We start from the raw sequence: 115,343 nt of genomic DNA, 5'->3' as shown, positions 1-115,343 counted from the left end.
AACGGCAAAGCCTACGATATGAATCACCCGGCGTTTGCAGTCAGGCAGGGGCAATATGAGAAATGGACGATATCTGGCGAAGGAGACATGATGCTGCATCCTTTCCATATCCACGGCACTCAGTTTCGTATCCTTACCGAAAACGGTCAGCCAGTGGCAAAACATCGTCAGGGATGGAAAGATACTGTACGCGTAGAGGGCGGCCGTAGCGAAGTTCTGGTGCAGTTCAACCATCGCGCCGACCAGCAGCATGCCTACATGGCGCACTGTCATCTGCTCGAACATGAGGATACAGGCATGATGACCAGCTTCACCGTTGCCTGATTGGCTAGGCGTCGACCATTCTGCGTTGCGGATTCGACCCTCGTCTGGACTCGGCTCGCTGGCTTATCGTTTCGTACAAGGAAAGGGAAATTTCTTGTTGCGCAACGTTCTTTGATATACTCCCTGCGCACAAAGACTGCCATCAGCCATAATGGTGGCAGGACTCATTTTATTTTTAGGTAGCCAGGCTTGATATGAAACACACTGTAGACGTAATGATTTCCGAACAGGAAGTAAAAACCCGTATTGCCGAGTTGGGTCGTGAGATCACTGAACACTATCGCGACAGCGGTAGTGAAATGGTTTTGGTCGGGCTGTTACGTGGATCGTTTATGTTTATGGCCGATTTATGCCGCGCTATCGACGTTCCGCATGAGGTCGATTTCATGACGGCTTCAAGCTACGGCAACGGTATGTCGACCACTCGCGATGTGAAAATCCTCAAAGACTTGGACGAAGACATTCGCGGCAAAGATGTGCTGATAGTCGAAGATATTATCGACTCAGGTAATACGCTGAGCAAAGTCCGTGAAATCTTCAAATTGCGCGGCCCGAAATCTCTGGCAATCTGCACGTTGCTCGACAAGCCGGAGCGCCGCGAGGTTGACGTCACCGTGGAGTACGTCGGATTCACCATTCCAGACGAGTTTGTGGTCGGTTATGGTATCGACTACGCACAGCGCTATCGCCATCTGCCGTATGTCGGCAAAGTCACTATGCTCGAAGAGTAAGCGAGTCGCTACCAGATTTAGCCACTTCTGACCCGGGCAGTGCTCAAAATCCTCATGGACTTTATGTCCACTCCGGTTTCTGCGCGCTGTCCGAATCACAATTGGCGTCATCTGCTACGCTCCAGTCGAGAATGAGTCAGCGCACATACTGGAACGTTAAACGCCCCGAACTATTGTATAGTCCGGGGCGTTATTATTAGTGCCGGTTATGATTGAAAATGTCGTTATTTTGACTGTTCAATCAGGGAAGCAACGCCCCGATGATAGCGCTGCTCGAGCTCTTCACGGCTGTTGGATGCCATATTCAAGTCACGCAACAGGCCATCCTGAAGTCCGTACACCCAGCCGTGAATAGTGATTTTTTGACCGCGTTGCCAGGCACTGCGCATCACGGTGGAGTGACCCAGGTTATACACCTGTTCCGCAACATTCAGCTCACAGAGTTTATTCAGACGGTCATCAGGCTCAAGTTCGCTAAGCGCGTGTCCGTGTTTGAAATAGATGTCGCGGATATGCAGCAGCCAGTTATCGATTAATCCTAATTCCGGGTTTTCGATCGCCGCCTTCACGCCGCCGCAGCCGTGGTGACCACAAATAATCACGTGTTCAACTTCCAGCACGTCGATAGCGTATTGCACAACGGACAGGCAGTTGAGATCAGTGTGGATAACCAGGTTGGCAACGTTACGGTGAACAAAAAGTTCGCCAGGTTCCAGTCCGGTTAAACGTTCAGCAGGAACGCGGCTGTCGGAACAACCGATCCATAGAAAACGTGGTTTCTGAGCAAGAGAGAGGCGTTCGAAAAAGCCAGGATCTTCCTCTTCCATTATTTTTGACCAGGCAGCGTTGTTACTGATCAGTGTTTCGATATCTTTCATGAAAGTTAATAGCCTGTAAGAAAGCGTCTACGTTGGAGTAATATAGGTCAACTCGAATGAAATTCACAAGGGTTCTGCTTAACCTATACGAATCTTGAGAAAACAATACATTGAAAACAAGGTAAGACTTCACTTATGACATACGCTTTAGAACTGGAGAAGTTAACCAAAACCTACGCAGGCGGTGTACAGGCTCTACGCGGGATTGACTTGCGTGTTGAAGCCGGCGATTTCTATGCGCTGCTAGGTCCCAACGGGGCCGGAAAGTCCACTACCATAGGCATTATCAGCTCGCTGGTAAACAAGTCCTCCGGCAAGGTTCAGGTATTTGGTTACGACATCGACAAGGATATTGTTAACGCCAAGCGCCAGCTCGGACTGGTCCCCCAGGAGTTCAACTTTAACCCTTTTGAAACCGTGATGCAGGTTGTGGTTAATCAGGCAGGCTACTACGGCGTGAAGCGATCTGACGCCCTATCACGTGCTGAAAAGTATCTCACTCAGCTCGACTTGTGGGGTAAACGCAACGATCGCTCGCGCATGCTGTCGGGCGGGATGAAACGTCGTCTGATGATTGCCCGTGCGCTGATGCATGAGCCTAAACTGCTGATCCTCGATGAGCCAACCGCGGGTGTGGATATCGAGCTGCGCCGTTCTATGTGGGGCTTCCTGAAAGAACTGAATGTGCAGGGTACAACCATCATTCTAACCACCCACTATCTTGAAGAGGCCGAGATGCTGTGTCGCAATATCGGCATTATTCAGGGCGGTCTGCTGGTGGAAAACACCTCGATGAAATCGCTGCTGGCCAAGCAGAAATCAGAAACTTTCGTGCTTGATTTGGCACCGAAAAGCGCGATTCCCAAACTCGAGGGCTATCCCAGTAACCTGCTTGATACCTCGACGCTGGAAGTTGAAGTGATGCGCGAGCAGGGTCTTAATTCGCTGTTTAGCCAGCTGAGCAAGCAGGGCGTACAGGTGTTGAGCATGCGTAACAAGGCTAACCGTTTGGAAGAGCTGTTTGTCACCCTGGTAAATGGCAGTGAGGGTAAAAAATAATGTCGCAACTCTATTGGGTGGCACTAAAAAGTATCTGGATGAAAGAGATTAACCGTTTTGGACGCATCTGGGTGCAAACCCTGGTCCCACCGGTGATCACTATGTCCCTGTATTTTGTGATTTTTGGGAATTTGATTGGTTCACGCATCGGCGATATGCACGGTTTTAGCTACATGCAATTTATCGTGCCGGGCCTGATTATGATGTCGGTTATCACCAACTCCTACGCCAATGTCGCTTCGTCGTTTTTCAGCGCCAAATTCCAGCGCAACATTGAAGAACTGCTGGTAGCGCCTGTGCCAACTCACGTGGTGATCGCCGGTTACGTCGGTGGCGGCGTGGCACGCGGTATTTGTGTGGGGATTTTGGTCACCGTCATCTCGCTTTTCTTCGTGCATCTTACTATCCACTCATGGTGGGTAATTGCGTTGACGCTGCTGCTGACCGCCATCCTGTTCTCGCTGGGTGGTTTGCTAAACGCCGTATTTGCTACGACTTTTGACGATATCAGCCTGATACCGACCTTCGTGCTGACACCGCTGACTTATCTGGGCGGGGTATTTTACTCTCTGACCCTGCTGCCGCCGATTTGGCAGGCGATCTCCAAGCTTAACCCGATCGTTTATATGATCAGCGGATTCCGCTACGGATTTCTGGGAATTTCAGATGTGCCACTGGTGTTTACCATGGCGGTGCTGGTGGCGTTCATCGTGGTATTTTACCTGCTGGCCTGGTACCTGATCGAGCGCGGACGCGGGCTAAGAAGTTAATAGCGGGTCATTCCAAGACTCTGGATCCGATGTCAGCCAGAGTGTCTAAGTGCCTGAACTGCCTGGAACTGAACCCCCGAATGAGGGTGAAAAAATTCAAATTCGGGGGTTCAGTTTATCTGAACAGAGGAAAGGGGATCACGCCCCGGTCAGTAATCCTTTTTCAACACCACTGCTAATGGCCTGCAATAACTGTCGCGTGTAAGGATGCTGCGGATGCTGCCAAATCTGCTGATGACTTCCTTGCTCCACCGATTGTCCCTGATACATCACCATCACCCGATCGGCGATATAGCGCACCACGGCCAAATCATGTGAGATAAACAACAAGGACAGCTGCCGCTCCTGTTTTAAATCCACCAACAGATTCAAAATTTGTGCCTGCACTGACACATCCAGCGCCGACACGGGTTCGTCACAAATAATCAGCTGTGGATCAACGATAAGCGCTCGGGCAATTCCAATGCGCTGGCGCTGGCCGCCGGAAAACTCGTGCGGATAGCGTTCTATGGCATTGGCAGGCAAACCGACCTGGTCCAAAATCTTCAACACCGCTTTATGGTGAGAAGCTCGCTCGCCGAGATGATGCACTCGCAGCGGCGTTTTGAGAATTTCGCCGACGGTGTGCCTTGGATTAAGCGACGCATAAGGATCCTGAAACACCATTTGCACCCGACGTCTCAGTGGGGCAAGCTGCGACGAAGAGTGACGGGTAATGTCCTCGCTGTCGAAGAGAATTTGCCCTTTCTGCGCAGAGAGCAGGCGCAGGATAAGCTTGGACAGCGTTGATTTTCCGCAGCCTGATTCTCCCACCAGCCCCAGCGTTTCTCCCGGCATAATCTCCAGCGAAACGTCATTAACCGAGGGCACCTGCGCACTCGATGAAGGATAGTGAAAACTGACATTTTTCAGTTCCAGCAATGGCTTATCTGCGCAATGGAACGGGCGAATCTCACTAACAGGCGGGATGTAAAGCGTCGGCGGTGCATCCGCATGGTGAACAATTTCGGTCAGTCGGCTGGAGCGATAATGAGGCGTGTTGCTACCGTGCAACGAGGCCGCTAAAAGCCCCTGACTGTAAGCGTGTTGCGGATTCTGAAACAGCGCTGTTTTGCTGGCTTCCTCGACTTTTTCGCCCTGATACATGACCGCTACGCGATCGGCACGCTGTTCCACCAGGCCGAGATCGTGGGTGATAAACAGCACACCCATACCCAATTCCTGACGCAGTTTGTCCAGCAGCGAGAGGATCTGCATTTGTACCGTGACGTCCAGCGCGGTGGTCGGCTCATCAGCAATCAGCAGTTTTGGTTCGCATGCCACCGCCATGGCAATCATCACTCGCTGACGCTGGCCACCAGAAAGATGGTGCGCATAATCATCCACTCGCTGGTTTGCCTGAGGGATATTAACCAGTTGCAGCAGTTCGATAGCGCGTGTTCGTGCCGCCGCCGCCGACAAACCCAGATGCAGGCGCAGCGTTTCGATAATCTGCTGGCCGATGGTTAGCACCGGATTCAGCGAGGTCATCGGCTCCTGAAAGATCATCGCGATATCTTTGCCGCGCCGTTGACGAATCGCGCTATCAGACAGCGACAAAAGGTTGCTGCCCTGATAGAGGATCTCACCAGAAAGCCGCGCGTTATCGGGTGCCAAGCGCATGGTCGAAAGGGCGGTTATCGATTTTCCACAGCCGGATTCCCCAACCAAAGCCATAAACTCGCCAGCGCGTACAGAGAGATTAAGATGGCGAACCACGGAACGATCGCCAAACTGCACGCTGAAATCTTTATATTCGAGAAGTGAAGCCATCAGTCAATTCTCCTTGCGGCGCGGATTAAGCAGGTCATTGAGTGCATCGCCCAGCAGATTCAGAGCCAGAATAGTGACTGCCAGCGCCGCGCCGGGGATCACCGCCAGATACCAGGCGTTCTGTAACGACTGACGCCCGTCGCCAATCATGCTGCCCCAGCTAATTCGGTTAGGGTCGCTGAAACCTAAGAAAGCCAGTGAAGATTCGGTGAGGATTGAAGAGGCCATTAGCACGGAAACGGTCACGACAAGTGAGGGCAAAACATTAGGCAGCAGTTCGCGGAAGATGATCCGCAGATGGCTATAGCCCAGACTCTGCGCCGCCAGCACAAAATCCAGTGACCTCAACTGGCGATACTCGGCACGCACCAGACGGGCAATCATCGGCCATGAGGCCAGTCCGATGGCAAAAGAAATATAGGTGACAGTCGGCTGCCCAATCACTACCAGCACAACGACCAGCAGAAACGATGGGAAAGTCTGGAACAACTCGGCCAAACGAGTGACGGCCTTATCAAGCCAGCCGCCGAAATAACCCGCGCTGGCTCCGGCAATAACGCCAATCAACAAGCTGACTAACACGGCACTAAAGCCAATCTGCAATGACACCTGCGCGCCGTGGAAAATGCCGGAAGCAACATCTCGGCCCAGCGAGTCGGTGCCTAGCGGATATGCCGGATCGTCACCCGGCCATAAAAAGGGTTGCGCGACCATGTCCAGTGGATCGCCCGGAAACAGCCACGAGGCTGTCGCGGCCATCAGGAAAATAATTAACAGCAATGCGCTGCCAACCACCGCCTCCAGCGAACGCCAGAAACGTCGCCATGTGGAACGACCGGCTGGTTTCAGCATGATGCCGCTAACGTTTAACGGGTCAGCCGTTTTCATTTTTTGCCCTCAATCCGTGGATCGAGCCAGCTTTGCAGCACGTCAACCACGATGTTGACGATGACCACCAAAAACGCTGACAGCAGCAGTACGCCAAGCACCACATTGAAATCACGCGCGACAATCGCCTCCATCGCCAGACTGCCTAAACCCGGCCAGTTGAACACGGTTTCGATGACCGCCGCACCGCCAAGCAGGTTGCCGAAATACATCCCGGCGACCGTGGTGACGGGCATCAAGGCACAGCGCAATACGTGACGCACTGCGATGCTGCGCGGATGCAGGCCTTTCGCATGAGCCGTGCGGACAAAATCCTGAGTGGCAATTTCCAGCATCGCGCTACGCGTCAGTCGGGCATAAATCGCAATGAAATAGCTACTCAATGCCAATACCGGAAGCACCGCGTGGCGCAGAGTATCGGCCAGCGCCGCCCAGCCAGTAAGATTCACGCCAATAGTTTGGCTGCCACCGCTAGGCAACCAGCCGAGATGCACCGAGAACAGCAGCAGGATAACCAGTCCCATCCAGAAGCCGGGCAGGGAGTAAAGCAGCAGATTAAATACGGTTAACAGACGGTCCGGCCATTTATTGGCCCAGACAGCCATGGTAACCCCGAAGCTGATCCCGACAAACAGCGCTACAACCTGTGCCAGCAGCATAAGCAGCAACGTGTTGGGCAGGCGCGACAGGATTAACGAGCTCACGTCAGTGCCATAACGTGGGGAATAACCCAGATTAAAGTGCGCCAGATGCGTGAGGTAGTTGTAAAACTGAAATAACGCCGGTTTATCCAGGCCGTACTCCGAGCGTAGCCAGGCCATGTTTTCTGCCGTGGCACTGCCGGACTGGCTTGCCATCACGTCAACCGCGTCGCCGGGTAACAGCTGCAAAAACAGAAACACCACCAGCACGATCCCAAGCGCGGCCGGAATTGCCTGCAACAGCGCCCGGCCTAACGCGGAAAAAATGCGGCTTAAAGATTCCATTGTTGTCCACCGTCCCAATATGAAGGGCGCAGCGCCGCATAGAAACTTTTCACCAGCGTTACCGTGTCGTAAACCGGCAGATTAAAACGTGCCTGCAACAGCGCGCTGAAAGGCGCAAGATTGGTGCATTCCAGCACCAGCGCACCGGTATTCGGAAACTTTTTCAGGGCATTTTCCGCGGTAGTCAGCACCTCATCGGCCAGCGTTTGCCAGCTTACCGAGCTATCGCCGTCACGAATTGAGCGCACAAACTCCGACTGCGCAGGCATGCCCGCAACGGCAGCGTCGGCCGGGATGCCAACGCGCGTCAAATATTCGGCTTTCAACGTGCTCGCATCGTAGGTCAAAATCAGTGGCTGCTTATTGGCCGGGAGCAACTGACGCACCGTGACGTATTGCAACAGGCTGCTCGTCACTACCGGCACCGGCGACCACGCTGCCAGTTCCTGCTGATACCACGACAGATAACCGCAGCTGGTGGTCAGCCCATCGACACCCTCGTTAATCAGCTCCTGCGCTGCGCGTTTGAACGGCTCCAGCAAATCATGTTCTCCCAGGTGGCCCATCCGCTGCGGAATTGCTTCCTCGACCACTTTGTAGCGCACCGGAAAGGGCCAGGTGTGCGGATTGCCGATATCGCCCTGATAGCGACGAAAATGCGTTTTTACCATCAAAATTCCGAGAGTGGCTGGCTTGCTGCCGACATTATTCTGGCTCATCAAATTCTGCTCCACGATTGCGGGTTAAGGTTTTGGATCGACCCAAACCGTTGAAAGATTGCCTTCGATACCGTCAGCGGTTGGCGAGCTGTCATGAACCCGTTTGTTGGCGATGGTAATAAACTGTGGCGACGCTAATGGGATATCAGGCACGTCGTGCTGCACGATGTCCTGGAATTGCTTAAAGTCGGCGATACGTTTCTGGGCATCATTTTCCGTTTGCGCGGCTTCCAGCACTTTATCGACCTGCGGATTGATATAGTGAGAAATGTTGGTCCACGGCACGCCCGGACGATAATTTTTAGACCAGTAAAGGCGCTGCACGCCCGCGGTTGGATCATACAGATTGGCGTATTGGTCGATGGAGAACTGGAAATCACGATGGGTAAACACGCGTTCGGCATAGGTTGAAATATCCTGAGAACGCAGCGTGACTGCGATACCAATTCTGCTCAGCGCCGAGCGGACAAATTCGGCATTGCGTTGGAAGGTATCGTCAAAGGTGTTGTAGTCCAGCGTCACACGCAGGCGAACACCGTCGCTGCCTTTTTTGTATCCTGCTTCATCGAGCAGCTTGTTTGCGGCGGCCAGATCATACTGATACGGCGATGGCGTGGCGCTATGGAAGGCTTTCAGGCCCGGTGCAATAGGCGATTCGGTTGGCGTTGCATAGCCGAAATACACGACTTTTAGCAAAGCTGCACGATTAATGGCGTGAGCAATGGCCTGACGCACGCGAATATCTTTAAACACCTTATCGTCGAGGTTGAAATAGATCGACGCTACGCTGTAGTTGTAGTTATAACCTTGATAACCGAAAACCAGATCGGGCTTTTTCTGCAAGGTTTTCAACTCGCTGAGCGCAACCGGAGTACGATAACCCAAATCCGCCTGACCGGTTTGCAGATCCAGCGAGCGCACGACTGGATCGGTTGAAAACTTGACGATCAGTTGGTCGATGTATGGCTTCGGCTGGTCCCAATAATTCGGATTACGTTTGTAAATGATATAGCTGCCGCGTACCCATTTCTCAAAGACATAAGGCCCGGTTCCGATAGGATGATTATTATTTTCATTTTTCAGCGGATCGGTGTTGGCATAAATATGTTCCGGCACAATCGGCGTTTCACCGGCCGCAAACGCGCGGATCAGATAAGGTGCTGGATTACTGAGTTTAAATACCGCAGTGAGGGGATCTGGCGTCGCGATCGATTCGACGTTGGCAAAGGTCGCCTTGGCGCGTGGATGCGTTTTTTTCAGTAAATTAATCGAAAAGGCGACATCTGCCGAGGTGAAGGGCTTGCCGTCAGTCCATTTCACGCCTTTACGCAGATGAAAAGTGTATTGCAAACCGTCAGGGCTGATTTCCCAGGAGGTTGCCAGCTGCGCCAAGGGATTCAGGTTGTAATCATAAGTCAGCAGGCCTTCTGTTACCTTGGCACTTACCGCAATAACCGGCTGCGCTACCGTGGCTATTGCCACCAATGCCGAGGGTTCGCTGGGTAAGATAAGGGTTAAAGTGCCTCCCCGATGTGGTGTGACCGTTTCTGCCTGCGCCGCACCAATAATGACTGCAATCCCTAGAAAAAATAAAGATAAACCACGACTTAATTGTCGAAATAACTTCATGCCAATAGCCCTTTCTTGTAATAGAAAATATGGATATTTTTAAAGCGATTTAAAAGCTATCAAATCTCTATTTTCCAGACTATGAACTTAAAAGTGTTTAAAAAGCAGAAAAATGGCAAAGCAGGAAAGGGGGATACCAAAGGGGAAGGAATCAGATTTAGCCGATAAAAAACGGGAGCCATCAAGCTCCCGTTTTCTTTAAGCGAAATAACGGAGGGCTATCAGGCAACCTGAACCGGCACCGCTTTGGCTGTGCGTTTCAGCAGGTTTTTGCCTTCAAAATAGGCCACATTTGGCTTGTGTTGACGCGCTTCGGCGTCTGACATCTGCACGTAGGAACAGATGATCAGCAGATCGTCGACGCTGGCACAATGTGCCGCGGCACCGTTTACTGAAATAATATGCGAACCGCGTTCCGCCGCAATAGCATAGGTAGAAAAACGTTTACCGTTGGTCACGTTATAAATATCGATGGCTTCATATTCCAGAATACCGGAAGCATCGAGAAAGTCCTGATCGATGGCGCATGAACCTTCATAGTGTAAATCGGCATGTGTCACGTGGACTCGGTGGAGTTTGCCTTGCAGCATATTACGTACCATAACCTACCTCTTCCTCATTTGAGCCACAGCGTTGTTGGCTGCTCTCATTCACCCGCATCACTTACTTGAGTAAGCTCAACGGGATTCATTCGTTTGCCGCCTTGCTGTGACTCAAATGAGTTCGAGGTGAACACTTTGTTTAGCCACAGCGTTGTTGGCTGCTCTCATTCACCCGCATCACTTACCTGAGTAAGCTCAACGGGATTCATTCGTTTGCCGCCTTGCTGTGACTCAAATGAGTTCGAGGTGAACACTTTGTTTAGCCACAGCGTTGTTGGCTGCTCTCATTCACCCGCATCACTTACTTGAGTAAGCTCAACGGGATTCATTCGTTTGCCGCCTTGCTGTGACTCAAATGAGTTCGAGGTGAACACTTTGTTTAGCCACAGCGTTGTTGGCTGCTCTCAATCACCCGCATCACTTACTTGAGTAAGCTCAGCGGGATTCATTTGTTACTTAGACGGTCAGATCGACTTCCTGATTGTCTATCAGGCGAGCTTTGCCAAGCCATGCGGCCATCAGGATCACCGCCGAGGTGCTGTCTACCGACAGATCGCGCAGGTTTTTGGCATCGCGGATAAACAGTTCGTCCGGGGTGAAACCTGCCTCGCGCAGTTGTTCGGCGCAGTCTGTCAGTAGTTCTTCAACGTGGCGTTCTCCCTGAGACAGGCGAGTTGCCAGCTGATTCATGATTTTTGCCAGCTTGGGCGCGATTTTACGTTCATCGTGGGTCAGGTAACCGTTGCGCGAACTGAGCGCCAGACCGTCTTTGGCGCGGACTGTCGGTACGCCAACAATCTCCAGATCGTAGCCCATATCTTCTACCAACGCGCGGATCAGCGCCAGCTGTTGATAGTCTTTCTGACCAAAACAGGCGACATCGGGCTGTATCAGGTTAAACAGTTTGCTGACGATGGTCGAGACGCCACGAAAATGCCCCGGGCGGCTGGCACCTTCGAGGATGGTCGACAGGCCGGGCACGTCAACCTGAGTCTGCGAAGCCAGACCTTTCGGATAAACTTCGGCCGGAATCGGTGCGAATACCAGATCAACGCCGCGTTTATTCAGCTTCTCGCAGTCTTCCTGCAGGGTTCGAGGATAACGTTCGAGGTCGTCGGCACGTTCAAACTGCATCGGGTTCACGAAGATGCTGACGATAACAATGTCGGCGCGCGCCCTGGCTTCATCCACTAACGTCATATGGCCTTGATGTAAATTGCCCATCGTCGGCACCAGCGCTATGCGCTTGTTGTTCTGCTTGAAGAAGCGGATCTCTCTACGCAGCAGCGGGATAGTTTCAATGATTAACACAATGATGCCTCTATCTGGATGACCAGTTGTTTACTGAAAACTGTGCTCAAGGCCCGGATACACGCCTTCCTCGACCTCTTTGACGTACAAGCGCACGGCGTCACGAATGTCGCCAGCCTCGGCCAGGAAGTCTTTGGCAAATTTCGGGATGTGTCCACCGGTAATGCCAAACGCATCGTGCATAACCAGAATCTGGCCGTCGGTAGCACTGCCCGCGCCAATACCAATTACCGGAATAGTTAACTCCTGCGTCACTCGACGGGCCAGTTCAACCGGCACACACTCCAGTACCAGCAGCTGCATGCCGGCTTTTTCCAGCGCCAGAGCATCTTGTAACAGCTGATTGGCCGCTGCTTCACCGCGACCCTGTACCTTGTAACCGCCGAAGATATTAACCGACTGTGGCGTCAGGCCCAAATGCCCGCAAACCGGCACAGCACGTTCGGTTAGCATGGACACGGTTTCACACAGCCAGCTTCCACCCTCGAGCTTGACCATATTGGCCCCGGCGCGCATCAATTGTGCTGCGCTGTGAAAGGTTTGTTCTGGAGTCGCGTAAGTCATGAACGGCAGGTCAGAAAGCAGCAGCGCTTTTGGCGCACCACGACGTACACAGCGTGTATGGTAAACAATATCTTCGAGCGTCACCGGAAGCGTAGAATCCTGTCCCTGCACCACCATTCCCAGCGAATCGCCTATCAGCATTACGGGAATACCTTGCTCGGCAAATAGCTGGGCAAAGCTGGCATCGTAGGCGGTAATGGTCGCAAATTTGTGCTTTTCCTGCTTCCATTGGCGCAGTTGACTCATGGTTGTCGCTTTCATAGTAATTTCTCAACTTTGTAAACTTCAAAATAACCCGCTGACTATTCTACTGGATGCTCTGTCGATCACGTAGCCTGTTTAAGGAAGATGCGAGACATCGCACAACTTAAGAACTACATAATAAGGCTGGGATATACTGATTTAATGATCTATTACAGTGCATGATTCAGGAGAGCGTCAGCAATGCGGATTTTATTGATCGAAGACGACAAGATGATCGGCGACGGTATCAAAGTGGGGCTCACAAGGCTGGGATTCACTCTGGACTGGTTTTGCGATGGAGTTACCGGAAAAACGGCGCTCGACAGTGCACCCTACGACGCGGTGATCCTCGACTTGAGTTTGCCCGGTCTGGACGGCATGGAGCTGCTGCGCCAGTGGCGGCACGAGGGGCGCGATACGCCAGTGCTGGTTCTTACCGCCCGTGACGCGTTGGAGCAACGTGTGAGCGGCTTGCAGGCCGGTGCCGATGATTATCTTTGTAAGCCTTTTGCTTTGGTTGAGGTGGCCGCGAGGTTAGAGGCGCTTATCCGCAGGCGTCATGGTCAGGTTACGCCGAAAATCAATCACGGCACTCTTGAGTTCGACCCTGCCTCGCGGAGTGTCATTCTCAACGGTGAACCCGTCGTGCTGACCTCGCGCGAAGTCTCGCTGATGGAACTGTTTCTACGTAATAAAAGCCGCGTCCTGCAACGCCAACTCATTGAAGAAAAGCTCTACAGTTGGGATCAGGAAGTCAGCAGCAACGCCGTTGAGGTACATATTCATCATTTGCGCCGCAAGCTGGGCAGCGGTTTTATCCGCACAGTTCACGGCGTCGGCTATGTGCTGGGCGATGAAAACTCGTGACGCATTTTACTGTAATAAATAGGTTAAGGCCTTTTTTCCGAACACTGCGCCAGCATTTGGACCGCATGAGTCTTCGCGGCAGGTTAATTTTGCTCTTCGCCGTGTTGGCGTTGATAACCTGGACCGTCGCCAGCAGCGTGGCATGGCAGCAAACCCGTCATAAGATTAACGAAGTATTTGATACTCAGCAGATGCTGTTTGCCAAACGGCTGGCCACTGCCGGGCTAGGCGATAAGCTTCTCGACGGTAAAATGCCCCCGATGCCGGACAATAAACAACTGTTGGATAAACATCGTCGCGGTCACACCGATGACGACGCGCTGACTTTTGCCATTTTTGACCGGCAGGGCAAAATGTTGCTTAACGACGGTGAGCACGGCAAAGAGATCAATTTCAATCACGATGCTCATGGATTTATCGACGCTCGGCTGAAAGATGATGACGATAGCTGGCGGCTGCTGTGGCTGACTTCTCCCGATGGCCGCTACCGTATTGCCGTTGGGCAGGAGTATGACTATCGCAGCGATATGGCGTGGGACATGGTCAGTGGGCAACTCTGGCCCTGGCTTGCTTCACTGCCGTTGCTGATGGCAGCATTGGTGGTGATGCTGAGCATCGAGCTGCGGCCTTTGCGACGTGTTGCCGATGATTTACGACACCGTGCAGCCGATGAATCGCGGCCAATCTCTACCGATAAAGTCCCTGGCGAAGTGTTGCCGCTGGTGCAGTCACTGAATGCTTTGTTTGAACGGACGCAAGAGATGCTGGTGCGAGAACGTCGCTTTACTTCAGACGCGGCTCACGAGCTGCGCAGTCCGCTGGCAGCGCTGCGAGTGCAAACCGAAGTGGTGCAGCTGGCCGGTGATGACGCCGAGGTGCGTCAGCGCGCGGTAGAAAACCTGACCACCAGTATCGATCGTTCAACTCGACTTGTGGACCAACTGCTGACGCTTTCTCGTCTGGAATCTTTTGTCTCACTGGATGAATTGACCACTATCGACTGGGCTGCGTTGGCGACGCAGGCGTTAATCGAGCAGGATTCTTCCGCGCACCGTCGCGGCATCGAATTATTGCTGGATCAACAAGGTACGCCTGCGCCGATACGTGGAGAACCGCTGCTGCTGTCACTGCTGCTGCGCAACCTGCTGGATAATGCGATTCGCTATTCACCCGCCGGTAGTCAGGTGCATATCTCGCTGAATCACTCAGGCCTGCTTATCAGAAACAGCGGGCCAAGCCTGACTGAAGAGCATTTACAGCGGCTAGGGGAACGTTTTTATCGGCCACCGGGGCAGGAGCAAACCGGCAGCGGATTAGGGATCTCTATTGTTCTACGAATCGCTGATTTGCATGGTATTCGCGTGAGCTATAACAATGCCGCCAAGGGAGGGGTGGAGGTTAAGTTAGCCTTTTGAGAGTTCTGCTAGAATTAAGACTGCCATCAAGGGGATGGGTTTTGGAATTTTGCCCAACGGTAGCTCCCAGTTCTAGCAGTTTACCTTCACTCAGGGAACGATGTTATTTATGGTTACACGACGTAATTTACTGACCTATACCTCTTTCTCGCTGGCTTTGGCGGCAATAGGCATAACTCCGGAAGCCTTTGCCGCGCAAAAATTAAAATTTGCATCCGCTGAACCGTTTACGTATGGCGGATTAATCCAACAGGCAAAAACCTTGGCGAAAAGCGCCTATATTCCCCCGCACGCAGTTGATGCAAAAGCCTTGGCCAATATCAATTACGACGTTTACCGCAAAATTATCTACAAGCCCGACTATGCAATATTCTCTCAGGGCAAAGCCCGTTTTCCTGTCACTTTTTTCAGCGTCAGCAGTCTACATAACACCACGGTGAAAATGTCGGTGGTTGATAACCAATCCGCGCGTGAGATAGTGCAAGACATTAGCTATTTCAGCTTCCCCGATAATAAAAATGGCGTATTGCCTGATATCAAAGGCGATGTGTTTACTGGGTTCAGAGTGTTGGATAACCAGCAGGCGCTGAAAAATAATTCTGAAAAAGACTGGGTCTCCTTTATTGGCGCATCTTATTTCCGCGCGGTGGGCGAGCAGGGGCAGTTTGGACTGTCTGCTCGCGGTATCGCGATTAATACCGTTCTGGGTGATACCCCTGAAGAGTTTCCTAATTTCACTCATTTCTGGTTTGAAACACCCGCCAATGATAGCAACCAGCTTACCGTTTACGCGCTGCTGGACGGGCCAAGTATTTGCGGGGCTTATCGGTTTGTTTTACAGCGAACTAAAGGCGTTGTAATGGACGTTGACTGTTCGCTGTTTCTACGTCGCGACGTTGGCCGTTTTGGTATCGCGCCACAAACCTCGATGTACTGGTTTTCCAAGACGGCGAAAGGCTCGGCCTCTGACTGGCGTCCTGAGGTGCATGACTCTGATGGATTGGCTTTGTGGACTGGCAGCGGGGAACATGTCTGGCGGCCGCTTAACAATCCGATGCAGGTCAGGGTTTCCGCTTTAGCCGATAACAATCCGCGCGGCTTTGGATTGATGCAAAAGGATCGCGATTTCAACAGTTATCTGGGTTCGGTCAGCTATGAAAAACGTCCTGACTTGTGGGTCGAGCCCAAAGGGCATTGGGGCGAAGGCGCGGTGCAGCTGGTGGAAATCCCGACCGACGATGAGATTTACGATAATATTGTTGCGATGTGGGTGCCCAAAAAGCCCGCTACGGCAGGTAGCGAGCACCAGTTTAGCTATCGCATGCACTGGTTGGCGGATCAGCCTTATCCGTCACCGCTGGCGCGCTGTGGGGCGACTCGGTTGGGAAGGGGCGGTAATCCCGGAGCCTATCCGCCATCTGGAGTGCGCAAGTTTATGGTGGAATTCAGTGGAGCAGTATTAGATAACCTACCATCGAATGCCAGGCCGGAGGCAGTGCTAACGGCCTCTCGCGGCACGCTTGAGGGCATAAAAGTTGAGAAGTCGCCGGGTGGCAACGGTTTTTGGCGCGTTTTCTTTGACCTGCACGTTGAAGGCAAAGAGCCGGTCGAGCTGAGGCTGTATCTCAAGGAAAGTAGCAAAACACTTTCAGAAACCTGGCTTTACCAATATCTGCCGTTTGAGTCTTCGCCGCGACCAATGCAGGGGATTTAACATTCAGTAAATTTATTGAATGGTACGCCGATAAGCGAGGCCGCAGAAATATCAAACATCTTGTGAAGTCTGCGGATCATTGGCAGCGAAAGCTGCTGCTGGCTATTGAGTAGTTCACAAACTCGACTCACTTGGCCGATGGCTGGCGAAATATGTTTAACCGTAACAGTCGATCAATTTAACGGGTGTTCAGCCTGAGTAGATATTTCTCAAAAACTACCAGCGTGTCAGCCCATTCATTGGCACCCGCTCAAGCAACTGTTGCAAGGATTCGCCGTCGGGAAAGACTAATTCTGGAGCGATTTCTGCCAGCGGATACAGCATAAACTCGCGATTTTTCATGTCATAGTGCGGCACAATTAACCGTTCGGTGCCGATAATCTCATTGCCATACAGCAGCATATCCAGATCCAGCGTTCGCGGTCCCCAACGTTCGGCCTTGCGGACGCGTCCCTGATTCAGTTCGATAGACTGTGTGCTGTCCAGCAACTCGTGGGCAGGGAGCAGGGTATCCAGAGCGACCACGGCGTTGAGATAGTCAGGTTGATCCTGAGGGCCAAGAGGTTTACTGCGATAAAACGAAGAGGTTTGTATCAGGCGAGTGCGAGGTAAATGCGCCAGAGCTTCCAGCGCACAGTTTACCTGGTCTAACGGCTTGGCAAGATTACTGCCAAGCGCAATATAGACACGAATCATTGAGCGCTGCCGGAACGTGGAGCGCGTTTGCGAGGGCGTCGCGTGCGATTACGGCGCGGCGGTGCATCATCACCGAGAGTTCCCAGCATATTTTTCTGCGAAGCCGGGGTAGCTTCCTGGAACTCGCTCCACCATTGGGTGAGACTCTGTAATTCGCGGTGCTGTTCAACTTCGGCGCGCAACGCCAGCAGATCAAACGCGGCGCGGAATTTAGGATGTTCCATCAGCTTGTGCGCGCGCTTGCCTTGACGGCGAGAAAGGCGCAGCTGCAATGCCCAGATATCGCGAACCAGCGTCGTGATACGTTTCGGGATAGCCAATGAGCGGCACTGTTCGTCCAGCACGTCGTTCATCGCCAGCGAGAAGGCGTCGTAATAAGTCAGCCCGCCTTCCTGAGCCAGCTTCTGTGCGTGCTCGATCACCGGATACCACAGCATGGCTGCAAACAAGAATGCCGGATTAACACGCATATCATTGTGCAGACGATGATCGGTATTTTTCAGAACCTGATCCAGAATGCGTTCCATCGGGCTGTCGCCACGCTCGGTAAACTGACGGGCAATCAGAGGGAACAACGGCTGGAACAGCTGATATTCACGCAGTAGCTGAGCGGTTCTGAAACCATAACCGGCCTGCAAGAGTTTCAGCGACTCTTCAAACAGGCGTGCCGGCGGGATCTCTTGCAGCAAGGTCGCCAAACGCGGGATAGGCTCAGCGGTTTCAGGACTGATAGTCATGCCGAGCTTGGCGGCAAAACGCACCGCGCGCAGCATACGTACCGGGTCTTCACGGTAGCGAGTTTCCGGGTCGCCAATCAAACGAATCACGCCGTCTTTCAGATCTTTCAGACCGCCGGTGTAATCACGCAGCGTAAAGTCGGAAATCCCGTAGTACAGGCTGTTGATAGTGAAGTCGCGGCGCTGAGCATCTTCTTCAATCGAACCAAAGATGTTGTCGCGCAGCAGCATGCCGTTTTGGGCCTGCTGAGAAAGGTTTTTATCGTCGGTTTCCTGAACCTGCTCGTGATGACCGCGGAAGGTCGCCACTTCAATGATTTCAGGGCCAAACATGACGTGCGCCAGACGGAAACGGCGACCAACCAAGCGGCAGTTACGGAACAGTTTACGAACCTGTTCTGGCGTAGCGTTGGTGGTGATATCAAAATCTTTAGGTTTTTTGTGCAGCAGCAGATCACGCACGCCGCCGCCAACCAGATAGGCCTCGTACCCTGATTTATTCAGGCGATAGAGTACCTTCAGCGCGTTGTCGCTGATATCTCTGCGCGAAATGTCGTGGCCGTCGCGCGGGACAACCGTCATGTTTTCAGACCTGGTTTCGCTAGGTTTGCTCACAGGTTTTTGCTGTGCTTGTTGCGCGCGCGGCGATTGGCGCTGCGGGCTGCGTCTTTCGCGATGCTCAGGCGCTTTCGCCTTCACGTGTTCAACTTCAGGAGAAGTGACGGGATCGCGGTGGCCGTTATCATCGTGAACCGGAGTCTCTTCACGGATGACTTTATCTTCACGAACTAGCACCTTACGGCAAAAATTGGCTACTCGGGTAAAAATGGTACACCTCGATAGTGTCGGATAAAAATGGCGCAACTTGAAAACAGCGGCTAATCATAGCTTACGCGGGCTACTTTGAGAATGCCGAATCCCATTCCTATTGGGGAATCGACACAGATCGTGGAACTTTTTTTAACGACCAATGCGCCACTGCCCAGCGTAATAATAAAGGCAAAGTTAAATCCTGCCAGCATTCTGGTAAAGATTGTCCTAAAAATAACATTGTTTGCACAATGATCGGCCGTGGATCACCAGCCGGTAAAGCAGGGGCATGATTCTGCTTGGATAACTTGTCACCTTTGGCATTTACGGCCAGCGGCAAATGCACATAACCCGGTTCGGGCAGCCCTAAGTGTCGATACAATGACAGCTGGCGCACAGTGGGAGCGATTAGGTCTGCGCCGCGCACAATATGGTTCACGCCTTGAAAATGGTCGTCAATCACCACCGCCAGATTATAGGCAAACAGCCCATCTCGGCGGCGAATAATAAAATCTTCCTCGGCCAAAGCCGTGTCGGCGATAAATTTGCCTTGCAGCTCATCGTCGAAACTGTGAACCGGCATTGTCTGTACCAGGCGGATAGCCGCATTTTCCGCGCCGTGACCCGCACAGCGACAATGGCCGTCATAGGTTCCACCTAATTGAGATACGCGCTGACGCGTGCAGGTGCAGTAATAACTTTTACCCTGTCGATGCAGCCAGTCCAGCGTTTCCCGGTAAGCTTGATGGCGTTTTGACTGCCAAACGACTTCCCCGTCCCACTCCAGCCCATAATGTTCCAACATTGTCAGAATGCGGCGAGCCGAGCCGGGAACTTCGCGTGGGGGATCAATATCATCGATTCGCACGTGCCATTGCCCACCGAGAGAACGGGCGTGCAGATAGCTACCGAGTGCGGCAATCAATGAACCAAAATGGAGGTCGCCTGAAGGCGAGGGTGCGAAACGACCAATATAGGGAGATGTAAACATAGCGAGGCGTCAGGAGATCGCGGTGGGCATCGTAATGCCGCACCGCGTAATGCTCATCGTTAATGGAAATGCAGCGATGCCAGTGTCGTTTGTTCACCAGAATTACTTACTTGTGTAGGCTCATCCAGATCTTCGCGCTTGCTGCCTTGCTGCAATTCCAATGACTCGAACATGTCTCCCGTGCAATTAACCAGCCATCTGCTTTTCGCGGATTTCGGCCAACGTTTTGCAGTCGATGCACAGGTCAGCGGTAGGACGAGCTTCAAGACGGCGGATGCCGATCTCTACGCCACAGGATTCACAAAAACCGAAATCCTCGTCTTCCACTTTCTTCAACGTCTTCTCAATCTTTTTAATCAGCTTACGTTCGCGATCGCGGTTACGCAGTTCCAGGCTGAACTCTTCTTCCTGAGTGGCACGGTCTGCCGGGTCAGGGAAGTTCGCAGCTTCTTCCTGCATGTGTGTAACGGTACGATCGACTTCATCCCTGAGCTGATTGCGCCATGCTTCAAGAATTTTTTTGAAGTGGTTCAGCTGGGCGTCATTCATGTACTCTTCGCCTGGCTTCTCTTGATACGGCTCCACCCCAGCGATGGCGAGAATGCTCAGGGACGAGGTTTTACGGGTTTGCCCTTCTTGCATGATGCTTCTCCTACATACATAACGCACTATCGATCCCCAACGGGGGGAAAAATCAGGCCGCTATAAATACCAGATGGTGGCGAAGTTGGCAATTATTCATCACAGGCACTTGACAAGCGTGTGAGGGAAAGCGTATTCGCGGCCAACGGTTTTAGGCTGCTGACGACTTCAATTCGGGTACATTACTATTGATTCAATTATTGATTATCAGCCAGCAATTACCAGCGGTAACCGCTCTGCGAGATGAATTCCCTCGGCAGAGAGTTCGGCTCCATAACAAATTACTTCGACACCGTTTTGCTGCACCTGCGTCAACAATTCCGCGTAACGGGGATCAATATGGTGTGCCGGAGCGACAGTTTCAATGCCTGAATGCAATACAGCGAAAAAAAGTACTGTTCGCTGACCCTGTTCTGCCATGGCCTGTAATTCGCGTAAATGCTTTTGGCCGCGCAGCGTTACTGCATCAGGAAAGTAACCACAGCCTTGTTGCAATAACGTGACAGATTTCACTTCAATATAGCAGTTAGGTTGTTGGTCCGCCTGCAATAACAAGTCTATACGGCTATTTTCAGAACCATACCGCACTTCTGCCGATAGTTTACTGTAACCGGATAATTCGGTAATCCTTCCTTGTTCGATAGCTTCACGCACTAGCTGGTTGGCGCGCAGCGTGTTGACGCAGATCCAGTGACCAGCCTGGGTCTGGCATAGCTCCCAGCTGTGGGCGTATTTTCTTTTTGGATTATCCGAGGTGGAATACCACACCGTATCGCCTGGCGTGGCGCAGCCGGTCATCGCGCCAGTATTGGCGCAGTGCAGGGTGAGTTCGCGGCCGTCGAGGGTAATAACGTCGGCGAGAAAACGTTTGTAACGTTTGATCAGGGTTGCCTGTTGAAGCGGCGGAAAGAATTGCATCAAATCACTCTCTGATTAATTGGCAGACGGCGTAACCAGTGGCCAGCTTTGCAGGCATTGATAGCGTGTTCGTCCTCGATGAAAGCGGGACTCGTAGAGTGAAAACTCGGTTGAATCAAGTTGCCACTGTGGCGTTAAGGCTGGCAAAGCAACCGGACGCGTGGCGCCGCGCAGCAGAGAAACGTGGGGATGAAACGGCAATGTAGACTGATGGCAGCCGTTACGCGCTGCGTGCGATCGCAATAAAGAGGCAAGCTGTAACAGCGGCAGCGGCGCACGGCGGGTACCCAGCCATACCACGCCGGGGCGGGGCCAGTGACCAACATCGTCGAGTTTGAGGCTGAAGGCCGGTGACTGAATACGTGAAGCTATCTCGCGTAGCGCGGTTTCCTTTTGCTGGCTGACCTCCCCAAGAAAGGCCAGCGTCAAATGGAGATTCGCCGCAACGACAGGGCGACCCGCGTCAGGTTCAAAATGGTCAGCGCGCCATTGAATAACGTTTTTCTGCAACCTGGGCGGCAGAGACAGGGCAAAAAACAGGCGGCGTGATTCAGACATGGTTTTTCCTTGAGCGAGACAGCGCTGCGGGGGGACAGATCCCCACGGCGAGGCTAGATGCTACAATTCATCCCGCCCGACGACAATTTTTTCTATTACAATGCCCGTCCTGAACGTCATTATCGCAATGTGAAATTATCTGGAGAAGCTGTGTCATTACTGCCCGTCGGTGCCGTACTCAACCAAATTATTGCTGCGCTACAACAGGCGCCGCAAGTGTTACTCCATGCACCCACTGGCGCAGGTAAATCGACCTGGCTGCCCCTGCAAATCCTCGATGCGGGCATTTTCTCAGGCAAAATATTATTGCTGGAGCCGCGCAGACTGGCGGCGAAAAGCGTGGCCTATCGTTTGGCGCAGCAGCTTGACGAACAGCCGGGCAAGACTATCGGTTACCGCATGCGCGCCGAATCTAAAGTCAGCGCCGAGACGCGACTTGAAGTGGTCACCGAGGGGATTCTGACCCGTATGGTGCAGCAGGACCCCGAGCTTGCCGACTACTCTCTGGTGATCCTCGATGAATTTCACGAACGCAGCTTACAGGCCGATCTCGCGCTGGCACTGCTTTTAGACGTGCAGCAGGGGCTGCGAGAGGATTTAAAGCTGTTAATCATGTCGGCGACGCTGGATAACGCCCGGCTTTCACCGCTGTTACCCGATGCGCCGGTAATTATCTCCGAAGGGCGCAGTTTCCCTGTCCTGCGTGATTATTTGCCGCTGGCCAGTCACGAGCGGCTGGATGAGGGAGTTGCGCGGATTGTTAGTCGCCTGATGGCGGAAAATAGCGGCTCGATGCTGCTTTTTCTACCCGGCGTAGCGGAAATTAACCGTACGCAGAATTTACTCGGCGGTCGGCTTGGCGATGATGTTGACCTGTGCCCGCTTTACGGTGCGCTGTCGCTGGAACAACAGCAAAAAGCCATCCAGCCTGCTCCAGCCGGTCGTCGCAAGGTGGTACTGGCGACCAATATTGCCGAAACCAGCCTGACCATCGAAGGTATTCGCCTGGTGGTGGACAGTGGTCTCGAGCGCAGCGCACAGTTTGATCCCCGCAGCGGCCTGACTCGCCTGGTGACCCAGCGCATCAGTCAGGCCGCGATGACCCAGCGAGCAGGGCGTGCAGGGCGTCTGGAGCCTGGACAGTGCTGGCATCTGTTCAGTAAAGAGCAGGGTGAGCGTGCTGCGGCGCAGAGTGAAGCTGAAATCTTGCACAGCGATTTGAGCGGTTTATGGCTTGAGCTGTTGCAGTGGGGATGTCAAGCTGCCGCGCAGCTAACCTGGCTGGACGTGCCGCCGACCGTGGCATTACGCGTGGCTCAACAATTGCTGGCCTCGCTTGGTGCGGTCGATGAACGGGGCAATCTGAATTCACGGGGTCGCAAAATGGCCTCACTGGGCTGTGACCCACGTTTAGCGGCTATGTTGGTACAGGCCGAAATCCAGAGCGCTGATGCACTGGCGACGGCAGCCTTGCTGGCGGCAATTATTGAAGAACCCCCGCGCGGCGGCCAGCCGGATATCGATTACTGGCTAAGTCGTCCTCAGCCGCATTGGCAAAGGCGCGCACGCCAGCTGAGTCAGCGGCTTTCGCATTCCGGCGGCGGAGTGGATGCTTCGCTCGCGCCGTGGCTGCTGGCAGAGGCGTTCAGCGATCGTATTGCCGAACGGCGAGGATTGGATGGCCGTTATTTACTGGCTAACGGCCTTGGGGCATCGCTGCCTCAGGACGACGGGCTAAGCCGCGCCGCGTGGCTGGTTGCTCCACAGTTACTACAGGGCAATAACAGCCCCGATGCGCGAATTTTGCTGGCGATTACGCTTGATGCTACCCAGTTGGCCGCTCGACTTCCGAAGATCGTAAAAGAACAGACGGCGGTGGAGTGGGACGAAGAAAAGGGCACGCTGCGCGCATGGCGGCGCTGGCAAGTTGGCAGGTTGGTATTGAAAGCACAACCGCAGGCCAAACCGGCCGATGAGGATTTGCAGCAGGCGTTAATCGAATGGATTCGCGTGCAGGGATTAGCGGCGCTGACCTGGTCGCCGCAGGCAGAACAGCTGCGTATCCGTCTGGCCTGTGCGGCTAAATGGCTGCCTGAAGGTCAATGGCCGGCAACGGATGAGCAAAGCCTGCTCGACAGCCTTGAGCAGTGGTTATCGCCTTCGCTCAGCGGCGTCAGGAGCCTGCGCGCGCTGCAACAGGTTGATCTGTTTGATGCCTTGATGCGCTTGCCGAGTTGGGAGCAGCGCCAGAAACTTGACGCTAATTTACCCACCCATTACACCGTTCCGACTGGCAGTCGGCTGGCAATCCGCTATCATAGCGACCAGCCGCCGGCACTCTCGGTGCGTTTGCAGGAAATGTTCGGCGAGCAGAGAAGCCCGACGTTGGCCGCTGGGCGCATCGCGGTGGTTCTCGAGCTGTTGTCTCCCGCGCATCGTCCATTGCAGATCACCAGCGATTTGGCCGCCTTCTGGCAAGGTTCCTACCGCGAAGTGCAGAAAGAGATGAAAGGCCGCTATCCGAAACACCCGTGGCCGGACAATCCCGCGGAGGCCATGCCGACAAAACGCACGAAAAAATATTCGTAAATCCGTCGTTCTTGATGCCGCAATAGATTCAGAAACGTAGAGGATTTTCAGACCTTTCTTCTGGACGAGGTGAAAGGTGAGGCACAGAGTAAGCGCCAGTTTTACACAGCCCTTATTTTAGAATTTAAATTTTTATAACCGCAGTAAATAGCATCCGGCATTTTTTTATAAGTCGGGTCTGATGGAGATTAAGTATGTCTGGCGATGATCGCGAGCCGATTGGCCGAAAAGGCAAACCGTCACCCCCCAAGCCCAAACGTGGGCGTCCTGCGCGTCGTAACCGCGACGAAGACGAAGATACACGCTACGTCTATCAGGGCGATGATGAGCAAGAAGATGATGACGTTAGAAGCAATGCAGCACCTCAGGAGTCGCGCATGACCCGTAAGACCGCCGCATCAGGGAAGGCTGGCAAGGCAGGAAACAGCAAAAAGCCGCGTAAAAGACGCCGCTGGCTGGGACTGCTGATTAAATTATTCGTTATATTTGTGGTATTGATGGCCGCCTACGGCGTGTACCTGGATTCCGAAATCCGCAGCCGCATTGATGGCAAAGTCTGGCAATTGCCTGCCGCCGTTTATGGACGCATGGTAACGCTGGAGCCAGGTTCGCCTTATACCGAAAAAGAGATGATCAACCTGCTTGAGGGTACCCAGTACCGTCAGGTGACGCGCATTACGCGCCCGGGTGAGTTCAGCGTTAAAGGTGGAAACATCGACCTGCTGCGCCGTCCGTTTGACTTCCCGGACGGTAAAGAAGGGCAAATCAACGCCAGGCTGATTTTCAAAGGCAATCAGCTTTCTGAAATCAAAAACATGGATAACAATCGCGATTTCGGGATTTTCCGTCTCGATCCGCGTCTGATAACCATGCTGCAATCGCCAAACGGTGAGCAGCGCCTGTTTGTGCCACGCGCCGGGTTCCCGGATCTGCTGGTACAGACCTTGATAGCCACTGAAGACCGCCATTTCTATGAACATGACGGTATCAGCCCGTATTCTATCGGTCGCGCTTTCCTGGCGAATATCACTGCCGGACATGCGGTGCAGGGCGGCAGTACGCTGACCCAGCAGCTGGTTAAAAACCTGTTTTTGACCAATCAGCGCACCCTGTGGCGTAAAGCTCGCGAAGCCTACATGGCAGTGTTGATGGACGGTCGCTACAGCAAAGACCGTATCCTTGAGCTCTATCTGAACGAAGTTTATCTCGGCCAGAGCGGTTCCGATCAGATTCGCGGCTTCCCGTTGGCGAGCCTGTACTACTTTGGTCGTCCGGTGGATGAGCTGAGCCTCGACCAGCAAGCTCTGCTGGTCGGTATGGTCAAAGGTGCGTCGCTGTATAACCCATGGCGTAATCCGACGCTGGCGTTGCAACGTCGCAACCTGGTTCTGCGTCTGTTGCAAGAGCAGGGTATTATCGACAAAGAGCTGTATGACATGCTCAGTGCGCGTCCGCTCGGCGTGCAGCCAAAAGGTGGGGTGATTTCTCCTCAGCCAGCATTTATGCAGATGGTCCGTCAGGAGCTACAGCAAAAGCTGGGCGACAAGATTACCGGCATGTCAGGGGTGAAAATTTTCACCACGCTGGACCCAATAGCGCAAGACGGTGCCGAGAAAGCGGTGGAAGAGGGCGTTCCTCTGTTGCGTAAGCGCAGTGGATTCAACGACATCGAAACTGCAATGGTAATCGTTGACCGCTACACCGGTGAAGTCCGCGCCATGGTAGGGGGTGCCGAAACCCAGTTTGCTGGCTTTAACCGTGCGATGCAGGCTCGTCGTCAGGTCGGCTCGTTGGCCAAGCCTGCGACTTATCTGACCGCGTTGAGCGATCCGAATAAATATCGTCTGAATACCGTGTTGGCTGACCAACCGCTGACCATCAAATTGTCGAACGGCCAGACCTGGTCACCGCACAATGATGATAATCAGTTCCGTGGTCAGGTACTGCTGGTTGATGCGCTGGCGCGTTCTATGAACGTTCCGACCGTTAATCTCGGGATGGCTGTCGGGTTGGATAACATAACCAAGACGCTGATTAATCTCGGTATTCCTAAAGAGTCTCTGAGTCAGACGCCATCAATGCTGCTGGGTGCGATTGCCCTGACGCCGATGGAAGTTGCGCAGGAGTATCAGACTATTGCCAGCGGCGGCAACAAGGCACCGTTGTCTGCAGTTCGCTCGGTTATCGCTGAAGATGGCACGGTGCTGTATCAGAGCTATCCGCAGGCAGAGCGAGTTGTTCCGTCGGAAGCGGCTTATCTGACCATGTATGCCATGCAACAGGTTGTTTCTGAAGGGACCTCGCGCGCGCTGGCGGTGAAATATCCTAAATTGCATCTGGCGGCGAAAACCGGTACTTCCAACGAACTGCGTGATAGCTGGTTCGCAGGTATCGACGGCAACCAGGTCGCGATTACCTGGGTCGGGCGTGACAATAACCAGCCTTCCAAACTTTGGGGTGCAACCGGTGCATTGCAGCTCTACAGCCGCTATCTGGGTAATATCACGCCAACGCCATTGGATCTGCAAGTTCCCGACGACGTCAGCATGATGAATATTGACTCCAGCGGAAACTTTATCTGTAACGGTGGCGGCGGCCTATTGACCGGCGGCGGGCTGCGCACTATTCCTGTATGGACAGACAATGCCCAGCAGCTATGTCAGGCTTCTCAGGCGGCGGCTTATCAGCAGCAACAACAACAGCAACTTTTGCAGCAGCAACAGCAGCAACAGATGCCGGGACAACCGCAGCAGCAGCCTCAGCAAGACCAGCAGAAAGAAAGCAATGGCGTAGCAGGTTGGATAAAAGACATGTTCGGCTCAAAATAGTGCTGACACTGTTATTTTTCACCATGTCATAAGCATAATTAGTCTTATACAGAGAGCGCGATGAAAATCGCGCTTTTTTTTCGCCTGAACCCAGCCCTTTAATTATCAGCTTTCTGTCAGTTTATTGACCACAAACAAAGCATGGATAACGTTATTTGTCTTGGCTATGGATAAAAGTAAATGCTCTTGCAGTTTCCTTACGCTTACGCATATCATGCGATCGTTATAATAATAATAATCGTTTCCATTCCCATTCAAATTTCTCCAGAGATAAACCAATGGCTCAAATGCGTACTGCATCTGTGAAAAACTGCTCAACTAAAATTATTCCAAATAGATCAGAGATTTTTATTCCCAACAAACTCGCATTAACCGTGGCTGCAGCCATGGCCAGCTTTGTTTTTCAAGCCTCTGCGGTTACAGCGGCCATCAGTGCGCCAAAAAATGACACGATTACCGTCGTCGGTGATGCTGCTAACAACGTGGCACAAGAATCAGCCTGGGGCCCGGCAGCGACTATCGTCGCCAAACATAGCGCCAGCGGCACCAAAACCGATACGCCGATTGTGAAAACACCGCAGTCTATCTCCGTGGTTACTCGCGAAGAGATGGACATGCGTCAGCCGAAAACGGTTAAAGAAGCTCTGAATTATGCGCCGGGTATTTTTGCCAACCGTGGCAGCTCAAACACGATTGATGCGGTCGAAATCCGTGGGTTCACCTCAGTCAATACCAACCAGTATCTGGACGGCATCAAGTTACAGGGCGACAACTACTCTGAAGTGTCGATGGACCCTTACATGCTGGAGCGTGTGGAGCTGCTGCGTGGGCCATCATCAGTGTTGTACGGCAAGAGCAATCCAGGTGGCGTTATCACTATGGTCAGCAAGCGTCCAACCACCGAGCCGTTGCATGAAATTCAGTTTAAAATGGGCACCGACAACCTTTATGAGACCGGTTTTGACTTCAGCGATGCGATTGATGATGCGGGGGTTTATTCTTACCGCCTGACCGGCGTGGCGCACAGCCAGGACACTCAACAGCAAATGTCGAAGGAAAAACGTTATTCCATCGCGCCTTCATTTAGCTGGCGTCCTGATGATAAAACCAACTTTACCTTCCTGAGCAATTTCCAGAACGATCCTTACCTTGGATTCTATGGCTGGCTGCCGCGTCAGGGAACGGTTGTGCCGTATTACGATGCGGCGGGCAATGCGCACAAACTGCCAACCGATTTCAACGACGGCGAAGCAGACAACAAAATGTCACGTAACCAGAAAATGATCGGCTACAGCTTCGATCACCAATTCAACGATACCTGGACCGTGCGGCAAAATCTGCGTTATACCAAACTGCAAACGCAATACATTGGTTTCTATGGCAATGGTTACACTGCCCCGGCAACGTTGAATCGCGCTTACGTGCAGTCCAATGAAAATCTGAGCAACTTTGACGTAGATACCCAAGTACAGGCCAAGTTTGCTACCGGTGCGGTTGATCACACTCTGCTGATGGGTGTCGATTATATGCGCATGCGTAATGACATTGATGCAGACTACGGTACAGCCTCCAACCTGAATCTGCTGGCTCCGCAATATGGCAATGACAAGACTGCTCTTTATTACGCCTACCATATTCTGAATCGTCAGGAGCAGACGGGTTTCTATGCGCAAGATCAGGCGGAATGGAATCACTGGATCCTGACTGCGGGCGGTCGCTATGACATTGCAAAAACCTCAACGCTCACTCGCAGCACCGAAACAACCGCCTCGATAACCGACCACAAATTTACCTGGCGCGGTGGTTTGAATTACCTGTTCGACAACGGCATATCTCCGTACTTTAGCTACAGTCAGTCGTTTGAACCAACATCCGGTTCAACCTCTGGTGGACAGCCATTCAAACCGTCCGTTGGCAAGCAATACGAAGCCGGTCTGAAATATATCCCTAACGATCGTCCCATCAGCATTACGGCGGCGGTTTATCAGCTGACAAAAGACAATAATCTGACGGCTGATCCTACTAATACCAATTTTAGCGTTCAGTCGGGCGTCATCCGTTCACGCGGTTTAGAACTGGAAGCCAAAGCTGCCGTTAATGCCAATATTAACGTAATCGCTTCTTATACTTTTACCGATGCAAAATATACTCACGACACGACTTATCAGGGCCAGCGCCCGGTGGAAGTGCCGCGCAACATGGCATCACTGTGGGCTGACTACACCTTCCACGAAACAGCATTAAGCGGCCTGACCGTGGGCTCTGGCGTGCGTTACGTAGGCGCAACTTCAAGTTTCTACACTACCGGTGATAACACCGACAAGCCCTTCAACGTGGCGGGTTACGCGCTTGTTGATGCCACTGTTAAATACGATTTGGGACGTTTCGGCATGCCCGGCTCATCCGTCGGCATCAATGTAAACAACCTGTTTGACCGCGAATATGTTGCCAGTTGCTATCGTGATTATGCCTGCTATTGGGGCACCGATCGCCAGATTCAGGCAACAGCAACCTTCCGCTTCTGATAGGTTATGTCTCGCAGAAATAGTCGGGCGCAACTGAAAATGCGCCCGTTAAACTTAACGATAGGCCACTATGAAAACTGCCACTCTAGAACAGAAAACGGAGCTTGCCGACAGCGTTTATCGTCTGGACCAGGTCAGCTTCACCGTGCCGGGACGTACTCTGTTAGCGCCTCTGTCGTTGACCTTTCCACAGGGAAAAGTCTGCGGACTGATCGGACACAATGGTTCCGGGAAATCGACGCTGCTTAAAATGCTCGGTCGTCATCAGCCTGCTTCCTCGGGCCGTGTTCTGTTGAATGAACAGCCGGTCGCACAGTGGGAAAGCAAGGCTTTTGCGCGGCAGGTAGCCTATCTTCCACAACAACTTCCCGCTGCCGAAGGCATGACCGTGCACGAGTTAGTGGCGATTGGCCGCTATCCCTGGCACGGTGCATTAGGGCGCTTTCGCTTGCATGACCTTGAAAAAGTTGAAGAAGCTATTGAGCTAGTAGGGTTGAAACCGTTTGCCCAGCGCCTGGTCGATAGCCTGTCTGGTGGTGAACGTCAGCGCGCCTGGTTAGCGATGATGGTTGCCCAGGATAGCCGCTGTCTGCTGCTTGATGAACCGACTTCTGCGCTGGATATTGCCCATCAGGTTGAGGTTCTGGCGCTTATTCAGCGTCTTAGCCACGAGAAGGGCCTCACCGTTATCGCAGTGCTGCATGATATTAATATGGCAGCTCGCTACTGTGACCGACTGGTGGCATTGCGCGGCGGCGAAATGATTGCCGAAGGGACTCCCGCCGAGATGATGAAAGGCGAGGTGCTGGAGAACGTATATGGCATTCCGATGGGGATACTGCCGCATCCTGCCGGGGGCGCACCCGTGAGCTTTGTTTTTTAAATCGGCTGCTTGCTTGACGCTGCCACGGTGTTCATTAATCCGAATCAATTACTTGAGCAAGCGGATCGAAACTTTGATTCACGTCCCCGCGGCTCATCCTTTGGATTTACGCAAGTTTGGCTCAACGCGGTTTCCGGCCGATTTGTCATCTACTTGCTGCCTGGTTGCACCTCCAATTAATTTGCGGATTGGTTTGGAATGATTGATTTAAATAATTTAACTCGCCGTCGTCTGTTGCAGATAATGGCGCTGACCCCACTCGCGGCAGCCTTGCCGGCTTTTAGTACTCCCGGCACGAGTCTGAGTCGCATTATCGCCCTTGAATGGTTACCCGCCGAGCTGTTGATTGCACTGGGCGTGATGCCAATGGGCATCGCGGACATCCCCAACTATAACCTGTGGGTCGAAGAGCCCAAACTTGCCCCGTCGGTTATCGAGGTCGGTCAACGCACTGCGCCGAATCTTGAGTTGATGCAGCAGCTAGCGCCATCGCTGATCCTGGTTTCACAAGGTTATGGTCCAAAAGCCAGTCAACTGGCGCCGATTGCTCCGGTACTAAGCGTGGTCGCTAATGACGGCACCGGGCATCCGCTGCAACAGGCGATCCGCTCGCTGCATAAACTGGCCGATTATCTGGGGTTGCAGGAGCGCGCGGCGACACATCTACAGGCCTATCAGCAGGTGCTGGAGCAGACTCGACAACAGGTGAAGGCTGCCACCGATCGGCCATTATTACTGTTCTCCTTTTTGGATAAACGCCACGTACTGGTTTTCGGCGAAGGCAGTTTATTGCAGGAAGTGATGAACGACGTAGGGCTGACCAACGCCTGGAAAGGCGAGAAAAGCTTTTGGGGCAGCGTGACAGTTGGCATAGAGCGGCTGGCGTCAATCAAGCACGCCCGCGCCCTGTGCTTCGATCACGGTAGTTCGGCCCTGATCGACGAAGTGTCAAAAACGCCGCTGTGGCAGTCGCTATCTTTCGTACGTGAAAAACAGCTCAACGTAGTACCCGCCGTCTGGTTCTATGGCGCCACAATTAGCGCCATGCGATTTTGCCATATCCTGTCGACCACACTCGGTAAGCCATTATGAATCGACGCAATCTCAGCCTGACGCTGACTCTGTTAATCACCATTGCGGTCATTTGTTCGCTGCTCAGTGTTTATAATCTGCATAATCAGCTACCTTTTGCACTCTGGCATCGGGCGCTGTGGCAGCCAAACATCGACGACGTGCAGCAGATGCTGTTTCATTACAGCCTGATGCCGCGCGTCACGGTAGCAATGCTTGCCGGGGCTGGACTTGGACTGGTTGGGCTATTGTTTCAGCAGGTTCTGCGCAATCCGCTGGCCGAGCCTTCGACGCTGGGCGTTTCTGCCGGTGCGCAACTTGGCCTGACTGTCGCAACCCTATGGAGCTTGCCGGGCGGCGAAATCACCCAGCAGTTTGCCGCAATGATTGGCGCGATTGTAGTCGGGCTTCTGGTCTTTGGCGTGGCGTGGGGCAAGAGGATGTCGCCGGTGACACTGATCCTCGCCGGTCTGGTGCTGGGCCTTTATTGCGGCGCGGTCAGCAGCCTGCTCGGGCTGTTTAACTATCAGCAACTGCAAAGCATTTATCTGTGGAACACCGGCTCGTTGAATCAGCAGGACTGGACAACCACGGCGTTCCTGCTTCCCAGAGTCGCGATTGTCTGGCTGTTGGCTTTCTTGATGCAACGCCCAATGACACTGCTGGGGCTCGACGATGGCGTCGCCAAAAATCTGGGACTTGGTCTGTCAGCGGCTCGTTTCACAGTACTGACGCTGGCGATTTTCTTGAGTGCGCAGTTGGTAAACGCGGTGGGAATTATCGGCTTTGTCGGGCTATTCGCTCCGCTACTGGCAAGAACATTGGGCGCTCGCCGTCTGAGCACGCGTTTAATACTCGCGCCATTGATTGGCGCCCTGTTGCTGTGGCTTACTGACCAAATTGTACTTTGGCTGGCTGGCGTGTGGACTGAAATTTCTACCGGTGCGGCCACCGCATTAGTGGGCGCGCCGATCCTGCTGTGGTTGCTGCCGCGTTTACGTCATAGCGCCGTGCCGCCTCCAATGAATCAGGGCGATCATATCCCCAAAGAGCGGCATCATCTGGTTCGCTGGATGCTGCTGGCGGGCATTTTGCTACTCATAGGCTTGGTGGTCGCGCTGTGCTTTGGCCGTAACGCGCAAGGATGGCACTGGTCGCTGGGGCATCAGCTGAACCTGCTGCTGCCCTGGCGCACGCCGCGAGTGTTTGCCGCATTGGCGGCGGGAGTCATGCTGGCTTCTGCTGGCGTAATCATTCAAAAGCTGACCGGCAATCCGATGGCCAGTCCAGAAGTGTTGGGTATCAGCTCGGGTGCAACCTTTGGCGTGGTGCTGATGTTGTTTCTGGTGCCTGGCGACGCGTTCGTGTGGCTGTTACCTGCGGGGAGCCTTGGCGCAGCGGCAACTTTAGGCATTATTCTGCTGGTTTCCGGCCTGAGGCAATTTTCGGCAGAGCGCATGCTATTAACCGGTATAGCCCTGAGCACTGTGTTCAACACGATACTGGTAATGCTGATGGCCAGTGGCGATCCTCGGATGGGCGATTTACTGTCGTGGATCTCTGGCTCAACCTATTCGGTTACTGCGGCCCAGGCCTGGCGTACTGGTATTATTGCTCTGGTGCTATTGATGCTGGTGCCGTTCTGTCGCCGGTGGATCAATATTTTGCCACTCGGCAGCGTGACCGGTCGTGCGGTAGGGCTTGCACTTACGCCGACGCGCATAGCATTGCTGTCATTGACGGCAATAATGACCGCTGTGGCGACCTTGACCGTCGGGCCGCTGAGTTTTGTCGGACTAATGGCCCCACATATGGCGAGAATGCTGGGTTTCCGCCGGGCTATTCCGCAGTGGATGGTAGCGAGTGTGATGGGTGGATTACTGATGATGCTTGCCGACTGGTGCGGGCGGATGATTATCTTCCCCAATCAGATCCCGGCAGGGCTGCTGGCAACCTTTATTGGCGCACCATACTTTATCTACCTGTTGCGTAAACAGGCGTCATAAATCAGGAATTACTCAGCGCGTAATCAGGAAATACTCAGGGTTCCGCGCTGATTTAGCTTTCATGATAACGACGCATCTCTTCGAATAGGTCGTGTGCACTGTCAATTATCTGCTGGAGCCGGCGAGTATTCCAATGGGGCGTTTCAGGGGCGACAAACTCCTCGACCTGAGGTTGAATCAAATTGGGACTGTAGCCCTCACTGTCGTGGTTTCTTAATGGTTAAACGTAAAATATTATTAAGTTTAATACGGCTGTGGTGCAATCTGACACCGTGATACAAGCGCCTGATTAGCGCTGGTTGATCCATATCAAGTAATGTGCGACTGGCCTGTGAGCAAAGGCTATTTTTTTGAAATAGCATATCGACTTTATTCTGGAAGAATTTAGTATCTGAGTTGTCTTTAATACACCTTTCAGAGATATATAAAGAATATCTAATTTAATTTTATCGATAATTTATAAATTTTAATATATCCCTTCTTAGGAGTTTAACTTTCTTAATTATTACAAGGAATGTATCAGTATGTTTAATTCTCGCGTCGCGCCCGCATTGAAAATTGCACCGGAAGATATACCCGCTACTTATAAGCGTTATCGAATACAAGCGTTAATGAGCGTTTTTTTAGGTTATTTGGCCTATTATATTGTTAGAAGTAACTTCATACTTTCGACACCCTATCTAAAAGCGCATCTCGAACTCAGTGCGACTCAAATTGGTCTTTTAAGCAGTTGTATGCTTATTGCTTATGGAATAAGTAAAGGCGTAATGAGTAGCCTGTCAGACAAAATGAGTCCCAAGATCTTCATGGCTTGTGGGCTGTTTATGTGTGCAGTTGTCAATATCGGGCTGGGCTTTAGCAGCATGTTCTGGGTATTTGTTGCGTTGATCATCTGTAATGGTGTCTTTCAAGGGATGGGAGTAGGGCCTTCTTTTATCACCATTGCTAATTGGTTTCCTAAGTCGGTTCGTGGACGCATCACCGCTTTTTGGAATGTTTCCCATAATATAGGCGGAGGGATTGTTGCCCCTATCGTAGGTGTTGCTTTTGCTCTCGTAGGGACCGAACACTGGCAAATGGCGAGCTACATTTTCCCTGCATGTATCGCCATTCTTTTTACCGTGGTTATTTTGGTATTGGGTAAAGGTACGCCTGTTCAGGAAGGATTACCGCCTCTTGACGAAATGATACCGGAAGAAAGAAATATAATAGATCACACACATCATGCTCTTCCTCCTGAAGATATGACGGCCTTTCAAATCTTTTACACCTTTGTATTAAAGAATAAAAATGCCTGGTATGTCTCATTCGTTGATGTATTCGTGTATATGGTGCGCTTCGGGGTTATTAGCTGGTTACCTATTTATTTATTAACAGTTAAGCATTTCTCAAAAGAAGAGATGAGTGTCGCTTTCCTGTTTTTCGAATGGGCAGCTATTCCTTCTACTTTACTTGCGGGTTGGTTAACCGACAAGGTTTTCAAGGGTAGACGCATGCCGCTTGCCATTATCTGTATGACGATTATTTTCTTCTGTTTATTTGGATACTGGCAAAGTGATTCTGTAGTAATGATTTCATTTTTTGCGGCTACGGTAGGTTGTCTGATTTATGTACCGCAATTTTTGGCATCGGTACAAACTATGGAAATCGTTCCACGTTTTGCCGTAGGTTCTGCCGTTGGACTCAGAGGTTTTTTAAGTTACATATTAGGCAGCTCTCTGGGAACCATTTTATTCGGTGTCATGGTCGATAAATTTGGCTGGCATGCAGGATTTTACCTGTTAATGGGCGGTACGGTCTGCGGCATTATCTTCTGCTTGTTGTCGCACAGAGGAGCATTAGAGCTGGAGAGAAACGCGGCTAAATTTAGCAAAGTATAAAAGTATAAAAGTATAAAAGTAAAAATAATAGTGGATTGCTGTAAATGCTCCTCCTCAATACGGGAGGAGCACAGATAAACGTTGCATGATATCCAAAGAGATATCAGCTTCTAGATTGTTATTCCAACACCAAGGAAAAAATCAATGTTTAGAATTAATTCTGTTAGTGAATCTAATGCTATAGCACTATCCGATATGCCAAGAAAACCGGCATTCTCCAATTTATTCAACCATTTGAAAGAGGTTGGGCAGGTTGCATTATCCCCGCTTTCATTTCAAGAGTTGCCAATTACAAGTCAACCGGTTTCATTACCCCATGCTGAAATGGAATATGTTCCCATTAATGATGCACAGGCGGAAGAAACAGGGTTAGATGCTAAAAAAGATAACGCTTTCTGTCTTGGTTTTTTTACTGATAACACTGTTTGCAATATTCCTAATACAATTTCTTATCTGTGGGGTTTTGCTAAAAAGGAGTGTGTCAATCAACTCGAAAGGAATGTAACGCAGGCGATAAATAAACTTTCTGATGAGATAATGAATGAGGCATCTGGGTTGGTAGACCAGATTATGTCTTTATTGGTAGCTGATGAGGAAACAACAAAAAAATATGTTTCTGCCGCAATCGAAAAAGCCAGACTTGAACAAATAGTAGAACTTTTAATGTCTGAGGTAGGTGAGCGAGAAAAAATATTAGAAAGGAATAGAGAACTATATGAAGATAATGGGAGGGAAGTGTTAAAAAATCAGATGGATGAGGATAATAAAGTGCTGGATATTTTGAACGTTCGTTTGGACTGTTTTAAAAGTCAGTTAGACGAAAGTAATAATGTATTAGAAATATTGAGAGGCGAGACGTCGTTATTAAATAATTTTGATGCTTACAAGGTGATCAAGTCTTTTTTATTGAATTTGGTTAAATTTAAATCAACAGTTGCACTGGGTTATATTTCTTATGGTCAAGAGTATGATGCATTCTCTCCAGCCTACAGCAGAGTAACTGGGCAAGTCAGACTGGTTATTTCACCTGAAGACGTTATGGGCATGATAGCCCGTCATGAACATCCACAAAAAATCTCGCCAGATATCTATCTGAATACTGAAGTTGGGGTCAGAACCAGCTTTCCTGTACTTGAAAAACTTGCCAATATAAATGAAAAAAGCGTGAGTCTTAATCTAGGCTCCGGCGTTATGATGAGAGATAGACTAGGCGTTGGATGCGTTCTGCAATATAACCCAGAAAAAAAATCCTACGAAATTGGACACTGGAAAGATTGGACGTTTGTTCACGAACAATTAACCCGAGCGCGTGTTAATGTTTCATTATTGGGCAGCGAATTTCGCGTCGGTGTGCAAGGTTCAAACTACGCGAGCAGTAGCGTAAACAAAGCCATTTATTCATTTGGCAAAGAAAAAATAAAAATCATCTCAAATATAGGAATAACAGCAGCGAGTGCCGCATCAACAGGCATGCTTGCGTATATGTTTCTTCCCCCAGATATTGCGAGAACGTTTGGGGCCGGTGTAGCAGGGCAAATGATTGGCGGCTATCTGGCGGGGAAACTGCCAAAGGTAGCGCCCAGCAAACAGTCAACACAGAGCATCGAAATCAATAACGCAGGCATCGCACTGGGCGTGCCGGTGCAAACCGGCCTGGGCGGAGGACTCGTATTCAGAGGTTCTGGCAAGATACCGATTGTATCCAGGGATCCTGACGCTGCAATAATTCCCCCAGCCTTGCAAGCTGCGCAGTTTCGAAGAAGGGATAGGGCCACTCTAAATAATGAGTAAATTGACTTTGCCTCAGGCTTGCAAAAATATTGGCAACCCTTCTTCAGAAAACCTGAGGCAATGCTCTATTTATGCGTGTTTGTTTATCAAAGTTTAGCGAAGCTGCGGCGTGCAGCGTCGATTGTGTGCTGGATGTCTTCTGGCGTGTGGGCCAGGGACATAAAGCCCGCCTCAAACGCTGAAGGGGCCAGATAAACGCCTTCTTCCAGCATCAGATGGAAGAACTTTTTGAAACGCTCTACGTTGCTCTTCATCACGTCATCATAGCTGGTGATGGTTGGCAGTTCTGAGAAGAACAGGCCAAACATGCCACCTACGTGGTTAACCACCAACGGAATGTTTTCTGCCGCCGCGGCGGCTTTCAGGCCTTCTGCCAGCTGAGTGGTGAGTTCGGTGAGTTTCTGATGCACGCCCGGTTCTGCAACCTGAGTCAAACAGGCAATGCCCGCCGCCATGGCAATTGGGTTGCCCGACAGTGTACCGGCCTGGTAAACCGGTCCGGTTGGTGCCAGCGCCTGCATCACGTCGCGACGCCCACCAAATGCACCAACCGGCATACCGCCACCGATAATTTTACCCAGACAGGTCAGGTCAGGTTTCACATTGTAGTATTCCTGAGCACCGCCGAGCGCGACGCGGAAACCGGTCATCACTTCGTCGATAATCAGCAGCGCGCCAAACTCGTCGCACAATGCACGCAGTCCCGGCAGGAATTCCGGCAACGGCGGCACGCAGTTCATGTTGCCGGCAACCGGCTCCACGATGATACAGGCGACGTCTGTCGGATACTGTTCGAACACCGCGCGAACCGAGGACAGATCGTTATAGGTACAAGTTAAGGTGTGCTTCGCAAAATCAGCCGGTACGCCCGGGGAGTTTGGCTGGCCGAGAGTCAACGCGCCTGAGCCGGCTTTTACTAGCAGGCAGTCGGCGTGGCCGTGATAGCAGCCTTCAAATTTGATGATCTTGTCGCGATGGGTGAAACCACGGGCCAGACGAATCGCGCTCATGGTCGCTTCGGTGCCAGAGTTAACCATGCGCACCATGTCCATGCTTGGCACCAGTTTGGTGACCAACTCAGCCATAGTGACTTCCTGCTCGGTCGGTGCACCAAAGCTCAGGCCGCGCTCGGCGGCTTCGATCACGGCGTTGCGGATTTTAGCATTGTTGTGCCCCAGTACCATCGGACCCCATGAACCGACATAGTCGATATAGGATTTGCCGTCGGCATCGTATAACAACGCACCGTCGGCGCGTTCAATGAATAGTGGGGCACCGCCAACGCCATTGAACGCGCGAACCGGCGAGTTAACACCACCGGGGATCAGCGTTTGCGCTTGGGTGAATAAACTTTCTGACTTACTCATTGATCGGCTCCTGGTTTTTTTTCGTGCTGAGAGGATAAGCTCGCACTAAGAAAAATAGTATAGTGGCACGACGATCTTCATGGACCGCCGGACGATGTGCCCTATTCTAGAGAACATAGCGTCGATAGGAAATGTTTCACGGCCTGTGAAAGGTTAAGAAATATATTATGCATACTGAATATGCGATTTTTATGGTTAACTCTTCAGTCTGATTTTCATTCTTCTTCATTAAAAAGAACATCATGAAAGAATCTCTCGAAACTAGCCCTGATGTCTCAGGCCTCCCTGAGCGCAGAAGACCCAGCGTCATTCTGCGTCAATTTTTGCGCCGGGATAAAACGCCGGTCGCTATTCTTATCGTTGCCGCGTTGGTGGGGATCGTGGCTGGCCTGCTTGGCGTGGCGTTCGAAAAAGCCGTCGACTGGGTACAACATGTCAGGCTTTCTGGGCTGGATAGCGTAAGCGGCCACTTCTGGCTGCTGTGGCCGCTGACCTTTATCGTTTCGGCTCTACTGGCAATGGTCGGTTATTATCTGGTACGCAAATTTGCTCCTGAAGCGAGTGGTTCGGGCATTCCGGAAATCGAAGGGGCGCTGGAAGAGCTGCGGCCGGTGCGCTGGTGGCGAGTCATTCCGGTAAAGTTTGTCGGCGGGATGGGCACTCTGGGCGCGGGTATGGTGCTGGGGCGAGAAGGGCCTACGGTGCAGATGGGCGCTAACCTTGGCAAGATGCTGGCTGATATTTTCCACATGCGCAGCGCCGAAGCTCGTCACAGTCTGCTGGCAACCGGTGCCGCGGCAGGACTTTCCGCCGCGTTTAATGCACCGCTGGCGGGGATTCTTTTTATCATCGAAGAGATGCGTTTGCAGTTTCGCTACAGCCTTATTTCAGTTAAAGCGGTGTTTATCGGCGTAATTATGTCGAGCATTGTTTACCGCTTATTCAACGGTGAAAGGGCGGTTATCAACGTTGGCGTGCTGGCAAATGTATCACTGAATACTTTTTGGCTCTATCTGGTGCTGGGCATGGTGTTTGGCATTGTAGGCGTCTGTTTCAATGCGCTGATATTTCGCACTCAGGATTTTTTCGCCCGTATTCACGGTGGAAATCTGCAAAAGATCCTGCTGATTGGAGGCCTGCTCGGCGGCGTTTGCGGGTTGTTGGGATTGATTAAACCCGAAGCTGCCGGTGGTGGTTTTGCGCTGATCCCGCTGGCGGCGATGGGGACTTATTCGCTCGGAGCGCTGCTGTTTATTTTTATCACCCGCGTGGTCACGACACTGTTGTGCTTCTCATCGGGTGCACCGGGCGGGATTTTTGCCCCGATGCTGGCGCTGGGCACGCTGCTAGGCACCGCTTTTGGCATGGCCGCGGCGGCGATGTTTCCACAATACGGTATTCAGCCGGGAACCTTCGCTATTGCCGGGATGGGAGCATTGTTTGCCGCTACAGTGCGAGCGCCGCTGACTGGCATCGTGCTGGTATTGGAGATGACCGAAAATTATCAGCTGATTTTACCGATGATCATCACCTGTCTCGGTGCGACGCTGCTGGCCCAGTTTCTTGGCGGCAAGCCCTTGTATTCTGCACTTTTAACCCGCACCTTACAGAAGCAGGAACGCGAACAGGCGAATTTGGCCGCGCGTCAGACTGCCGAGGCAGAGAGCACGGTTACGCAAAAATAAGCCTTAAATTTTGCGGGACGCGGTGATGAAAACGGCCCATACTTGTATCTAAGATGCAGGTATAAGATAATCAGTTCATTATTCAGACAGTCAATCCGGCGGCCTGAACAGAATTCGGATTGGGAGCAAAAACTATGAGTGAACCTATTTTAAGCGAGCCAACCCTGGACGAGCATGTTGCGCTGCCGTTACAGTTTACTGAAGCCGCTGCTCGTAAAGTTAAAAATCTGGTGGCAGATGAGGAAAATCCCGAGCTGAAACTTCGCGTGTATATTACCGGCGGCGGTTGCAGCGGATTCCAATACGGCTTTACCTTTGACGACAAGATCAACGACGGCGACATGACCATTGAGAAATCTGGCGTTGCGCTGGTGGTTGACCCGATGAGCCTGCAATATTTGGTCGGCGGATCGGTTGACTACACTGAGGGCCTGGAAGGTTCGCGCTTTGTGGTCACCAACCCGAACGCGAAAACTACCTGCGGCTGCGGATCCTCTTTCAGTATCTAATCCTGAAGATTTGCCTGAACATAAAACCCTGTGCGTTTGCACGGGTTTTTTTTTGCTCACTGGCGTTTCAACGCATCAATCTCAGCACATAGCTGCTGAGCAGCCAGCATCACTCGAGGACCGGCGCGGTTAAACCAGTCAGCGTTTACCGCCAGCATTGGCACATCGAGTTGCCCCTGCCAGAAGGTGCGGATATCCGCCTGCTGCTTTTCATTACCGGGAAAAATGATCGCCTTCGGTTGTCGGCTTAACACCTGCTCGCGGCTCACCTGCGGCCAGGGCGCCGGACTAGCGGCAAAAATATTCTCGGCGCCGCACAGGCTGGCTATCTGACTCTGCAAGGTTTTACCGGAAGAGGTAAACAGTGGCTGGGTTGAGAATTGTATAAACACCGGCACGGCGGTTTTCTTAGGATGGTTAGCGCGCAGTTCAGCGAGCTGTTGTCTGATTTGTTGCGCCGCGTCATGGCCTGTTTTTGGTGAAGCGCTGTACGCTGCTAATTGATCTAGAGCATCGGCAACCTGCTCCACGCTTTCAGGATCCAGATAAACGATAGGGATGCCAAACGAGGCCAGTTGTTCCAGCGGGCGCTGCGGATTTCCCCCGCGCCACGCTAGCAGCAGATCGGGTTTCAACGCCAAAATCCGTTCGACGTTAATCCCCTGCCAATTAGCCACCTGCTCGAGACTCAAAGCCTGCGGAGGGTAGTCTGAGTAAGCGCTAACTGCCACCAGCTTATCACCCAGACCCGCCGCATAAGCCAGCTCGGTCAGGTTGGGAGCCAGGCTAATCACCCTTTCGGCAACCTGCGCCTGCGCCGCCAAAGGCAGCCACAGAGCGATTAACAGTAGCAGTTTGCGCAAGGTGAGCAGCCTTTATGTTATGTGACGCATCTACCGCCGATTAACGCAGCGGATTGGCAGCCAGTGATTTCAGCATTGCATCAACCATCAGAGTTGACTGCTCGGCGGCAACCACCAGGAACTCTTCAAAGCTCAGGTGTGATTCAGTGTCTGCGACGTCGGAAATCGCGCGCACCACAACAAATGGCGTACCGAACAGGTGGCAAACGTGACCCACTGCGGCTGCTTCCATCTCTACAGCAGCTACGCTTGGGAAGGTATTGCGAATGCGAGCAAGAGGTTCAGCACCGTTGATAAAGGCATCGCCGCTGCAAATCAGACCGCGAACGGCATTCAGATTCAGCCCGGTGATACAGCTCTCAGCCAGCTTGATAAGTGCTGCGTCGGCAACGAAAGAAGGCGGGCAACCTGCCATCTGGCCCGGCTCATAGCCAAAAGCGGTGACATCGGCGTCGTGATAACGTACTTCTTCGGAAACCACGATATCGCCTACTTTCAAGGTCTTGGCCAGACCACCGGCGGAACCTGTGTTGATAACCACGTCAGGTTTGCAGTGTTCCAGCAGCAGGGTCGTGCCCATGGCAGCCGAGACTTTACCAATGCCGGATTTCAGCAGCGCGACGTCAACGCCGTGCAGCTGGCCGGTGTAGATTTCACAGCCAGCACGCTGAATGGTTTGACGGTTTTCGATTTTGTCGCGCAGCAGGGTAACTTCTTGTTCCATGGCGCCAATAATGCCTACTTTCATAATGAATACTCGCAGCAGATAAAAATGTTCCCTTCATCATTTCGATGCAGGGCATGTTGGACACGACCTCGATCAATGCGGCATAGTCTATCATGGCTAAAGGCAAGAAATAATGCGTTTGCTGCCAGCGCTCGAGGGCAATCGCAATGGATGAAGTGACTGATAAGGTAGGGAATCATGTCTGGGATCGATTTTAAAACGAAATTCAACTTCCAACGTCCCTTTAGTCCAACGCTCGCAGCAGCCGACGAATACGATATCATCCGTCAGTTTGAAAGCGATCGCGGGCGGATCATCAATTCTGCTGCCATCCGCCGCCTGCAGCAAAAAACGCAGGTCTTTCCACTGGAAAAAAACGCGGCGGTGCGCAGTCGCCTGACGCATTCCATGGAGGTCCAGCAGGTGGGGCGTCATATTGCCAAAGAGGTCTTGCATCGCCTGCGAAAAGACGGCGGGCTGGAGAATTTCGGCCTGAGTGAATCAACCGAACCCTTTGAAAGTGTTGTGGAAATGGCCTGCCTGATGCACGATATCGGCAACCCGCCGTTTGGCCATTTTGGCGAATCGGCAATAAACAACTGGTTTGCAAAACGGATGGATATCGCCAGCCTTAAAAGCGGCAGTTCGGCATTTGAAAACTGTAGCCTGGATTTTCTGCGTCTCGATTCGCAGAACCAGGAATTAAACCAGCTGCGCAAAAAAGTCCGCTACGATCTGTGCCATTTCGACGGCAACGCGCAGGCTATCCGACTGGTCTTTACCCTGTTAAAACTTAACCTTACCTTCAGTCAGACCGCCTGTATCCTGAAATATACAAGGCCAGCCTATTGGTTTGATTCTTTGCCAGAATCCTTTGATTATCTTATGAAAAAACCGGGATTTTACCTTTCGGAAGAGCCGTTTATTTGCCGGATGCGCGATGAGTTGCAGCTGGGTGAATTCAGTCGTTTTCCACTGACTTACATCATGGAAGCGGCGGATGATATTTCCTACTGTATTGCCGATCTTGAAGACGCGGTGGAAAAAAACATTTTTACCGTCGAGCAGCTCTATAAGCACCTTAAATATCAGTGGGGAAAGAGCCAGCCAAACGATCTTTTTGAAAGCGTGGTCGAGACTGCTTATCAAAAAATGGATCGCGCCAAAACGTTCCGCAATCCGGTAGATTACTTCTTTATGGAGCTGCGGGTACAAACGGTGAAACAGCTGGTACCGCACGCGGCTAAACGATTTATAAGTAATTTATCGTCAATATATTCAGGAATCTTCAATCAGGCATTACTCGAGGACGACAGCCAGCCTAATCGCCTGCTGGAAATATATAAAAGCGTGGCGCGTAAACATGTTTTCAACCACTATGAAGTGGAGGAGTTGGAACTCCAGGGATATCGAGTCATTAGCGGGCTATTGGATATTTATAGCCCGCTGCTGGATATGCCGTTGACCGAATTTACACATTTAGTTGAGCAAGACGATCATCGCAGCTATCTTATTGAAACTAGGCTGTTTCATAAACTCTCTTCCAAGCATCGTTTAGCGTACAGCGAAGCGATAGCCAAATTGCAGAATTGCAGCGAAGATGAAAAGCAGGTGAGTGAATATTATTACCGCGCGCGAATGATTCAGGATTATATCAGCGGTATGACCGATCTTTATGCTTACGACGAATATCGCAGGCTGATGGCTGCCGAATAATCGGGTGATAAAGCTCGGAATTTAAGTGAAATAATTGCCCAAACTGCTGATTAAAAAGTATGCTTTTGTAAATGTCGACAATACTTTTTTACTATTGTGAATTCGACGGAGATGAACTTCGGGTTATTAATAAAATCTCAATTTACGACTACCTGGCAAGGTGGCAAAACTTGTCGCCACCACATAATTTAAAGAGATTTCTTCTGATGAAAAAAACTACTCTATTCTTGAGCGCCCTGGCGTTAAGTGTTGGTATGGCTGTTGCGCCTGTTTCATCGGCATTGGCTGCAGAGACTGCTTCTTCAAGCAACACGCAAGTGCCAAGCCTGGCGCCGATGCTGGAAAAAGTTATGCCTTCGGTGGTAAGTATTAACATAGACGGTAGTGCACCGGTTAAAACGCCTCGCATGGGTCAACAGTTCCAGCAGTTCTTCGGTGAAAACTCACCGCTTTGCCAGGATGGTTCCCCATTCCAAAATTCCCCGGTCTGCCAACAAGGTGGGCAGGGCGGTGACGACGGTGACGATGACGGCCAGCAGCAACAGGCTCCAGCCAAACAGGCTTTCCAGGCGCTGGGTTCAGGCGTCATTATTGATGCTGCGAAAGGCTATGTTGTCACCAACAATCACGTCGTTGAAAATGCCAACAAGATTACTGTACAGCTTAACGATGGACGTCGTTTTACCGCTAAAGTTATCGGCAAAGATCCACAGTCCGATATCGCAGTGATCCAGCTTCTCGACGCTAAAAATCTGACCGCAATCAAGTTTGCCGATTCAGAGCAGCTGCGCGTCGGTGACTACACTGTGGCTATCGGTAACCCATACGGTCTGGGCCAAACCGCCACCTCGGGCATCGTGTCTGCGCTGGGCCGAAGCGGTCTGAACATTGAAAATTATGAAAACTTCATCCAGACCGATGCGGCAATTAACCGTGGTAACTCCGGCGGTGCGCTGGTTAACCTCAACGGTGAACTGATTGGCCTGAACACGGCGATTCTGGCCCCGGACGGCGGCAACATCGGTATCGGTTTTGCAATCCCGAGCAACATGGTGCAAAACCTGTCTAAACAGATGATCGAGTACGGTCAGGTGAAACGCGGTGAGCTGGGCATCATGGGTACCGAGCTGAATTCCGAGCTGGCTAAAGCGATGAAGGTCGATGCTCAGCGCGGCGCATTCATCAGCCAGGTATTGCCGAAGTCTGCTGCCGAGAAAGCGGGCCTGAAAGCGGGCGACGTGATTGTCAGCATGAACGGTAAACCTATCAGCAGCTTCGCCTCCTTCCGTGCAGACGTGGGGACTATGGCGATTGGTACCAAAATCTCCATCGGCATCCTGCGTGACGGCAAGCCGTTGAATGTTGACGTGACTCTGCAGCAGAGCACTCAGCCATCGCAGACCGCTTCCGCTACGGTTTACACCGGTATTGAAGGGGCTGAACTCAGCAACAGCGATGTTGGCGGCCAGAAAGGCGTTAAAGTTGATACCGTTAAACCAGGCACCGCCGCCGCGCGCGTGGGTCTGAAGAAAGGCGACATCATCCACGGCGTTAACCAGCAGCCGGTCAATAACCTTGGCGACCTGCGCAAAATTCTGGATACCAAGCCGGGCGTGCTGGCGCTGGATATTCAGCGCGGTGATACACAGATTTACCTGCTGGCCCAATAATCGCCTCGTAAGACATCAACTCAAGTATCCAAGGCAGACTTCGGTCTGCCTTTCCTCATTCCGGTATGGGCATTCGCCTAACTAAGACCGTTCAAACTGTGATGGTACTCCCAACTCTGAGCTGATTTTTTCAGCTTTGGGCGTTTGCACAATGTATGACCTTTCCACCATGTCTATTCTGTTTAAAACAATCTAATTAAAAAGAGCAGCGACTTATGGCGGTATATCACCTGGATGCAAAGCTGGCACAGACTATCGTTGCCCGTACCATGCAAATCATTGATAGCAATATTAATGTGATGGATTCCCGTGGGAAAATTATTGGCAGCGGCGACGATCAACGGCTAGGTGAGTTGCATGAAGGTGCTTTGTTGAGTATTTCCCAGCAACGGGTGGTGGATATTGATGAGGGCGTGGCGCGCCATCTGCACGGCGTTCGTCCAGGTATCAACCTGCCGCTGCGCATTGACGGGGAGATAGTCGGTGTAATTGGCCTGACTGGCAATCCAGCCCAGCTGCGGCAATACGGCGAGCTCGTGTGCATGACGGCGGAAATGATGCTTGAACAGGCGCGTTTACTGCATATGCTGGCCCAGGACAGCCGCCTGCGAGAGGAGCTGGTCCTCAATCTGATCCGCATGGATGAGTTGACTCCGGCGCTGATGGAGTGGGCACAGCGTTTGGGCATTGATGTCAACAAGCCGCGCGTTGTAGCGGTTGTCGAAGTGGACAGCGGCCAGCTTGGCGTCGATACCGCCATGGCTGAGCTGCAGCAGTTGCAGCAACTGTTGACCACGCCCGAGCGCGACAATCTCATCGCCATTGTGTCGCTGACCGAAATGGTGGTACTGAAACCGGCGCTGAACAGTTACGACCGTTGGGACCCGGAGTCACACCGCCAGCGGGTCGATCACCTGCTCTCCAGAATGACCGAGAGCGGTCGACTGCGAGTCCGTCTGTCGCTGGGCAACTTCTTTACCGGCCCTGGGAGTATCGCCCGTTCGTATCGCACCGCTAAAACTACCATGTCAGTAGGCAAACAGCGTATGCCGGATCAGCGTTGCTATTTTTATCAGGATTTGATCTTGCCAGTGCTGCTCGACAGTTTACGCGGGGGATGGCAGGCCGATGAGCTGGTGCGTCCGCTGGCGCGTTTGAAAGCCACTGACGGTAACGGATTATTGAGGCGCACCCTGAGCGCCTGGTTTAGCCACAACGTGCAACCGACTGCCACGTCGAAGGCGTTATATATCCATCGCAATACGCTTGAATATCGTCTTAATCGGATCTCTGAATTAACCGGTCTGGATTTGGGTAATTTCGACGATCGCCTTTTGTTATATGTCGCCTTGCAACTTGATGACGATCGCTAAATAGACTAATCGCACAATCCCTTTTTTCGCGGTGAGTGACGAGGCTTTTACGGCCTGTAATCAATTCGTGAGCTAATTCGCATCGCCTTGTGCAGGTGCAACAATCTAATTCTTTTTTGGGCCTTAAGCTTGTTGATTTGCCTAATGAGGCACCCGTTGCTTGCTCCTATACTGACTATCGTCATGTTTATCCGTGGTATTTGCCGCCTGAAAAGCGGATTACCGTCGGTAACCTGTTCCAATGAATTTTCTAATAAGAATGACGTTTTCATGAATAGCGTGACGCCTTGTTTTGTACGAGCCCAATGCTGAACCCTACAATTTTTCCTAATCAGTTTTGAGCTTCTCGATCTTCCTCTCTTTGGAGAACACCATGGTTACAATCAGCTCGGCGGAGAGTATGACAAAAAAAAGAACCAATGCTCGCTACTGGATTGTTGTGATGCTATTTATCGTGACCTCTTTCAACTACGGTGACCGGGCAACGCTGTCAATTGCCGGTTCCGCAATGGCGAAAGATATAGGCCTCGATTCAATCGGGATGGGATATATCTTTTCTGCTTTCTCATGGGCTTATGTTATCGGCCAAATTCCTGGCGGCTGGTTGCTCGATAAGTTCGGCTCCAAAAAAGTATATTTCTACAGCATCTTTATCTGGTCGCTGTTTACGCTGTTACAAGGTTTTGTCGATATTTTCCACGGCTTCGGCATTGTCGTCGCGTTATTTGCTTTACGCTTTTTGGTCGGACTCGCTGAATCACCTTCCTTCCCCGGTAATAGTCGTATCGTTGCTGCCTGGTTTCCGGCGCAAGAGCGCGGCACTGCGGTATCTATTTTCAACTCCGCCCAGTATTTCGCCACGGTGATCTTTGCGCCGATCATGGGCTGGCTAACCTCGGCGGTAGGCTGGTCACACGTATTCTTCTTTATGGGCGGCCTTGGAATTATCCTGAGCTTTATCTGGCTCAAGGTTATTTACGATCCTAAAGATCATCCCAAAGCTAATCAGGCCGAGCTGGACTACATCGAGGCAGGTGGTGCATTGATCAATATGGATCACCAGGAGAATAAAGGCGGCAAGGTTATTGGCAAAGGCACGAGGATGCAGCAAATCAAACAGCTGCTCTCAAACCGCATGATGATCGGCATTTATCTCGGCCAATATTGTATTAATGCGCTGACTTACTTTTTTATTACCTGGTTCCCCATCTATTTGGTGCAGGAAAAAGGTATGTCGATCCTCAAGGCCGGGATGGTGGCGTCGATCCCGGCGATCATGGGCTTCCTCGGCGGTATTCTCGGTGGCGTCATTTCTGATTATCTGATGCGGCGTACCCATTCTCTGACCTTTGCCCGCAAACTCCCGATTGTACTTGGCATGCTGATGTCGATGTCGATGGTGATTTGTAATTACGTATCGACAGAATGGATTGTGGTCGCGGTAATGGCAGCTGCCTTCTTTGGTAAGGGAATTGGCGCGCTGGGTTGGGCCGTATTGGCCGATACCGCGCCGAAAGAGATTAGCGGCCTGAGCGGCGGTCTGTTCAATATGTGCGGCAACATCTCCGGGATCATTACTCCCATCGCCATCGGTTACATCATCGCTGCCACAGGCTCGTTTGACGGCGCACTGCTTTATGTCGCAATCCATGCACTGGTTGCGGTAGTCAGCTTCCTGTTTATTGTCCAGAAAATCGAGCGTATCGAACTTAAGTCCTACGCATAAAGCCAATATAAATCGAAATAGGTTATCGCATCACGTTGCCAATTTAACAAAGAAGGAAACCATGATGAGTACACAAAGTTCGCCCATTATTACTGATATGCAGGTCATTCCGGTGGCAGGTCACGACAGCATGTTACTCAATATCGGTGGCGCACACGGCGCTTATTTCACGCGTAATATCGTGATTCTGAAAGACAGCGCGGGGAATACCGGCGTCGGGGAAGCGCCGGGTGGTGAAGTCATTTTAAACACTCTGCTCGAGGCAGTGCCGCAGGTCGTGGGCAAAGAAATTGCGCGCATGAACAGTTTGGTGCATGAAATTCACGTCGGCAATCAGTCCTCGGATTTCGACTCTTTCGCCAAAGGCGCATGGACCTTCGAGCTGCGGGTTAATGCCGTAGCTGCACTGGAGGCGGCCCTGCTGGATCTGATGGGCAAATTCCTCGGCGTGCCGGTTGTGGAATTATTGGGACCTGGTAAGCAGCGTGATGAAGTTACCGTGTTGGGCTACCTGTTTTATGTAGGCGATCGTGAAAAAACCGATTTGCCTTACCAGAGCGGGGAGGGCGGCAAAGACGATTGGTATCATCTGCGTCATCAAAAAGCGATGGATAGCGAGGCTATTGTACGTCTGGGCGAAGCGGCACAGGACCGCTACGGTTTTAAAGATTTTAAACTGAAAGGCGGCGTACTGCGCGGTGAACAAGAGATCGAAGCGGTTAAAGAGTTGCACAAGCGCTTCCCTGATGCGCGAATTACTGTCGATCCGAACGGCGCATGGATGCTCGACGAAGCCATTGCGCTGTGTAAAAACATGCACGGCATTCTGACCTACGCCGAAGATCCATGCGGAGCAGAACAGGGCTTCTCGGGCCGTGAAGTGATGGCCGAGTTCCGCCGCGCGACCGGGCTGCCGGTGGCTACCAACATGATTGCCACCAACTGGCGCGAGTTGCAGCCCGCAGTAATGTTGCAGTCGGTGGATATTCCGCTGGCCGATCCGCATTTCTGGACGATGCAGGGGGCGGTTCGCGTTGCACAGCTTTGCAACGACTGGGGGCTGACCTGGGGCTGCCATTCCAATAATCATTTTGATATTTCATTGGCAATGTTTACTCACGTCGGCGCAGCGGCTCCCGGAAAACCAACCGCGATCGATACCCACTGGATCTGGCAAGAAGGCAATCAGCGCCTGACCAAAGATCCACTGCAGATCGTGAATGGAAAAATCAAAGTGCCTGAAAAACCGGGCCTTGGTGTGGAAATTGACATGGACCGCATTCATCAGGCTTATGAACTCCATAAAAAACTGCCGAGCGGTGCGCGTAACGACGCGGCCTCTATGCAATACCTGGTGCCCGACTGGAAATTTGATCGAAAACGTCCAGCGTTTGGTCGTTAAATAAGGAGTTTGTATGGCTGCTTCATCGACTACCCCCAAAATTATTTCCATGCAGGTTGTGCCCGTAGCAGGGCATGACAGCATGTTGCTAAATCTGAGCGGCGCGCACTCGCCGTTCTTCACTCGCAATATATTGATTCTTAAAGATAACGACGGTCATACTGGCGTTGGTGAAGTGCCGGGTGGTGAGAAGATTCGCCAAACGCTGACTGACGCCGAGTCGCTTGTGATAGGGAAAACGCTGGGCGAGTATAAAAATGTGATGAACGCCGTGCGCCAGCAGTTCGCCGATCGCGATGCTTCCGGGCGTGGCTTACAGACTTTTGATCTGCGCACGACAATTCACGTGGTGACCGCGATTGAAGCGGCAATGCTTGACTTGCTCGGGCAATATCTTGATGTCTCAGTGGCGTCATTACTGGGGGACGGGCAGCAGCGAGATGCGGTTGAAATGCTGGGCTATTTGTTTTACGTCGGCGATCCGGATAAAACTTCGCTACCGTATCAGCGCGAGCGCGACCAGCGCAATGACTGGTATCGACTGCGCCATGAAGAAGCCCTGACTCCCGAGGCAGTCGTGCGTTTGGCCGAAGCTGCTTATGATCAATATGGCTTCAATGATTTCAAACTAAAAGGCGGCGTGCTGCGCGGTAGTGAAGAGGCCGAGGCGGTGACTGCGTTGTCGCAACGCTTCCCGCAGGCGCGCATTACGCTGGACCCCAACGGGGCCTGGTCGCTGGATGAGGCGATTGGTTTAGGCAAGCAGCTGCGCAACGTGCTGGCCTACGCGGAAGACCCTTGCGGCGCTGAACAGGGTTTTTCTGGCCGCGAGATTATGGCCGAGTTCCGTCAAGCCACCGGTTTGCCCACCGCGACCAATATGATAGCCACCGACTGGCGGCAAATGGGGCATACCATCCAATTAAAATCGGTGGATATCCCGCTGGCTGACCCACATTTCTGGACGATGCAAGGCTCGGTGCGCGTCGCGCAGATGTGCCACGAATGGGGCCTGACTTGGGGTTCGCATTCCAATAATCACTTTGATATTTCATTAGCGATGTTCACTCACGTCGCCGCCGCGGCGCCCGGCAAAATTACCGCTATAGATACTCACTGGATCTGGCAGGAAGGCAATCAGCGTCTCACCAAAGAACCTCTGCAAATCAAGGGCGGAATGGTGAAAGTGCCGGAGCGCCCGGGGCTGGGCGTAGAATTGGATACTGACCAGCTGATGAAAGCAAACGAGCTTTATGAAAGCATGGGATTAGGTGCCAGAGACGATGCCGCGGGGATGCAATTCCTGGTGCCAAACTGGACGTTTGATCCTAAAAAACCCTGTTTGGTGAGATAAGAGGGCTAGGCTGCTCCTTTAGCGAGTTTAGATTTAGAATCCTAAAGGCAATTTGTTGTGCTGTGCATGAGCTTTAGGTGCTGCGCACGGGCTTTTTAAGGTCAATGATCACCGAGGCGTTTTTCCGGTTCACTCATTTCAATGGTCATTTAACCGGCAATGCCGGAACCGGGCAAGAGGTCTCCAGGGCGAGTCCTCTTGCATCTCCGCGCTTTAGGTGCTGCGCACGGGCTTTAGATGCTGCGCACGGGCTTTAGGTGCTGCGCACAGGCTTTTTAAGGTCAATGATCACCGAGGCGTTTTTCCGGTTCACTCATTTTAATGGTCATTTAACCGGCAGTGCCGGAACCGGGCAAGAGGTCTCCAGGGCGAGTCCTCTTGCATCTCCGCGCCCCTTTGGTGTCGTTTGCCTGTACGGCACCAGACGATGAGTTTGTTTCAGTTGCCACTGTGTGTGGCGTTGGACGCGCCGCTGCGCGGTCCCCTCGTTCGTTCGAAAGCCAAAAACGTCTTTCTCACTCCCTCAGCGCCGCCCCGAGGCCGCCAATCAGGGCTATTAAAGAAAAATTGGCAACCTGACCTTAGGTCCAAAAACCTTCCATCCGGCATAAAGTCAAAATCCATCGCCCTTACCCATTATTTTTCCTTTGCCGTTGTGAGTTTTATTTAAAAAAGGAGGGAGCGGTTTTCCCTAGGGGCTAATATTGGCGCACTCCGTGACGGCGCTGAGTGAGGGGAGGGAGACGTTTTTGGCTCCTGACCGAGCGAAGGAATGGCGGAGCCACGCGGCAACGCGCCACACAGAGGAGTGACTGGAAAGAGCTACAAACTCGAGAACCGTTTTATTCAACGGCGACAAGGGCCCGGGATTCTTAAGGGTGGCGGCCCAAGGGCCACCCTTGAGGCGGTCTGGGCCGCAGCCCAGTAAGCGCAGCGCATGAAATTGAAGTTGAAGTTGAAGTTAAGCTAAAGGCCGTGCGCAGCACAAAAAGTTGCCTTAGATTTCAAATCTAAAACCCACTTTTATGTCACTGGCGCAGGATTAAATACCGCCAAGGCGTTATGAATTCCCCATTGATCTGACCAGGTTTTCTTGCGGCCACTGGCAATATCCAGAATAAAATGGAACAACTCCCAGCCAACATCCTCGATAGTCGCGTCACCAGTGGCGATAGTTCCTGCGTTGATATCCATCAAATCAAACCAGCGATTCGCCAGCGTGGTGCGGGTCGCCATTTTGATTACCGGCACCGCCGTTAATCCATAAGGAGTTCCACGACCGGTGGTAAATACCTGTACGGTGATACCCGATGCGACTTGCTGTGTTCCACAAACAAAATCACTGGCCGGGGTAGCAGCATAAATCAGCCCGCGGCGGGTTGGGCGCTGACCGGGAGATAACACTTCGACGATTGCGCTAGTACCGGATTTTGCAATCGAACCCAGCGCTTTTTCAACGACATTGGCTAGTCCGCCTTTCTTATTACCTGGAGAGGGATTGGCGCTGCGATCGGTCATGCCGCTGGCCAAGTAGTTGTCGTACCATGCCATTTCTTCGAGCAAGCGTTTTCCAACTTGCTCATCAACAGCCCTTGGCGTGAGTAAATGAATGGCGTCTCGCACCTCGGTGACTTCCGAAAACATCACCGTTGCGCCGCAGCGTACCAGCAAGTCCGAGGCAAACCCGACGGCAGGATTAGCCGTAACGCCCGAGAAAGCATCGCTGCCGCCGCACTGCGTGCCGACCACTAGATCCGCAGCAGGACAGCTCTCGCGTTGGCGTTTATTCAGTCGCTGCAAATGAAAATTGGCTACGGTAAGAATGTCGTCAACCATCGATTGAAAGCCGACATGCTGCTCATCTTGCAAACGCACGATTTTCACCTCATCCAGCGAGATGGCTTGTACATCGGAGGTACCTTGCAGCAGTTTTTCCGGCTGCAGTTTTTCGCAACCCAGCCCAACGACCATAATTTCGCCACCAAAATTGGGGTTTAGCGCCAGATTATGAATAGTGCGAATCGGGATGATGGCGGCAGGCGCGTTGATTGCCACACCGCAGCCATAAAGATGATTAAGACCGACTACACCATCGACATTGGGATATTTCGGCAGCAGATCGCGTTCAATTATTTTCATCACGTAATCGACTACGCCAGCCACACAGTGCACGCTGGTGGTGATGCCCAATAGATTTTTGGTTCCGACGCTGCCATCGGCGTTGCGATAACCCTCGAAAGTGTAACCCTCGAGCGCGGGAAGTGTCGCGGGAACGCGCGTCGCCAACGGTAAACTTTCCAACTCGGGCGCCTGCGGCAGTTCAACGACTGACTCATCAATCCAGCTACCCTGCGCAATATTGCGCAGCGCATAGCCGATCACCTCGCCGTAACGAACGATATCCTCGCCTTGAAGAATATCTGTCAGCGCGACTTTATGCCCCTGTGGAATGTGTTCTACCAGTTTCAAACCATTGGCAAACTGTGTTCCCGCTGGCAGGCCATTGTCATTAACAATAATGGCTACGTTATCGCGGTCATGCACTTTGATAAACAAAGGTTTGCTGACTTGCTCTTTTATGGCGGACATAGATATCTCCATCTGCGCGAGTTTTATCGGTTATGAGCAAAATTATAGGGAATGTCCAGCAATAGCTCATTGTGCAACTGACCAGCTTTAATGCGGCTTAGACAGTTTTTCTCAGGCATTTGAGGGATAAGAAGTGACAATAATCACCCTTCGTTAAACGCTTTTGTATGTCGCTGAAATAGTGTGATTCCTATCCCATGGTGATGTGATATTGCAAAAAAATTCATCCTCATTTTGCGAGGATTGTTGGGCGCCTGCACAGTGTCATTTGCGCGGTCTCTTTTTATACTGAATTATCTAATCATTACCGTAGTTAACCGTGCAGGCGCATCACTATTTCTCTAATGCCCGCTTCAACCATTGAGGTTTCGTATGAGTAATCAAGTATTCCCAAACCGCTTACGACAAGATTTGCTGGCAGGAAAAACGCTGATTGGCTGTTGGTCTGCCTTGTCTAATCCGATCTCGACCGAGGTATTAGGGTTAGCTGGTTTTGACTGGCTGCTGCTTGATGGCGAACATGCGCCAAACGATATATCCAGCTTTGTCGTTCAACTAATGGCGCTTAAAAGCAGCAAAAGTGCTCCAGTTGTTCGCCCTCCGACCAACGAACCGGTAATTATCAAGCGGCTGCTGGATATCGGTTTTGCCAACTTCCTGATCCCGTATGTTGAAACTCGCGAACAGGCCGAGCTGGCAGTGGCTTCAACTCGCTATCCACCGGCCGGCATTCGCGGCGTTTCAGTTTCTCATCGCGGCAATATGTTTGGCACCGTGCCCGACTATCTGGCGCAGGCCAATGACCATATCTGTGTGATGGTGCAGATAGAAAGTCAGCAAGGAATTGATAATCTTGATGCTATTGCCTCCGTTGACGGTGTCGATAGTCTTTTCGTCGGACCTAGCGATCTGGCCGCCGCTCTGGGACATTTGGGCAACGCCGGGCACCCTGAGGTGCAGTCAGCCATCAAATATATTCTCGACAAAGCCAAAGCTCACGGCAAACCCAGCGGCATTCTGGCTCCCGTCGAAGCCGATGCTCGTCGCTACATTGAATGGGGTGCAACCTTTGTCGCAGTGGGCAGCGATTTAGGCGTGTTCCGCGCGGGGACACAAGCCTTGTACGATCGTTTTACCCAATAGTCTTGATCACTCTAATAAACGAAATTTCAGCAATTAATCAGAGGGTAACCGCATGAAAATCGGATTTATCGGCCTTGGGATCATGGGCAAGCCTATGAGTAAAAACCTGCTTAAGGCAGGTTATTCAGTGGTGATCCTCGACCATCACAAAGACACCACTGACGAGCTGGTTGCTGCCGGAGCCGAAAAGGCTGACACTCCGAAGGCCGTGGCCGCACTCAGCGATATTATTATCACCATGCTACCTAATTCTCCCCAGGTGAAAGAGGTGGCGCTGGGTAAAAATGGCATTATTGAAGGGGCGAAAGAGGGCGCTATTTTGATCGACATGAGTTCGATTGCGCCGCTTGCCAGCCGTGAAATCAGTGAGGCGTTGGCGGCGAAAAAGATTGTCATGCTCGATGCACCCGTTAGCGGCGGTGAGCCAAAAGCGATTGAGGGCACGCTGTCAGTAATGGTTGGAGGTGACAAAGCCGTCTTTGATAAATGCTACGAAGTAATGAAATCAATGGCAGGTTCTGTGGTGCATACCGGCGATATCGGTGCTGGTAACGTCACCAAGTTGGCGAATCAGGTGATCGTGGCTCTGAATATTGCCGCCATGTCGGAAGCGCTGGTGTTGGCAACCAAGGCGGGAGTTGATCCTGACCTGGTTTATCAGGCCATTCGCGGTGGTTTAGCCGGGAGCACAGTATTAGACGCTAAAGCGCCTATGGTAATGGATCGCAACTTTAAGCCGGGATTCAGGATCGATCTGCATATCAAGGATCTTGCCAACGCTCTGGATACCTCGCATGAAATCGGTGCCCAACTGCCTTTAACTGCTGCGGTTATGGAAATTATGCAGGCATTGCGAGCTGACGGCCACGGACAATCTGACCACAGCGCAATAGCACGCTATTATGAAAATCTGGCGAAGGTAGAAGTCACGCGTTAATACCTGAGATAGCGCCGCTCTGGGAGGCGCTATCATCAGTAATAATACCTCATTCTGACAGGACGCATTTTCACAGCCGTGCGGATTGTTTCTGAAAAGTGGATTGTTTCTAAGAGTGGATAGCTTATGAAAATAGTAATCGCACCGGATTCATTTAAAGAAAGCTTGTCTGCACTGGACGTGGCAAAAGCCATTGAAAGTGGATTTCGCGAAATTTTTCCTCACGCCGAGTATGTGAAACTTCCTGTTGCCGACGGCGGTGAAGGCACCGTTGAGGCGATGGTGGCGGCTACCGGCGGGCGGGTGGTGGAAGTCAGGGTCACAGGACCGCTTGGAGAGCCAATCGACGCCTTCTTCGGGCTTTCGGGTGATGAAAAGATTGCCTTTATTGAAATGGCAGCGGCCAGCGGGCTGGAAAGTGTGCCCCAGTCGCAGCGCAATCCATTAAAAACAACCTCTTACGGGACCGGTGAACTGATTAAAAATGCTCTTGATCATGGCGTAGAGCACTGCATCATTGGCATTGGCGGCAGCGCAACCAACGACGGTGGTGCAGGAATGGTGCAGGCGCTGGGAGTCAAACTGTTGACCAAAGAGGGTAAACAGATTGGCTTCGGCGGCGGCGAATTGATCAAGCTAGAAAAAATTGACATCAGCGGGCTGGATAAACGCATTAAAAAATGCCGTTTTGAAGTGGCCTGTGACGTAACCAATCCGTTAACCGGCCATCGAGGAGCGACAGCGATTTTTGGCCCGCAAAAAGGCGCGACGCCTGAAATGATCGAGCAGCTTGATGGTTATTTAAGCCATTATGCCGAGGTGATCAAAAAGGATCTTGGCATCGACGTTGACGACGTTCCTGGAGCTGGAGCAGCAGGCGGAATGGGTGCCGCGCTTTACGGTTTTTGCAACGCCGAGCTGCGTCAGGGGATCGAGATTGTTACCGAGGCGCTGGGTCTGGATGAACTGGTTAAAGATGCCACGCTGGTGATCACGGGTGAGGGGCGTATTGATAGCCAGAGCATCAACGGCAAGGTACCGATCGGCGTAGCGCGGGTGGCTAAGCGCTATAACAAGCCGGTTATTGCGATAGGTGGCAGCCTGACTAAAGATGTTGACGTGGTTTTCGACCACGGCCTGGATGCGGTGTTTAGTGTCTTGTATAGCATCTGTACACTGGACGAAGCGCTGGATAATGCAGCTGAGAATTTGCGTAAATCGGCGCGCAACATTGCGGCGACAATCCGTTTGGCACAAAAATTGTAATCTGCTGTCTGCCAAGGTTTTATAACCTCTGAACCGGTGTCTTGACAGGGAGATATCGGTTTTTTAGGTCATCCCTTAATCTCCTCCTGAAAGCGGTTTATTCCTGCAGACTTTTGCGTTAGTTTTGAGGTCAATTTGTTAAAGAGAACTCATCATGTCAGAGACTTTTTTCGCCAGCCAACCTGCTAATTCACACACCAAGGGGCTGGGCCTGCTCACCGCCGATGCGAGCATGGGCGATATCGCCAGGCAGGGCTGGAATATTTTGCAGGAGCAGGTCAGCCTGCCGGTTGCCGTGCTCTCTGAAGAGAAAGTCGAGCATAATCTGGCATGGATGCAAGAGTTTATCGATCGCTACAAAGTCAAACTTGCCCCACACGGTAAAACCACCATGAGCCCGGAGCTGTTTCAGATGCAGCTTGATGCTGGTGCCTGGGGGATAACGCTGGCAACCGCGCCGCAGGTAGATGCCGCCTTTGCTCACGGTGTGCGCAAATTTCTGATGGCTAATCAGCTGGTGGGTAAAGGGAATATGGCGATTATTGCTAACCTGATGCGCCAGGCCGCGGATTTCGAATTTGTTTGTATTGTAGATTCAGCTGCTAACGTTGATGCCTTGGGCGAGTATTTTGCCGAAGCGGGTTTGACGCTGCGCCTGCTGCTGGAATATGGCGTGACAGGTGGCAGAACGGGTATTCGTGACGGGCTGCAGGAAATTGAAGTGCTGGAGGCCGTAAGCCGCTGGCCACAGTCGCTGTCACTGGTCGGTGTCGAGATTTATGAAGGTGTTTTAAACGAAGAAGAACCCATCCGTGAATTCTTGCAGCATGTATTAGGCAGAACTCAGGCGCTGGCTGAAGCCGGGCACTTTAAGGAAACCAACGTGATTCTATCGGGCGCAGGATCGGCCTGGTATGACGTGGTTGCAGAAGAGTTCAGTCGAGGGGGGCAGCATCTTGATGCTGGCGAACGCCATCGGCTTGATGTGGTGCTGCGTCCGGGCTGCTACCTGACTCATGATGTTGGGGCCTATCTTCGTGCTGCCGATCGTATCAAACAGAGTAACCCGGTTGCTCGCGAAATGAACTTTAGCCTGTTACCAGCCTTGCAGGTTTGGGCCTACGTGCAGTCATTGCCGGAGCCAGGGCGCGCAATTGTCGGGCTAGGTAAACGCGACACCTCCTCAGATGCCGGATTTCCGGTCGCCAGCAGTCACTATCGTCCACAGAGTGGCAAAAATCAGGCCTATGCCGCAGTGGTACCTGCGCCCGAAGACTGGACAATCTTTGCCATGATGGATCAGCACGCGTTTATGTCGATACCACAGAATGCGGATATCAAGGTTGGCGACATGCTGGCTTTTGACATCTCACATCCTTGCCTGACTTTTGACAAATGGCGTCAGCTGCTGTTGATCAACGAGCAGTATGATGTAACGGCCGCCGTCACCACCTGGTTCTAAATGCCCGTCATCTTTCGAGCTGCAGATGCGTTGGCTTCCCTCACTCACCCCAGTCACTTACCTGAGTAAGCTTCTGGGGATTCGTTCGGTTGCTACCTTCCTGCAACTCGAAATCTATAGGGCATTAGCCTGATGTTTATTTTCGAGCTGCAGATGCGTTGGCTTCCCTCACTCACCCCAGTCACTTACCTGAGTAAGCTTCTGGGGATTCGTTCGGTTGCTACCTTCCTGCAACTCGAAATCTATAGGGCATTAGCCTGATGTTTATTTTCGAGCTGCAGATGCGTAGGCTTCCCTTACTCACCCCAGTCACTTACCTGAGTAAGCTTCTGGGGATTCGTTCGGTTGCTACCTTCCTGCAGCGTGGAAGCTGTTAGGTATTATTTCTTTTATCCAGATGTGCTTTCGCTTCTCGGGTGACGTTACCGATTTCATCTAACAGCTCAAGCCATTCGGGTTCCAGTTCTTCGTTTGATGCATTTTTGCGCAGTTGTTGTTCGATATAGAAACATAGTTGCTTTAAACGAGGGACACCGCTGTAGCTGCAACTGCCGTGGAGTTTGTGGATCAACGCTACGATAGAATCATCTTTCTCGCCTTGAATAATCGCGTTAACGCGGCCGCTCACCTCGGGCAGGAAATCAATCAACATTTGCAGTAAATCGTTGGCCAATCCCTCTTTATTGGCTGACTGACGAAGGGCCAATGCCCAATCCAGGGTTTTAGGCGAGACATCCTCGGGAGCGCTTTTCTGCACTTGACCAGCGGAATGCGGTGGAGGAATTTGCGAAGAGTGATAGCGCGCCAGCACCACTTTCAGCATCCCTTCGTCGATCGGTTTCGATAGATAGTCTTCCATTCCGGCTTTAATAAACTGCTCTCTCTCGCCGCTGAGAGAATGCGCGGTCACGGCGACAATCGGGGTAGTAATGTGATGTGGCAGCAGATGAATCAGCTCGCTAGTGCGAATACCGTCGATATTTGGCATCTGAATATCCATCAAAATTACGTCCATATTGACGTTCTTTGCCAGCTCGATAGCTTCTTCACCGCTGTTGCACAGTAGCGTCGTTTCCACCAGCTCTTCAAGCAGCGCGCCAATCAGCTTCAGGTTAGCCGGGTTGTCGTCCACTGCCATCACTGTCATTGGCAGTCGCTTATCGTGCGAGTTGTCTTCCTCGATGAAGTTTTTCGGGTCTTCAAGCAGATACGGCAAGAGACGAACGCTAGAAAGCGGCTTGTTAAGGCAGGCATAAACCCCTTTGTCTTTAAGCTGTTCGGCGGAAATTTGGAATTGGCTGGGCAATGCCAGAATTAATCGGTCGCACTGGCTGAGCAACTGCTGCAATCGTTCTTCATAGTCATTAAGGTGATGATTCAGTAGGATTGGCATGCCATAAACAATGAAATCATAGTGTTCATCGGGCAGCAGGGCTTGACTGGTGCGATGGATAACCTCTATCGGCATACTGGAAAGCATTTCTTTAACTGCTTTGGTCGCCGTCGGATTGGCTTCAATGTAAGCCAGCTTTTTGTCTCGCAGGCACGCCATTGATCTCGGCCGCTGATGGTGGCTTTCATTAAGTTCCAGCGTAACGTGAAACCAGAAAGTCGAACCGCGGTTTAGCTGGCTGTAGAAGCTGATGTCTCCGCCCATTTCCTTGACCAGCCGCTGGGTGATTACCAGTCCAAGGCCGGTGCCTCCGTGACGTCGGGTGATGCTGGCATCCGCCTGGCGAAAAGCCTGGAACAATTGCGCCTGCTGGCGTTCGGAAATACCAATGCCGGTATCGTGAAACTGCATCTCCAGCTCGACTTGCGCGTTTTTTTGCGAGCGTAATTCCACATTGATATCAATGTTGCCGTTTTCAGTGAATTTAATGGCATTACCCAGTAAATTGGTCACAACTTGCTGCAAACGCATTGGGTCGCCCAGCACAAACTCCGGCACGTTGCTGTGCACATTAATGGTCAGCTCCAGCCCCTTGTCGTGCGCGCTATGGGCCAGCAAGATGACGACCTCATCGAGCATTTCACGCAGTGAGAAAGTAATATGCTCTAGCACCAGTTTGCCCGCCTCTAGCTTGGAGAAATCAAGCACGTCATTAATGATGGTCAGCAGGTTGTTGGCCGAGCGTTCGATAGTTTGCAGGTAATCGGTTTGAGTGGGAGAAAGCTGGGTTTTCAAGGTTTGGCGGGTAAAACCGATCACGCCGTTTAGCGGGGTTCTCAGCTCGTGAGACATATTGGCCAGAAACTCTGATTTGATGCGCGCTGCTTCCTGGGCGCGCTTCTTGGCCAAGTCTAGCTCGACGTTCTGGATTTCCATCTGCTCCAGCGTTTCTCGCAGATCAGAGGTGGCCTGATCAATATTTTGCTGCACTTCCTCGTGGTAGGCAGTCAATGACATCGCCATCGAATTTATGCCGTTTTTAAGCATGCTTAGCTCACCGAGCATATTACCTTCTACTCGGCTATCGAGCTGACCACGGCGGATGCGGTCAACGGTGTTGACCATATTGCGGATCGGGCCAGTCACGTCGCGCACCAGGCGGTAAGCAAACAGCGTGGCAATGCCCAGACACAACAGTAGAAGCAGCGTAGAAACAAAGGCTTCCTGATACTGCTGTAGCCGAACCGAGGAGAGATCCAGCTCGATGGAGATATACCCCAGATTGTGTCCCGGAGATTCGCGGAAGGTGTTCTCGTCGGCTGAGGTATGATTCTCGGCCATAATCGGCGTGCGCAGGATCAGTGAGTCTCCCGAACGTAGCTGGGTCAGCTGCTGCGGCATTGGCTCGTCTGCTTTAACCTGCATCAGCGCAGTGTCACGCAAAGGATTTGAAGAGGCGAAAAGCAGATTATTGCCATCGTAAACACTAATGGCCCGCACGATGTCGGAATGGGTACGATGCAGGCGATCAATGAGTCGGGTAATGGGCGCTCGTTCACGGAATGTCATCCCGTACTCACTGGCAACCGCCAACGGTTCTATAATACTGGCACCAGAGTCGATCAACTGATTTTGCAGCTCGTTATAACGATGCACCACAAAAAAAGTGCTGAGCAGCAAACCGATCATCAAGGTCGGCGCAAGTATTAAAATCATCATCCTTGCCCGAAGGCTATATTTGGTCATGAGGTTCCAATGTGGGAGAATTGGTAGCTGACATCGATTAACGGTAAATAAAGTTGTCGCTGAGAGGCAACGTTAAGTACGAAATGTATAGACTATATCAATCAGTGTGCCAACGACATTGGCCTGATTCAACTCTCCTGACAGGCGGGTGATGACTCTAAAAATGTTAACTAAGACCATAGTGTGCAGAAACCTGGCGTGAAGTTTGCTTAGGGTCTACTTTAAGTTTGCATCGTATGTCTGGGTCGAGCGACGGCGAAGCAAATTGTCAGGATAGAAGAAGTTGCCACGCTGGTGGTGAATGGGCAAGATAAGGCCAAGCGTTAATTGGTGTGCCTGAGCCGGTGAGTTTTCCCGTATGGCAGGCACCTCGAATCGATGGCTTTGTTTATCAACCAGTCTGGTGCTTAAAATAGATACCCGCGTAATAGTAGTAAAAGCTTAAGTACGATGGGTATACCAGAAACGTAGGGAGTGGTTATGGTTGCGGTACGAAGTGCACATTTGAATACGGCTGGCGAATTTGCGCTTGACGAGTGGATCACGACTTTAGGCATCTCCAGCCAGGAATCATGTGAGCGTTTAGCCGTAACCTGGCGCTACTGCGAGCAACAAACTCAAGGGCATCCCGATGCCTCGCTGCTGCTTTGGCGCGGCCTGGAAATGGTCGAGATTCTTTCCACGCTGAGCATGGACAACGACAGCATGCGCGCGGCGCTGCTTTTCCCGCTGGTTGATGAGAATGTTATCGACGAAGACACGCTCACCAAAGACTTCGGGAAAGAAATCACCTATCTGGTGCATGGTGTGCGCGATATGGACGCCATACGCCAGCTTAAAGCTACGCAAAACGACTCCATGGGCTCGGAGCAGGTCGACAATGTTCGCCGCATGTTGTTGGCGATGGTCGAAGACTTCCGCTGCGTGGTCTTAAAACTCGCCGAGCGTATTGCTCACCTGCGTGAAGTCAAAGACGCGCCGGAAGAAGAGCGCGTGCTGGCGGCTAAAGAATGTACCAATATTTATGCGCCACTGGCAAACCGCCTCGGCATCGGCCAGTTGAAATGGGAGCTGGAGGATTTCTGCTTCCGTTATCTGCACCCCGATGAGTACAAGCGCATTGCCAAACTGCTGCATGAGCGCCGCATTGACCGCGCGCAGTACATTGACGACTTCGTGTCTACCGTGCGTAACGCCATGGCGGAAGAGGGCATTAAAGTTGATGTGTACGGGCGACCAAAACATATCTACAGCATCTGGCGCAAGATGCAGAAAAAATCCCTGTCCTTCGACGAGCTGTTTGACGTGCGCGCCGTGCGTGTCGTGGTCGAACGCCTGCAGGATTGCTATGCCGCATTGGGTATCGTACATACTCATTTCCGTCATCTGCCTGACGAATTCGATGACTACGTTGCCAACCCGAAACCCAACGGTTATCAGTCGATTCATACCGTTGTCCTTGGCCCGCGCGGTAAAACGCTCGAGGTGCAGATTCGCACCCGCCAGATGCACGAAGATGCCGAGCTCGGCGTAGCGGCGCATTGGAAATATAAAGAAGGCACGGCCGTGGTCGGTGGTCGCAGTGGCGGCTACGAAGGGCGTATTGCCTGGCTGCGCAAACTTATTGCCTGGCAGGAAGAAATGGCCGATTCGGGCGAGATGCTCGACGAGGTTCGCAGTCAGGTCTTCGACGACCGAGTCTATGTGTTTACCCCGAAAGGTGACGTGGTCGATTTGCCAACCGGCTCAACGCCGCTGGACTTCGCCTACCACATTCACAGCGACGTGGGACATCGTTGCATCGGCGCCAAAATTGGTGGCCGCATCGTGCCGTTTACCTATCAGCTGCAAATGGGCGACCAGATTGAGGTCATCACTCAAAAGCATCCGAACCCGAGCCGTGACTGGCTGAACCCAAGTCTGGGATATATCACCACCAGCCGCGGGCGTTCGAAGATCCAGAACTGGTTCCGTAAGCAGGATCGTGACAAAAACATCATCGCCGGGAAGCAAATTCTCGACGACGAGCTGGAACGTCTGGATATTTCGTACAAAGATGCAGAAAAACTGCTGTTGCCGCGTTACAACTTCAATTCGCTTGACGAGCTGCTGGCAGCAATAGGCAACGGCGATATCCGCCTTAATCAGATGGCGAATTATCTGCAATCGCAGCTGAAAAAACCGAGTCTCGAAGAGCTTGACGAAGAGGCTCTGCGCCAGCTGACGCAGAAAACCACCCGTGCTCCGGTGCGCAGTGGTTCTAAAGAAAACGGCCGTGTGGTGGTTGAGGGCGTGGGCAATCTGATGCACCACATCGCCCGCTGTTGCCAGCCGATACCCGGTGACGAGATCATTGGTTTTATCACCCAGGGGCGAGGAATTTCGATTCACCGCGCCGATTGTGACCAATTGGAAGATCTCAAGTCGCACGCGCCTGAGCGTATCGTCGATGCAGTGTGGGGCGAAAGTTATTCAAGCGGATACTCGCTGGTGCTGCGCGTAGTGGCAAACGACAGGAGTGGGCTACTACGAGATATCACCACCATTCTGGCTAACGAAAAAGTTAATGTACTGGGCGTTGCGAGCCGCAGCGACACCAAAAATATGCTGGCAACCATCGATATGGACATCGAGATTTATAATCCGCAAGTATTGAGCAGGGTTGTTGCCAAGTTGAATCAGCTGCCGGATGTTATCGAGGCCAAGCGCCTGCACGGCAGCTAATCTTTGTCGCCTTTGAAACTGCAGCAGCGTTAACGGAGCTGGCTCATTTGAATCACTGACTCAAGCCAGTGATTCAGGATCCGTTAGCCTACTGCAACTTCAATGACGTAGATGACTTATTTTTTGATATTTCGGAATACTCAATGACTTCTACGGTTCCCCTGCAACGCCTGCTTTCTATCATGAAAACCCTGCGTGACCCCCTTGCTGGCTGTCCGTGGGACAAAGCGCAGAGCTTCGAGACTATCGCCCCTTACACGCTGGAAGAAACTTATGAGGTGCTTGATGCTATCCAGCGTCAGGATTTCGTCGACCTGCGCGACGAACTTGGCGATCTGCTATTTCAGGTCGTGTTTTACGCCCAGATGGGCAGTGAGCAGGGGCTGTTCAATTTTGACGACATCTGTAACGCGATTTCTGACAAGCTTGAACGCCGTCATCCGCATATTTTCGATGCCGATGAAAATACCGTTGGCAAAGACCAGGCTCAGGTATTGCTGGACTGGGAAAAGGGTAAAACCCGCGAGCGAGCTGACAAGGCGTTATATTCGGCGCTCGACGATATCCCCGCCACCCTTCCAGCCCTGATGAAAGCGCATAAAATCCAGAAGCGCTGTGCCAACGTCGGATTTGACTGGGACACATTGGGTCCGGTGCTCGACAAGGTCTATGAAGAAATCGACGAGGTGATGTTCGAGGCGAAACAGGCGGTCGTTGATCAAGAGAAATTGGGCGAAGAAATCGGCGATCTGTTGTTTGCCACGGTCAATCTCTCTCGCCATTTGGGTCACAAGGCTGAAAGCGCACTCCAGGCAGCCAACATCAAATTCGAGCGTCGTTTTCGTCAGGTTGAACAGATCATTCGCGACCGAGGCTTAACCATGGATGATGCCAGTCTTGATCAAATGGAAGACGCCTGGCAACAGGTCAAGCTGCTGGAAAAATCAACAGCAAAATAATTTTAATCTTACCGTGATCGATATCAAAACCTTGCCACTCAACGCTGTTAACATAGCTCGAGCTGATGAATTTTCGGTAAAACATAAAAAATTAATAAATTGAATTATAAAGCCTTTTTTTACGGCGTAACGGTTTTTTTTAGCTGGAAATGTTTAATAACTAGCTGTTTAATAAAGGTTTTGTGATGTTAAGGTCTGAAATTTCCATGAGAGGGGGCGCTGGAAGGCTCCGAGGTGAAGAGAGTAAAACGATCGTTTGTGAGGCATCGAAGGTTCGGGTATACTATTTTCCCGTCTTGGTTCTTCCATCGTCTTTAAACCTAACCTCTCAGGTTCAGCATGACAACTAATTATATTTTTGTGACCGGCGGGGTTGTATCCTCTCTGGGTAAAGGCATTGCCGCAGCCTCTCTGGCGGCTATTCTCGAAGCCCGTGGTTTGAACGTTACCATCATGAAACTCGATCCGTATATCAACGTCGATCCGGGTACCATGAGCCCAACCCAGCACGGTGAAGTTTTCGTTACCGAAGACGGTGCTGAAACCGATCTCGATCTGGGTCACTACGAACGTTTCATTCGCACCAAAATGACCCGCCGTAACAACTTTACTACCGGTCGTATTTACTCCGACGTCCTGCGCAAAGAGCGCCGTGGCGATTATCTCGGCGCGACCATTCAGGTTATTCCGCACATCACCAACGCCATCAAAGAACGTATTATTGAAGGCGGCGAAGGTCATGACGTGGTTCTGGTTGAAATCGGCGGTACCGTCGGTGATATCGAATCTCTGCCATTCCTCGAAGCGATCCGCCAGATGGCGGTTGACGTTGGCCGCGAGCACACGCTGTACATGCACCTGACTTTGGTGCCATACATGGCAGCTGCCGGTGAAGTCAAAACCAAGCCTACTCAGCACTCGGTTAAAGAACTGCTGTCTATCGGTATTCAACCAGATGTGTTGATCTGCCGTTCGGACCGCCCGGTTCCTGCCAACGAACGCGCAAAAATTGCGCTGTTCTGTAACGTGCCAGAGAAAGCGGTTATCTCTTTAAAAGACGTTGATTCAATTTATAAAATCCCGGCGCTCTTGAAATCACAGGGTCTGGACGATTATATTTGTAAACGATTCAGCTTGAGCTGCAAAGAAGCCGATCTGGCCGAGTGGGAACAGGTTATCTATGAAGAAGCCAACCCGGGCGGTGAAGTCAACATTGGTATGGTCGGTAAATACACCGAGCTGCCGGATGCTTACAAATCGGTTATCGAAGCGCTGAAACACGCAGGCCTGAAAAATCGTCTGACCGTGAACATCAAGCTGATCGATTCGCAGGACGTTGAAACCCGCGGCGTAGAAATGCTGAAAGATCTGGATGCTATCCTGATCCCTGGCGGTTTCGGCTATCGTGGTGTTGAAGGCAAGTTGATGACCGCGCGTTATGCGCGTGAAAACAACATTCCTTATCTGGGCATCTGCCTGGGTATGCAAGTTGCGCTGATTGAGTTTGCCCGTAACGTCGTCGGTATGGAAAATGCGAACTCAACAGAATTTGTGCCAGACTGTAAATTCCCTGTCGTGGCGCTGATTACTGAATGGCGTGATGAAAACGGTAACGTAGAAGTACGTACCGAAGAGAGTGATTTGGGCGGCACAATGCGTGTAGGTGGTCAGCAATGTCACCTGACCGAAGGCAGCCTGGTCCGTCAGATGTACGGCGAACCAACGATTGTTGAACGTCATCGTCACCGTTATGAAGTAAACAACATGCTGCTCAAGCCAATTGAAGAAGCTGGTTTACGCATCGCGGGTCGCTCTGGCGATAAGCAACTGGTAGAAATGATCGAGCTGCCTGACCATCCATGGTTTGTAGCTTGTCAGTTCCACCCGGAATTTACGTCAACGCCGCGTGATGGTCATCCGTTGTTTGCAGGCTTTGTCAAGGCAGCCGGTGAGTATCAGAAGCGTCAGGTAAAATAAAATATAGGGCCCACGACAGGCCGCGGGAATGCAGTCTGTCGTGGAGTCTGAAGCTTTAGTTAACTTGTACTGAGGAAATCCTAATGTCCAAAATCGTTAAAGTGCTCGGTCGTGAAATCATCGACTCCCGTGGTAACCCGACCGTTGAAGCTGAAGTACATCTGGAAGGCGGTTTCGTAGGTCTGGCTGCTGCACCATCAGGTGCGTCGACGGGTTCTCGCGAAGCTCTGGAATTGCGTGACGGTGATAAATCTCGTTTTCTGGGTAAAGGCGTAACTAAAGCGGTTGACGCGGTTAACGGTCCTATCGCTCAGGCTCTGCAAGGCAAAGACGCCAAAGACCAGGCTAATATCGACAAGATCATGATCGAGCTTGACGGTACCGAAAACAAATCCCAATTCGGCGCTAACGCAATTCTGGCTGTTTCTCTTGCTGCTGCTAAAGCTGCTGCTGCCTCTAAAGGCCTGCCACTGTACGCACACATCGCGGAACTGAATGGCACTCCTGGCAAATATTCTATGCCACTGCCTATGATGAACATCATCAACGGTGGTGAGCACGCCGACAACAACGTCGACATTCAAGAATTCATGATCCAGCCTGTTGGCGCGAAAACGCTGAAAGAAGCCGTGCGTATCGGTTCTGAAGTTTTCCACACTCTGGCTAAAGTTCTGAAATCAAAAGGTATGGGTACTGCAGTAGGTGACGAAGGTGGCTACGCGCCAAACCTGGGTTCCAACGCAGAAGCTCTGGCTGTTATCGCTGAAGCGGTAAAACTTGCGGGTTACGAGCTGGGCAAAGACATCACTCTGGCGATGGACTGTGCGGCTTCAGAATTCTACAAGGACGGTAAATACGTTCTGGCTGGCGAAGGCAACAAAGCCTACACCTCTGAAGAGTTCACTCACTTCCTGGAAGACCTGACCAAGCAATATCCAATCGTTTCTATCGAAGACGGTCTGGACGAATCTGACTGGGATGGTTTCGCTTACCAGACTAAAGTGCTGGGCGACAAAATCCAGCTGGTGGGCGACGATCTGTTCGTTACCAACACCAAGATCCTGAAAGAAGGTATCGATAAAGGTATCGCTAACTCCATCCTGATTAAATTCAACCAGATCGGTTCTCTGACCGAAACTCTGGCTGCAATCAAGATGGCTAAAGATGCAGGCTATACGGCTATTATTTCTCACCGTTCAGGCGAGACTGAAGATGCAACCATCGCTGACCTGGCGGTAGGTACTGCAGCTGGCCAGATCAAAACCGGTTCTATGAGCCGTTCTGACCGCGTAGCTAAATACAACCAGCTGATTCGTATCGAAGAAGCGCTGGGTGATTCTGCTCCGTTCCACGGTCTGAAAGAAGTTAAAGGTCAGTAATCTCAGATCCTGGCTTTATAAAACCCGCTTCGGCGGGTTTTTTTATATCTGTCTATAATCAATTGCTCCTTATTACGCCTTCCTTTTAGAAATTGCACTTAATCGTTCTGTTATAGATTTAGCTCACAAACTCTTTAGACTCTTTGAGAGCGAGAGTAAGACTATTTACCTTACTTATTATTATCTTAAAAACCTTATTTCATAACTGAACCAAATAGGTTGTGCTTGTTAATAATAAATTTCATTCCATAAGTAATGCTATTAAATATCAATGGAATGTATGAGTTGGCGCTCAGATATATAAGGAAGACAGAATGTCAGACCATGGTGTTATTTCTAATGCTTCTACGGTTTCAACGTTAAGTCAAAATGCTCAATTAAGTAGACACAATAGTACAACAGCTCATTTTATTGATGCGAGGAGTTCGCCTTTACAGCCACAAAGCTTATTCGGCTCGGCAACGGGGAGTAATACACTTCAATCCAGAGTGCTTGGCGGCACTTCATTCACCATAGGGGAAGGGCGATCGGAAGCAATAACTCATCGAGAAAAGACAGTAGGCAACATTCGAACACCCGGCTATTGGCATCGTGATATGGCCGATATCACTATTCGCGCGCTCGCCGATGCCTTGAATATTCAAATCCTTTTCCAGGAGCCTTTCGGCTATTGCAAAATTGGCGATATAAATGCCCCTAAGGTAATAATTAAGCGATTTTCTACGGCCAATTATGAGCATTACAGTCTGGTTCAAAGTGATAACAGGTCATTTTCCTCTTTCGATGGTGACGGTTTCTTTAGGGTGGTCTCCCAGGCTTTGCATGGTGGTGATAAATGCGCTAGCCAATACCGTAATTTGGCAGCAGACCACGTAAACGAACACTGGGAAGACTACGCCGACTCTGTGGGTAATTGTTCCTGGGGCTTGAAACCTTTGGAAGACTTACCTGGAAAGTTAGCTGTATTAGATAGGCTATTCCCAGAAATCAAAGAAAAAATACTATCCAATATGCAAACGATATTGATTAGTGAACTTTATAATATGCGTAAATCGGAGGCTGAAAGCAGCTTGACTCCTGAGCAGAAGAAAAGAGTCGGTGAAATAATTCAACATTTTATGGTGTTTGAAAATAAAGAGCGGACAGAGTCTTTAATAAGGCTTATTAATAATAACGAAACCATTATACAAGATGCAATAGTCAATAATTATCGCCTAAATGAAATGAGTAATCAGCTTGTTAAGAATCAAAATATATTACAATTAAAAGTTAATGATTTTATGAGGTGTGAAAATATTATAGGGCCTGAATCTTTGCTTCTTTCCCTTTTTAATGAGGATGTTGTTCATCTTGCAATACGAAAAGGTATGACTGCTTTACAGTTGAACGGTGCATTACAAGATGCGCAACTGGCATTAATGATGGATTTATATGCATTAATCGGCATAAAAAGCCATGACCTGACTAACGCTATCAATGAAATACAGCTTCAAGTTCATGATGCTGACTCGACCGAAGTTATCGCACCCGCCTTAATTAGTAAAATAAAAAACACCTATACCTACTTTTTTGAAACTATTCGACTCTATTTGCCTGAGGAGCTTATTGAACATAGCATGAGGGAAAATACGGAGGCGCAACAAATGGATGATTACCACCCCGATAATTATGATTACCAAACGCCGCTGGCTGAATTAATCAATCGGGGAGATGCCATAGAACGCGAGGTGATAGCAAACCGATTACTCAGATTGCTTGAAATGCGTTTTTTGATGAGGCAACCTCTGCTTAATCTACTGGAGTCAACAGCCAATAACTCTCCCTTGCTACAGGAAAGGAGCATTATTAGTAAGGATGAACAGAAAGTCTTTTCGGCAGGGTATCACGCGTATGAAAATATTATCAAAGTATTAAATGATAATCGTCGTGAACGTCTGGAAATACTGCTTAGCGGGATTGAAGTGGTTTACTGAATTTGGCCACCTGAACAGAGGTGATATGCTCACCTCAGAACAACACAGGTGCTCCAATGAAAAGAAGAAATTTTAGTCCTGAATTCAAACGCGAATCTGCTCAGCTGGTTGTCGATCAAAACTACACCGTCTCTGATGCCGCTAAGGCTATGGATGTAGGTCTTTCCACGATGACGAAATGGGTCAAACAACTGCGTGATGAGCGTCAGGGCAAAACGCCAAAAGCTTCCCCGATAACGCCGGAACAAATCGAAATACGTGAGCTCAGGAAGAAGATGCAACGTATTGAAATGGAAAATGAAATATTAAAAAAGGCTACCGCGCTCTTGATGTCAGACTCCCTGAACAGTTCTCGATAATCGGGAAACTCAGGGCGCGTTATCCTGTGGCCACACTCTGCCATGTGTTCGGGGTTCATCGCAGCAGCTACAAATACTGGAAAAACCGTCCTGAAAAGCCAGACGGCAGACGGGCTATATTACGCAGTCAGGTACTTGAGCTGCATGGCATCAGCCACGGTTCGGCCGGAGCAAGAAGCATCGCCACAATGGCAACCCAGAGAGGCTACCAGATGGGGCGCTGGCTTGCTGGCAGGCTCATGAAAGAGCTGGGACTGGTCAGTTGCCAGCAGCCGACTCACCGGTATAAACGTGGCGGTCATGAGCACGTTGCTATCCCGAACCATCTTGAGCGACAGTTCGCCGTAACGGAGCCCAACCAGGTGTGGTGCGGTGATGTGACCTATATCTGGACAGGTAAACGCTGGGCGTACCTCGCCGTTGTTCTCGACCTGTTCGCAAGAAAACCAGTGGGTTGGGCAATGTCGTTCTCGCCGGACAGCAGACTCACCATGAAAGCGCTGGAAATGGCATGGGAAACTCGCGGTAAGCCCGTCGGGGTGATGTTCCACAGCGACCAGGGTAGTCATTATACAAGCAGGCAGTTCCGGCAGTTACTGTGGCGATACAGGATCAGACAGAGTATGAGCCGGCGCGGAAACTGCTGGGATAACAGCCCAATGGAGCGCTTCTTCAGGAGTCTGAAGAACGAATGGGTGCCGGTGACGGGTTACGTAAGCTTCAGCGATGCAGCTCACGCCATAACGGACTATATCGTTGGATATTACAGTGTACTAAGACCGCACGAATATAATGGTGGGTTACCACCAAACGAATCGGAAAACCGATACTGGAAAAACTCTAACGCGGTGGCCAGTTTTTGTTGACCACTACAGATGCCAATTGCGCCATTAATCATCGGTGACGATTATCCCATTACAGAGATGAATATAGAAGGCCTTCCTTGTGGAGCACGAGGATTAAGTGTTTCTTTAATTGAAAAATGGCTCAGCGATAAGGCTATTTCTAATACACGACTTTCATGTATTGGGTTTTACTGCTGTACCGCGATGACCGAGATAACACGCACGGGAGATGTCGATATTAGCTGGATGAAAAACCTTAACGACAATACATTATTAAATCTTTTTCAAACCATGCCTAATCCTAGACTCCACAATGAACCGAATGTGTTTACCCTGATAGAAACTCTTATTTACATGGGGAGAGTGTTCAATAATTCGTTGCAGGATCAACAGCCGTTAACTTCTCTTTTCAAGCACAGCCAACATCTGTTACAGCGCTTAAGCAAGCAGACTCTTAATGATAATCAGTTGGTGTATTTGCTCGTTGGAGAATATCAAGATGATATCCTGGCTATAGCGAATCGAATATACGAAGCAAGCTTAGAGGGTTATCAACCCGCAAAAGATTGGGAAAGTTTGCTTGCCAGAGTAGCAGCGAACAGCCAATTGATACAGAGAATAGAATGTTGCCCCAATGAAGTCTTAGATATAGTTCAACGGCTTTCCGAAGAGGCGTTGTTTCGTTCACTTGCCCAGGTAAAAAATATCGCTATTGGGAAAGGTTTCATTAAGAGTAACTTTAGCAATTATTTCAATCCTGCCGGCGAGCGAAATTATACTCAGAACACACTGCCTACCACTCATATCAATATAATGCCGGATGCGTTGTATCTTATAAGTTCACCGCAACCTGAAAAAAAAATTATCGGAAATATCGCGATGGTACATAGGCAAAATGTGCAAAATAACCTTCAGTTGTTACAAGATTGTATTGAGCTAGATTTTGCCAATGATTATGGTCGGCAGCCGACACTGACTATCCGCCATGAGAAAATTCAGGCGTATTTGGCGTTGGTCAGGCTGGTTGCCGACTGTTCTTTGCTTTCCGGTTCTGCACCAAGTCAATACGATGCGGAAAAAAACCAGTCCCGATTCAAGCGTAAGCGTGACGAGGATCGAGACGGTGAAGGAGGGGCATCTTCTTTGGGGATTGCGGGATCATCCGGCTTACAAACTCGTACTGCTGCCACTAATACAATGACTGCTGTACTGCCCAGTGAGCAAAGTAAGGGGGGAACTCAGCATGATGTTCTTTCGATAATGCCTGAAATGCTGCTACAAAAGCGTCATTCCCTGCTGCTTGCAGAAAATTCAGGTCTCAAATTTCATCATCATGCATTGTCACTGATTTCTGCCTACGAGACGTTACTTAAATGCGCGAGCATTGCTGAAACTTCGCCTGAACAAGCCGCTGAGTATCTAAAGCAGCGCGCCAGCACGGGCGTTGAGCTGGCAACGGTTAGTGAATATGTTCAGCCTGTCGATCAACTTTTGTCGTACTATTTCGAACTTATCCATCAGCTATTTAACGCGCAGGCCCTGACATCGCGGGACGTTTACGCTCTGACCCTTGAACATTCAGTATGGGATATTTCCCCCGCAACGCGCGCGCTAGCCCTCATTAATAGTGAAAAGTATCAAACCAGTAGTAAATTTATTCACCTATTGCTTGCCGCAGGTCAGTCAGAAGGCTCACACCGAGAATTAAAACATTTCCTCAACACCCGTAAAAATGACTTTTCACACTCTCTGGTGATGATGCAGTCCAGTCGGGACGGGTTAAATCGCATCAAACATGAAGCCTTGAATGATTGGCTGAGAAAACCCGGACCTCTGTCGCTTCAGGCGCAGCAAATCGTGACATTGTTGGGGAACTACCAGCTTCTCGACAACGATCGGAAAATTGCCTCGCTGTACCAAAAAAGCCGTATTACCATGGCGGAGCCTTCGGTTAACACCTCGGCGCTGGCAAGTCCGCAGCAGGCACTATCTGCACGCATTATGACTGGGCAGAACAAGCTAGAATCCGCGTTAACGAGTGAATATTTGCGGCTGGGAAGGTACGAAAAACAACTCGCTTTTAATCACCTCAGCCTTCAGCAGGTTCAGAAAGACCCTGGTGCGCCTCTAGTGCACTTTATTTCACTACTTTCCAATGTACTGAAAGATTTTCGACAAATGACTGCTCATGCAGGCAGCGCCACGCTTCAAAAAGATCGTCTGTTTGAAGAGCAAGAAATTGCAAGACGGCTGGCGATGAATTCTTCTTCGGAGCAACCTTCGCCGATAAATTTGATCCCGCTTTTATTAGCGGAAATTTTGACCCAAGTCACTCAATCCGCAACGAGTTTAACTTCTGCGTCGCCGAGGTCTAAAAGTGATTTTTCAAATCAACACTATGATATTCAAGCTTCGGGTGAGAGTCGAGACAGTCTGTCCGAGCAGTTATCAATATTGAATTTCATGCCTCGGCAGTCGAATACAATTAACGATGACCACGACACTCTGACAGCGCGATTCTCAAGGTTGCGGGGTGATAAAATGACCCAGAGCAAGTCAGACTCTATCCAAAAAATCATCGATCAGGCCTTGAATCGACATACCAGCAATACGGCAGCGCTGGACTTGGTGCGGTTGAGTTATCGCACTCAGATAGTCAATCAGGAAATTAAGGATATTAAAAATAGGGGGCTAAAACGACAGATGCAGAGTCAGCATGGCTTCAACCAGCAAACATCCCGCGTTGCAGAAAAACTTTAGCTAAGTGAAAACCGCTAAACTCCCAATACCTTCAGACAGATGCGCTAAGCCCACACAATTTTGCATTATGCGATAGGTTTGGCTCAAGGCAAGATGTCTGCGATAATGCACATTGATCCCTTTAAAACCGAGATACGCATGCAGTACCCGATTAACGAGATGTTCGAAACCCTGCAAGGGGAAGGCTTTTTTACCGGCGTGCCGGCTATTTTTATTCGTTTGCAAGGCTGCCCAGTGGGTTGCAGCTGGTGCGATACGAAACACACCTGGGAAAAATTCGCCGATCGTGAAGTCGATATGCAGCGTATCCTGGTAAAAACCGAAGAGACTGACGCGTGGGGCAATGCCACTGCCGAGCAGCTTCATCAGGTTATCCAGAAACAGGGATGGACAGCGAAACACGTGGTGATCACCGGTGGAGAGCCGTGCATTTATGACTTACAGCCGCTGACAAAGCTGCTGGAAGAGCAGGGTTACAGCTGCCAAATTGAAACCAGCGGCACGCATGAAGTGCGCTGCTCGGAAAAAACTTGGGTAACTGTTTCACCAAAAGTGAACATGCGCGGGGGTTACGACATTCTGCCGCAGGCATTGCAGCGTGCCGATGAGATTAAACATCCTGTGGCTCGCCAGCGTGATGTCGACGCTCTTGAAGAACTGCTGGCAACGCTAAATGATCAGAAAGCGCGAATTATCGCCCTGCAACCGATCAGCCAGAAGGATGAAGCCACCAAACTGTGTATTGCAACTTGTATTGCAAAGAACTGGCGGTTGTCGATGCAAACGCACAAATACTTAAACATCGCCTAATTTTCTTCGCCCTTGTCACTGTGGCAGCGTTGCTTCGCTTGCTCGCCCGAATCACTGACTCATGTCAGCTCATCGGGACTTGCGCGCTGTGCGCCTTGCCACATCAACAATGGCTTTGAAAATTCATTCTGTCGTCTTGTCACTGTGGCAGCGTTGCTTCGCTTGCTCGCCCGAATCACTGACTCATGTCAGCTCATCGGGACTTGCGCGCTGTGCGCCTTGCCACAGCAACAATGACTTTGAAAATTCATTCTGTCGTCTTGTCACTGTGGCAGCGTTGCTTCGCTTGCTCGCCCGAATCACTGACTTATGTCAGCTCATCGGGACTTGCGCGCTGTGCGCCTTGCCACAGCAACAATGGCTTTGAAAATTCATTCTGTCGTCTTGTCACTGTGGCAGCGTTGCTTCGCTTGCTCGCCCGAATCACTGACTCATGTCAGCTCATCGGGACTTGCGCGCTGTGCGCCTTGCCACAGCAACAATGACTTTGAAAATTCATTCTGTCGTCTTGTCACTGTGGCGGCGTTGCTTCGCTTGCTCGCCCGAATCACTGACTCATGTCAGCTCATTGGGACTTGCGCGCTGTGCGCCTTGCCACAGCAACAATGACTTTGAAAATTCATTCTGTCATCTTGTCACTGTGGCGGCGTTGCTTCGCTTGCTCGCCCGAATCACTGACTCATGTCAGCTCATTGGGACTTGCGCGCTGTGCGCCTTGCCACAGCAACAATGACTTTGAAAATTCATTCTGTCGTCTTATCACTGTGGCAGCGTTGCTTCGCTTGCTCGCCCGAATCACTGACTCATGTCAGCTCATTGGGACTTGCGCGCTTGCCGCCACGTTACATCATCAATGGCTTTGAAAATTGCTGCTGTAACCTGGGCTTACAGGTATTTTGTGAGCTTGAGGATATTTCTGGGCGGGCAGTTTAACCGCGATAAACGCAGCCGGCGGTGCAGGTTTCTTTGATGCGCACTGCGCTCAGCATCGGCAATTGCGGCTTCATCTTGTCCCAGATCCATTTGGCGAGCACTTCGCTGGTGGGATTTTCAAGACCTGGGATATCATTAAGATAATAGTGATCCAGGCTATCCAACGTAGGCGCGAACGCAGCTTTCAGCTCGGCAAAATCCATTACCCAGCCAGTGTGTGAATCGACTTCACCGGTGATCTCCAGGCGCACGGCAAATGAGTGCCCATGCAGACGACCACACTTGTGCCCAGCGGGAACGTGAGGCAGGTGATGAGCGGCTTCGAACATAAAATCTTTAAATAATGTAGTGGTCATGACACTGTCTCGTTGACTGCAAAAAACGCGGCATATTAACGGAAAGTGGCCCGTTACGCCATGAGTTATCTGCTCTGCGAATATACAGTTATTGCGCTTTGGTGTATTTACTCTAGATGACCCGATGACTTACATTGGGAGCGTTAGAACTAACCTATTGAGATAGTGAATGATTAGAGCGCTGCGTTTGGCCGTTTTGTTGCTGGTTTTTTCTGCAACAGTTGAAGCCGATAATTCATCGACGACGAACTCCTTGCCTGCTGCAACTGATGCTGCGGCGGCAAACCACAGTGCGCCCGCTGCACCGGTTTCCCCTGTCCCGGCGACAGCAACGCCAGCGGTCCCGGTAACGCCTGCAGCTCCTGCGACAACAGCGGTTCCAGCAAACTCTACACCTGCGGCGGCACCGTCCGCCCCAGCAGCTGCTCTTTCACCTTCGGCCGAGGCACCGGCTAATTCTGCGAAATCAGCGGCTGCAAAATCCGCGCAGTCAAAAGTGGCTCCGGTGAAAGCGCCGGCTAAACCAAATGGAATTGTGTTGAAAACTCTGGCTGACGGCACCGGCAGCTTCTATTTTCCTGCCGGTGGCAATAAAAAGCCGCTTGAGGTCTTTACCTATCAACCGGCTGGAACCGACGCCAGTACGCCAGTCATCATGGCGATGACCGGTGTCGATCGCAACGCGGCGGCCTATCGTAATGAATGGATAAAAGTCGCCGATCAGTATCATTTCCGCATCGTGGTGCCGCGTTTTACCGATCAGGATTTTCCGGGCAGTTATGGCTATACCCTGGGCAATATTCAGGATCCTAAGACTCATCACCGTCTGCCAAAGGCGCAGTGGGATTTCACACTGGTCAACGATATCTTCAGCGCCATGCATCAGCAGGGTATTACCACTCAGTCACAGTACTATCTGTTTGGTAGCAGCGGAGGCTGTCAGTTTGTGCATCGCATGTTGACGCTGCTCCCACAGCCGCAGGTCAAGGCCGCAATTTGCGCCGCTGCAGGCTGGTGGACACTGCCGGATACCGATCAACGCTGGCCTTACGGGCTGCGCGCATCGCCAATTCGGGTCGATCAAAACCAGCTGGCTGCCTACTTTGCCAAACCTATCTTGATTGCGGTGGGTAACAGCGATGACGATCCCGAAAATCATCAGCTACTGCATTCAAAAGGCGCAATGGCGCAGGGCACCAATCGACTGGAGCGTGCGGAGAATTTCTTTACCACTTCTCAGCAGCAGGCGGAACAAAACTATATGCCGTTTAACTGGCATTTCGTGGCGTTGCCGGATGTTGGCCATAGCGATATTAAAATGTCGATTTACGCTGCGGGCCAGTTCTCGCGTTTCGAACAGCAGCACGAATTCAACCCGTAATTGCCGTTCAGCCTGGCGGCAAGTCGGTGAACGGAATGAAAAATTTAGCCCTGCAAATGCGGGGCTTTCTCATTTATAGCCCCCCATTTATTGATATCGAATAACCCTGATTTTTTTATTAGTTATTTCAGTAGCCTATAAACGCTGCTTTACCACTTTTACTGGTTGATCCTATCTGAAAAAACACTTAGTCATTATGGTTATTTAATATTCCCATCACTTATTTAATTGTTATGATCCTGCTGGTTAACCTTACAAGCTATCAAACTCTTAACCATTTAACGGCCCATTGATACTGGCTTAAGCAATAAGGGAATTCGTACCGCGATGACGACTCAGGCACCTCCTACTTCTTTGCTCCCCCTAAACCCGGAGCAAATGGCACGGCTGCAATCGGCGATTGGTGAATACTCGCCGACCCAATTGGCCTGGCTTTCAGGTTATTTTTGGGGATTGACCAACCAGCAGCCGGGCGCGGTAGCAGCGCCAGCTCCCGTTGCCGCGGCAGCGTCGATTACTCTGATTTCTGCTTCGCAGACCGGTAATGCGCGCCGTCTGGCCGAGCAGCTGCGTGATGCACTAGTTGAAGCTAAGCTTAATGTTAATCTGGTGAATGCCGGCGACTACAAGTTCAAGCAGATAGGCCAGGAGAAACTGTTGCTGTTAGTCGCCTCTACTCAGGGAGAGGGCGAACCTGCCGAAGAGGCGGTTGCGCTGCACAAATTCCTGATGTCCAAGAAAGCTCCCAATATGGCTGACAGCGCATTTGCAGTGTTTGGCCTCGGCGATACTTCTTACGAATTCTTCTGCCAGGCGGGCAAAGACTTTGACACCCGTCTGGGCGAGCTGGGCGCAGAGCGTTTGCTCGACCGCGTTGACGCCGACGTTGAATATCAGGATCTGGCCACCGACTGGATCCAGCGCGTGGTTGAAGCGTTGAAAAAACGTGTTCCTGCAGAATCGCCGGTTGCTCAGGCGGCATCGGTTGCCGGTAATGTTAATCTGGTCGATAGCAGCCCATACACCAAGGAAGAGCCGCTGACCGCGCTGCTTGCAGTGAATCAAAAAATCACCGGTCGAGATTCTGACAAAGACGTTCGTCATATTGAAATAGATTTGGGTGATTCTGGCCTGCGTTATCAGCCGGGCGATGCGCTGGGCGTATGGTTTGAAAACGATCCTGCTTTGGTCAAAGAACTCGTTGAGCTGTTGTGGTTGAAGGGCGATGAGCCTGTCGATATTAACGGCAAAAGCCTGCCGTTGAGTGACGCGCTTCAGCATCACATCGAACTGACGCAAAACACGACGGTGATTGTCGATAAGTATGCCGCGGTTTGTCGCGATACCGATCTGCTGGCGCTGCTGACTGACAAGAGCGCGCTGCAAAAGTACGCCCACAGCACGCCGTTTGTAGACATGGTTCGCCGTGCGCCGACCGAGCTGCAGCCGCAACAGCTAATCGACCTGCTTCGCCCGTTGACGCCGCGCCTGTATTCTATCGCCTCGTCGCAGGCCGAAACGGATACCGAAGTGCACATTACTGTAGGTGTAGTGCGCTACGACATTGACGGCCGCGCGCGCAGCGGTGGTGCTTCTGGCTATTTGTCCGATCGTCTGGAAGAAGAGGGTGAAGTCCGCGTGTTTATTGAGCACAACGATAACTTCCGACTACCGGTCGACTCCGAAACGCCGGTCATCATGATTGGCCCAGGAACCGGTATCGCGCCGTTCCGCGCCTTTATGCAGCAGCGCGACAACGACGGAGCAGGCGGCAAAAACTGGCTGTTCTTCGGTAATCCGCACTTTACCGATGATTTCCTGTATCAGGTTGAATGGCAGCGCTACGTCAAAGACGGTCTGCTGACCAATATCGATCTGGCTTGGTCTCGTGATCAGTCCGAGAAGGTTTATGTGCAGGACAAAATTCGCGCCAAAGGTGCCGAGGTCTGGCAATGGCTGCAGGAAGGCGCGCATATTTATGTCTGCGGTGATGCAAACCGTATGGCAAAAGACGTAGAACAGACACTGCTCGAGCTTATCGCCGAGCATGGTTCGATGAGCCTTGAAGCCGCCGATGAATTCTTGAGTGACCTGCGCTTTGAGCGTCGCTATCAGCGAGATGTCTATTAATGAGCAACGAAATTATGAACGAAAAACATCCCGGACCTTTGGTGGTCGAAGGCAAGTTGACTGACGCAGAACGCCTTAAAAAAGAAAGTAATTTCCTGCGTGGCACTATTACCGAAGACCTGTCTGACGGCCTTACCGGCGGTTTTAATGGCGATAACTTCCTGCTGATCCGTTTTCACGGCATGTACCAGCAGGATGACCGTGATATTCGTGCCGAACGTGCCGAGCAAAAACTCGAACCGCGCCATGCAATGATGCTGCGCTGCCGCCTGCCGGGCGGAGTGATGACGCCTGAGCAATGGCTGGGTATCGACAAGTTTGCCGAAGACAGCACTATTTACGGCAGTATCCGTATTACCAACCGTCAGACCTTCCAGTTTCACGGTATTTTGAAGCAGAACGTCAAGCCGGTGCATCAGTTGCTCAACAAACTGGGACTCGACGCGCTGGCGACCGCCAATGACGTGAACCGTAACGTGCTGTGTACTTCGAACCCGGTGGAGTCAGAGCTGCATTATGAAGCCTGGCAGTGGGCGAAGAAAATTTCCGAGCACCTGTTGCCGCGCACTCGTGCCTATGCAGAAGTCTGGCTGGATCAGGAAAAGGTTGAGACCACTGACGAAGAGCCGATTCTAGGCTCGACTTATCTGCCGCGTAAATTTAAGACGACTGTGGTTATCCCGCCGCAGAACGACGTGGATTTGCACGCCAATGACCTGAATTTTGTCGCGATTGCCGAGAACGGCAAGCTGGTAGGCTTTAACGTGCTGGTCGGCGGCGGCCTGTCAATCGCTCACGGCGACAAGGCAACCTACGCCCGTACTGCCAGCGAGCTGGGCTTTATTCCATTGGATAAAACGCTGGCCGTCGCAGAAGCCGTGGTGACCACACAGCGCGACTGGGGCAACCGCACCAATCGTAAGAATGCGAAAACCAAATATACCCTTGAGCGCGTCGGCGTTGAGACCTTTAAGGCTGAAGTCGAGAAACGTGCCGAAGTTACCTTTGGCGACGTCCGTCCTTACGAATTCACCGGGCGTGGCGATCGCATCGGCTGGGTAAAAGGCATCGACAATCAGTGGCACCTGACACTGTTTATCGAGAATGGGCGTATTTTGGATTATCCGGGTCGTCCGCTTAAAACCGGTCTGGCCGAGATTGCCCGTATTCACCAAGGCGATTTCCGTCTTACGGCGAACCAGAACCTGATTATTGCGGGTGTGAGCGAGAAAGATAAAGATGCGATCGAAACCCTGGCACGGAATCACGGGTTAATCGATGACAGCGTCACCGAGCAGCGTAAAAACTCGATGGCCTGCGTGTCTTATCCAACCTGTCCGCTGGCGATGGCTGAAGCTGAACGGTTCCTGCCGGAGTTCGTGACCCAGGTCGAAGGCATCATGCATCGGCACGGTGTCGGCAAAGAACACATTGTACTGCGCGTGACCGGCTGCCCTAACGGCTGTGGTCGTGCGCTACTGGCCGAAATCGGGTTAGTCGGTAAAGCCATGAACCGTTATAACCTGCATCTGGGCGGTAACCGCGAAGGTACACGTATTCCGCGTATGTATCGCGAAAATATCAGCGATGTAGAGATTCTGGCGATTATCGATGAGCTGGTGGGTCGTTGGGCGAAAGAACGCACGGCGAATGAAGGCTTCGGCGATTACGTGATCCGCGCTGGAATCATCAAGCCGGTGCTTGATCCGGCACGCGACTTTTACGACTGACAGGAGGCGATATGACAGCACTCTCCCTTACAGAATTAAATGCTCTGCCCAAGTCCGGGCAGGCATTGGCCCTGGCCGAAATCAACGGCCAGCTGGAAAAACTTTCGGCGGAAGAACGTGTTGGCTGGGCGTTGGAAAATCTGCCGGGCGAGTTCACTTTATCGTCAAGTTTTGGGATTCAGGCGGCGGTATGTTTGCATCTGGTCACCCGCCAGAAACCTGACATTCCGGTTATCCTCACTGACACCGGATATCTGTTCCCGGAAACCTATCAGTTTATCGATTCTTTAACCGAACAGCTTAATCTCAACCTTAAGGTTTTTCGTGCCGAGCATTCTGCCGCCTGGCAGGAAGCGCGCTACGGCAAACTTTGGGAACAGGGCGTCGAGGGCATCGAGAAATATAATTTGATTAACAAGGTTGAGCCGATGAACCGCGCGGTGCAAACGTTGGGAGTGCAGACTTGGTTCGCCGGTCTGCGTCGCGAACAGTCGGGCAGCCGGGCGCATTTGCCGGTGTTGGCGGTGCAGCGCGGGGTGTTTAAAATTCTGCCAATCATCGACTGGGACAACCGTCAGATCTTCCAATACCTCAAGCAGCACGGACTGAGCTATCACCCGCTGTGGGATCAGGGCTATCTGTCGGTTGGCGATACGCACACCACGAAGAAGTGGGAAGAGGGCATGAAGGAGGAAGATACCCGTTTCTTCGGCCTAAAACGCGAGTGCGGATTGCACGAGTAATTGCGCGGCCGTTTGCCCCCATCCCTGGAGCAAACATTCAGGAGCGAATAGACGGATTGGCTAACTCTTTAAGTAAAGGCAGCAGAATTTTTACGCTGTCTTTTTCTCGTCTGGCGATCCGTCCCGGCAAGATCCGATCGAGATATTGCAGATTGTCGATTTGCCCCTGATAGCGGCTGGTGCCGTCGGGGAAATACTTGCTGACAGAGCGCTGCTGCTGACCGTCTTTTTTGCCTAATCCCCAGTCGCTGGCAGAAACTAGCAACAGAGGAATGTGTTCGCTGTCCAAAGCCTCTAGTCCTTCACAGCAGCTGGTGCCGGTAGGGCTGGTAGTCGCGGCGATGCCCATGCGGCGAGCGAAGTTTAGCGCTTTGTCGCGCGACAGCTTGGCCACTGCCGATGAAGTGTTGAGGCCGCTGTTGAAATACAGCCGATCGCCGACGATCAGCGAATTAATATTGATCACCAGTAGCGTGCGCTTTTTTTCTTCCGGGCTGAGCGAAGCAAGATAATCTTTCGCCCCTTGCTCTCCTGCTTCCTGAGCGCTCAGCGCCACAAAACGCAGGCTGTAATGGGTAGAGACTTTGCTCATCCGCTCGGCCAGTTCGAGCATCGCGCCGACGCCAGACGCGTTGTCATCGACACCTTGCAGCGTCAGACCGCCAAGGTTGTGGTCACTGTCGGCGTCACTTTGTGGCAGATAAGTATCGAAATGCGCCATGACTACGATCTGCTGCGGCACTTTGCCGGCGCGGTCGGCGATCACTGAAGTGGCGTGAACACTGTGCCAGTTTTGGCGACCGTTCTGACTGGTATAAAGAAAGCGGGCATCAAAAGCGTGCAGGTGACTTTGGTAACCCATTTTGCTCAGACTTTGATTCAGATAATCCGCGGCAATAATCTCGGCCGGGCTTCCGGCCATGCGTCCGGGAAAATAGGTGGCGATATGTCGCGTTTGTTGCTCGGCAATGTGTCCGACTGGCTGAGTTTTTAAAGATTGGCCCACGGCACCGGTTGCATAAAGGCCGCCTAGCGTCAAAAGCAAGGCTGAACGCGCTACGTGGCGAAGAAAGAGCATACTAAAAATCCTTATCAGGCGTCCTTGGAAAGTCAGGGCATAGTATGCGATTCAGCGGATAAATTAACAATTTAGTGTTTTCTCAAAACGAGCTTTTTCGGGGCTATATTCCATTCTGGAACTAATCATTCCATTTCATCATTTCATATGGATCGCGGCCAAGCCGTATAGTCATATTATGGATTTACTTATGCTAAAAGGTTGCTGTGGACTATCTCCCTATATTTGCCGATCTTAAACAACGTCCGGTGTTGGTTGTTGGCGGCGGAGAAGTGGCTGCACGAAAAATTGATCTCCTTCTGCGCGCAGGTGCGGAAGTGCGGGTTGTTGCACAATCACTTTCCTCGGAAGTCGAACATTTACACCAGCAGTCGGCCATTCAATGGCTGGCAGAGTCGTTCATTGCCGAGCAGCTCGACGACGTTTTTCTGGTCATTGCGGCGACTGACGATCCGCGGCTCAACGCCGAGGTCTACGAGGAAGCAAACGTGCGCCGGGTGCTGGCCAACGTGGTTGACGATCAGCCCAAGTGTTCATTTATCTTCCCGTCTATCGTCGATCGTTCACCGATTGTGGTCGCGATTTCTTCCAGCGGGCAAGCCCCGGTGCTTGCAAGAATGCTGCGTGAAAAGCTAGAAACACTGCTGCCTGCCAGTTTGGGCAAGATGGCAGAAATCGCAGGAAGCTGGCGATCGCGGGTCAAGCAGCGCTTTGGCATGATGTCTGCGCGTCGCCGTTTCTGGGAACAGGCATTTGACGGCAACTTCGCTTCTTTGACCGCCGGGGGGCAGTTCAAGGAAGCCGAGTTGGCGTTACAACAATTAATAGACGCGCCAGACGACGCCACTCATCAGGGCATGGTGACTCTGGTTGGAGCCGGTCCTGGCGATCCCGGACTGCTCACTCTGCGAGGTTTACAGGTGATGCAGCAGGCCGATGTGGTGCTCTATGACTTCCTGGTCAGCGCGGAAGTGCTGGATCTGGTGCGCCGCGACGCGGAAAAAATCTGTGTCGGCAAACGCGCCGGGAATCATCTGGTGATGCAGGAAGAGACCAATCGTCTGCTGGTCGAACTGGCCAAACAGGGAAAAAAAGTGGTCAGGCTGAAAGGCGGTGACCCGTTTATTTTTGGTCGCGGCGGCGAAGAGTTGGAAGTTGTCGCCGCGGCGGGCATTCCTTTTCAGGTGGTGCCGGGCATTACTGCTGCAGCGGGCGCAACGGCCTATGCGGGTATTCCTTTGACTCACCGTGAGCGCGCGCAGAGCGTGATGTTTATTACCGGCCAGATTCGCACCGATGGCAATGGCCTGCAATGGTCCGAGCTTGCCCGAGGGCAGCAGACGCTGGCGATTTATATGGGCGCGATGAAAGCTTCGGACATCAGCCGTAACCTTATTGCTCACGGGCGCGCAGCGGATACGCCAGTGGCGGTGATTGGTCGTGGCACGCGTCCCGATCAACAAGTGCTGACCGGAACATTGGAAAATCTAGAACAATTAGCCCAACAGGCGCCTTCACCGGCCCTGCTGGTGATCGGTGAAGTCGTTGAACTTCATCACCAACTCGCCTGGTTTGGGCATCATCCAGAGACTGCCGGTGCCCAGCGCCCGTCGGTCGTGAATTTGGCTTAAGGATCTGATATGGACGAAAAACGACTCACCCATTTACGACAGCTGGAGGCGGAAAGCATTCATATCATCCGCGAAGTTGCGGCTGAATTCGCGAACCCGGTGATGATGTATTCCATCGGCAAAGACTCTTCGGTAATGCTCCATTTGGCGCGCAAGGCCTTTTACCCGGGCACGCTGCCATTTCCGCTGCTGCACGTCGATACCGGCTGGAAATTCAAGGAGATGTACGAGTTCCGCGATCGTACCGCTAAAAACTACGGTTTTGAGCTGCTGGTGCACAAAAATCCGGAAGGCGTAGCGATGGGCATCAACCCGTTTGTTCACGGCAGTGCCAAGCATACCGACATCATGAAAACCGAGGGCCTGAAGCAGGCGCTGAATAAATACGGCTTTGATGCTGCCTTCGGTGGCGCGCGTCGTGACGAAGAAAAGTCTCGTGCCAAAGAGCGTATTTACTCGTTCCGTGATCGTTTCCATCGTTGGGACCCGAAAAATCAGCGTCCTGAGCTGTGGCACAACTATAACGGTCAGATTAACAAGGGTGAAAGTATCCGCGTATTCCCGCTGTCCAACTGGACCGAGCTGGATATCTGGCAGTACATTTATCTGGAAAATATCGAGATCGTTCCTCTATATCTGGCCGCGCCGCGTCCGGTTCTTGAGCGTGACGGCATGCTGCTGATGGTGGACGACGATCGTATTGATTTACAGCCGGGTGAGCAGATTGAAGAAAAAATGGTTCGTTTCCGTACCCTGGGATGTTGGCCGCTGACCGGCGCGGTGGAGTCCGAAGCACAATCGCTGCCGGAAATCATCGAAGAGATGCTGGTTTCTACCACCAGCGAGCGTCAGGGGCGTGCCATCGACCGCGATCAGGCGGGTTCGATGGAGCTTAAAAAGCGTCAAGGGTATTTCTAAGGAGCACGGACTATGAATAACGCAATTGCACAACAAATCGCTGAGCAGGGTGGCGTTGAAGCTTACCTGCACTCTCAACAGCACAAAAGTCTGCTGCGCTTCCTGACCTGCGGCAGTGTCGACGATGGCAAAAGTACGCTAATAGGCCGCCTGCTGCACGACACGCGCCAGATTTACGAAGACCAGCTGTCTTCGCTGCACAATGACAGCAAGCGTCACGGCACTCAGGGCGAGAAGATTGACCTTGCGCTGCTGGTGGACGGTTTGCAGGCCGAGCGCGAGCAGGGCATCACCATTGACGTGGCCTATCGCTATTTTTCGACCGAAAAACGTAAATTTATTATTGCCGATACGCCGGGGCACGAGCAGTACACTCGTAACATGGCAACCGGTGCTTCAACCTGCGACCTGGCTATCCTGCTGATTGACGCCCGTAAAGGCGTGCTGGATCAGACCCGTCGTCACAGCTTTATCGCTACGCTGCTGGGTATCCGCCACCTGGTAGTGGCAGTGAATAAAATGGATCTGGTGGATTACAGCGAAGCGGTATTCGAGCAGTTCAAGCAAGATTACCTCGATTTTGCCCAGCAGCTGCCGACCGATCTGGATATTAAATTTGTGCCGCTGTCAGCCCTTGAAGGTGACAACGTCGCCAGCCAGAGCGAGAAGATGCCGTGGTACACCGGGCCAACGCTGCTCGACGTGCTGGAAACCGTTAATGTCATTAATATCCGCGAGCAGCAGCCGATGCGCTTCCCGGTGCAATACGTTAACCGTCCAAACCTCGATTTCCGTGGTTATGCGGGTACGCTGGCCTCGGGTTCGGTGCGCGTCGGTCAGAAAATCAAGGTATTGCCGTCCGGCGTTGAGTCTACCGTGGCACGTATTGTAACTTTCGATGGCGATCTGCAGGAAGCCTGGGCCGGTGAGGCGATTACGCTGGTGCTGGAAACCGAGGTAGATATCAGCCGTGGCGACCTGCTGGTTGATGCCAGCGAAACGGTGAAAGCGGTTCAAAATGCTAAAGTTGACGTGGTGTGGATGGCCGAACAGCCACTGAGCGTTGGTCAAAGCTATGACATTAAGGTCGGTGGCAAGAAAGCCCGCGCGCGGGTAGAAAACATCGAATATCAGGTGGAAATCAACTCACTGACTCAGCGCGTTGTCGAAAGCCTGCCTCTGAACGGTATCGGGCTGGTCGAGCTGGCGTTTGATGAGCCGCTGGTGCTGGATAACTACCAGCAAAACGCGGTCACAGGCGGACTGATCTTTATCGATCGCCTGACCAACGTGACTGTCGGCGCAGGTCTGGTGCGTGAAGCACTTGAGCAGGTTTACCAGGATAATGGCGCTTTTAGCGCATTCGAACTTGAACTTAACGCACTGGTTCGCCGCCACTTCCCACACTGGGGCGCTCGCGACCTGTTGGGTGGAAAATAATATGGCTCTGCAAGACGAAAATATCGTCTGGCATCCGCACGCGGTGACGCGTGCGGATCGCGAAAAGCAGCACGGGCATCGCGGCGCGGTACTGTGGTTTACCGGGCTGTCAGGCTCTGGTAAATCCACTGTAGCCGGCGCGCTGGAACAGGCCTTGTTTAGCCTTGGCGTCAGCACTTACCTGCTAGATGGTGACAATGTAAGACACGGGCTTTGTCGCGATCTGGGTTTTTCAGATGACGATCGCCGTGAAAACATTCGCCGCGTGGGTGAGGTTGCCAAACTGATGGTCGATGCTGGTCAGGTCGTCTTGACTGCGTTCATATCGCCACATCGTGCCGAACGTGAAATGGTGCGTGAGTTACTGGATAACGGGGAGTTTATCGAGGTATTTGTCGATACGCCAATCGAGATCTGCGAGGCGCGCGATCCTAAAGGTTTATACAAAAAAGCCCGCGCCGGAGAGCTGAAAAACTTCACCGGGATAGACTCGGTTTACGAAGCGCCATTGCAGGCCGATGTGCATCTTGATGGTGAACAATTAGTAACAAATTTAGTCCCGCAATTATTAGCTGTGTTACGTCGTAGAGGTATTATCAACTCCTAAGTGTTACTGACAAAAACGCCAAACAGCGTGTCAGTTTACAGCGAGCCAATAGGGGGTTGAACAATGCAAACGTTAAGTCAGTTTTTCAACGACATAACCGGTAAGAGGCCAGAAGCAGAGGAAAAGGAAGATCCATCCTACTCCATGCTGGGTGGTTGTACCGGTTTTGTGTTTTTCTGGCTGGCATTGGCAATCCCCTTTATCGTCTACGGTTCCAATACGCTGTTTTTCCTGCTTTATACTTGGCCGTTTTTCCTGGCTTTAATGCCAATCTCCGTGCTTATCGGCATTGCCTTCAGCACCTTGTTCAATGGCAGCTTGTTGAAAGCATTACCGTTAACAGGGCTTGCCGTGATGTGCGTGTTCTGGATGGTCTTCTCATTTCTCAGTGGTTGGTAACTTACCGCACCGTCTAGCAACAGTTTCGTAAACTGACGAATTTACCCCCAAATTTATGCCGTTTTTCTCCGCACTGTTGTAAACCATTGTGTCATTCTTGTGCTTATTCCTAACTTAACTCCTAATCTGCATGTCAATTTCCCCTTCAGTGTGGAGTCAGAGTGAAAGTTGTGGGATGATTGAGCGGCTTTTTCAGGGGGCGGAATGGGCAAATTAACGCTGCTATTATTGATTGTACTTGGCTGGCTACAGTATTCGCTGTGGCTGGGTAAGAATGGTATTCACGATTACGTGCGGGTTAACGACGATGTTGAAGTGCAACAGGGCAGCAACATCAAACTTAAATCACGCAATGACCAACTCTTCGCAGAGATTGACGACCTTAACGGTGGTCAGGAGGCGATTGAGGAACGCGCACGCAACGAGCTAGGCATGATTAAGCCTGGCGAGAGTTTCTATCGCCTTGTGCCAGACCAAAATAAGCACAGTCAGGCTTCCAACACAACGCAAGTAAGAATCAACAATAATCCATGAGTCACACAGCCGTCTCCTCGGCCGATATCGTCGCGGTATTGCCCGCAGCCGGTATTGGCAGCCGCATGCAAAGCGAACTTCCAAAACAATATCTGACCATCGAGGGTAAAACGCTGCTTGAGCATGCTGTTGGCGCGTTGCTGCGCAGCCCTCGCGTGCAGAAAGTTATTGTTGCCATTAGTCCACAGGACACCTTTTTTGCTCAACTGCCGATTGCCAGCGACCCGCGCGTCAAGGTGGTGACCGGTGGCGCACAGCGTGCCGATTCGGTGATGGCTGGGCTGCAACACGCCGGTGATGCCGAATGGGTGCTGGTCCACGATGCAGCAAGGCCGTGTTTGCACATTGATGATCTCAATCGACTGCTGGCAATCAGCGCACACAGTAAAATCGGCGGTATTCTTGCCGCACCGGTGCGAGACACCATGAAGCGCGGCGAGCCGGGCATTGAAAAAATCGCCCATACTGTCGATAGACAAGATCTTTGGCACGCGCTTACGCCACAATTTTTCCCATTGGATCTGCTTAAAACCTGCCTCGCCCGCGCGCTTGCGGAAGGCGCGATCGTCACTGACGAAGCCTCTGCGCTGGAGCACTGTGGCTATCATCCCGAGCTGGTGGCTGGAAGATCCGATAATATTAAAGTTACCCGTCCAGAAGATCTGGCACTGGCAGCATTCTATTTAACTCAGTTGCACCAAGAGGAGAGCGCGTAATGCGTATCGGTCACGGTTTTGATGTTCATGCATTTGGAGGCGAAGGCCCTCTGGTGATCGGCGGTGTGCGCATCCCTTTTGATCGGGGATTACTGGCACACTCCGACGGTGACGTTGCCCTGCACGCGGCAACTGATGCCCTGCTTGGCGCTGCGGCGCTGGGCGATATCGGCAAACTGTTCCCTGACACCGACCCGGCCTATAAAGGTGCCGACAGCCGCGAACTGCTGCGTGAAGCCTACCGCCAGATCAAAGCCAAAGGTTACCGTCTTGGCAATATCGACATAACTATTATCGCCCAGGCCCCGAAAATGCTGCCGCATATTCCACAGATGCGCGTATTTATCGCCGAAGACCTGGGCTGTCACATGGACGACGTCAACGTAAAAGCAACCACTACCGAGAAGCTTGGATTTACCGGTCGTGGCGAAGGCATCGCCTGTGAAGCTGTTGCCTTGTTGATCAAGGACTGACGCCGTGGATATGAATAATCTGACCTGGCTGTACGGCAAGCCGCTTTCCACCGGTACGCTCAAGGCCAATGCAGAGGATTTCATCGTTGAAGAAGACCTCGGTTTTGAGCCGGACGGCGAGGGCGAGCATTTGCTGGTTCGCATCCGTAAAACCGGCTGTAATACCCAGTTTGTTGCCGAACAGTTGGCGCGCTTTGCTGGTGTTCATCCTCGTTCTGTGAGCTATGCCGGGTTGAAAGACCGCCATGCTGTGACCGAGCAGTGGTTCTGTGTACATTTGCCCGGTAAAGAAACGCCTGACCTGAGTCAGTTTCAGCTGGAGGGTTGTGAGGTTGTACGTCACGCTCGTCATCTGAAAAAGATGCGTATCGGCACGTTGAAAGGCAACCTGTTTACTCTGGTGCTGCGTGATCTCACTGATTTGGCCGACGTGCAGCAACGTCTGGAGAAAATTGTTTCTCAGGGTGTACCAAACTATTTCGGCGTGCAGCGCTTCGGACGCGGTGGCAATAACCTGGTAATGGCCACCCGTTGGGCGAAAGACGAAATTCGTGTTAAAGAACGTCCGAAGCGCAGCTTTTACCTCTCGGCGAGCCGCAGCGCAATGTTTAATATCGTTGCCAGTGAGCGACTTGCTCGAGGTTTGATGACTGAAGCCATGCTGGGTGATGCCCTACAGCTTAGCGGCCGCGGCAGCTGGTTTGTTGCTAAAGAAGAAGAGCTGGAGTCGGTGCAATCGCGCGTCGCCAGCGGTGATTTGCTGATCACGGCGCCACTGCCGGGCGATGGCCCGCTGGGGTCGCAGCAAGATGCTGAACTATTTGAACTGGGCTGCATAGAAGACCAAACGGCATTGTTGTCCCTGCTTAAACGCGAACGGGTTGAACCCGCGCGCCGCGCAGTTATGCTGCATCCAAGAGATCTCGCATGGCGAACTGTGGATGACGCGACGCTAGAACTTAAGTTTTGGCTTCCGGCAGGCAGCTTTGCCACCAGTCTTGTCAGAGAACTGATGGGACAAGATGCAGGCGAAGCCGACATTAGCGAATAAGACCTGGCGTGGAGAATAACGCATGACATCCCTGATACGGATATTACTGAGTAATGATGATGGCGTTACCGCTCCTGGGATTCAGGCGCTAGCCTCGGCACTGCGTGAGTTTGCCGAGGTTACCCTCGTTGCACCTGACAGAAATCGCAGCGGCGCTTCCAATGCGCTGACGCTGGACTCGCCGCTGCGCATTCAAAAAAATGCCAATGGCGATACGGCAGTGATCAACGGCACGCCAACGGACTGTGTTTATCTGGGGGTCAATTCCCTGATGCGTCCGCGACCGGATATCGTGGTTTCCGGTATTAATGCCGGACCGAATCTGGGCGATGATGTCATTTACTCCGGCACCGTTGCAGCCGCGATGGAAGGGCGTCATCTCGGTTATCCGGCGGTTGCCGTTTCCCTCGATGGCAACCGGCATTACGACACTGCTGCGGCAATCACCTGCCGTATTGTAAAAATGTTGGCCTCCGAGCCTTTGCACACCGGTCGTATCCTCAATATTAATGTTCCTGATCTGCCTTTGGATCAAATTAAAGGCTATCGCGTCACACGCTGCGGTAGCCGTCATCCGGCAGAACAGGTATTTTGTCAGCAAGACCCGCGTGGTCATGATATGTACTGGATTGGTCCGCCCGGCGAGAAATTCGATATTGCGCCGGATACTGACTTTGCCGCCGTAGCACAGGGATATGTATCAATAACCCCTCTGCACGTCGATCTGACGGCCTATGCGGCGCAAGAAACCGTCAGAACATGGTTAGCCAAAGCCGAGGTGAACGGGAATGGTGATTAAGCCGATGTACAATTTGCTGGAACAGCTGCGAAAACAGGGCATCTCGGATGAGAATCTGCTGCACGCGATGGAAACTGTGCCGCGCGAGCGCTTCGTTGATGAGGCTTTTCAGCATAAAGCTTATGAAAATACCGCGTTGCCTATCGGCCTTGGACAAACTATCTCTCAGCCTTATACCGTAGCTCGCATGACAGAACTGTTGCGCCTGACGCCGCAGTCGCGAGTACTGGAGATTGGCACCGGCTCGGGATACCAGACGGCTATTTTGGCGCATCTGGTTGAGCACGTATTTTCCGTAGAGCGTATTAAAGGCCTGCAATGGCAGGCGAAGCGTCGGCTTAAGCAGCTGGATCTGCACAATATTTCCACCCGCCATGGCGATGGTTGGGAAGGGTGGCCTTCGCGCGGCCCTTTTGACGCTATTATCGTGACCGCGGCCCCTCCAGAAATTCCTCAGGATCTGATAACCCAGCTGGCCGAAGGCGGGATCATGGTTTTGCCCGTGGGTGAGCAAAATCAGACTTTGCAACGTATCCAGCGACGAGCCAACGACTTTACAATTGAAACTATTGAAGCCGTGCGTTTTGTTCCTTTAGTCAAAGGCGAGCTTGCCTGACGCTTGTTTTTCGCTCTGTCGGACACTAAGCCCTTAAAATTTAAATACAACTGATTTATGGTGCTTAAGTTGCGTTGTTGATAGCATTCACTACAGTTTTTTATTGCCACAGTTTTTTTAACTATCGCCATCGGGCTGACCAGTGTTCAGCCAGCAGGTTAACGGTACGCCTTACGTTGCTATAAGGTTCCAAATGGAGCCAGGCAGCGTCTGGCCTGAGCCGCGATAGATTCTGATATTGCCGTCATGGGGGAGTTATGAGCACGGGAAGCCCAATTAAAACCTTAAGCCGCATTGCGGTATGTACATTTGTTGGTGCCTGGCTCGCGGGATGTTCCAATAATGCCTCGACAACTGCTCCAATAAGCAGCGTAAACAACGGTGGAGGCATGCTGCGCAGCAATTCTGGAGGTCAGATTACTCCTAATTATGGCGCGCAGGCGGCTCCAAATTCTGTTGATAATGCCCCGATGATTAACGCCCAGGGACACATCGTTTATAACCGAAGTTATAACAGTATTCCTAAAGGCAGCTATAACGGTAAAACGTATACCGTCAAGCGCGGCGACACACTCTTTTATATTGCCTGGATAACCGGCAATGACTTCCGTGATCTTGCGGCGCGCAACAATATCCCGCAACCTTACGGCCTTGAAGTTGGACAAAAGATTCAAATCAATAATGTTTCTTCCGAGGCGAGCTCTGGCAGCGGAACGTTGGTGGCAACCGATGCGACTCACGGAGGGGTTCCACAAGCGCCATCCGGTGGCATGATGCAAGGGACAGTGGTTGCATCTCAACCAACTACCACGTATTCTGAAACTTCAAGTAAACAGAATGTAGGTCATATGTTGCCTACAGCAGGCGTTGTCGCTACGACAACAGCCCCTGTTACCGCACCGACTACCCCCGTTGAAAGCACCACAGACAATGGCGGTCCAGTTTCCTCTTGGAGATGGCCGACTAACGGGAAAATTATCGATAACTTCTCTGCCTCCGAAGGTGGAAACAAAGGTATCGATATAGCCGGTTCGCGAGGTCAACCTGTATTGGCAACCGCCAGTGGGCGCGTAGTTTATGCAGGCAATGCGCTTCGTGGTTACGGTAATCTAATCATCATCAAACACAATGATGATTACTTGAGCGCCTATGCACACAATGATTCAATGCTGGTCCGGGAACAACAAGAAGTGCAGGCGGGACAAAAAATAGCGACGATGGGTAGCACCGGAACCAGCTCAGTAAGATTACATTTTGAAATTCGTTACAAGGGGAAATCCGTAAACCCGCTGCGTTATCTTCCGCAGCGATAAGCCGGGCAGAGTCTCCGATTCTGTCCTTGGGACCACGGGTAGGAGCAGCTTATGAGTCAGAATACGCTGAAAGTTAACGAGTTACACGATGATGTAGATTTCGACGAGAACAGCGCTGAAGCCTTTGCCGAAGAGAAAGCAACCGTCGAGGAGTCTGTTGAGATTGACGCTTCTGAAGCAGAAGAAGAGTTACTTTCGCAGGCTGTAAGCCAAAGAGTGCTGGATGCAACTCAACTGTACCTTGGTGAAATTGGTTACTCTCCTCTGCTAACCGCAGAAGAGGAAGTCTATTTTGCACGACGTGCGCTGCGAGGTGATGTTCCATCCCGTCGCCGCATGATCGAAAGTAACCTGCGTTTAGTGGTTAAAATTGCGCGCCGCTACAGTAATCGCGGCCTGGCACTGCTGGATCTCATTGAAGAGGGTAACCTCGGCCTGATCCGTGCAGTAGAGAAATTTGACCCTGAACGCGGTTTTAGATTCTCAACTTACGCAACCTGGTGGATCCGCCAGACGATTGAACGGGCGATCATGAATCAAACCCGTACTATTCGTTTGCCGATTCACATCGTTAAAGAATTGAACGTTTACCTGCGTACTGCGCGTGAATTGGCACACAAGCTTGATCATGAGCCAAGTGCTGAAGAAATTGCAGAGCAGCTCGACAAACCGGTCCATGACGTCAGCCGTATGCTGCGCCTGAATGAGCGTATTACTTCTGTAGATACCCCGTTGGGTGGTGACTCTGAAAAAGCGCTGTTAGATATTCTGGCGGATGAGAAAGAGAACGGTCCGGAAGATACAACGCAAGACGATGATATGAAACACAGCATCGTTAAGTGGTTGTACGAGCTGAATGCCAAGCAGCGTGAAGTCCTGGCGCGTCGTTTCGGCCTGTTGGGCTATGAAGCGGCAACCCTTGAGGATGTCGGTCGAGAAATCGGTCTTACGCGTGAACGTGTTCGTCAGATTCAAGTTGAAGGATTGCGTCGCCTGCGTGAAATTTTGCAGGGTCAAGGTCTGAGCATCGAAGCACTGTTTCGTGAATAATTAGTTTTACGGGCAAGTAGCTTCTTGCATGGCTAGTTTCGTGAATGATTTGTACTAAACAGAACCAGTTTTACGACGATCCAATTGAGTCGATGGTTTAACGAAACACAGCTAAGCAGCATAAAAAAGGTGGGCAATCTGATTGCCCACCTTTTTTCATTTCAAGTTATCCGTCATAGCATGGTTTTGAGACGGTAGATCCATTCCAGCGCTTGCCTTGGCGACAGAGAATCAGCGTCTAGTGCCTCCAACGCCTCAACCGCCGGAGAAACTTCCTCGCTCAGCAAAGGCAATTGTGGGCCATCCACTTTGCTGGACGCCGCGTTGTTCGACAATGTTTCCAGCTCTTTAAGTTTCTGCTTCGCGCGTTTGATTACCTCACGCGGAACCCCCGCCAGTGCCGCTACTGCCAAGCCATAACTCTTGCTGGCCGCTCCTTCCTGCACGCTGTGCATAAAGGCGATAGTATCGCCATGCTCGACGGCATCCAGATGAATATTTACCGTGCCTTCCATTTTTTCCGGCAGCGTGGTTAGCTCGAAATAGTGGGTAGCGAAAAGGGTCATTGCTTTAATACGGCTTGCCAGATTTTCCGCGCAGGCCCAGGCCAGTGACAGTCCGTCATAGGTCGACGTGCCGCGTCCAATTTCATCCATCAGCACCAGGCTATTTTCAGTGGCGTTGTGCAGGATATTGGCCGTTTCAGTCATTTCCACCATAAACGTTGAACGACCCGATGCCAGATCATCCGCTGCACCTACGCGGGTGAAAATGCGATCGATAGGGCCTAATGTCGCCTGCTCGGCGGGCACGAAGCTGCCGATGTGCGCCATTAAGGCTATCAACGCTGCCTGACGCATATAAGTACTTTTACCGCCCATGTTTGGGCCAGTAATAATCAGCATTCGGCGCTGTGGTGACATCTGCAACGGGTTGGAAATAAAGGGTTCGCTAAGCACCTGCTCGACCACTGGATGGCGACCGCCCACAATATTAATCCCCGGCTTATCGCTCAGCGTGGGGCAGCAATAATTCAGGGTGTAGGCGCGCTCGGCCAGATTGTTCAGCACGTCGATTTCCGCAAGAGCAGCCGCGCTTTGTTGCAGCGCAGGAAGATGCGGCATCAGCAGGTCGAACAACTCTTCATACAGAGCTTTTTCCAGAGACAGGGCTTTGCCTTTTGAAGTCAGGACCTTGTCTTCATACTCTTTCAGCTCGGGAATGATGTAACGCTCGGCGTTTTTCAGCGTCTGGCGGCGCACGTAATGAATAGGGGCCAGATGACTCTGCCCACGGCTGATTTGGATGTAATAGCCGTGAACGCCGTTAAATCCGACCTTCAAAGTATCCAGACCGAGCTTCTCACGTTCGCGGATTTCCAGACGATCCAGATAATCCGTTGCGCCATCGGCGAGGGCGCGCCACTCATCAAGCTCGGTGTTATAACCTGGAGCAATCACGCCACCATCGCGAACCAGCACCGGCGGTGCCTCAATAATTGCGTGTTCAAGCAGGGCGATCAGTTCGTCAAACTCGCCGGCCTGTTCTACCAGCGTCTGGATATACGGCACGTCGATAGACTTTAGAATCAGGCGAATTTCAGGGAGTTGTTGCAGCGCATGCCGCATGCGGGCGAGATCGCGCGGGCGAGCACTGCGCAGAGCCAGACGAGCCAGAATTCGTTCCAGATCGCCAACCTGACGCAGAACCGGTTGCAAATCGGCGGTCAAATCTTGCAACCCTCCCACAGCCTGCTGGCGATTGTTCAGTACTTTGAAATCACGGGTAGGCATGTGGATCCAGCGCTTGAGCATGCGGCTGCCCATAGGCGTCACGCTTTGATCGAGGATCGCCGCCAGGGTATTTTCAACTCCGCCGGACAGATTCTGAGTCAGCTCAAGATTACGGCGCGTTGCGGCGTCCATAATAATGCCGTCCTGCTGGCGCTCCATGGTTACGCCACGAATGTGCGGCAGCGAAGTGCGCTGAGTATCTTTAACGTATTGCAGCAGACAGCCTGCGGCACGTAATGCCTGGGTGGCCTGCTCGACGCCGAACCCGCTAAGGTCGCGGGTGCCAAACTGCAGGTTCAACTGCTGGCGGGCAGTTTCTAGCTCAAATTCCCACATCGGCCTGCGACGCAGACCACGGCGGTTATCGATAAGAGACATCGATTCAAAGCTTTCCGGATACAGAAGTTCAGCCGGATTAGTGCGTTGGATCTCGGCGGCCATGGTTTCAAGGTCAGCCGGCTGGGCGACGCGAAAACGCCCCGAGCTGATATCCAGCGTAGCGTAGCCAAAACCTCGCCCGTCTTGCCAGATGGCAGCGAGAAGGTTGTCCTGGCGTTCGCTGAGCAGGGCTTCGTCACTGACAGTACCGGGAGTCACGATGCGAACTACTTTGCGCTCGACCGGACCTTTGCTCAATGCTGGATCGCCGACTTGTTCGCAGATAGCCACTGATTCACCGAGGTTAACCAGCTTGGCCAGGTAGCCTTCAACCGCATGATAAGGCACACCTGCCATCGGGATAGGTTCACCGGCGGAGGCGCCGCGCTTGGTCAGCGAGATTTCCAGCAGTTGGGAGGCTTTTTTGGCGTCATCATAGAACAACTCATAAAAGTCGCCCATGCGATAGAACATCAAAATTTCAGGATTCTGTGCCTTAAGACGCAGATACTGCTGCATCATGGGGGTGTGGGCATCTAAATTATCGCTATTACTCATGCGCTTAGTTTCTTAGTTGTTTAATTTTAACGTTTTTGTGATTTGAACTGTGACCAACAGACCTGCGGCAAGTTCGTAAAATCATCCCTGAGGCAACATCACAAAAATCAATTTATTGCGTGAATTCATAGAGCTAACATCTGGTAAGGCTCTTAAATTTTTGTGCTGCTATAGTAGCCCAAGCACGGCAAAACTGACACCCGTAAACTGGAATGCGCCTCGAAGATTTGCAAATATCAAAATCGATCGATGCGTTTTAATTCCGATTTAAACACCGCTTACTGAGCGTTGGCGATCCCGCAATTCATGCACCAAATCGATCAACGCTTTCAATCCTGGCGGAATATGGCGGCGGCCGGAATAGTAGAGACGCAGCCCGTCAAACGATGGGCACCAGTCTTCGAGCACGCTGAGTAGATTGCCATTTACCAAGTCTTTTTCTATGAACCAGCTTGAAATAAAGGCCAGCCCGATACCGTTGCGCGCTGCCTGTCGTATCGCGCGTAACTCATTGAGGACGACGCGGGTGGGCATGTTGATCGTAAACTTTTGCTGGTGGCGCTCCAACTCCCAGTGATAAATCCCGCCGTGTGACATGCGCATGCCAATGCCCAGATGATTCGCCAAATCGTCCGGTGACTGCGGCTTGCCGCGAGCCGCGAAATATTCCGGGCTACCGACAATCAGCATCCTCATCGGAGGGGTTAAGGGAACGGCAATCATATCCTGCGGCACAGACTCGGCAAGGCGGATACCGGCGTCAAACCCTTCGGCGATGATATCGACCATTCGCGGCTCGGTCGCAATATCCAGACGCATATTCGGGTAACGTTGCAAATATTCACGCAGCAACGGCTCAAACAAAATCATGGCTGATTCAGGAGGGGCGTTGATGCGCAATGTGCCGGTTGGCGTTTCAGGTAAAGTGCTGATCTCTTCTGACGCGCGTTGGATTTCGGCCAGCGCCGGGGCGATACGCTCGACGTAGCGCCGCCCGGCTTCGGTCAGCGAAACGCTGCGGGTGGAGCGATTAAATAGCCTGATATTTAGCCGTGACTCAAGACCGGCTATGGCATTGCTGACCGCCGTGGCAGACATACCCAGCTCGCGGGCTGCCGCACGAAAGCTGCTGCGCTGCGCAACCGCCAGAGTGACTTCCAGTTCTGTTAGCCCGGTACGATGCATAAAAGATTATCCTGATTTTCGGTATTCCCCGTACAGCATAACCCCGCTTATCAGAGCAACAAAGCCTTCTTATACTCCTTGTCATCAAGCAGACGCCAGCTCGGCGTCGTACAGGAGAACATCATGCAGCACATCGATAAAATCTATATCAACGGCGAATTTGTCACGCCGCACGGCACCGAGTTGTTTGAGCTGTTTAATCCGGCGACCGAGGAGGTGATCGGCACGGTCAGAATGGCCGATGTTGAAGATACCCAGCGCGCGATTGCCGCTGCAAAAGCCGCGTTTCCGGCCTGGTCCTGCACCACTAAGCAACAGCGAGTTGAGTTTCTGACACGTATGCATGCTGCCGTGGTCGAGTGCGAAAACGAACTGTTAGAAGCGATTATCGAAGAATATGGCGCGCCTGTCGCCCGTTCTAGCTGGATGGCGACTTACCCGGCAGACGTGATTTTGCAGGCTATTGAAGCGCTGGAGTCTTTCGAATTTGAAGAGCAGGCGGGAGCGGCGCAGGTAATTTATTCTCCGGTTGGAGTGGCAGGATTGATTACGCCGTGGAACAGCGACGCCGGTTTTATCTGTAACAAGCTGGCGACGGCGCTGGCTGCTGGATGTACTGCGGTCATTAAACCTAGCGAAATGAGCGCGATGCAGACTCAAATCATCACCCAGGCACTGCACAAGGCAGGGCTGCCAGCAGGTGTCTTCAATATTGTCACTGGCCGTGGTGATGTAGTCGGTGCTGAAATCAGTCGCCACCCAGATATCGCCAAAATATCGTTTACCGGTTCGACGGCGGTAGGTAAGGGGATTGTCGAGAGCAGCGCGGCGACACTTAAGAGAGTGACGCTTGAACTGGGCGGCAAATCTCCGACCATTATTCTTGACGATGCAGACGCCGCTACGGTCGTGCCGATGGCGCTGATGGCCGGTTTTGGCAATAGTGGTCAAGCCTGTATTGCCGGAACCCGTATTCTGGTGCCGCAAAGCCGTTTAAGTGAATTTGAACAGGCTTTTGCTTTCGCTGTGACTTACATTAAGTCTGGCGATCCTCGCGATAAAAGCACTGATATTGGGCCGATGGTCAGCCGCAAACAGTGGGAAAGGGTGCAGGGTTATATTCGCCTGGGCATTGAAGAGGGAGCTAAAGTGCTGATTGGCGGCGAAGGGCGTCCGCAGGGATTTGACAAAGGCTGGCTGGTAAAACCTACGATATTTACCAGTGCAAACAATCAGATGCGTATTGCCCGTGAAGAAATTTTTGGACCGGTGCTGGTGATCATTCCTTATCTGGATGAGGACGATGCTATTGCCATCGCCAATGATACTTCCTATGGTTTGAACGCCATCGTTCTGAGCGGAGATTTGCAACGCGGAATCAGCGTGGCGCGGCAAATCGAGACTGGTCGCGTGTTGGTAAATACTTTTGCGCATGAGCCAAAAGCGCCATTTGGCGGCGTTAAGCAGTCTGGCCTGGGCCGCGAAATGGGTAAATGGGGGCTTTCTGCTTATCTGGAGCCAAAAACGCTGTTGGTCGGTTAAATCCTATCGCTGATTACCCCGTACAAGGCCGCCGGGGTATGCACAAACCTCATAAAAAGCTAAAATCCTTTCAAATAAAGACAGACAAATATTGTGGTCTTTTATTTTCGGAGTTTACATTTTTTTTATAATTATTATTAAGAGGTTAGCGTGCAATCATTACCCGCTTGTCCAAAGTGCAGTTCTGAATTTACCTGGCAGGAAGGCGAGCAGTTAAACTGCCCGGAATGCGGACATGAGTGGTCTGCCAATGCTAATGCAGGGGCAGAAGATGAATCATTGATAGTTAAAGATGCCAACGGAAACCTGCTTGCCGACGGCGATTCGGTGACGGTTATTAAAGATCTCAAAGTTAAAGGCAGCTCAACACCTTTGAAGATGGGTACCAAAGTAAAAAGCATCCGCCTGGTTGAAGGTGATCACAATATTGACTGCAAAATTGATGGTTTTGGACCGATGAAGCTGAAATCTGAATTCGTTAAGAAAAACTAGTCCTCTCGAGTCAATCTCTGTCGGCAATGAGTTATCACGGCCCTGGGTTGATAGTTTTGGGCCGTAAAATGACAGGTTCTTTGTCAACGGAGTATTCCTGCTGCAATTTGATTAAAATCCTTTAAACATTCCTTTTGTTCGAATCAAACAATGCATTAACATGATCATCTACCTTTATTGTATCGCCAAACGGATGTCTGATGCGTTATCTGGCCACCCTTCTTCCTATGGTTGTTCTGCTCTCAGCCTGTAGCAGCACGCCAAAACATAATACTGCGCAGGGCACGGCCCCGAGTGGCGGATTTTTAAATCCTCCTTCGCAGAACGGCTTCTTTACCAACGGTGCCAATGGCGATTTTGCCGATAATCCAGCCGCGAACGCCTTCATTGACAAAATGGTGCGCGAGCACGGATTCGACCGCCAGCAGTTGCAAAACACTTTCGGGCAGACGAAACGTCTGGACTGGGTATTGCGCTTGATGGACCGTCAGGCTCCGACCACGCTACCGCCTTCAGGGCCTTATGGCGCGTGGATCCGTTATCGCGGCAAGTTTATTACGCCAGATAACGTGCAGAATGGCGTCGCCTTCTGGGATCAGTATCAGGACGCGCTGCAGCGTGCCTATCAGCAATACGGCGTGCCGCCGGAGATTATTGTCGGGATTATCGGTGTTGAAACTCGTTGGGGCAGGGTGATGGGCAAGACGCGTATCATCGATGCGCTCGCGACGCTGGCGTTTGACTACCCGCGCCGCGCCGATTATTTTGCTGGTGAGCTGGAAACCTTCCTGTTGATGTCGCGGTCTGAAAATGACGATCCGCTGTTGCTGCGCGGCTCATTTGCCGGTGCGATGGGCTATGGGCAGTTTATGCCGTCAGCGTTCAAACAGTTCGCGGTAGATTTCGACGGTGACGGGCACATTAACCTGTGGGACCCCATCGATGCTATCGGTAGCGTCGCCAATTACTTTAAAGCGAATGGCTGGGTCAGTGGCGAGCCGGTTGCGGTGCAGGCCAGCGGACAGGCGCCCGGGCTGGAAAACGGTTATCAAACCAAGTATTCCGTCTCCACGCTGTCTTCAGTGGGCCTGATGCCACTCGGATCGCTTGGCGGTTATCAGCAGGCTAGCCTGTTGCGTCTGGATATGGGCACGAGCTATCAGTATTGGTATGGTTTGCCAAACTTCTACGCCATTACGCGCTACAACCACAGCACGCAGTATGCAATGGCAGTGTGGCAGCTGGGTCTGGCAGTCAAGCAGGCACGCGGCGGATTATAATGAAGATGGCGGCTACACTGGGCCGCCATTTTTTTAGCTATTCCTCGATTCAGGCCAGCGCTTGCAGTACCGCTGCCGAATCCGCCACTGCCCCGAAAACTCCGCCCTGCATTTTTACCATCGCTAACGCCGCCAGATGATTGGCCGGATCTGTAGCCGCGCAGCAATCCGCAACCAGCAAACATTCAAATCCGCGATCGTTGGCTTCGCGCAGGGTGGTGTGAACGCACACGTCGGTCGTGATGCCCGTCAGCAAAAGGTTGGTGATCCCCTTTGTGTGCAACACCAGCTCCAAATCGGTGGCATAAAACGAGCCTTTGCCCGGTTTGTCAATAATGATTTCTCCTGCTAACGGTTGAAGCTCGGGGATGATTTCCCAGCCCGGCTCGCCGCGTACCAAAATTTTGCCACACGGGCCATCGTCGCCAATCCCCGCGCCAATCTGCCGTGAGCGCCAGCGCTTGTTGGCGGGCAAATCTGCCAAGTCTGGTCGGTGGCCTTCGCGGGTATGAATGATGGTATAACCGGCGCTGCGCATCACGCCCAGCAAATCGCCAATCGGTGCTATCGGGGCGCGGGTCAGGGCAATGTCATAGCCCATGGTGTCGACATAACCGCCGACGCCGCAAAAATCGGTCTGCATATCAATAATCACCAGCGCAGTGTTGGTCGGACTGAGCTGGCCATTGTAAGGCCAGGCATAAGGCGCGGATTCTATGTAGCGTTTGTTCATTGGCTGTGCCCCTTATGCAGTAACCAGTTTTTTGGCAGTCATTGACTGAATGACCGAGTAAGCCACGCCGCCAGCGATCATGCCGATCAGAGCCTCGCCGAAGTCGGGGAACCACAGGTGAGCAATCGATGCGCAAACTGTGCCGATGGCCCAGGATAAAAACGCACTGCCGCGATAATGGCTTTCAGCGCGCGCGCTGTTGATATGGCCGAGGAATAACAGGTCAACAATCATCACCGCGCCGATAGGGGGCACGGCTACGCCCAGCAGGCTCAGCCAGTTGAGGAAATAGCTCCAAACGCCAATCACTGCCAGCACGCCGCCAATTACGCCGAGAATAATGGTCCACAGGCGCATTTTACTGTTCAGCAAATGGCTATAACCCACCGCGCCGTTGTACAGGCAATGGGTGCAGACTGATCCAAGATTGATAAACACGAACAGCAGGGCCAGCAGGTTCAATAGCACATTATGACCGACCAGCAGGTGCAGGAAATCGCCGCCGTTTTGAGCCGGGTTAATTCCCGCACCTGCGGAAACAATTACCACCCCAGACAGCAACGAGACGACGTTAGCGACCGGAAAAGCCGAGAAAGTGGCGGCTACGGCTGATTTACCGGTTTGTGACCAGCGGGTGAAATCGGCGGTCATGGTGCCCGAATCGGCAAAACCGGCAATCACCATCGTCATGGCAATGCCCATCGTGATACCGCCTGCGGTACCTTTATATTGCATCACCTGGCTTAAATCAGTGTGTTGTGAAACAAAATACAGCGCTGCCAGGCCCAGGATCACAAACATGGGTGCTGCAATCATGCCGATAATCGACAGGGCGCGCACGCCGAGGAAAGTGACACCAGTGTAAAGCACGGTGGCGAGCACGATCACCCACGAGGTGTTCCAGCCAAAAGTGCTGTTGACGATGGTGCCGGTGAGGCCAGTCTGGAAAGCGTACCAGCCGATTACCACAGTTGAAAGAAATGCCGAGGTAATGATGTAACCCCGGCTGCCAAAAGTTTTACGTGCCTGCATCGCGAAGTTAAGTCCGGTTTTACCCGCCAGATAACTTAGTGCGCCAACATAGGCAAACAGCACCAGATTGCCGAGCAAAATGGCAATAATTGCCCGCCAGAACCCAAGATTGTAGGCCATGATGCCGCCAAAAACGGCATTGGTCAGAATCATGGGGAAACCAAACCACACCGCTGAAACTGAACGGGTCGAATGGCGATGAGAAAGTGGCACTGCTTCATTTTCGAATTCTTGTTCCAGCCCGATGGCCGTATCCTGCCGAGTGATGTTTTTGCTCATGGTGTTGTTCCTGAAAAATGTGGCAACAAGGGAAAACGGGACCTTCAGCGGCTGAGGATCGGCGGCAACCGATCATTCCAGCCACAGACTTTTTCAAACGCTGCACTGGCGCGTAACACCAGCGCATCATCAAGATGTCGGCCAATAATTTGCAATCCCACCGGCAACCCTTGCGCGGTAAATCCGGCGGGGATCGAGGCGGCAGGCTGGCCGGTCAAATTTATCGGGAAGACAAAAGCGAGCCATTCACTTGGCGTGACCTTGCGGCCATCAATCATCTCGGGGCTTTCTATATTGACCGGGAAGGGCGGCGTCGCGAGAGTCGGTGTCAGCAGCAGGTCGTAGCGCTGCATAAAGCGCCACATTTTGTTGACCACCGCCTTGCGTTGCATGTTGGCATTGGTAAACATTTCGGCGGTCCAGTCGGTGTTAAGCATCGCGACCAGATGGGGAGACATACGACTGCCAAAGGTTTCCAGCAGTTTGCGCATGCCGGTGAGATCGGTTTCTTGAGCCACAAGCGCGGCAAAAGTGTCTTTAGGATCTTCAAAGCCGGGATGCGCTTCCTCTACGATGCAACCGAGATCACGCTCGAAGACTTTTACTGCCTTACCGACGATCTCGCGGACCTGCGGATCCACCGCTGCGTAACCCCAGTCAGCGCTGTAGGCAATGCGCAGACCTTTAAGACTGCCTTTAAGCGCACCGTTCCAGTCAATATCGCTGGTGGGAATAGAATGACGATCGCGCGAGTCAGGCCCGGCGATTACGGAAAGCATCAGCGCGGCATCGGCGACGCTGCGGGTCATTGGGCCGATGTGTTCCAGCGATTCCCAGCTGGAGATGCCGGGATAGCGCTCGTCGCGGCAGCCGGGATACAGCGGTACGCGGCCCATCGAGGCTTTCATGCCAAATATGCCACTGTGCGCGGCGGGAATGCGTACCGAACCGCCGCCGTCGCTGCCTAAAGCCAGCGGGCAAATTCTTGCTGCGAGTGCCGCCGCGGAACCGGCGCTAGACCCGCCGGTAGTCAGGTCGGTATTCCACGGATTACGGGTTGTTGGGAACACCGGATTGTGCCCGGTGCCGCTGTAGCCAAATTCTGGGGCGTTGGTTTTGCCGAGAATAATGGCCCCCGCAGCCTTAAGCCGTTCTACGGTAATGTCGTCTTCGTCGGGAATAAAATTTTCATAAATCCACGAACCAGAGACTGTTTTGATCCCTTTAGTACTGATCAAATCTTTAATCGCCACGGGAATTCCTGCCAGCGGGCCGACTTCTTCACCACGCATGATTCGTTGCTCGATGACTTTGGCCTGCGCCAGCGCACTCTCTGTGGTTGGGGTACAAAAGGCATGCAGCTCGGGTTCAAGCTGTTCCATCCGCGCAATTGAAGCTGACACCAGCTCCACCGGAGAAAGGCGCCTATCGCGAATATTGGCCGCAAGTGTCACGGCATCAAGCTGAAGAATATCCTGCATCGTCAAATCCACTCCCGTTACAATTCATGGTGATAACTTGCACATTGCTAGCAATGCACGTTTCAGGCCAAAAATAGGCGTGGTGAATAAATAACCGCAAAAATATTTCTAACATCTTGTATACAGCGCGGTATTCCAGTTTGTCCGGGCAGATTGTTTTTACAACATTCGATACAGGGCGGTGCTATACAAATAAGCGATTCACCGTGGGGGTGCAGCGATTCTAAAAAGTGGTGCAGAAACAGACTGGAGCTTGAAATAATGGGATTTTGGCCCCATTTGAGAGGAGACTCGAAAGAATATTGCTAGCGGATGTTCACATTATTCATAACTTGGACGTTATCTCGTAATGTAAGGTTTAGAACCGATCCTCTAAGCCGTGAAGTGCTAACATTGCCTGAGTTCCCTTTTTTCTTGCAGGATAGACGATGACTGAAAATGATTTGCGTCAATTGAGCACCGACGTCGGTGCCGCCTTGAAATCCAAGGGCCTGTGGCTAACCTGTGCTGAATCCTGCACGGGTGGTTGGGTCGCTAAAGCTATTACTGATATTGCCGGCAGCTCTGCCTGGTTTGACCGCGGTTTTGTCACTTACAGCAACGTTGCCAAGCGCGAGATGCTCGATGTATCAGAATCCACGCTCAAAGAGCATGGCGCAGTGAGTGAACCCGTAGTGCGCGAGATGGCCCGAGGAGCGCGCTATGCGGCCGGCGCTGATTTGGCGGTATCAATCAGCGGCATTGCCGGCCCGGACGGCGGCACAAAAGATAAACCGGTTGGCACTGTGTGGTTTGGATTTGCCGATGAAAACGGTCGAATTTTTGCCTGCAAAAAGAATTTTTCTGGGGATCGCGACGCAGTGCGTTTGCAAGCTGCTGTTTTTTCACTACAAACTTTGCTAGACGAGTTTTTGAAAAAATAGGCTTGATACTGTATGAGCATACAGTATAATTAGTCTCAATTACCTGCATCTGTACTTGCATCCGACAACAACATTCAGTGACAACGACGTGTGGCTTCACACAACCCGTCACGCGAAGGAGTGAAAATGGCTATTGATGAGAACAAGCAAAAGGCGTTAGCTGCGGCACTGGGCCAGATTGAAAAACAATTCGGTAAAGGCTCCATCATGCGTCTTGGCGAAGATCGCTCCATGGATGTTGAAACGATTTCTACCGGCTCTCTGTCTCTGGATATCGCACTTGGCGCAGGTGGCTTGCCAATGGGCCGTATCGTCGAGATTTACGGTCCAGAATCATCAGGTAAAACAACGTTAACTCTGCAGGTTATCGCTGCCGCTCAGCGCGAAGGCAAAACCTGTGCGTTTATCGATGCCGAGCATGCGCTTGACCCAATCTATGCCAAAAAACTGGGCGTAGACATCGACAATCTGCTGTGTTCCCAGCCGGACACCGGCGAGCAGGCACTGGAAATCTGTGATGCCCTGACTCGTTCAGGCGCGGTTGACGTTATTATCGTTGACTCGGTAGCGGCACTGACTCCAAAAGCAGAAATCGAAGGTGAAATCGGTGATTCTCATATGGGCCTTGCGGCACGTATGATGAGCCAGGCGATGCGTAAACTGGCCGGTAACCTGAAAAATGCCAATACTCTGCTGATCTTTATCAACCAGATCCGTATGAAAATCGGCGTGATGTTCGGTAACCCGGAAACCACTACCGGTGGTAACGCGCTGAAGTTTTATGCTTCTGTTCGTCTTGATATCCGCCGTATCGGTGCAATCAAAGACGGCGACGTAGTAGTAGGCAGTGAAACCCGCGTTAAAGTGGTCAAGAACAAAATCGCTGCACCGTTCAAGCAGGCCGAGTTCCAGATTATGTACGGCGAAGGTATCAACATTAACGGCGAACTGGTTGACTTGGGCGTTAAGCACAAGCTGATTGAGAAAGCCGGTGCATGGTACAGCTACAACGGTGAGAAAATCGGGCAGGGCAAATCTAATGCCAGCAATTTCCTGAAAGAAAACCCGAAAATTGCTTCCGAGATCGACAAAAAGCTCAGAGATATGCTGCTGAGCGGCACTGGTGAACTGAGTGCGGCTGTCACAGCTGAAAGCCTGGATGACAATGCTGAAACCAGCGAAGAGTTTTAATACTCTCTGCTGAACCTGCCGGGGAATCTGGCAGGCATTAAGCTAAAGGCTATCGCCTTCCAAAAAACAGCCTGCAAAACGGGCTGTTTTTTTGCTTTATAAGGAATCAAGCATGACGCAGGATACCGAAAATTATCAGGAACCTTCGTCGTTATTCTCAACGACGAAGGACGACCAGGCGAAAAAACTCAATAACCTGATTGCCCGTGCAATGCGGCTGTTAGGCCAGCGTGACCACGGTGAAGCCGAGCTGCGGCGCAAATTGTTGACTCCTCCACAACCTTTTTCCCGACCTTCCTCCTACAAAGCGCGACAAAATCCTGATTCACGCCGCCAGGCGGTGCCCAAAGAAGTTGAAGAGATTGACCCGGAACAGGTTGAAGAGGTTATCGCCTACTGCTATCAGCATGACTGGCTTGATGATGCCAAATTTGCCGGGCGCTATATTTCAGGGCGCAGCAACCGTGGATTAGGCGCACAGCGCATTCGATCCGAGCTGACACAAAAGGGCGTCGATAAAGAAATCATCAATCAGGCGTTGGAAGAGTGTGAGGTTGACTGGTGCAGTAAAGCCTACGAGTTGGCGACGCACAAATTTGGCCAACCTTTACCGACCGAGTGGAAGGAAAAGTCGAAAGTATTACGTTATTTGCTCTATCGCGGTTTTTTTCAGGAAGAAATTCAGTCTATTTATCGCGATTTTGAGGAATGATTGCATACGGGATTTTACTTCCCAGCGAAGAAATTTTATCTTATCCCCACTTTTTGTTCGTGAGCGACAAAGTAAGCAGGCCGTTATCACGCTAATCTTGCTCACGGGCCGACCTTTTAGCCTTATTCCGGGACATTTATGAGCAAGAGCACCGCTGAGATCCGTCAAGCGTTTCTCGATTTCTTCCATAGTAAGGGACACACTGTTGTCGACAGCAGCTCGCTGATCCCTACTAATGATCCGACATTGATGTTTACCAATGCCGGTATGAACCAATTCAAAGACGTTTTTCTGGGCCTGGACAATCGCGATTACAATCGTGCGACCACGTCTCAGCGTTGCGTACGTGCCGGCGGCAAGCACAACGATCTGGAAAACGTCGGCTATACCGCACGTCACCATACCTTCTTCGAGATGCTGGGTAACTTCAGCTTCGGCGATTACTTCAAAGAAGATGCGATTAAGTTTGCCTGGGAACTGTTGACCGGTGAGCATTGGTTTAACCTGCCTAAAGAGAAACTGTGGGTTACCGTCTACGCTACCGATGACGAAGCTTACGACATCTGGGAAAAACAGATTGGCGTGCCGAAAGAGCGCATTATTCGCATCGGCGACAACAAAGGTGCTCAATACGCGTCAGACAACTTCTGGCAGATGGGTGATACCGGTCCTTGCGGCCCTTGCTCCGAGATTTTCTACGATCACGGCGACCACATCTGGGGCGGTCCTCCGGGCAGCGCAGAAGAAGACGGCGACCGTTATATCGAAATCTGGAACCTGGTATTCATGCAGTTCAACCGCCAGGCGGACGGCACTATGCTGCCACTGCCTAAGCCATCTGTTGATACCGGAATGGGTCTGGAGCGTATTACAGCGGTGCTGCAACACGTTAATTCCAACTACGACATCGACCTGTTCCAGAAACTGATCGCTGCAGTTGCACAGGTTACCGGTGCGACCGACTTGAACAACAAGTCGCTGCGCGTGATTGCCGATCATATTCGTTCTTGTGCTTTCCTGATTTCCGATGGCGTGATCCCTTCCAATGAAGGGCGTGGCTACGTGCTGCGTCGCATCATTCGTCGCGCGGTTCGTCATGGCAACATGCTTGGCGCCAAGGAAACCTTCTTCTATAAGCTGGTTGCGCCTTTGGTTGAAGTCATGGGTTCTGCGGGCATTGAACTCGCTAAACAGCAGTCTACCGTCGAACAGTTGCTTAAAACCGAAGAAGAGCAGTTTGCTCGCACTCTGGAACGCGGATTAGCGCTGCTGGATGAAGAGCTGGCTGCGCTGAAAGGCGACACTTTGCCTGGCGATATCGTTTTCCGCCTGTATGACACCTTTGGCTTCCCGGTCGATCTGACTGCTGATGTTTGCCGCGAGCGCAATCTCAAGATTGACGAAGAAGGCTTCGAGAAGGCAATGGAAGTCCAGCGTAACCGCGCACGCGAGTCCAGCGGTTTCAGCGCTGACTACAACAGCATGGTGCGAGTGGACGGCGTCACTCAGTTCTCGGGCTACGAGCACGTTCAACGCCAGTCTAAAGTGGTTGCCCTGTTTGTTGACGGCCAGCCAGTTAACGAAATTGAGGCGGGTGTAAACGCCATTGTGGTCCTCGACGATACGCCTTTCTATGGCGAATCAGGTGGCCAGGTTGGTGATAAAGGCGTATTGAAAACATCTGCCGGTGAATTTGCGGTGGGCGACACGCAAAAATACGGTAAGGCGATTGGCCATCAGGGCGTTCTTAGTGCCGGTAAGCTGGCGATTGGCGACAGCGTAGAGGCGGATGTCGATTCTGCTCGCCGCGACCGTATTCGTCTGAACCACTCTGCTACCCACCTGCTGCATGCTGCGCTGCGCCAGACTCTGGGCAAGCACGTTGCTCAGAAGGGTTCTTTGGTTAACGATAACTACCTGCGCTTTGACTTCTCGCACTTTGAAGCGATGAAGCCGGAAGAGATCCGTCAGGTAGAAGATTTGGTAAATGCGCAAATCCGTCGTAATCTGCCTATCGAGACCAAGATCATGGCGCTCGATGATGCAAAAGAGAAGGGCGCAATGGCGCTGTTCGGCGAGAAGTACGAAGACAACGTTCGCGTGCTGTCGATGGGCGACTTCTCTACCGAGTTGTGTGGTGGCATACACGCCAGCCGTACCGGTGATATCGGCCTGTTCCGCATTCAGAGTGAATCAGGTACTGCAGCAGGCGTACGCCGTATCGAAGCTGTTACAGGCGAGAATGCGATTAATACGTTGCACCAGCAAAGCGATTTATTGCAGGACGTTGCGCATCTGGTTAAAGGTGACGTGAACAGCGTTACTGACAAGATTCGTTCTCTGATGGAGCGTTCACGCCTGCTGGAAAAAGAGCTTCAGCAAGTGAAAGACCAGCAGGCGGCGCAGGAAAGTGCTTCACTGTCTGGCCAGACCAAAGAAGTCAAAGGCGTCAAACTGCTGGTTAAACAGCTTGATGGCGTAGAAGCAAAAATGCTGCGTACTATGGTCGATGACCTTAAGAATCAACTTGGCTCTGCCATCATTGTGCTGGCTACTGCGGCTGAAGGTAAGGTAAGTTTGATCGTTGGCGTGACAAAAGACCTGACCGATCGTGTCAAAGCCGGTGAGTTAATCGGAACGATTGCGTCCCAGGTCGGCGGGAAAGGCGGCGGTCGTCCTGATATGGCTCAGGCGGGCGGTACCGATGTACAGGCTTTGCCAGCGGCGCTTGGCGGTGTCGAAGCCTGGGTATCTGAAAAGCTGTAGTCATAAAATCAGTAACAGTGAAAACGCCATAATCTCTTGTCTATTATGGCGTTTTCAGTCTTAACGACCGGTAAACTCTTACTATTTAAGTCACGACTTCGCCGATTTCGGCTAAACTAAAATTACTCACAGCTAATGTATAAGGCTGACATACATTTTATGTGGGGGTCATGGCTTACGTTTCTTCAGCATATGATAGATAATGCTTTAGATACTGAGAGACCCGACTCTTTTAATTTTCCAAGGAGCAAAGAATGCTTATTCTGACTCGCCGAGTTGGTGAAACCCTCATGATTGGCGATGAGGTAACGGTTACCGTATTAGGCGTTAAAGGTAATCAGGTACGTATTGGTGTGAATGCGCCAAAAGAGGTCTCTGTTCATCGTGAAGAGATCTATCAGCGTATTCAGGCTGAAAAATCTCAACAGACGAGTTTCTAATTTATCAGGCGTCTCGTCTTTGGCGAGGCGCTGATGAAACTTCAGCACGGTTTTACGTGTTACCTTCTCGTTTTGTCTCTATTCTTCAAAAACTTTTTTCCCTTCTGTCATTCTTCACGCAACTCTTTTTACTGATTAAACATTGGTTTTTGCCCTTTATAGCTATTATTTTGCCGGTAATCTGCTCAGGTTGAGTGGGAATTGTCCAAACAGGCGATTCTTGGGAAAAAAGGGTTTGACTTATAAGTGCGGGAAAGTAATATGTGCGCCACGCAGTGCCGATGAGCTTAAACAAAGTTATTCAGCACAATTCGAAAGAAGCGTATGGTGAGGTGGCCGAGAGGCTGAAGGCGCTCCCCTGCTAAGGGAGTATGCGGTCAAAAGCTGCATCCGGGGTTCGAATCCCCGCCTCACCGCCATTTAAGATGCACCCATAGCTCAGCTGGATAGAGTACTCGGCTACGAACCGAGCGGTCGGAAGTTCGAATCTTCCTGGGTGCACCATTCTTTCTGTGATGTATATTGATTTGCAATCAAGTGAGCATCAGGGCCGAATTTGGTAGAATGTGAAAGTGGTTAAAGTAACTCTGCTGTAAAGAACTGCAATTAAAGAAGTGATATGCACCCATAGCTCAGCTGGATAGAGTACTCGGCTACGAACCGAGCGGTCGGAAGTTCGAATCTTCCTGGGTGCACCATTTAACGACTTGCTGCCATCAAAGGAAACTTGAAATGGTGATGCAATGTTAAATGGAAGCACAAAGGATGATAACGTTGCCTTGGCAACGACCCGTAAGGGTGAGGCGTAAGTCGAATAATCTTCCTGGGTGCACCATTTTCCTCTCTGCTTTTTCTTCGCATCAATCGATAGTAAAATAGTTTCAAAATGCACCCATAGCTCAGCTGGATAGAGTACTCGGCTACGAACCGAGCGGTCGGAAGTTCGAATCTTCCTGGGTGCACCATATTCCCCAAGTTTGCAGATAAAGAAAATTCTAAATTTGTAGGCTCAGAAAAACCCGCTTCGGCGGGTTTTTTGCTTTCTGCTATTCGCTAAATTCTCCTTTACCGATCTTCCTCGCAAATCAACTATTCCCTGTGTGCTGTCTGACCTGACAAAAAGGGACAATTCAACATCTTTGCGATAAAGTAGTTTCCCCCAGATTGTTAAGAGCAGGCGGTGGTTATGGATTACAAGCTGTACGAGGGCTACGAAGGATTGATCTTTGATATGGACGGCACCATATTGGATACAGAGCCAACGCACCGTAAAGCCTGGCATCAGGTTCTGTCGAAATACAATCTGCAGTATGACCTGGCTGCAATGGTTGCTCTTAACGGCTCGCCGACATGGCGAATTGCAAAATCTATCATCGATAGTAATAACGTTGATTTAGATCCTCATCATCTGGCCACCGAGAAGACCTCGGCGGTACAGGAGATGTTACTTGATACAGTTAAGCCCTTGCCGCTGATTGAGGTGGTGAAGGCGTTTCACGGTCGCCGTCCTATGGCGGTGGGCACGGGCAGCGAACACTGGATGGCGGATGCTCTGCTTCGTCATTTAGGGCTGCGAGAGTACTTTGACGCGATTGTTGGCGCCAATGACGTAGAACATCACAAGCCGGCACCTGACACCTTCCTGCGTTGCGCGGAGCTAATTGGCGTAGTGCCTGAGAAGTGTGTGGTATTTGAAGACGCCGATTTCGGTATAGAAGCTGCCAAACGCGCAAATATGGCCTATGTTGATGTTCGGACGCTGTAAATTCAGCGCGTTATCGGTATTTGGCGATTTGTTATGCGTCTTGACAGGTTGGCTACGCATGCTCGGGATCTTGAGTCCTCTATACTCTATCAAGAGAGAGGCAGGTCCGGAGTGGGGTTAGATTGGTATCGGTTATCTATGATGGTCACATCTATGCAGATTCAGAAAACGTACGCGTTAACATTTTTTCATAGCGGGAGGTCAATTTGATCCCGGATGTATCACAGGCGCTTTCCTGGCTGGAAGCCCATCCTCATTCCTTGAAGGGCATTGGTCGGGGTATTGAGCGCGAAACACTGCGCGTTAACCCCAATGGCGCACTGGCAACCACGGGTCATCCTGAATCTTTAGGTTCGGCATTGACGCATGACTTGATCACCACCGATTTCGCCGAGGCTCTTCTGGAGTTCATCACTCCGGTTGATGACAGTGTTGAGCATTCGTTGCAAATTTTGCGCGATATTCATCGTCATGTTGCCAAAGAGCTTGGCGATGAAAGAATGTGGCCGTTCAGCATGCCTTGTTTTATAGATTCTCCCGCAGATATTGAGCTAGCTCAGTACGGAACTTCAAACATTGGCAAGCTGAAAACTTTGTATCGCCAAGGGCTGAAAAGCCGCTACGGTGCAGTGATGCAGACTATATCAGGCATCCATTACAATTTCTCACTGCCAATCGAGTTTTGGCAGGCACGCCTGGGCATAAAAGATGCCGAGAGCGGTAAAGACGCAATCTCTGCGGCTT

General features: G+C 51.6%; 90 protein-coding genes and 4 tRNA genes (2 of these 94 only partly in view). 66 read left to right on the top strand and 28 right to left on the bottom strand.

The genetic code is table 11. The annotated features are described in order from the left end of the window. Together cueO and hpt are read left to right on the top strand one after the other, a co-directional pair. Positions 1-324, top strand: partial view of a multicopper oxidase CueO gene (gene cueO, locus AB3G37_RS20950; protein ID WP_369788986.1) — the 3' end only. Its footprint begins 1,329 nt before the window's first position; 324 of the gene's 1,653 nt are visible here — the last part of the coding sequence; its start codon lies beyond the left edge, outside the window; its stop codon occupies positions 322-324. Positions 325-518: 194 nt separating this feature from the next. Then, on the top strand, positions 519-1,055 hold the full coding sequence (gene hpt, locus AB3G37_RS20945) for a hypoxanthine phosphoribosyltransferase (protein WP_009634656.1): 537 nt from the start codon (positions 519-521) through the stop codon (positions 1,053-1,055). A gap of 224 nt (positions 1,056-1,279) precedes the next feature. Here hpt and can read toward each other — a convergent pair whose 3' ends face one another. Next, a complete protein-coding gene (gene can / locus AB3G37_RS20940) occupies positions 1,280-1,933 on the bottom strand; it encodes a carbonate dehydratase (protein ID WP_009634655.1) in 654 nt (217 codons plus the stop codon). 135 nt (positions 1,934-2,068) lie between these two features. On the opposite strand from can, the gene AB3G37_RS20935 reads away from it, so the two are divergent. Next, positions 2,069-2,992: an ABC transporter ATP-binding protein gene (locus AB3G37_RS20935; RefSeq protein WP_009634654.1), complete on the top strand. Its 924-nt coding sequence runs from the start codon at positions 2,069-2,071 to the stop codon at positions 2,990-2,992. Beyond that, positions 2,992-3,762 (top strand): ABC transporter permease, encoded by a 771-nt coding sequence (locus tag AB3G37_RS20930; RefSeq protein WP_009634653.1) that lies wholly within the window; start codon positions 2,992-2,994, stop codon positions 3,760-3,762. Before AB3G37_RS20935 ends, AB3G37_RS20930 begins: the two co-directional genes overlap by 1 nt. Before the next feature lie 138 nt (positions 3,763-3,900). On the opposite strand, the gene AB3G37_RS20925 is transcribed toward AB3G37_RS20930, so the two are convergent. From AB3G37_RS20925 to panB, 8 genes are all read right to left on the bottom strand, one after another. Beyond that, a complete protein-coding gene (locus AB3G37_RS20925) occupies positions 3,901-5,574 on the bottom strand; it encodes an ABC transporter ATP-binding protein (protein ID WP_369788985.1) in 1,674 nt (557 codons plus the stop codon). Positions 5,575-5,577: 3 nt separating this feature from the next. Beyond that, a complete protein-coding gene (locus AB3G37_RS20920) occupies positions 5,578-6,426 on the bottom strand; it encodes an ABC transporter permease (RefSeq protein ID WP_369791012.1) in 849 nt (282 codons plus the stop codon). Between the two features lie 32 nt (positions 6,427-6,458). Further along, the gene (locus AB3G37_RS20915) at positions 6,459-7,448 is read right to left on the bottom strand and encodes an ABC transporter permease (RefSeq protein WP_369788984.1); all 990 of its coding nucleotides are present in this window, start codon (positions 7,446-7,448) and stop codon (positions 6,459-6,461) included. After that, complete coding sequence (locus AB3G37_RS20910; protein WP_369788983.1) at positions 7,436-8,167, bottom strand: aspartate/glutamate racemase family protein; 732 nt, start codon at positions 8,165-8,167, stop codon at positions 7,436-7,438. The genes AB3G37_RS20915 and AB3G37_RS20910 overlap by 13 nt, the downstream gene beginning before the upstream one ends. Before the next feature lie 24 nt (positions 8,168-8,191). Beyond that, a complete protein-coding gene (locus AB3G37_RS20905; protein WP_369788982.1) occupies positions 8,192-9,796 on the bottom strand; it encodes an ABC transporter substrate-binding protein in 1,605 nt (534 codons plus the stop codon). A gap of 221 nt (positions 9,797-10,017) precedes the next feature. Continuing rightward, a complete protein-coding gene (gene panD, locus AB3G37_RS20900; RefSeq protein ID WP_009634652.1) occupies positions 10,018-10,398 on the bottom strand; it encodes an aspartate 1-decarboxylase in 381 nt (126 codons plus the stop codon). A gap of 456 nt (positions 10,399-10,854) precedes the next feature. Beyond that, complete coding sequence (gene panC / locus AB3G37_RS20895) at positions 10,855-11,709, bottom strand: pantoate--beta-alanine ligase (RefSeq protein ID WP_369788981.1); 855 nt, start codon at positions 11,707-11,709, stop codon at positions 10,855-10,857. A 30-nt stretch (positions 11,710-11,739) separates the two neighbouring features. Further along, positions 11,740-12,534 carry a 3-methyl-2-oxobutanoate hydroxymethyltransferase gene (gene panB, locus AB3G37_RS20890; protein ID WP_009634650.1) on the bottom strand — a complete coding sequence of 265 codons (795 nt, stop codon included), beginning with the start codon at positions 12,532-12,534 and terminating at the stop codon, positions 11,740-11,742. A gap of 183 nt (positions 12,535-12,717) precedes the next feature. Here panB and qseB point away from each other — a divergent pair, with 183 nt between their 5' ends. The 3 genes from qseB to AB3G37_RS20875 all read left to right on the top strand — a co-directional run bounded on the left by qseB (position 12,718) and on the right by AB3G37_RS20875 (position 16,512). Then, positions 12,718-13,383: a quorum sensing response regulator transcription factor QseB gene (gene qseB / locus AB3G37_RS20885; protein WP_369788980.1), complete on the top strand. Its 666-nt coding sequence runs from the start codon at positions 12,718-12,720 to the stop codon at positions 13,381-13,383. Between the two features lie 56 nt (positions 13,384-13,439). Continuing rightward, complete coding sequence (qseC, locus tag AB3G37_RS20880; RefSeq protein ID WP_369791011.1) at positions 13,440-14,798, top strand: quorum sensing histidine kinase QseC; 1,359 nt, start codon at positions 13,440-13,442, stop codon at positions 14,796-14,798. A 109-nt stretch (positions 14,799-14,907) separates the two neighbouring features. Further along, positions 14,908-16,512: a glucan biosynthesis protein gene (locus AB3G37_RS20875; protein ID WP_369788979.1), complete on the top strand. Its 1,605-nt coding sequence runs from the start codon at positions 14,908-14,910 to the stop codon at positions 16,510-16,512. A 216-nt stretch (positions 16,513-16,728) separates the two neighbouring features. Here AB3G37_RS20875 and folK read toward each other — a convergent pair whose 3' ends face one another. From folK to thpR, 6 genes are all read right to left on the bottom strand, one after another. After that, positions 16,729-17,208, bottom strand: a complete 480-nt coding sequence (gene folK, locus AB3G37_RS20870) for a 2-amino-4-hydroxy-6-hydroxymethyldihydropteridine diphosphokinase (RefSeq protein WP_369788978.1) — start codon at positions 17,206-17,208, stop codon at positions 16,729-16,731. Next, on the bottom strand, positions 17,205-18,527 hold the full coding sequence (gene pcnB / locus AB3G37_RS20865; protein WP_369791010.1) for a polynucleotide adenylyltransferase PcnB: 1,323 nt from the start codon (positions 18,525-18,527) through the stop codon (positions 17,205-17,207). Before pcnB ends, folK begins: the two co-directional genes overlap by 4 nt. Before the next feature lie 343 nt (positions 18,528-18,870). Further along, a complete protein-coding gene (gene gluQRS / locus AB3G37_RS20860; protein WP_369788977.1) occupies positions 18,871-19,746 on the bottom strand; it encodes a tRNA glutamyl-Q(34) synthetase GluQRS in 876 nt (291 codons plus the stop codon). A gap of 186 nt (positions 19,747-19,932) precedes the next feature. Continuing rightward, on the bottom strand, positions 19,933-20,388 hold the full coding sequence (gene dksA, locus AB3G37_RS20855; RefSeq protein ID WP_009634642.1) for an RNA polymerase-binding protein DksA: 456 nt from the start codon (positions 20,386-20,388) through the stop codon (positions 19,933-19,935). 207 nt (positions 20,389-20,595) lie between these two features. Then, positions 20,596-21,306 (bottom strand): DNA/RNA nuclease SfsA, encoded by a 711-nt coding sequence (sfsA, locus tag AB3G37_RS20850; protein WP_369788976.1) that lies wholly within the window; start codon positions 21,304-21,306, stop codon positions 20,596-20,598. 15 nt (positions 21,307-21,321) lie between these two features. Continuing rightward, on the bottom strand, positions 21,322-21,864 hold the full coding sequence (gene thpR / locus AB3G37_RS20845) for an RNA 2',3'-cyclic phosphodiesterase (RefSeq protein WP_369788975.1): 543 nt from the start codon (positions 21,862-21,864) through the stop codon (positions 21,322-21,324). A 150-nt stretch (positions 21,865-22,014) separates the two neighbouring features. On the opposite strand from thpR, the gene hrpB reads away from it, so the two are divergent. The 8 genes from hrpB (at position 22,015) to AB3G37_RS20805 (ending at position 37,437) form a co-directional block, all read left to right on the top strand. Then, positions 22,015-24,453 carry an ATP-dependent helicase HrpB gene (gene hrpB, locus AB3G37_RS20840; protein WP_369791009.1) on the top strand — a complete coding sequence of 813 codons (2,439 nt, stop codon included), beginning with the start codon at positions 22,015-22,017 and terminating at the stop codon, positions 24,451-24,453. 194 nt (positions 24,454-24,647) lie between these two features. Next, on the top strand, positions 24,648-27,281 hold the full coding sequence (gene mrcB, locus AB3G37_RS20835; RefSeq protein ID WP_369788974.1) for a bifunctional glycosyl transferase/transpeptidase: 2,634 nt from the start codon (positions 24,648-24,650) through the stop codon (positions 27,279-27,281). Between the two features lie 386 nt (positions 27,282-27,667). Beyond that, positions 27,668-29,806 carry a ferrichrome porin FhuA gene (fhuA, locus tag AB3G37_RS20830; RefSeq protein ID WP_369788973.1) on the top strand — a complete coding sequence of 713 codons (2,139 nt, stop codon included), beginning with the start codon at positions 27,668-27,670 and terminating at the stop codon, positions 29,804-29,806. Positions 29,807-29,876: 70 nt separating this feature from the next. Then, entirely contained in the window at positions 29,877-30,689 is an 813-nt protein-coding gene (fhuC, locus tag AB3G37_RS20825) for a Fe3+-hydroxamate ABC transporter ATP-binding protein FhuC (protein ID WP_369788972.1), read from the top strand. A gap of 198 nt (positions 30,690-30,887) precedes the next feature. Then, positions 30,888-31,781, top strand: coding sequence for a Fe(3+)-hydroxamate ABC transporter substrate-binding protein FhuD (gene fhuD / locus AB3G37_RS20820; RefSeq protein ID WP_369788971.1), 894 nt, complete (start codon positions 30,888-30,890; stop codon positions 31,779-31,781). Next, complete coding sequence (fhuB, locus tag AB3G37_RS20815; protein WP_369788970.1) at positions 31,778-33,766, top strand: Fe(3+)-hydroxamate ABC transporter permease FhuB; 1,989 nt, start codon at positions 31,778-31,780, stop codon at positions 33,764-33,766. Before fhuD ends, fhuB begins: the two co-directional genes overlap by 4 nt. A gap of 524 nt (positions 33,767-34,290) precedes the next feature. Then, positions 34,291-35,646, top strand: a complete 1,356-nt coding sequence (locus AB3G37_RS20810; protein ID WP_369788969.1) for an MFS transporter — start codon at positions 34,291-34,293, stop codon at positions 35,644-35,646. A 144-nt stretch (positions 35,647-35,790) separates the two neighbouring features. Next, positions 35,791-37,437, top strand: a complete 1,647-nt coding sequence (locus AB3G37_RS20805; RefSeq protein WP_369788968.1) for a hypothetical protein — start codon at positions 35,791-35,793, stop codon at positions 37,435-37,437. 86 nt (positions 37,438-37,523) lie between these two features. Here the strand turns inward: AB3G37_RS20805 and hemL are convergent, their stop codons facing one another. Then, complete coding sequence (hemL, locus tag AB3G37_RS20800; RefSeq protein WP_369788967.1) at positions 37,524-38,804, bottom strand: glutamate-1-semialdehyde 2,1-aminomutase; 1,281 nt, start codon at positions 38,802-38,804, stop codon at positions 37,524-37,526. A 242-nt stretch (positions 38,805-39,046) separates the two neighbouring features. On the opposite strand from hemL, the gene clcA reads away from it, so the two are divergent. Beyond that, on the top strand, positions 39,047-40,489 hold the full coding sequence (gene clcA / locus AB3G37_RS20795; protein ID WP_369788966.1) for a H(+)/Cl(-) exchange transporter ClcA: 1,443 nt from the start codon (positions 39,047-39,049) through the stop codon (positions 40,487-40,489). Between the two features lie 134 nt (positions 40,490-40,623). Continuing rightward, positions 40,624-40,998: an iron-sulfur cluster insertion protein ErpA gene (erpA, locus tag AB3G37_RS20790; protein ID WP_009634630.1), complete on the top strand. Its 375-nt coding sequence runs from the start codon at positions 40,624-40,626 to the stop codon at positions 40,996-40,998. A gap of 56 nt (positions 40,999-41,054) precedes the next feature. On the opposite strand, the gene btuF is transcribed toward erpA, so the two are convergent. Then, positions 41,055-41,861: a vitamin B12 ABC transporter substrate-binding protein BtuF gene (gene btuF / locus AB3G37_RS20785; RefSeq protein WP_369788965.1), complete on the bottom strand. Its 807-nt coding sequence runs from the start codon at positions 41,859-41,861 to the stop codon at positions 41,055-41,057. Positions 41,862-41,901: 40 nt separating this feature from the next. Then, positions 41,902-42,609 (bottom strand): 5'-methylthioadenosine/S-adenosylhomocysteine nucleosidase, encoded by a 708-nt coding sequence (mtnN, locus tag AB3G37_RS20780; RefSeq protein ID WP_009634628.1) that lies wholly within the window; start codon positions 42,607-42,609, stop codon positions 41,902-41,904. Between the two features lie 177 nt (positions 42,610-42,786). Between mtnN and dgt the strand changes: the two genes are divergently transcribed. From dgt to gudD, 6 genes are all read left to right on the top strand, one after another. Further along, positions 42,787-44,304 carry a dGTPase gene (dgt, locus tag AB3G37_RS20775; protein ID WP_369788964.1) on the top strand — a complete coding sequence of 506 codons (1,518 nt, stop codon included), beginning with the start codon at positions 42,787-42,789 and terminating at the stop codon, positions 44,302-44,304. A gap of 206 nt (positions 44,305-44,510) precedes the next feature. Beyond that, a complete protein-coding gene (degP, locus tag AB3G37_RS20770) occupies positions 44,511-45,974 on the top strand; it encodes a serine endoprotease DegP (RefSeq protein ID WP_369788963.1) in 1,464 nt (487 codons plus the stop codon). 215 nt (positions 45,975-46,189) lie between these two features. Beyond that, entirely contained in the window at positions 46,190-47,347 is a 1,158-nt protein-coding gene (locus AB3G37_RS20765; protein ID WP_009634625.1) for a CdaR family transcriptional regulator, read from the top strand. A gap of 373 nt (positions 47,348-47,720) precedes the next feature. Further along, the gene (locus AB3G37_RS20760) at positions 47,721-49,073 is read left to right on the top strand and encodes an MFS transporter (protein WP_369788962.1); all 1,353 of its coding nucleotides are present in this window, start codon (positions 47,721-47,723) and stop codon (positions 49,071-49,073) included. A gap of 64 nt (positions 49,074-49,137) precedes the next feature. Continuing rightward, positions 49,138-50,475 (top strand): enolase C-terminal domain-like protein, encoded by a 1,338-nt coding sequence (locus AB3G37_RS20755; RefSeq protein ID WP_369791008.1) that lies wholly within the window; start codon positions 49,138-49,140, stop codon positions 50,473-50,475. A gap of 13 nt (positions 50,476-50,488) precedes the next feature. Then, on the top strand, positions 50,489-51,829 hold the full coding sequence (gene gudD, locus AB3G37_RS20750; RefSeq protein ID WP_369788961.1) for a glucarate dehydratase: 1,341 nt from the start codon (positions 50,489-50,491) through the stop codon (positions 51,827-51,829). Between the two features lie 1,023 nt (positions 51,830-52,852). On the opposite strand, the gene garD is transcribed toward gudD, so the two are convergent. Next, on the bottom strand, positions 52,853-54,418 hold the full coding sequence (gene garD / locus AB3G37_RS20745) for a galactarate dehydratase (RefSeq protein ID WP_369788960.1): 1,566 nt from the start codon (positions 54,416-54,418) through the stop codon (positions 52,853-52,855). A 372-nt stretch (positions 54,419-54,790) separates the two neighbouring features. Here garD and garL point away from each other — a divergent pair, with 372 nt between their 5' ends. The 4 genes from garL (at position 54,791) to AB3G37_RS20725 (ending at position 59,226) form a co-directional block, all read left to right on the top strand. Further along, positions 54,791-55,561: a 2-dehydro-3-deoxyglucarate aldolase gene (gene garL, locus AB3G37_RS20740; protein ID WP_009634620.1), complete on the top strand. Its 771-nt coding sequence runs from the start codon at positions 54,791-54,793 to the stop codon at positions 55,559-55,561. 52 nt (positions 55,562-55,613) lie between these two features. Further along, positions 55,614-56,498, top strand: coding sequence for a 2-hydroxy-3-oxopropionate reductase (garR, locus tag AB3G37_RS20735; RefSeq protein ID WP_369788959.1), 885 nt, complete (start codon positions 55,614-55,616; stop codon positions 56,496-56,498). Between the two features lie 126 nt (positions 56,499-56,624). Then, positions 56,625-57,764, top strand: coding sequence for a glycerate kinase (locus tag AB3G37_RS20730; RefSeq protein WP_369788958.1), 1,140 nt, complete (start codon positions 56,625-56,627; stop codon positions 57,762-57,764). A gap of 154 nt (positions 57,765-57,918) precedes the next feature. After that, the gene (locus AB3G37_RS20725; protein WP_369788957.1) at positions 57,919-59,226 is read left to right on the top strand and encodes an amino acid deaminase; all 1,308 of its coding nucleotides are present in this window, start codon (positions 57,919-57,921) and stop codon (positions 59,224-59,226) included. 373 nt (positions 59,227-59,599) lie between these two features. Here AB3G37_RS20725 and barA read toward each other — a convergent pair whose 3' ends face one another. Then, positions 59,600-62,365: a two-component sensor histidine kinase BarA gene (gene barA, locus AB3G37_RS20720; protein ID WP_369788956.1), complete on the bottom strand. Its 2,766-nt coding sequence runs from the start codon at positions 62,363-62,365 to the stop codon at positions 59,600-59,602. Between the two features lie 480 nt (positions 62,366-62,845). Between barA and relA the strand changes: the two genes are divergently transcribed. The 8 genes from relA (at position 62,846) to queE (ending at position 76,151) form a co-directional block, all read left to right on the top strand. After that, entirely contained in the window at positions 62,846-65,089 is a 2,244-nt protein-coding gene (gene relA, locus AB3G37_RS20715) for a GTP diphosphokinase (protein WP_009634615.1), read from the top strand. Positions 65,090-65,232: 143 nt separating this feature from the next. Then, the gene (gene mazG / locus AB3G37_RS20710) at positions 65,233-66,048 is read left to right on the top strand and encodes a nucleoside triphosphate pyrophosphohydrolase (protein WP_369788955.1); all 816 of its coding nucleotides are present in this window, start codon (positions 65,233-65,235) and stop codon (positions 66,046-66,048) included. 339 nt (positions 66,049-66,387) lie between these two features. Next, complete coding sequence (pyrG, locus tag AB3G37_RS20705) at positions 66,388-68,025, top strand: glutamine hydrolyzing CTP synthase (protein ID WP_009634613.1); 1,638 nt, start codon at positions 66,388-66,390, stop codon at positions 68,023-68,025. An 83-nt stretch (positions 68,026-68,108) separates the two neighbouring features. Further along, positions 68,109-69,404, top strand: coding sequence for a phosphopyruvate hydratase (gene eno / locus AB3G37_RS20700; protein WP_369788954.1), 1,296 nt, complete (start codon positions 68,109-68,111; stop codon positions 69,402-69,404). A gap of 314 nt (positions 69,405-69,718) precedes the next feature. Next, on the top strand, positions 69,719-71,377 hold the full coding sequence (locus AB3G37_RS20695; protein WP_369788953.1) for an OTU domain-containing protein: 1,659 nt from the start codon (positions 69,719-69,721) through the stop codon (positions 71,375-71,377). Between the two features lie 56 nt (positions 71,378-71,433). After that, positions 71,434-72,602, top strand: a protein-coding gene (locus AB3G37_RS20690; RefSeq protein WP_369788052.1) for an IS3 family transposase whose coding sequence is annotated in 2 segments (ribosomal slippage) — positions 71,434-71,683 and positions 71,683-72,602 — 1,170 coding nt in all. Because the reading frame shifts where the segments join, the coding sequence is not laid out codon by codon here. Positions 72,603-72,611: 9 nt separating this feature from the next. Continuing rightward, the gene (locus AB3G37_RS20685) at positions 72,612-75,341 is read left to right on the top strand and encodes a hypothetical protein (RefSeq protein ID WP_369788952.1); all 2,730 of its coding nucleotides are present in this window, start codon (positions 72,612-72,614) and stop codon (positions 75,339-75,341) included. Between the two features lie 138 nt (positions 75,342-75,479). Beyond that, entirely contained in the window at positions 75,480-76,151 is a 672-nt protein-coding gene (gene queE / locus AB3G37_RS20680) for a 7-carboxy-7-deazaguanine synthase QueE (protein WP_369791007.1), read from the top strand. A gap of 929 nt (positions 76,152-77,080) precedes the next feature. Here queE and queD read toward each other — a convergent pair. Together queD and AB3G37_RS20670 are read right to left on the bottom strand one after the other, a co-directional pair. Then, complete coding sequence (gene queD / locus AB3G37_RS20675; protein ID WP_369788951.1) at positions 77,081-77,440, bottom strand: 6-carboxytetrahydropterin synthase QueD; 360 nt, start codon at positions 77,438-77,440, stop codon at positions 77,081-77,083. Between the two features lie 129 nt (positions 77,441-77,569). Continuing rightward, entirely contained in the window at positions 77,570-78,001 is a 432-nt protein-coding gene (locus AB3G37_RS20670; RefSeq protein WP_369788950.1) for a hypothetical protein, read from the bottom strand. On the opposite strand from AB3G37_RS20670, the gene AB3G37_RS20665 reads away from it, so the two are divergent. The 4 genes from AB3G37_RS20665 to AB3G37_RS20650 all read left to right on the top strand — a co-directional run bounded on the left by AB3G37_RS20665 (position 77,979) and on the right by AB3G37_RS20650 (position 83,424). Then, positions 77,979-78,821, top strand: a complete 843-nt coding sequence (locus tag AB3G37_RS20665; protein WP_369788949.1) for a hypothetical protein — start codon at positions 77,979-77,981, stop codon at positions 78,819-78,821. The genes AB3G37_RS20670 and AB3G37_RS20665 overlap by 23 nt on opposite strands. 327 nt (positions 78,822-79,148) lie before the next feature. Beyond that, entirely contained in the window at positions 79,149-80,951 is a 1,803-nt protein-coding gene (gene cysJ / locus AB3G37_RS20660) for an NADPH-dependent assimilatory sulfite reductase flavoprotein subunit (protein WP_369788948.1), read from the top strand. Positions 80,952-80,965: 14 nt separating this feature from the next. Then, on the top strand, positions 80,966-82,681 hold the full coding sequence (gene cysI, locus AB3G37_RS20655) for an assimilatory sulfite reductase (NADPH) hemoprotein subunit (protein WP_369791006.1): 1,716 nt from the start codon (positions 80,966-80,968) through the stop codon (positions 82,679-82,681). Between the two features lie 11 nt (positions 82,682-82,692). Continuing rightward, positions 82,693-83,424 carry a phosphoadenylyl-sulfate reductase gene (locus tag AB3G37_RS20650; protein ID WP_369788947.1) on the top strand — a complete coding sequence of 244 codons (732 nt, stop codon included), beginning with the start codon at positions 82,693-82,695 and terminating at the stop codon, positions 83,422-83,424. A 37-nt stretch (positions 83,425-83,461) separates the two neighbouring features. Here the strand turns inward: AB3G37_RS20650 and AB3G37_RS20645 are convergent, their stop codons facing one another. Beyond that, positions 83,462-84,502, bottom strand: coding sequence for an aminopeptidase (locus tag AB3G37_RS20645; protein ID WP_009639005.1), 1,041 nt, complete (start codon positions 84,500-84,502; stop codon positions 83,462-83,464). Between the two features lie 206 nt (positions 84,503-84,708). Here AB3G37_RS20645 and cysG point away from each other — a divergent pair, with 206 nt between their 5' ends. The 13 genes from cysG (at position 84,709) to rpoS (ending at position 96,049) form a co-directional block, all read left to right on the top strand. Beyond that, positions 84,709-86,133: a siroheme synthase CysG gene (gene cysG, locus AB3G37_RS20640; protein WP_369788946.1), complete on the top strand. Its 1,425-nt coding sequence runs from the start codon at positions 84,709-84,711 to the stop codon at positions 86,131-86,133. 9 nt (positions 86,134-86,142) lie between these two features. Beyond that, positions 86,143-87,051, top strand: coding sequence for a sulfate adenylyltransferase subunit CysD (cysD, locus tag AB3G37_RS20635; RefSeq protein WP_009639007.1), 909 nt, complete (start codon positions 86,143-86,145; stop codon positions 87,049-87,051). 12 nt (positions 87,052-87,063) lie between these two features. After that, a complete protein-coding gene (gene cysN / locus AB3G37_RS20630) occupies positions 87,064-88,491 on the top strand; it encodes a sulfate adenylyltransferase subunit CysN (RefSeq protein WP_009639008.1) in 1,428 nt (475 codons plus the stop codon). 1 nt (position 88,492) lies between these two features. Beyond that, entirely contained in the window at positions 88,493-89,098 is a 606-nt protein-coding gene (cysC, locus tag AB3G37_RS20625; RefSeq protein WP_009639009.1) for an adenylyl-sulfate kinase, read from the top strand. A 63-nt stretch (positions 89,099-89,161) separates the two neighbouring features. Then, positions 89,162-89,497, top strand: coding sequence for a DUF3561 family protein (locus AB3G37_RS20620; RefSeq protein ID WP_037379460.1), 336 nt, complete (start codon positions 89,162-89,164; stop codon positions 89,495-89,497). A gap of 204 nt (positions 89,498-89,701) precedes the next feature. Continuing rightward, the gene (gene ftsB, locus AB3G37_RS20615) at positions 89,702-90,031 is read left to right on the top strand and encodes a cell division protein FtsB (RefSeq protein ID WP_009639011.1); all 330 of its coding nucleotides are present in this window, start codon (positions 89,702-89,704) and stop codon (positions 90,029-90,031) included. Next, complete coding sequence (gene ispD / locus AB3G37_RS20610) at positions 90,028-90,747, top strand: 2-C-methyl-D-erythritol 4-phosphate cytidylyltransferase (protein WP_369788945.1); 720 nt, start codon at positions 90,028-90,030, stop codon at positions 90,745-90,747. Before ftsB ends, ispD begins: the two co-directional genes overlap by 4 nt. Beyond that, positions 90,747-91,220, top strand: a complete 474-nt coding sequence (gene ispF / locus AB3G37_RS20605) for a 2-C-methyl-D-erythritol 2,4-cyclodiphosphate synthase (RefSeq protein ID WP_009639013.1) — start codon at positions 90,747-90,749, stop codon at positions 91,218-91,220. The genes ispD and ispF overlap by 1 nt, the downstream gene beginning before the upstream one ends. Before the next feature lie 4 nt (positions 91,221-91,224). Next, entirely contained in the window at positions 91,225-92,271 is a 1,047-nt protein-coding gene (gene truD, locus AB3G37_RS20600; protein ID WP_009639014.1) for a tRNA pseudouridine(13) synthase TruD, read from the top strand. A 31-nt stretch (positions 92,272-92,302) separates the two neighbouring features. Beyond that, complete coding sequence (gene surE / locus AB3G37_RS20595; RefSeq protein WP_369791005.1) at positions 92,303-93,070, top strand: 5'/3'-nucleotidase SurE; 768 nt, start codon at positions 92,303-92,305, stop codon at positions 93,068-93,070. Continuing rightward, positions 93,060-93,686, top strand: a complete 627-nt coding sequence (locus AB3G37_RS20590; protein WP_009639016.1) for a protein-L-isoaspartate(D-aspartate) O-methyltransferase — start codon at positions 93,060-93,062, stop codon at positions 93,684-93,686. Before surE ends, AB3G37_RS20590 begins: the two co-directional genes overlap by 11 nt. A gap of 257 nt (positions 93,687-93,943) precedes the next feature. Continuing rightward, the gene (nlpD, locus tag AB3G37_RS20585; protein WP_009639017.1) at positions 93,944-94,999 is read left to right on the top strand and encodes a murein hydrolase activator NlpD; all 1,056 of its coding nucleotides are present in this window, start codon (positions 93,944-93,946) and stop codon (positions 94,997-94,999) included. A gap of 51 nt (positions 95,000-95,050) precedes the next feature. After that, a complete protein-coding gene (rpoS, locus tag AB3G37_RS20580; RefSeq protein WP_369788944.1) occupies positions 95,051-96,049 on the top strand; it encodes an RNA polymerase sigma factor RpoS in 999 nt (332 codons plus the stop codon). Positions 96,050-96,222: 173 nt separating this feature from the next. On the opposite strand, the gene mutS is transcribed toward rpoS, so the two are convergent. Continuing rightward, positions 96,223-98,778 (bottom strand): DNA mismatch repair protein MutS, encoded by a 2,556-nt coding sequence (gene mutS, locus AB3G37_RS20575; protein WP_369788943.1) that lies wholly within the window; start codon positions 98,776-98,778, stop codon positions 96,223-96,225. A gap of 267 nt (positions 98,779-99,045) precedes the next feature. After that, positions 99,046-99,963 (bottom strand): LysR family transcriptional regulator, encoded by a 918-nt coding sequence (locus tag AB3G37_RS20570; RefSeq protein WP_369788942.1) that lies wholly within the window; start codon positions 99,961-99,963, stop codon positions 99,046-99,048. A 123-nt stretch (positions 99,964-100,086) separates the two neighbouring features. Here AB3G37_RS20570 and AB3G37_RS20565 point away from each other — a divergent pair, with 123 nt between their 5' ends. The 3 genes from AB3G37_RS20565 (at position 100,087) to mltB (ending at position 103,277) form a co-directional block, all read left to right on the top strand. After that, positions 100,087-101,505, top strand: coding sequence for an aldehyde dehydrogenase family protein (locus AB3G37_RS20565; RefSeq protein ID WP_369788941.1), 1,419 nt, complete (start codon positions 100,087-100,089; stop codon positions 101,503-101,505). Between the two features lie 150 nt (positions 101,506-101,655). Beyond that, entirely contained in the window at positions 101,656-101,997 is a 342-nt protein-coding gene (locus AB3G37_RS20560) for a zinc ribbon domain-containing protein YjdM (RefSeq protein ID WP_369788940.1), read from the top strand. Between the two features lie 200 nt (positions 101,998-102,197). Further along, complete coding sequence (gene mltB, locus AB3G37_RS20555; protein ID WP_369788939.1) at positions 102,198-103,277, top strand: lytic murein transglycosylase B; 1,080 nt, start codon at positions 102,198-102,200, stop codon at positions 103,275-103,277. A gap of 49 nt (positions 103,278-103,326) precedes the next feature. Here mltB and AB3G37_RS20550 read toward each other — a convergent pair whose 3' ends face one another. From AB3G37_RS20550 to AB3G37_RS20540, 3 genes are read right to left on the bottom strand one after another with little or no spacing between them, the layout of a single operon-like run. Continuing rightward, positions 103,327-104,010, bottom strand: a complete 684-nt coding sequence (locus tag AB3G37_RS20550; RefSeq protein WP_009639024.1) for a cysteine hydrolase family protein — start codon at positions 104,008-104,010, stop codon at positions 103,327-103,329. A 12-nt stretch (positions 104,011-104,022) separates the two neighbouring features. Further along, positions 104,023-105,321, bottom strand: a complete 1,299-nt coding sequence (locus AB3G37_RS20545) for a cytosine permease (RefSeq protein ID WP_369788938.1) — start codon at positions 105,319-105,321, stop codon at positions 104,023-104,025. 44 nt (positions 105,322-105,365) lie between these two features. Further along, positions 105,366-106,802, bottom strand: a complete 1,437-nt coding sequence (locus AB3G37_RS20540; protein WP_369788937.1) for an amidase — start codon at positions 106,800-106,802, stop codon at positions 105,366-105,368. A gap of 428 nt (positions 106,803-107,230) precedes the next feature. Between AB3G37_RS20540 and pncC the strand changes: the two genes are divergently transcribed. From pncC to gshA, 11 genes are all read left to right on the top strand, one after another. Continuing rightward, positions 107,231-107,725 (top strand): nicotinamide-nucleotide amidase, encoded by a 495-nt coding sequence (gene pncC / locus AB3G37_RS20535; RefSeq protein WP_009639027.1) that lies wholly within the window; start codon positions 107,231-107,233, stop codon positions 107,723-107,725. Between the two features lie 126 nt (positions 107,726-107,851). Continuing rightward, positions 107,852-108,916 carry a recombinase RecA gene (recA, locus tag AB3G37_RS20530; RefSeq protein WP_009639028.1) on the top strand — a complete coding sequence of 355 codons (1,065 nt, stop codon included), beginning with the start codon at positions 107,852-107,854 and terminating at the stop codon, positions 108,914-108,916. Positions 108,917-109,028: 112 nt separating this feature from the next. Beyond that, entirely contained in the window at positions 109,029-109,628 is a 600-nt protein-coding gene (gene recX / locus AB3G37_RS20525; protein ID WP_369788936.1) for a recombination regulator RecX, read from the top strand. 138 nt (positions 109,629-109,766) lie between these two features. Continuing rightward, complete coding sequence (gene alaS, locus AB3G37_RS20520; RefSeq protein WP_009639030.1) at positions 109,767-112,394, top strand: alanine--tRNA ligase; 2,628 nt, start codon at positions 109,767-109,769, stop codon at positions 112,392-112,394. Between the two features lie 254 nt (positions 112,395-112,648). Then, positions 112,649-112,834, top strand: a complete 186-nt coding sequence (csrA, locus tag AB3G37_RS20515) for a carbon storage regulator CsrA (RefSeq protein ID WP_009639031.1) — start codon at positions 112,649-112,651, stop codon at positions 112,832-112,834. A gap of 326 nt (positions 112,835-113,160) precedes the next feature. Then, positions 113,161-113,253 (top strand) — tRNA-Ser (locus tag AB3G37_RS20510). An 8-nt stretch (positions 113,254-113,261) separates the two neighbouring features. Continuing rightward, positions 113,262-113,338, top strand: a tRNA-Arg gene (locus AB3G37_RS20505). A gap of 117 nt (positions 113,339-113,455) precedes the next feature. Further along, positions 113,456-113,532: transfer RNA gene (locus AB3G37_RS20500), tRNA-Arg, on the top strand. 190 nt (positions 113,533-113,722) lie between these two features. Beyond that, positions 113,723-113,799, top strand: a tRNA-Arg gene (locus AB3G37_RS20495). A 233-nt stretch (positions 113,800-114,032) separates the two neighbouring features. Further along, positions 114,033-114,599 (top strand): fructose-1-phosphate/6-phosphogluconate phosphatase, encoded by a 567-nt coding sequence (gene yqaB, locus AB3G37_RS20490; RefSeq protein ID WP_037379617.1) that lies wholly within the window; start codon positions 114,033-114,035, stop codon positions 114,597-114,599. Positions 114,600-114,805: 206 nt separating this feature from the next. Beyond that, positions 114,806-115,343, top strand: partial view of a glutamate--cysteine ligase gene (gene gshA / locus AB3G37_RS20485; RefSeq protein WP_369788935.1) — the beginning only. Its footprint extends 1,019 nt past the window's final position; only the first 538 of its 1,557 coding nucleotides appear in the window; its start codon is at positions 114,806-114,808; the stop codon falls past the right edge of the window.

This window comes from Rouxiella sp. WC2420 (assembly GCF_041200025.1).
In the GTDB taxonomy this organism is placed as follows: Bacteria; Pseudomonadota; Gammaproteobacteria; order Enterobacterales; family Enterobacteriaceae; genus Rouxiella.
This window is presented reverse-complemented; position numbering and strand designations above follow the sequence as displayed.

Bases quoted from the DNA above. Each gene is read 5' to 3' on its own strand.
- can (WP_009634655.1), bottom strand. From the start codon at position 1,933: ATGAAAGATATCGAAACACTGATCAGTAACAACGCTGCCTGGTCAAAA.
- ispD (WP_369788945.1), top strand. From the start codon at position 90,028: ATGAGTCACACAGCCGTCTCCTCGGCCGATATCGTCGCGGTATTGCCC.
- AB3G37_RS20565 (WP_369788941.1), top strand. From the start codon at position 100,087: ATGCAGCACATCGATAAAATCTATATCAACGGCGAATTTGTCACGCCG.
- alaS (WP_009639030.1), top strand. From the start codon at position 109,767: ATGAGCAAGAGCACCGCTGAGATCCGTCAAGCGTTTCTCGATTTCTTC.
- eno (WP_369788954.1), top strand. From the start codon at position 68,109: ATGTCCAAAATCGTTAAAGTGCTCGGTCGTGAAATCATCGACTCCCGT.
- AB3G37_RS20645 (WP_009639005.1), bottom strand. From the start codon at position 84,502: ATGCTCTTTCTTCGCCACGTAGCGCGTTCAGCCTTGCTTTTGACGCTA.
- AB3G37_RS20805 (WP_369788968.1), top strand. From the start codon at position 35,791: ATGTTTAGAATTAATTCTGTTAGTGAATCTAATGCTATAGCACTATCC.
- AB3G37_RS20930 (WP_009634653.1), top strand. From the start codon at position 2,992: ATGTCGCAACTCTATTGGGTGGCACTAAAAAGTATCTGGATGAAAGAG.
- fhuD (WP_369788971.1), top strand. From the start codon at position 30,888: ATGATTGATTTAAATAATTTAACTCGCCGTCGTCTGTTGCAGATAATG.
- dksA (WP_009634642.1), bottom strand. From the start codon at position 20,388: ATGCAAGAAGGGCAAACCCGTAAAACCTCGTCCCTGAGCATTCTCGCC.
- mazG (WP_369788955.1), top strand. From the start codon at position 65,233: ATGACTTCTACGGTTCCCCTGCAACGCCTGCTTTCTATCATGAAAACC.
- mltB (WP_369788939.1), top strand. From the start codon at position 102,198: ATGCGTTATCTGGCCACCCTTCTTCCTATGGTTGTTCTGCTCTCAGCC.
- gluQRS (WP_369788977.1), bottom strand. From the start codon at position 19,746: ATGTTTACATCTCCCTATATTGGTCGTTTCGCACCCTCGCCTTCAGGC.
- AB3G37_RS20540 (WP_369788937.1), bottom strand. From the start codon at position 106,802: ATGCAGGATATTCTTCAGCTTGATGCCGTGACACTTGCGGCCAATATT.
- panB (WP_009634650.1), bottom strand. From the start codon at position 12,534: ATGAAAGCGACAACCATGAGTCAACTGCGCCAATGGAAGCAGGAAAAG.
- AB3G37_RS20570 (WP_369788942.1), bottom strand. From the start codon at position 99,963: ATGCATCGTACCGGGCTAACAGAACTGGAAGTCACTCTGGCGGTTGCG.
- AB3G37_RS20650 (WP_369788947.1), top strand. From the start codon at position 82,693: ATGACAGCACTCTCCCTTACAGAATTAAATGCTCTGCCCAAGTCCGGG.
- AB3G37_RS20725 (WP_369788957.1), top strand. From the start codon at position 57,919: ATGTCAGAGACTTTTTTCGCCAGCCAACCTGCTAATTCACACACCAAG.
- garR (WP_369788959.1), top strand. From the start codon at position 55,614: ATGAAAATCGGATTTATCGGCCTTGGGATCATGGGCAAGCCTATGAGT.
- AB3G37_RS20550 (WP_009639024.1), bottom strand. From the start codon at position 104,010: ATGAACAAACGCTACATAGAATCCGCGCCTTATGCCTGGCCTTACAAT.
- recX (WP_369788936.1), top strand. From the start codon at position 109,029: ATGACGCAGGATACCGAAAATTATCAGGAACCTTCGTCGTTATTCTCA.
- hemL (WP_369788967.1), bottom strand. From the start codon at position 38,804: ATGAGTAAGTCAGAAAGTTTATTCACCCAAGCGCAAACGCTGATCCCC.
- csrA (WP_009639031.1), top strand. From the start codon at position 112,649: ATGCTTATTCTGACTCGCCGAGTTGGTGAAACCCTCATGATTGGCGAT.
- fhuB (WP_369788970.1), top strand. From the start codon at position 31,778: ATGAATCGACGCAATCTCAGCCTGACGCTGACTCTGTTAATCACCATT.
- AB3G37_RS20925 (WP_369788985.1), bottom strand. From the start codon at position 5,574: ATGGCTTCACTTCTCGAATATAAAGATTTCAGCGTGCAGTTTGGCGAT.
- qseB (WP_369788980.1), top strand. From the start codon at position 12,718: ATGCGGATTTTATTGATCGAAGACGACAAGATGATCGGCGACGGTATC.
- sfsA (WP_369788976.1), bottom strand. From the start codon at position 21,306: ATGCAATTCTTTCCGCCGCTTCAACAGGCAACCCTGATCAAACGTTAC.
- pyrG (WP_009634613.1), top strand. From the start codon at position 66,388: ATGACAACTAATTATATTTTTGTGACCGGCGGGGTTGTATCCTCTCTG.
- barA (WP_369788956.1), bottom strand. From the start codon at position 62,365: ATGACCAAATATAGCCTTCGGGCAAGGATGATGATTTTAATACTTGCG.
- garD (WP_369788960.1), bottom strand. From the start codon at position 54,418: ATGTCCGCCATAAAAGAGCAAGTCAGCAAACCTTTGTTTATCAAAGTG.
- AB3G37_RS20935 (WP_009634654.1), top strand. From the start codon at position 2,069: ATGACATACGCTTTAGAACTGGAGAAGTTAACCAAAACCTACGCAGGC.
- hpt (WP_009634656.1), top strand. From the start codon at position 519: ATGAAACACACTGTAGACGTAATGATTTCCGAACAGGAAGTAAAAACC.
- AB3G37_RS20620 (WP_037379460.1), top strand. From the start codon at position 89,162: ATGCAAACGTTAAGTCAGTTTTTCAACGACATAACCGGTAAGAGGCCA.
- ispF (WP_009639013.1), top strand. From the start codon at position 90,747: ATGCGTATCGGTCACGGTTTTGATGTTCATGCATTTGGAGGCGAAGGC.
- AB3G37_RS20905 (WP_369788982.1), bottom strand. From the start codon at position 9,796: ATGAAGTTATTTCGACAATTAAGTCGTGGTTTATCTTTATTTTTTCTA.
- queE (WP_369791007.1), top strand. From the start codon at position 75,480: ATGCAGTACCCGATTAACGAGATGTTCGAAACCCTGCAAGGGGAAGGC.
- gudD (WP_369788961.1), top strand. From the start codon at position 50,489: ATGGCTGCTTCATCGACTACCCCCAAAATTATTTCCATGCAGGTTGTG.
- cysI (WP_369791006.1), top strand. From the start codon at position 80,966: ATGAACGAAAAACATCCCGGACCTTTGGTGGTCGAAGGCAAGTTGACT.
- garL (WP_009634620.1), top strand. From the start codon at position 54,791: ATGAGTAATCAAGTATTCCCAAACCGCTTACGACAAGATTTGCTGGCA.
- mutS (WP_369788943.1), bottom strand. From the start codon at position 98,778: ATGAGTAATAGCGATAATTTAGATGCCCACACCCCCATGATGCAGCAG.
- relA (WP_009634615.1), top strand. From the start codon at position 62,846: ATGGTTGCGGTACGAAGTGCACATTTGAATACGGCTGGCGAATTTGCG.
- cysJ (WP_369788948.1), top strand. From the start codon at position 79,149: ATGACGACTCAGGCACCTCCTACTTCTTTGCTCCCCCTAAACCCGGAG.
- pncC (WP_009639027.1), top strand. From the start codon at position 107,231: ATGACTGAAAATGATTTGCGTCAATTGAGCACCGACGTCGGTGCCGCC.
- AB3G37_RS20810 (WP_369788969.1), top strand. From the start codon at position 34,291: ATGTTTAATTCTCGCGTCGCGCCCGCATTGAAAATTGCACCGGAAGAT.
- dgt (WP_369788964.1), top strand. From the start codon at position 42,787: ATGTCTGGGATCGATTTTAAAACGAAATTCAACTTCCAACGTCCCTTT.
- AB3G37_RS20685 (WP_369788952.1), top strand. From the start codon at position 72,612: ATGCCAATTGCGCCATTAATCATCGGTGACGATTATCCCATTACAGAG.
- panD (WP_009634652.1), bottom strand. From the start codon at position 10,398: ATGGTACGTAATATGCTGCAAGGCAAACTCCACCGAGTCCACGTGACA.
- AB3G37_RS20695 (WP_369788953.1), top strand. From the start codon at position 69,719: ATGTCAGACCATGGTGTTATTTCTAATGCTTCTACGGTTTCAACGTTA.
- fhuC (WP_369788972.1), top strand. From the start codon at position 29,877: ATGAAAACTGCCACTCTAGAACAGAAAACGGAGCTTGCCGACAGCGTT.
- cysN (WP_009639008.1), top strand. From the start codon at position 87,064: ATGAATAACGCAATTGCACAACAAATCGCTGAGCAGGGTGGCGTTGAA.
- AB3G37_RS20590 (WP_009639016.1), top strand. From the start codon at position 93,060: ATGGTGATTAAGCCGATGTACAATTTGCTGGAACAGCTGCGAAAACAG.
- AB3G37_RS20920 (WP_369791012.1), bottom strand. From the start codon at position 6,426: ATGCTGAAACCAGCCGGTCGTTCCACATGGCGACGTTTCTGGCGTTCG.
- AB3G37_RS20760 (WP_369788962.1), top strand. From the start codon at position 47,721: ATGGTTACAATCAGCTCGGCGGAGAGTATGACAAAAAAAAGAACCAAT.
- AB3G37_RS20765 (WP_009634625.1), top strand. From the start codon at position 46,190: ATGGCGGTATATCACCTGGATGCAAAGCTGGCACAGACTATCGTTGCC.
- fhuA (WP_369788973.1), top strand. From the start codon at position 27,668: ATGGCCAGCTTTGTTTTTCAAGCCTCTGCGGTTACAGCGGCCATCAGT.
- folK (WP_369788978.1), bottom strand. From the start codon at position 17,208: ATGATTCGTGTCTATATTGCGCTTGGCAGTAATCTTGCCAAGCCGTTA.
- AB3G37_RS20755 (WP_369791008.1), top strand. From the start codon at position 49,138: ATGAGTACACAAAGTTCGCCCATTATTACTGATATGCAGGTCATTCCG.
- thpR (WP_369788975.1), bottom strand. From the start codon at position 21,864: ATGTCTGAATCACGCCGCCTGTTTTTTGCCCTGTCTCTGCCGCCCAGG.
- degP (WP_369788963.1), top strand. From the start codon at position 44,511: ATGAAAAAAACTACTCTATTCTTGAGCGCCCTGGCGTTAAGTGTTGGT.
- cysC (WP_009639009.1), top strand. From the start codon at position 88,493: ATGGCTCTGCAAGACGAAAATATCGTCTGGCATCCGCACGCGGTGACG.
- AB3G37_RS20875 (WP_369788979.1), top strand. From the start codon at position 14,908: ATGGTTACACGACGTAATTTACTGACCTATACCTCTTTCTCGCTGGCT.
- pcnB (WP_369791010.1), bottom strand. From the start codon at position 18,527: ATGACGGTTGTCCCGCGCGACGGCCACGACATTTCGCGCAGAGATATC.
- AB3G37_RS20915 (WP_369788984.1), bottom strand. From the start codon at position 7,448: ATGGAATCTTTAAGCCGCATTTTTTCCGCGTTAGGCCGGGCGCTGTTG.
- mtnN (WP_009634628.1), bottom strand. From the start codon at position 42,609: ATGAAAGTAGGCATTATTGGCGCCATGGAACAAGAAGTTACCCTGCTG.
- mrcB (WP_369788974.1), top strand. From the start codon at position 24,648: ATGTCTGGCGATGATCGCGAGCCGATTGGCCGAAAAGGCAAACCGTCA.
- rpoS (WP_369788944.1), top strand. From the start codon at position 95,051: ATGAGTCAGAATACGCTGAAAGTTAACGAGTTACACGATGATGTAGAT.
- queD (WP_369788951.1), bottom strand. From the start codon at position 77,440: ATGACCACTACATTATTTAAAGATTTTATGTTCGAAGCCGCTCATCAC.
- recA (WP_009639028.1), top strand. From the start codon at position 107,852: ATGGCTATTGATGAGAACAAGCAAAAGGCGTTAGCTGCGGCACTGGGC.
- nlpD (WP_009639017.1), top strand. From the start codon at position 93,944: ATGAGCACGGGAAGCCCAATTAAAACCTTAAGCCGCATTGCGGTATGT.
- AB3G37_RS20910 (WP_369788983.1), bottom strand. From the start codon at position 8,167: ATGAGCCAGAATAATGTCGGCAGCAAGCCAGCCACTCTCGGAATTTTG.
- cysD (WP_009639007.1), top strand. From the start codon at position 86,143: ATGGACGAAAAACGACTCACCCATTTACGACAGCTGGAGGCGGAAAGC.
- clcA (WP_369788966.1), top strand. From the start codon at position 39,047: ATGAAAGAATCTCTCGAAACTAGCCCTGATGTCTCAGGCCTCCCTGAG.
- erpA (WP_009634630.1), top strand. From the start codon at position 40,624: ATGAGTGAACCTATTTTAAGCGAGCCAACCCTGGACGAGCATGTTGCG.
- AB3G37_RS20545 (WP_369788938.1), bottom strand. From the start codon at position 105,321: ATGAGCAAAAACATCACTCGGCAGGATACGGCCATCGGGCTGGAACAA.
- ftsB (WP_009639011.1), top strand. From the start codon at position 89,702: ATGGGCAAATTAACGCTGCTATTATTGATTGTACTTGGCTGGCTACAG.
- AB3G37_RS20730 (WP_369788958.1), top strand. From the start codon at position 56,625: ATGAAAATAGTAATCGCACCGGATTCATTTAAAGAAAGCTTGTCTGCA.